This is a genomic window from Pseudarthrobacter sp. As-47, assembly GCF_058215595.1.
Window position 1 is genome coordinate 1,869,011 of the sequence record NZ_CM177088.1, and the last position, 110,907, is coordinate 1,979,917.

Here is a 110,907-nt window from a genome sequence, read left to right on the forward strand (position 1 = left end):
CATGCTGGGGCACGTCGTCACCAAGACGTTCGGCACCGATGTCCTGGCCACGGACACCATCGATATCACCCTGAGCGGCACCGCCGGCCAGTCCCTGGGCGCGTTCCTGCCCGCGGGCATCACCCTGCGGCTGTTCGGCGACTCCAATGACTATGTGGGCAAGGGCCTCTCCGGCGGCCGCATCATCGTCCGCCCGGACCGCACCAACGTGTTCAAGGCGGAGACCAACGTCATCGCCGGCAACGTGATCGGCTACGGCGCCACGAGCGGCGAGATGTTCCTGCGCGGCCAGGTGGGCGAACGCTTCCTGGTCCGCAACTCAGGCGCCACCGCCGTGGTCGAAGGCATCGGCGACCATGGCTGTGAGTACATGACCGGCGGCCAGACGCTGATCATCGGCCGCACCGGACGCAACTTCGGCGCCGGCATGTCCGGCGGTACCGCCTACGTCCTTGACCTGGACGCTGCCAGCGTCAACAAGGACGCCCTGCAGTCCGGCGAACTCCAGCTCCGCGAGCTGGACGCCGAGGACCGCGACATTGTGCACGGCCTGCTGGTCAAGCACGTTGAAGAAACTGATTCCCAGCTGGCGGCGCGCCTCCTCGAAAACTTCGATGACACCGCCGCCCGCATTACCAAGGTGCTGCCGCGCGACTACGCTGCCGTACTGCAGACCCGTCTCGACGCCATCGAAGAGGGCCTGGACCCCGACGGCGAAGAAGTGTGGTCCCGAATCCTGGAGGTAACCGGTGGCTGATCCACGCGGATTTTTGAAAGTACGCCAGCGTGAAACCCAGCCGCGCCGTCCCGTTCCCGTCCGCATCATGGACTGGAAGGAAGTGTACGAGGCGCAGGAGAAGGGCACCCTGAAGGCCCAGGCCGGCCGCTGCATGGACTGCGGCGTTCCGTTCTGCCACCAGGGCTGCCCGCTGGGCAACCTGATTCCCGAGTGGAACGACCTCACGTGGCGGGACAAGGGCGAGGAAGCCATCGAGCGCCTCCACGCCACGAACAACTTCCCGGAGTTCACCGGCCGTCTCTGCCCGGCACCGTGCGAAGCCTCCTGCGTCCTGGGGATCAACCAGCCTGCGGTCACCATCAAGCAGGTGGAAGTCTCCATCATTGACGAGGCCTGGGACAACGGCTGGGTGGAGCCCCTGCCTCCCGCACGCCTGACTGGCAAGACGGTAGCCGTCGTCGGCTCCGGCCCCGCAGGGCTGGCAGTGGCGCAGCAGCTCACCCGAGTGGGCCACACCGTGGCCGTGTACGAGCGCGACGACAAGATCGGCGGCCTGCTCCGCTACGGCATCCCCGACTTCAAGATGGAAAAGGAGCAGGTGGACCGCCGCGTCGAGCAGATGAAGGCGGAAGGCACCCGCTTCCGGACTGGCGTCGCCGTGGGTACCGACGTGACCTGGGAGCAGCTGCGGCGGCGTTACGACGCCGTGGTGGTCTGCACCGGCGCAACCGTCCCCAGGGACCTGCCCATCCCGGGCCGCGACCTGGACGGCGTCCACTTCGCCATGGACTACCTGGTTCCGGCTAACCGCGCCGTGGCCGGGGAGACCATCGAAAACCAGATCCACGCCCAGGGCAAGCACGTGGTGATCCTCGGCGGCGGCGACACCGGCGCGGACTGCCTCGGCACTGCGCACCGGCATGGTGCAGCCTCGGTCACCACCCTGGCGATCGGCAAGCAGCCGCCGTCGGAGCGCGCCGGCCACCAGCCGTGGCCGACGTTCCCCACGCTGTTCGAGGTTGCCAGCGCCCACGAGGAAGGCGGTGAGCGCACGTACCTCGCCTCCACCGTGGAGTTCGTAGGCGAGGACGGCAAGCTCACGGGCGTCAAGGTGGCCGAGACGGAATTCGTTGACGGCAAGCGCCTGCCCAAGGCCGGAACGGAGCGGATCATTCCCGCGGACCTGGTGTTCCTGTCCCTGGGCTTCACCGGAGCGGAACCCGCCGGCATCACCGAGCAGGTCAAGGCCGAATTCGACGGCCGCGGCAACGTGTCCCGCGACGGCTACTACATGACCAACACCGAGGGCGTCTTCGTGGCCGGTGACGCCGGCCGCGGCCAGTCGCTCATTGTGTGGGCGATCGCCGAGGGGCGCGCCGCCGCCGCAGCCGTGGACAAGTACCTGATGGGCAGCACCATCCTGCCCGCTCCCGTGGCCCCGACGGACCGCGCCATCGCCGTCCTCTAGCGATACACCGGAGGTTCACCTCCGTGACAACTTAACCAATGCAAGAGACCAATAGGGTAGGTAAATGAGACGCGCAAAAATTGTGGCTACGTTCGGCCCGGCCATCGCCAGCTACGAAAACACACTCGCGGTACTGGAAGCCGGTGTTGACGTTGCCCGCATGAACATGAGCCACGGCGACTACTCCGTGCACGACAACACCTACGAGAACGTCCGCAAGGCAGCCGCGGACCTGGGCAAGGCCGTGGCCATCATGGCCGACCTCCAGGGTCCCAAGATCCGCCTGGGCCGCTTCGTTGACGGCCCGCACGCCCTCGCCGTTGGTGACACCTTCACCATCACCACCGAAGACGTTCCCGGCACCAAGGACATCTGCTCCACCACGCTGAAAAGCCTCACCGAGGACGTCAACGTGGGCGACGCCCTGCTGATCGACGACGGCAAGGTGGCCCTGCGTGCCACTGCCGTTGACGACGTCAAGGTGGTCGCCGAGGTGACTGTTGGCGGCATGGTGTCCAACAACAAGGGCATCAACCTTCCCGGCGTGGCCGTCAACGTGCCCGCGCTGAGCGAAAAGGATGAGGACGACCTCCGCTGGGCCATGCGCCGCGGTGTTGACCTGGTGGCACTGTCCTTCGTCCGCGACGCCTCGGACATTGTCCGCGTCCACGAGATCATGGACGAGGAAGGCCGCCGCGTGCCGGTCATCGCCAAGATCGAGAAGCCGCAGGCCGTGGAGCAGCTGCCCGAGATCATCGACGCGTTCGATGCCATCATGGTGGCCCGTGGCGACCTCGGTGTTGAGCTTCCCCTGGAGGAAGTGCCGATCGTCCAGAAGCGCGCCATCGAACTGGCCCGCCGCTGGGCCAAGCCGGTCATCGTGGCAACCCAGGTGCTCGAATCCATGATCGACAACCCGCGCCCCACCCGTGCAGAGGCCTCCGACTGCGCCAACGCCGTCCTCGACGGTGCGGACGCTGTGATGCTCTCCGGCGAGACCAGCGTGGGCAAGTATCCCATCGAGACCGTCAAGGTCATGGCCCGGATCATCGAGTCCACCGAGGTCCACGGCCTCGAGCGCGTCCCCCCGCTGGGTACCAAGCCCAAGACCCGTGGCGGCGCCATCACGCGTGCCGCCGTCGAAATTGCCGACCAGCTGGACGCAAAGTACATCTGTGCTTTCACCCAGTCCGGCGACTCCGCACGCCGCCTGTCCCGCCTGCGCCCCATCAAGCCCGTCTTCGCGTTCACCCCGGTGGAGCAGGTCTGGAACCAGCTGGCACTGACGTGGGGCATCCAGCCGGTCCTGGTCCAGATGGTGGACCACACCGACGAGATGACCGCGCAGGTTGACCGCAGCCTCATGGAGATGAACCTGGTGGACGACGGCGACCTGGTGGTTATCGCCGCCGGTTCGCCTCCCGGAAAGGCCGGTTCCACCAACTCGCTGAAGGTGCACAAGGTGGGCGACCTCGCCGACTCCACCCGCGTTGGCGAAGCAACCAGCAACAAGGAAAAGCTCGGCCCCTGGCCGGAAAAGAAGAAGAAGGCCTAAGGCTTTCGGACTGACGAAAAGGACCCCTGCCAACCGGCGGGGGTCCTTTTCGTTTGTGGTCTTATTGGTTGGGCCTGCCGGAATTTTGGCAGACCCAACCGGGCGGAACTAGTTGACCTGGTTGATGATGGTCTCGGCCACTTCGCGCATGCTCAGGCGGCGGTCCATGGAGGTCTTCTGGATCCAGCGGAAAGCTTCCGGCTCCGTAAGGCCCATCTTGGTGGTGAGCAGGCTCTTGGCGCGCTCCACGAGCTTGCGGGTGGCGAACTGCTCCTGGAGGTCGGAGACCTCGCTTTCCAGGGCCTTGATTTCCTCGTGGCGGGAGAGGGCGATCTCCAGTGCGGGGATGAGGTCTGCGGGGGTGAACGGCTTCACCACGTACGCCATGGCGCCGGCGTCGCGGGCACGCTCCACGAGTTCCTTCTGGCTGAACGCGGTCAGCAGCACCACAGGGGCGATGCGGGCCTTGACGATCTTCTCCGCGGCGGAGATGCCGTCCATCACGGGCATCTTGACGTCCATGAGGACGAGGTCCGGCTTCAGTTCCTCGGCGAGCTGGACGGCCTTCTCGCCGTTGTCCGCCTCACCCACAACGTCGTAGCCTTCGCCGCGCAGGATTTCGATGATGTCGAGGCGGATGAGGGTTTCATCCTCGGCCACAATGACGCGGCGCGCCGGCTGGGACGTGGGTTTTGACTCCGTCTGTTCAGTCACGGGATCTCCTTGGAAAGGTACGGCGGGGACATCACTATCTTAGGTGCGCCCGGTCCTGTACATGATCTGCATGGTCGGTTGCGGCGTCGGCGGCGCGATTCTGGAATTCAGCCTATCTGGCTGTAGAGTAATTCCGCGTACGTGAAGCGATCGCGTTGCTCACAATCAGCTGTGGGCGTACCGGGTTGCTTTGTGTATTCCGCGCCCGAGTGGCGGAATTGGCAGACGCGCCGCACTCAAAATGCGGTATCGAAAGGTGTGTGGGTTCGAGTCCCACCTCGGGCACAGTGTTTCCGCAGGTCAGAGGCCTGTTTCGTGTTTGGGTGTTGACAAAAACGCCCAAAGTGTTGACAGCGGCGTACCGTTTTTTGTGTGGCCAGCATTCGCAAACGCACCAAAAAGGACGGCACCTCGTCCTACATGGTGCTGTGGCGCGACCCCAAGACCCGCGAGCAGCAGGGCCTGACAGTTCCCACCATCGCCGAAGCCGAAACCCTCAAGCGGTTGCTCGACGCCAACGGACAGTCCTTCGAAATCGCGCAGCATGCGATGCTCTCCAACGAGAAGCGCACACCCACCGTTGCTGAAGTCATTCAGGAGCACATCGACCTGCTGATCCGCCCGTCGAGCGGAACCACGAAGACGTACCAGACGATGCTGGACCTGCATATCCGGAACGTCATCGGCCACGTGCCCGTGGACAAACTCGATTACCGGCTGATAGCGCACTGGGTGAAGTCGATGATGGCGAAGGGCAAGGCCCCGAAGACTATCCACAATGTGCACGGCCTGATCTCGGCAGCCATGAATACGGCGGAGATGCTCGGCTACATCACGCGGAACCCCTGCCGTGGGGTGCAGCTACCGGGCGTTGAGAAGGCCGAGGACGAGGCGATGTTCCTCACCCATGGGGAGTTCAGCCTCATCATGGAGGGGATGGGGGAGCGGTACAAGGCCTTCACCAACTTCCTGGTCATGACCGGTACCCGTTTCGGGGAGGCCACCGCGCTGACAGTGGCGGATGTTGATCTTCTGTCCAAGCCGCCCACGGCCCGGATCAACAAGGCATGGAAACGGGACGGCCAGAACCAGTTTTACATCGGGGCGACGAAGACAGGTGCCGGTAAACGGACCATCGGGCTGAACCCCGCGCTTGTGGAATTACTGATCCCGTTGGTGGCGAGCAGGCCCGGTAAGGAACTTGTGTTCACGACGCCCAAGGGCGAGCGCATCATCCACAAGCTCTACTGGCACCACTACTGGGTGCCTGCCGTTCGCACCGCCCAGGCAATTGGCCTGACCAAGAACCCCCGCATCCACGACCTCCGCCACACCCACGCGTCCTGGCTGATCCAGGACGGGGTGCCCTTGTTCACCATCTCGCGCCGGCTGGGGCATGCTTCTACGCGGACTACTGAGCAGGTGTACGGGCACTTGATGCCGGAGGCGCTGCAGGCAGGTGCTGACGCGACTGAGCGGTCGATAACGGCCTTTCTCCGCTGACTGCGTCTACAGTGCGTCGGCCTGGATGCACGGGCAAAATGCGAGGGATTGCCCCATTAGGCCTTCCGTCATGTCGGTAAATCCTCCGGAGTGCATGAATCTGAGAAACCTGCACCATTCCTTGGGAGTTGCCGTGGACATCGAATTCTTTGAGCCCGCAGAAGCCGCGGCGCTGATGCGCTGCACAGAGTCCTGGTTGCGTGACGGCGCAACTAGTGGGCGCTTCCCTCACGCTTGCTGGGGAAAGGGCAAGATCATCTTCACCTCGGAACACATCCTGGAAATCGCCAAGTTGAGTGAGATCCTCCCCGGTAGCACTGGTTCCTCGCTCTCCGCCACTGGGCCCGTGACGAAGGAAAGGCTAATCGGTACTCGGTCCAAAGTCAGACTGGCTACTGCGCGATGAGTAAGCGTGACGTTTCCCGTGAGGGCGATGGTTCGAACAGTTGAGGCAACTAGTGGCAGCCGTAGCGGACCCCCGCAGAGTACTAATGGCACGGACGTGTGGCAGGCACCACGGACCCGGTTACCTGCGGCAGGTGATGGTCAAAGCTAGCGTGGAACAACGCCCTGTAACCAGAAGGACCATGAAGACCACCTGTTCTCCCGCCAAAGTCCTGACCGCTTTCACCGCAATGATGCTGGCTGGGTCCTTAGTAGGTTGTGACGCCGCAGCCAACGCTTTCGAAATCATCGAGGCTGCTCCAGGCGTCGCTGCCGAGGCGCCGTCCCCTGGCGGTGACGCCGCCAACGCCCTTGTACAACTGGAGAGCCTTCCGGTGAAGGGGCGCGCCCCGAAGACCGGCTACACCCGCGATGAGTTTGGACCGGCCTGGGCTGACGTTGACCGCAACGGCTGCGACACACGCAACGACATTCTCGCCCGCGATATGACCGATGAGACGTTCAAGCCCGGCACCAACAACTGTGTGGTCATGACAGGAACCCTGGCCGATAAGTACGCCGGCACTACGATTACCTTCACGCGCCGCCAGGACACGAGCTCCGACGTCCAGATCGACCACCTCGTTCCGCTCAGCGATGCTTGGCAGAAGGGCGCACAGCAGCTCAGCGCCGACCGTCGCAAGGAACTCGCCAACGACCCGCTGAACCTCATGGCCGCCGACGGCCCCACCAATAGTGCCAAAGGGGACAAGGACGCCGCCACGTGGCTGCCGCCGAACAAAGCTTTCAAATGCGCGTACGTCGCCCGCCAAGTTGCCGTCAAAGCTCAGTACGCCCTTTGGGTCACCCAAGCCGAGCATGATGCCATGACGGGGATACTTTCGAGCTGCAGATAGATCACGGCGTCCGTAGGTCGTTGACGGGTGGACCGGCCGAATTGTTGTACCAACGTTGGATGAAACAGTTCCGGCTGTAGCAGCTTGTCCTTTCTGTACGCCTCAAAGACCTACTGGCAGCTCCAGGCCGTGGTCCTCCTATCCATCTGTTCTCAGGCCGCCGAAGCCTACCGGCTTGCAATCTCAGGCGGCCGAAGATTGCGATCCACAAAATCCACCGCTTACCCACCTAATAGGGCTAGAGGTCTGCAGTTTGCTTTTCCTTTCCAGGAGATTCTCGGGGGAACAAGCTAATTGTCTGGATGCCAGTCAGCAGTAGGGCATGCGCGGCGCTTCGAATACAAGCTAACGTCGATGCCTGGCGGCGACTCGACCACCCGACACGCCGGTTACGAATTATTTCTTTGCGCTTGTTCTGGCCACCCTTCGGGGAAATGTAGGGAAAGCCGCCTGGCGCTCTGAGTGTTCGTCTGGCGCACTGAATGTTCCATATGGCGCATCGTGTGTCCATTTGGAACATTTGGGCCTATACAGGGCACGCCGTGCATGGCCGAGGTTTCCCCCGATGTTGACGGCCAGAGCTAACAAACGGAGCAACCGCCTGGCTGGGCTGGGAGTCTAGCGCTGTCCCGGCAGCCTCGCCGATATCATTGAATCTTGGGCCTCGGCCGCATGAGGACAAGTCGTGACAGGGGATGCGTGACGTGGGAAGCAGTGACTATCCGTCCATGGACGTGAAGAAGTTCCGTCGTCTCCTCATCAAGATGGGTTATACCCCCACTGGCAACGGCAAGGGCAGCCATGAGATACTCGAGCATGAAAAGTATCCCCCCCTGACGTTCTCCGGTCATGCATCAAAGGAGATTTCCGGGGGATTGGTGAAGCAGATCCTACGTAAAGAGGTAGGGTTGTCCGACGAGCAGGCAAAGGAGGTTCTCCGTGGTAAGTTCCGCCCAAATGATCATCACTAGGTGGGGGGAAGCGCAAGCAGTCTCCCTATCAAGCCCACAGCTTCCAGGGATTGTGGCCGCCTTCGACAAAGACCCCACGCCTGCAGAGATCATGTCCGTAGCCAAAGCGGCCGGCCTTGCTGATGATGGCGAATTTGATGTTCACATAGAGGAAACCCTCTGCGTTGAAGACACTCAGTACTTCGTTCGCGCCCGTCACGACTTCCGCGCTGACCTGCGTTTGGCCATTCTGAACCGTATCCTCCATGAACTAAGCGCCAACAAAGAGATGCGCGTTCACGCCGCCAAGGATGATCTCGACGACGTGATCTTCATCGCTGCCCTGCCGTCTGACACTATTGCTGCGACCATCGCCACAGCACGGTCTGGCCAGCCGATCAACGTCGCTTCGGTGAATCCGGTGACTGAAGATCTCGCCTGCGTTGCTGTCATTCATGATGCCGCAGAAGCAACCGGGCCTTCCCTTGAAGAACTCGGACTGGAGCCTCTTTCGCCGGTCGAAAAGCTCCTTCAAATGGAGCCGGGACTGCGCCGCCACTCCCACGACCACGAGCTCATTCAACTTTAGTCTCGAGGTCCACACTCGCCTTGGTAACGCCCCGTCCTTGAATTAGGGCGGGGCGTTACTCAGTTTTTCGTCTTGCTAACAGCCCGTTCTCGGTCCCTGCACAGCTAGGCGGCTGAAATAACAAGGTCTGTGCTTGGCGCTGCTGCGCATGTCGATGTCGCATCCACCGCTTACCCACCGGAAAATGTACGGAGCCACTAGGCTAGGGCTTGCAAATCACGACTTTGGGGGAGGCCTGCATGGCTGCGACAACTTGCGGACGCTGTGGAAAGTACAGCCACATGACCAGTATTGGACCCGCGGTCACCGCGGAATATGCCTCGGGTGCCGCGCATATCATCGAGAACCCCTTCCGATGCGACAACTGTCACGGGCTGAACATTGGCGGCGCCCGTGTGCTTAGTCTCCCTATGAACACCGGTCGTGAAGACGCAATGGGCGCGTACTGGCATACGCAGGAACCGGACTTCTGGCACCCGCAGTTTGTTCAAGGCCAGGATTATCCCGACGTACCCGAACACGTGGAGCGTCCGGCATCTGAAGCCCACATGTGCATGAGTGTGTCCGCGCACATGTCGGCTATCCTCATGGCCCGGTCAGTCATTGAAGCAGTTGCCAAGGACCACGGCATCGATTCTGGAAGCCTGTTCAAAAAGATCGACGCCATGCACAGCAAGGACCTCATCACCGAGTTTGCCAAGAAGACAGCCCACACAATCCGGACCTTCGGCAACGATATGGCTCATGGAGATTTCACTGTCGAAGTGGATGCTGCCGACGCGAAGGGCGTCCTCACCTTCATGGACTACATTCTGCGCGAGGTCTACCAAGCGCCGGCCGAGCTCCAGCGGCTGCAGGATGCTGCTGAGGCGCGGAAAATGGCCTAGACGTACAGACCTGGGGATGTCTCGTAGCCAGTCGTTAGCCCGTCGTTCACTCGTGAGGCGTATCGTCCGTGAACCGGCACTGTAACGGCCCTCAGGGGATCTACGGCGGCGGTAGGTGGCACGCAACGCCGGCTGGGGGCGGAGCGGGCCACCGCCCCCGGGCGAGATGTCAGTGCGGGATGCTAATTTCGAGCAGACCTGTGGCAGCCAGCCGCCGGCAGAACAACGATTGGGGAAAGCAATGAGCAATGACTATTCGACCGCCTGGGATTCTTTGGCGGAGACAATCGGTGCCGCCAAAGGGCAGAGCTCAGGCAGCATCACCGACGTGGACCACCTGACGGTGGATCAGCGGCTCAAGGTTGCAGAGGTGGCGGCTCTGCTGTCTATCGCTCAAGAGCTGTCAGCTTTGAATCCCCAGAACACCACATCCTTCGACGAGGATGGCAACGAAATCAACGGCTGGGGCGCCGTCACAAAGAAGGCGAAGCCGAAACCCGGTCGGATGCATTCCCTCTAGGCAGCGATGAGCCCCCACCGCCGATAAAGGCGGTGGGGGCTCATGTTTGGGCAAACTCAGTTAGGGAACTATTCCGGTCTTATGCAGCCCCTTGCCCCGCCTTGATTTGGAAAGTAAGTAGGCTGTCTATATCGTTGAGGGGTCGCTTCGCATGTCCCCCCCCATTCATGTGAAAGAGGCCTTGAAAGGCCCCGCAGCGTGATGCGGGGCCTTTCAATCTGCTCTTGACATCTCGTCACATGGTTTACGCCGTTCGTGGCCCCGCTGAGGTGACTACCCAGCCGTTGGCGCCGTTGGCGTTCCGCTGCCAGACCAGCTTTACGCGCCGGCTGTCCGTTGTGAGGTCGATAATGGTTCGCGTCCCTGACATCACCGTGAGCTTGTTTGTGCCATTTACGGCTCCATTCACGATGATCTCGTAAGAGAGTCCCCCAGGCAGCATTTCGGCGTCGGACGGGAGCGTGACCGTGCGCGGCGCGGTAAACGGTGTACCGAAGTAGAGGACCTGCGGATCACCAAGGGCCACCGTTAGGTCGGCGTCCCCCTTGACCTCAGAAATGCGCCCGTTGGCCCATTTCTGGACCGTCACCATTTCGGCGGTCTGCTTGGTTGCTGGCTTTGTCAGCTTCCACCCGCTGATGATCTGAGCGTTATCCACGCTGATCTGGTTGTTCCGGCCGCCGTCGAAGACGTAGGCGTTGGCGTTGGTTCCGTCGCCCGCTTCCAGCATGCCGACCTTCAGGTATGCAGAGTCACCGCCCGCGCCGACACGTGCCAGGTACACCTCGCCGGACGTTGGGGCGATGTTGTTGAAATCCGACCGGACACGCAACTGGCCGAACTCCACATGCGCCTGTGTGAGAACGTCGATCATGACCTGCGCCGCCGTGTAGGTGGCCCGCTCAAGCTTGAGAGCGCCGATGGTGTACCGGGACGTAGCGGCGAACTCGAAGAGCTTGGGGCCGAGCAAAGCCCAGATGATTTCAATGGAGGCCACCATGCAGCATGGCCCCGAAGAATAAATATAGGTCCCGTCATGGTGTTAGCCTCGACAAAGATGCGCCCGAAGTTGATGTTTGGGCCGTTATTGATGACGCCGGTCCAGTCGATGGCGCCGCCGGTAATGTGCTTGTTGAAGTACAGGTCATCTGCGGTGAATCCCCAAGGGACGACTTGGCCCGGGGTTACTTTCCAACCGTAGTAGCCGTTGTAGAAGAACAGCCCCTCCATGCGGAACTGGTAAGCCATTGCCACGAACAGGAGGGGGATAGCGTTGGTGTTCGTCGCGGGCCGGTTGTTGGTGTACCGGAAGCCCATGTCTTTGATGGACCACATGCGGAAGCCGGCGGTATTCGGCGTTTCCGTGGCACCCGTGCCGAGACGGAAAATCGGAATGTTGTCTGTGGTTTGCCAGATCGTTGTGGATGCGCGGCCCATGCCACGGATGCCGAAGCCTTCGACGCCGGGGAAGTCGATATCCGCTGAAAGGGTGTACGCGGCATGAGGCAGGACGCCTATCTTTTTGTTCGCCGCGAGGTAGTCGATGAACTCCTGAAACTTAACTGTCTCATCACCGACGCCGGTAAGGCCGAACTTCGCGGCTGACACTTCGAAGTCGTTGACGCCAGCAAAAAAGCTAGCGCCATCGTTTTCCACCTTGTCAAGAATCGTGGCAGAAAGTGCCTTCGCGGTTTCGGTCCCCGGGGTGGTGACGAGGTCCGCGACGGACGTGTCATCGGCGACGCCGGCGGGGCCCTGCGGACCTGCCGAGGCGTAAGCCAGCGCGGCCCAGGCAGTTACGCCGTCGCCCAGTTTCAGCTTGCCCGTGTCCGACTCGACGCCAGGTTCGCCCTGGCCGAGAACGGGGTTTACTTCTGCCCACTGAGCGGCCGGGCCGCGGCGCAGTTGGATTCGTTGTGCCATTAGGCCTTGCCTCCGTCGATCGAGGGGTTGTCAGTGAATTCGGTGAACGGCCCGCCGCCGTCGAACGTGTCTGCTAAGCCGTTGTTCTGAGGTTCAAATGGCTCTCGGCCAGAGACCATTGCAAGAATGCTAGCTTCGGCCTGAATATTGATCCCACTCCAGGCCCGGGGGGACTAAGGTTCGCACATCGTCTTGCTCGGGCCACCTGTCGCCTGCGTAGAACCAAAAGGACCGCCCGGAAATGTCATGACTCCCTCGTGCGCAGGAGCTTTTGCTGTTTGGGGGCCTGAGATCGTCACTTTGCCTGTGTAGCGGTACTGCCACTTTCTGGTGCCTAGCAGCTCTGGACATGTCCAGAGCGGGGGCGTTCAATTGAAGCTGGGCCCTGGCGCCACCGGTGGCTCTATAAACAGCAGTCACACTTGCTGTCCACTGCGAGGAGGGGGCGGTATGGACCAGCAAAAATCGCAAGAGCAGGGGCCAGCGCAGGTTGCGGCCGAGGCATTCGTATCACTGCGGCTACCGAGCCACCTGACTCTAGAGAGGCTCATCGCAATCGTGGCCGCCCGACGACGGCGTCGAATCGAGATCGAAGCCACGACGATCCTCAACGGCACTTCTGTCTGCGGTCTCTGGCTGTCGACGGATACCCGGGAAATCATTCTGCACGCCGTCACGGACTCAGCACTCCATAGGCAGCAGTTCATCCTTCATGAACTTGGGCATATGATCCTGCGCCACGATGAGTTGGGAATTTCCTCCGACTATGCAGCAAGCCTCTTCCCGAATCTTGACGGAGAGATGGTGTCACGAGCTTTGGCACGGAGCAGCTTCGTCGACGACCTGGAGGCCGCAGCTGAGACTCTCGCAGATCTTCTGGCCGGCGCTATCCGCGACAGCACCCTGGAGCCTAAATCCTTTGAACAGGTCTTCGGGTGATCCAGGCAGTCACGGCTGCGGTCATCTGGGGCCTCGTTCTGTGCTTGCTGCCCGGCGCGCGCACGAGGAAAGACCACAGCATCCTCGTTGCCGCCGTTGCGATTGCAACCGCGCTCACCTTGAATGTCGATCCAATATATGTCGCCGGTGATCGAGCCCTCGGCGGCCATAACATCCTGGATCTTCTCGCGAACATCTTGATGGTCGTGGGAATCTACTTCCTTTCCCAGGCGATCCTCCGGGCCGCAGAGCTCACCGATGCACCTGTGCACAGAGACCGTCGCGGCATCCTAATTTTGGGTCTAGTCTCCGTGGGGCTGGTCCTTGCATTCCTCCGCATCGAAGCACCAGTATCCTCAACGAAATTCATGTTGGATTACGGGGACCAGCCGGCTGCCGCACTCTATTCCGCCATCCAGTTTGTCTATATGGGGGTGGTAGTGGGCGTCACCGGATACGTGTGCTTTCGATTCCGACGGCGGATGGCTGCTTCCTACTTTCGCGTCGCCTTCACCCTCATCGGCATCGGCTGCTTCCTGGCTCTCGTCGTAGTGTTCTCAGTCTTGGGAATGGACCTAGCCCATCTTCTCGGAGACCAGTCGACCATGCAGCAGTTGGCGGCTATCTACGACACCAGTTTTGTCGGCGCGATGTTGTTCCTGTGTGCCGGACTGGCCCTGCCACCAGTAGCGCGCCGGATCGTTCAACGAACGCAACAGAGGACTCAAGCTGGCTTACTCGAAGGCCTCACATCCACTTGGGAAAAAGCCACAGCTACCCGCAAGGATGGACGCCTGGTGACTCCCGCTGGAGTCATTGAGCGGGGAGACCCAGAGACGCGGAGGCTTCATCGGATGCTCGTCGAGATCGAGGACGCTCTCCTGATGGATCCCGCTGCTGCTAAGTTCCTTGATGAAGCTGATTTTCAAACCCTGACTCGAACAGAGCATTACCTCGCTTCCCATAGGGACACGCAGGGTGGCCGAATGGGCATGGCGCGACGCGGGAGGGGGAAGAACCCAAGTGGCAGATGATGCCGTAGAACCCGCGGAGTCGCCGCAGGCCAGACTCGCTCGCAAGATCAATCTCTTACTGGATTTGTATGAGTCCCGGGGAACAGGGCCCTTGTCCTACAGGGAAGTCAGTGAAGCGATGTCTCAACATGGCACGCCATTGTCGCGATCAAGGTGGGCCTATATGCGAAGCGGTGATAGTTCCCTGGCTATGGACCAGGATCTGCTGCAGAACCTTGCGGCATTCTTCGGCGTGGATCGCCGATACCTTCTGGATGACTCCGCGGAGATACCCGAACTAGTGGAAGCTCAACTCAACCTCCTTAGGTCCATGCGGGAGGCTCGCGTCAAGAATTTCGCAGCTCGGCAATTGCAGGAGCTGTCTCCCGAGACGCTGGCCCGGCTTAGGGAGGTCATCGACGAGCAGGTCAGGAGCGAAGATGACGGCTCCTAAAGTGCTGGGCTCGCTAGCCCTTGCAGCTGTATGTGCATCTTCAATAGCATTCCTCGGTGCCGCCTACTTTGTGCGCCGGGTGGTGGTGCCGAGCACTACACGACGGGAGGATCTTCCCATCAGGCAAGTCTTCTCCGGCGAGGATGGATCCCTGAGGATTGAACTGCCAGCGACCCCATTAACGAGAGCGCCAGGCCGATACAGCTTGTGGTTCGGCAACGGCAAGGGGCACGTCTGCATTGGTGCTGTCGTGAACGAAGGCACGAATGCGGGAGCAGTGACTCGTCTTGTGGAGCGAGTCGACTCCGGTGACCTACACGCTGCTACCGCCGGCATCTGGAGCGGGTACGCGTACTCCAAACCAGAGCAACTGGGCATGCCTTTTGAGGACGTGGAGATCCCGGTCGATGGCGGCATGGCGCCTGCATGGAAATTCTCGCCCACCGCCGCCGGTCCGGTGTCCTCGACATGGGCCATCCACGCGCATGGAATGGGTGGGAAACGGGCCGGCGCCCTTCGCGGTGTTCCTGTTGCGAGCAGACTCGGCATCACCTCGCTGGTCGTGTCGTTCCGGAACGACGGCGAAGCGCCGCCGTCGAACGATTCCCGGTACTCATTGGGCCAGAATGAATGGTTGGACGTGGAAGCGGCCATCAACTACGCCGTGGACCATGGCGCTGAGCGGCTCGTATTGTTTGGATGGTCCCTGGGCGGTTCCATTGCCCTGCGAGCAGCAAATCTCTCAGCCCACTCTGATCGGATCATCGGCCTGGTGCTCGTGGCTCCCGTCCTGGATTGGGCCGAGACTCTGACGTCAAACGGGAGTGCCAGTGGATTGCCCAAAGCTATCGCCAAGGCTGGGCTGAGCTTGTTGGGTTCGAATGTGGGCCGCTGGATCACCGGTCTCAAGCAACCCATTGACCTCTCCGCGCTGGACTGGCTTACCCGCGCTGGTGACCTCAAGACACCGACCCTCATATTGCACGGGACCGACGACAAATCGACGCCGGTCGCAGCTTCTGAACGGTTCGCAGAACTACGACACGACCTCGTTCAGTTGGTTCGCTTCGATGTTCCGGGGCATTCACTCGAGTGGAACGCCGATACCGAGAAGTGGGAGTCGTCCGTTACGCAGTTCCTGAAGTCGCTGCCCGCTGACTGAAACGTGGCCGCAAGGTCCGCAAGCTCCCTTTCGACCATGTCCGGCCGCGCTTTATACGTTCCCGAACCGAGGATGACTAGGCCTGCCTCGCATAGAAGGCTGAGGTGTTTGCGGACAGAGGGAGCAGAAATGGTGAGGGCTGCACCGACCTCACGGCAGGTCGCCGGGCCATGGGTGATCAAATAGCGAATGAGGCGGCTTCGCGTCCGGTTCATCAAGATGTTCGCCATGGAGACCACCAGGTGACGAGGGAATCTCTTATGGCCCGCTGTAGACGGGTCTACAGCAGAACGATACGCTCATCCTCATACGGATGGAAGGATGAAGGCCCGCTTATTGCATGTGGACTTGGCCAAGGCAATACTGGGCAACAATTAGTGTCGCTGACGATAGCCATGTCTTGCTGGGAGGTGAATCGTGTCCGGAGACGAAGAAGGTCTCAAAGGCGCGGAACTGTCTCCCCAAGCCGAACTTGCACGGCGCTTGAACCTGCTCCTCGACGTTGTTGTTGCGGAGCGAGGGCAACCCGTCACGTTCCGCGAAGTCCAGCAAAAGCTGGCGGAGAAGGGCATCAAGCTTTCCCGAGCCCGCTGGTTCTACATGAAGGACGGCACAGGCAGGCTGGTGAGCGAGCCGGCGCTACTAGGCGCCCTGTGCGACATCTTCAATGTGGATCCGGATTATCTGATGGGCAGCGATGCCTCAAATCTGCCCGAGCGCATTGATTCCCAGCTTGAGTTTGTGAAAGCTCTCCGCGCTGCGAGGGTGAAGACGTTCGCAGCTCGGACCCTTGGTGACGTGTCGCCCGAAACGCTTCGGGCGATCACAGAGTACTTGAATAGGGACATCAGCCGTCGGCCAGACGGGGAGACGGCCGAGGCCGGTCCGCAGTTGGACGCGGATGAGGCGCCGGAGCGCGCCGACTAAACGTCGGGCTCATCTTTCCAACCCACTGCGGCTACTTTTCCAGCAAGTACTTAAGGTGAGCGTCGAGCAGTTCCTTGATCCGCACGGGGTTCGCGGAATACCGCGGTGACCGTCCGTGCCTACGTCCAGGCTCGACGTCGACCATCACCACGCCTGCCTCTTCAAGCGCCGCCAAGTGCTTTGCCACGCTGGGATCGCCCGCACTGACAGCAGCGACGATATCCCCGCGCGTCGCAGGCCCGCTGGCCGTGAGGAATCGAAGAATTTCGTTTCGTGCCCGGTTGCCGAAGGTTGCGACGGCAGCTTCGACGTCGACCGACCAGGCGGCGTCGTGAGGCTGCGTAATTTTCGGCATAAAGTCATTCTTCCCGAAGGCAGCGCAAAAAGTAAGAACAGCACTCTTGACGATACTTTAGTTATCTTCGACAATAATTCCTGTAGCTTCTTCTGATCGTTGTTGGATCCCCGCATCCACTAACTGGGGTGGCCGTTTTGCGCGACTCTGCGAACTACTCGATCTAAACAGTCAAAGCGGTGAAGCCATGGAAATTCAAGCCAAGGCGTATAAATCTACAAAGGGACCAGAGACGGTCACTGACGTTGATGTCTCATTGCGCAGCGCACCTCCGCCGGGAGAACCCGTCATCCAGATCGACCGGATCATGGTCGCAGTTGATGGGGTGCACCGTTACGTCACTTCCCGGCTCGCGCGGATCGGGCGATCCTGCGATGTGGACGATGTCATGCAGGACATCCGGGTCGCCGTTTGGGACGGAGTTGCGCGTGGACGCTACCGGGAGCTGCCTGGCATCCCGTTTGAAGCGTGGGTCCAAGGTGTCTGCAATAAGATCTGCGCTGCCCATATCCGGCGCGAGCTTAGCCATCAAACGTTGCCCTTGCTTATTGACTTCACGACGACGGAAAGCTCACCGGAGCTTCTTGCTGTCGTCCATGCCGGTGCGGCAGGAAATGACGTCGAGAAGTATGTTGATCAAGCCTGGGCACACGCCATGCTGGGCCTGGTCCAGCGCAGCGTCAGTGAGGAAACCTGGAGGCTTGCCGTCACCAGCCTCACAGGGCCGAGGCATTACGGACCTCCGTCTCCCAAGGACCGGCGTCGATGGCATGCCGTGACCGTCGTTCGGCAGACGGCCAAAACAATCAACACGTCGTTGAACTGCCATCCCGAACCCGGATTAGGCGTCGACGAACTTTGCCGGTGCGCTGCGAACTGCCTTCCCACAAACGTTCTTCGGAGCATCGCGGAAACCATAGTCCGACCGGGCTTGCGCGGACTGGATAGGTCCGTCCAGATGGCTGCTCTAGCTTGTGAGCTCGGCGTCACCGAGAGGTACATCGCGGTGAATATCGGATTTGCGCGGCAGCTGTACCAGGCAGCTTGGCGCGTGCTTCAGCACGAAGCGAATAGACCGGCTGTTTGAGCCATGGTTGTCCTTCGCCGGAGTTGGCTATGAATCGGTTCCGGAAAGCTGGCCGCTGGGAGTGGTTGGCGGCGGGACTCTTTGCCCTGCTCATAATTAGTGGAGCCTTCTTACTTTGGCCTGCCGATAACCCCAACGGACGGGTCCTACCAACCACGTCCGCGACTGCGCCTGCAACGGCGAAGCCATCAGGCACTTCCACTGCACCAGGCAGAACATCCCGTGTTCCTGACAAGGCAGACGTTACGCCGGAGGCAATGCCGGATGGTTTGCCACGTACCCGCGATTACCGGGCGCTTGCTGTAGCGGCAGCAAAGGGAATCTATAGCTGGGACAGCCGTTCGTCGTCGTACTCGGATATATATGCCAAGGTGCGGTCGTGGTGGGAGTTGCTGCCTGATGGATCGAATACCTTATCTGTGCTGGTTCGAGAGTTTGAAGGGACTGGCGTGACGGCGGGGACGTTCACCACCCTGGCAGACCAGTCCGCTCGCCGAAGCGGCACCGCTGAGTCCCTGCGCTGCGATCTCGAGTTGGCCAAAGTTCAGGAGTATCCGGCGCCGTGGGAGGGTCTTCACGTATGCACGGTGACGGTGCAAGTTGTGGACGAGTCTAGTAACGGCAGAAGTGCCTATGCGACACCTGTCACGGTGATGGTCAACTGTCCTCCTGCCACCACCGCTCCATCTGGGCGCTGCGCCATGGTTGCCTTTTACGCAACCGCAGAGAGAATCGTCTACTAGTGGCTGCACTGGTGGTCGTCGCAGGCCTCATGCGGCGCCGGGCATTGGTGAAGGTCGTATCCGCGGCCGCTTTCCTCGTTCTGCTTGGTGGCGCCATGGCATTTGCCGGAGGCGTGGCGGCGCTAACTGGTATGGCGCGCCAATCTGCCGTTGCCTGTGCGCCAGCGGAAACCGAGGTGGCTACTGCGCCTAGCGTCGCTGGTACTGGCTTGGAAGTTCGGAACGCCGGGCGCTTACTCTACGAGCTGACGCCTCGGCAGGAGAGCGTTGCACGGACATACATCGCGGTCGGCAAGCAGCTTGGAATACCGCGCTCCGGGCAGATCATCGCCATCATGATGGCGCTGCAGGAATCAAGCCTGCGCATGCTCGCGAACCCCAGCGTGCCGGCTTCCCTGCAGTTTCCCAATGACGGCGTTGGGCGTGACCACGACTCGATCGGTTCGGCCCAACAGCGTCCAGCGGCGGGTTGGGGGACAGTTGCGCAGCTGATGGACGTCTCTTACAACGCGCGTGCCTTCTTTGGCGGGCCGTCGGGGCCGAATCGCGGCAGTCCTCGAGGACTGCTGGACATTCCCGGTTGGCAGGCAATGGACAAAGGTCTGGCTGCCCAAGCCGTACAGGTGTCTGCTTTTCCTGAACTCTATGCACGTTGGGAGCCGGCGGCCACGGCAATCGTTGCTGCGCTTGACAGTGGCACTGCTCCTGCGTCCTGTACCGATTCCTCGCCCGCGCCGCGGCCTGGGGCAACTTCCCGCAACTTGAGCCAGCTGCGTCAGGATATTCTGAGGTTCACGCAGGAGGGTTTGGGTGGAAGCTATGTGTGGGGCGGCACTGCCTTCAAAGCTTGGGACTGCTCCGGCTATGTGCAGTGGATCTACAGGCAAGCCGGAGTCGAACTGCCGAGAGTAGAACAATGGCGAGTCGGTGCCCGAACCGAGGATCCTAAACCGGGAGATCTCGTTGTTCAGAATCCGCAGGGACCTGACAACTGGGGCCACGTCGGCATCTACGCGGGCAACGGCATGATGTGGAGTGCTCTCAACCCGGCGGTGGGCACACTGTTGCATCCTGTTAACTGGAATCCCGGCGCGGCATATTTTGACCTGTTGGAGCGTTGACGAATTCTAGTGCCATCGATACGTCGCTCACCTGCGGCGTCCCGCCTATCGCTGAGACTTGCTATTGACCGCTTGAACCGAACACGTACCGACGGGCAACGCAAGCCAGCTCGATTTCATAGCAGAAAAACTTTCATGGCAGCCTCGGTGCAGCCCGGGCTTCCGGGCGGTTCAACCCTTGCTGGCGGCAGCGGTCGTTTTCGACTGTGCGATGCGCCGCTTAGACGGTGGAGGTTGCGGCTGACATCGGCCAGCCGGTGTCCAATAGTTGACACATCAGGCGGTTTTCTCAACCGTATTCTGCTTCGCCTCCAACGCGTCCAAAAGCCTCACCATCGAGAAGAAGTTCCAAAACATCCATTCGAGGTACTCCTCGCGCTCCTCGCTGAATTGCTTACCGACGCTATGGCGAATGTGATACCTGTTGGCGATGTTGAAGATGTCATCGACATCTCCTTTGGTTGTCTTGCTCTCCAGATATTTCCTCTGCGGCTCCAGTCGCTTGTAGAGAAGGGCCAAGGCGGCTCGCTTGTCGATATTGTTGGCGTTTCGGGCGCGGAACATGCGGATGGCATGTGCAACCTCGTCAGCACGGTTTTCGGCTCGGTTCTCGACTTCTTGGGTCAGGAGCGCGTCCTGTTCCCGGCTGAATGAGTGGACGAGTCGCCCCCGCTCCTTGCCTACGGAGCCAAGCATTAGCGGCGCCTTGTGCTGACTGAGTAGGGTGTTTACACGCCAGCGGTAGACTGCGCCTCCCGACTCACGGTTGAAGTCTGAGTAGTCGAAACCGCAATTGTTCCAGTTGTGCCATTCAGACTTCCTCGGGCGCTGGGCCTGATCGTTGAAGTACTCGACAAGCGAGTAGACAGTCACGTCCGGTAGATGCTTTGCATCCATTGGCGAAAGAGGCCAGTCGACGGCCTGCTTTGTTGCTCGGCGGATTTCCCGTGTAACGTCCATCGGCTCAGTCCAGTTGTCGTCCTCGCATATTTTCGGCAGGATTTTTGGAAAGTAGCCCTTCGAAGACATCGTATTCACGAGGTCTATGAAGTCTTCCGCGAAGGTGTAGCGGCTGTCCGGTTCAAGGTCGATGTGCCCGCCGGAGTGGCGCTCGGCGAAGTAGACCGGTGGCTGGTAGGGCGCCAGTCTGGCTTCATCGGTGAGGAGGGCCTGAAGCCACGGTCGCACGGGATTGACAGTCGGGGCGGGCACTCCCCATGTTGCGGCGTCCCGTTGGCTGGCCATTTTGCCGCAAACTCCTCGGCCACGCCTTCATCTTCGAAGGCTTCCCTGAGCAGATGTTGAGTCCAGGGGAGGAGTTCAGTCTCCGAAGCGCTTTGAAGAATGCGGTGCGCTTCCCAGACGAACAGGGTGCGCGGCCACGACAGGCTGTAAACAGGATCACTCACGGAAGTAAGCCTAATCGTTGGAAGAGACATATTGCCGGACAGGGGGAAGCGCGAGGGGCTCCTGACCCGCTGCTACTCTTCCCTCATGGGGATCATGAAGAAGCTGACCGGCTGGCTGAAGGGTGCGGATCACGAAGCCGAGGCGCCGGAGAAACGGGCAGACGAGCCTGCCGTCGTGGCGCCGGAGCCTTCACGGGAGGTCGTAATACCTGAGACGTTGCTTGTTCCAACCCCGGCGAAGGCGGCGCTGGAAGATAGCAGGCCAGCACTAGCGGAGCCGGTGGCTGAGCCAAAAACGCCGGGCGTAAGGAAGGTCATGCTCGACGAGGCGGGGCTCTCGGTGCTGGACCTCCGCGAGCTAGCGTCCAGCCGCTTCCGGATTGTCGGCTCGGCGTACTGGGTGACCGACTCGGGACGATACAAGCACGGCGGCAACGATTACTTGTTGGTCCGCGAGCCGAAGAACAAGTGGGACGCCAACGCCGTCGCCGTGTACGGCAAAGGGCGCAAAGTGGGTCACCTGACGGAAGCGAAGGCGGCCGCCCTGGCTCCCATCTTCGATGAGCTTGGCTTCGGCGCCTACCGGGTCGGCGGCACGGCGCCAGCGCCGAACTCGATCCGTATGTGGGTCGACCTCCCGGCCCTGCCAAAGCTCAGGGCCTTTGCTAAGAAGGTAACCAAATGAGTCTTGGGGATTTGTTTACGGCACCGGACTGGGGCACTGTTCCGGACTGGCTGGCGGCTACCGGGACTGTTTCCGCCGTTGTGCTGGCGCTCAGCTTGGCGCGGCGAGATAGCAAGCGACTGGAGACAGAGCGCAAGGAAGCAATGGCTGATCGTGAGCTATTCCGACAGCAGCAAGTCGCGGAGACTGAAGCAAGGAAGAGAAGTCTCGCCGCGAAGGTCTCGCTTGTTGCAAAAAGGACGACGTTGAGTTTGCAACCGGGCGCTGGCGTACCACGGCAACTGGTCGACTGGAGTGTTCATAACAACGGGGACGAACCGATTTCTATGGTTTCCATCGTCCAACGGTTGCGACCGGAGGCGCCTGGGGCAGATAAAGCGGCCACTGAAATTTGCCACACCTGGCCGATGATTGAGCCGGGCGGCACCCGCGAGTGGCGCACGGACGTTTACCGCGACCCGCAGGACTTTGAGTACCAGCGGGAGGTTCAGTTTACGGACGGGACCGGTCAGCGGTGGCAGCGCAAAGAGTTGGGCGCGCTGCGGACGATCGAACCGGGCGACGACGAAGCTCTCAAATTCATGATGTTTCCTGCCTGAGCGGCGTTAAATGCAAGAAAAGCCCCTCCGCTGAGCCATTGGGGGTTGGCTCGCCGGAGGGGCTTTTGTGTGCGCCGGTGGTCTCGCTCTCCGGCGCCGCTAATCCGTCCTGTCAATGGCCATTACGTTCTGCCCATGGGCGGCCAGTTGATGTGCCCGCTGGTGGCCAGTAAAACTGCCCGGTTATGGCCAACAGATCTGCCCACTGATTCGTTTCGGCGGGGTCGGCCATCGTTGGGTTGGTCAGTTCAAGCGGGTCACTCCTTTTCCGGCGAGGGCCTGGGTAAGACGGACGGAATCGCCGCTGGTCTGGCAGACGTGGGCGTGGTGCAGCAGTCGGTCAACGGTGGCGGTGGCGAGGGTTTTGGGCATGAGCTCATCGAACCCGGCGGGGTGGAGGTTGGAGCTGATCGCGACGGAGCGTTTTTCGTAGGCTGCGTCCACGACCCGGTAGAGGCCTTCGGCGGCGTCCGTGGCCACGGGCAACAGACCAATATCATCGATGACCACGAGCTCGGCGCGCAGGATCCGGGCAACGGCCCGGGTGACGCTGTCATCGGTTCGGTGGGCGCGGATGAGGACGCCGAGGTCCTCGAGCCTGAACCAAGCGACCCGCATTCCGGCTTCGACGGCCTGCTGGCCGAGGGCTTCGAGGAAGAACGTCTTCCCCGTCCCCGAGGGCCCGCAGACGACCAAGTTTTCCCTGCGGGTGATCCATTCCAGGGTCCGCAGTGCCTGCTGGGTCGGGCCCGGGATGGAGGACGCTGCAGGGTCCCACGCCTCGAAGGTCTTCCCGGTCGGGAACCCGGCTGCTTTGCGGCGGGAAGCGAGCATGGACCGGGCCCGGCCGGCGGCTTCCTCCGTGAAGAGGGCCTTGATGACCTCGGCCGGTTCCCACCGCTGGGCGCGGGCGGTCGCGATCAGGTCCGGGGCCAGCGCCCGGGCGTGGGGCATTTTCAGGGACCGCATCAGGGCCTCCAGGTCCGCCGGTAGCGGCGGAGCCACGGTATTGGTCGTGGTGACGGGGCTCATCGGGCCTCCTCCGGCGTGGTGATGGTTGCGGGGTTGCCGATCGCGGCCCACGCCCCTGTTCCTTGGGTGAGGGAGGTGGCTTCGTTGGCGGCGTGGGTGGTAGTGCGGCGGATGTTGGCGTTCAAGATCGAGGCGAGGTCCGGGTGCGCGAACCGGCCGTGCAGGGCGGCGTCGCCCAGGGCCCGGTCGACCTGATCAGTGCCGGCGATTTTGGCCAGCGTAACGGCTTCGGCCATTTTCACGTTCATCCTTGCGGTCCCGGCCGCGGCGGCCTCGACGAGCCAGGTTCTGGCGCCTTCGCCGATGGCCAGGAACGCGGCCTCGTCCGCGCTGCGGGCCCTCACCTCGTAGTCGCCGGGGAGCTTCGCCCGGGTTCCGGGGAAGTGTTCGTCGTTGATGGCGGGGCTGCCGGGCCGTGCCCGTTCGTGGCGGGCGACTTCGACGGGCCCGGTCGTGCCGTGGTGGACGATGATGACCTGCTCGCCGGGCCCGGTGCCGTGGGTGCGGACGAACACCCGGGCTCCGAGCAGGTGGGCCGGGACGGAGTACTGGGCGTTTTCGAAGGTGACCATTGGGGTGTTCTCCGGAACGCCGCGGGCCAGGCCGAACGCGACCGTGTGGGCGGTGTCCGGGATCCGGTGCAGCCGCGGGGCTTCCTCGGCGAGCATGGCCGCGGGTTTCCGCCGCGTCGTCCGGTGCTCACGGTGATTGACCTCGTCCATGAACGCCGTGCAGGCGGCCTCGAGCTCGGCGAAGGTGCGGTAGTCATCGCGGAGGTTGGTGTCTTTGGGCACGAGGTCGGCCTTGGCGAGTTTCACGGACGCTTCGACTCCGCCTTTGGTGGCCGGGTCCGCCGGTTGGCAGGTCAGCACGGTCACCCCGTAGTGCCGGGCGAAGTCCAGGGTCTGCTGGTTGCGCACCGGGACCCCGGCGACGTGGGCGGTGGTGACGGTCTTCTCGTTGTCCGTGAGGACATAGGTCGGCGCCCCTCCGAGGATCCGGAAGCACCGGTCCAGGGCCGCGAACACGCTCGGCGCGGTCCTGTCCCTGAGCGGGATCACGATGCGGAAGCGTGAGAACGCCAGCCAGGCCACGAAAAGGATGGTCTTCACCCCGCCGATCCGGGGCCCGTCGCCGAAGTCGTACTGCAACCACATCCCCGGTTCTGTGATCCACGGCCGGTGGACGCGGGTGTGGCCCAGCCGCCACGCGGCTTTGACCTGCGCGATCGCCCGGCGGGTAGACCGTTCCGAACCGGTGTAGCCCAGAGCGAGGAGCTTTTCGTGGGCCTTGTCGGCCCGGATCCGGCCCTTGGAGGCTTCGATCCATTCCTCGATCTTGGGCAGGAACGCGTCGGTGACCCGGCCGCGGGCCGCGGGTTCCCCGATCGGCCGGCCCGCGTCACGGGCGGTGACGTGTTTAGCAACGGTGTGGTGCGAGCAGCCCGTGAGCTCCGCGGTGGCGCGCAACGATCCGGTCAGATCGTAGGCAGCAAGAATTTCCATGATTTCTCCGTCAGACTTCATACAGGGCCTCTTCCTGGTTCGCTTTTGGTGCGCTTAGACACCGTCATCAAACCGCAGGGAGAGGCCCCCACCGCTTAAAGACGCGGCAGGAACAAGTAAGGAAGTGGGCAGATCTCATGGCCACCGGCGGGCAGTTCTGCTGGCCGCCAGCGGGCACTTTCGTGGCCGCCTATGGGCAGTTTTTCATGGCCGCTAACACCGTCCCGCTGTCGTGACCAAGGCTCTGCCAATAGTCATGCCAAGAAGTCATGTCGCTCCGTCCCGCCACTTCCATGAACCCGTGAGCTCATCTGCTCACTCCATGGAATACTACGGACGGAGCACCAATGTTTTTTGCAGCGGTGGACCCGGGGATCACCCCGAACGCGAGCTTTCCCTTCCTGGAATCGCTTAAACAGATCGGCGGGGGCATCCTCGTGGGCGCCTTCATCATCATCGCCATCGTGGCAATCATCGGTGCCGCGATGCTGCTGGCGGGCAAGCTTAGCCAGTCATCCCGCCTCGCCTCCGGCGGGGGCGTGATCCTCCTTTGGACGGGACCGGTGGCCGCCATTCTCGGCGGCATCAACGGCTACATCCTCTGGTCGCAGACGGCGTTCCCTCTCGGGTTTTAGCTCATGCCTGTTGAGTGCGACCTCAATGGATGGTGGCCACCCGGCTGCGGCCTGGTCTCCCAAGCCAACGACAACGTCTTGGGTGCGGTCACCTCACTATTCGCCAACATCCTTCAGAACATGGCGTCCTGGCTGTGGGCTTTCATCACCGGCGCCTTCACCGTATCGAACGTGGACGACTCCCAGTGGCTGTCGGTCGAGGGGCTGACCAGCTGGTGGGTCATCGTCATGCTGACCCCGCTCGTTGTCGTGATGATCCTGCAAGTTCTGTCGGGGCTGGTGAGCCAGCAACCGAGACGGATCGGACGGGCGATGATTGGGGGAGCGGCCGCCATCCCACTGGTCGGGGCTGCCGTGTATCTCGTCCGGCAACTGACGCGGGCAAGTGACTTAGCCTCAGCCGCGCTGCTCGAATCGATTGGTTCTGACCCATACCTCGTGTTCATGAGGCTTTTCGGATTTGAACGGGCACCAGAAGGAAGTGGTCGTGAATGGAACTTGGTCTCGCTGGCACCTGGGACGACAGGGGGCCCAGCGGGCGCCGTCGTCGTTACAGCGATGGCAGTTATCGTCGTGTGGATTCTTGCCTTCATCCTGATGTGCTCGATGATCTTCCTCTCCTTTGCACTCGTCGTCTTGGCGGCCGTCGCGCCGGTGGCGTTGATGCTTCTGCCCTGGGACAAGACAAAGTCCTGGGCACGCCGCTGGTGCGAGGTGGTCATTGCCCTGGTGGTGGCGAAACCCTTAGCCGGAACGGTCTTGGCCGTTGCAGTGAAGCTCTTTGCAGAGTCCGAGTCCTTTGCCGGATTGGCAGCTGGCACGGTGGGCATGGCGCTTGCCTGCGGCGCACCTCTGATGGCCCTGCGCTTGGTTAGCTTCGCAGGCGGGGAACTCGCGGCAGCAGCCCAAACGGCCGGTGGCGGCCACGTCCTTTCCCGGAGCAGCAGTGTGGCGGCTCGCCAGATCAGTCGGCAGACAGGTGGTCGCCTGACGCTTGCCGGACTAGTAAATCGGTCCACCATGACCCGACCGATCAGCTCAAGCCGCAGCCTCTTCCCGACACAAGTGCTGGCACCGGCCGTACGGTCCGGGATGCCGTCGCCCCAGAGTGACGGCGGCCAGTTGGCCTTGAGAACCTCGCCCTCCAACGGAGGCCCGAACACCCTGCACCCACCGGGGTCGCAGCAGGGCTTAGTGCGCATAGACCCTCACGAAAACAGCGGTACCGCCCCGGCATCCGCCCGGCAGGCCCCACTCGGAGATGTCGAACCGCGAGCGCATCCCAACGCAAGCCCACCGGCCCCTTCGAGGGTGCGGCCTCCGAAACCCCATCCACCAAGAATCGACCCTCCGAACGGAGGAAACCCATATGTCTGACGAGGCTCGTGCCCTCGAGGCCGTCAAATTCCCGAGGTACGAGCGCCGCGGCTTCTTCCTCGGCCTCAAGTGGTACCAGTTGCTGATCGTCGCAGGGGGAGGGGCAGTTGCCATAGTGGCTTCTGCCAGCAGTGGGCCGGTTGGCCTTTTTTCCTCCGGACCCCTCTGGCTTGGGCTTATGCTGCTCGGGCTCCTCCAGTACTCCCGCATTCCTTATCCCGTATGGGCGAAACAGCTCGCTGTGTTCTTCTACCGGGCAGCGGCAGGGCAAACACGGTTCCTTGCAAAGCCCGCAGCTCCGCAACTGGCTGGCCGACTCGCGCTCCCGGGCGGTCTCGGCAACCTGGAGATCCGAACAACGGCCAGTGGTGAGTGCTTCATTGTCGACCGTCACGGCAGGGAGGCGATCGCAGTCTTGCGCTGCAGCACTAGGTCTTTTGCACTCTTGGACGCAGACGACAAAGCCTGGGCGGTCCAGGCCTGGTCGCGTGTGCAAGCGGGCATGGCCCAGCGGCCAGGCGTGGCCAGGATCGCCGTCCAGGATTACACGGTGCCCTATCCGTCGTCGGCGCTCTGGGAGTTCTACAAAGACAACGCCATCCCGGCGCAGGCTGGCGAGAAGACTGCGTGGGGACAGCGCGCGTATGAGGACTTGCTCGGTGCAGCCGGATCGACCATGAGCCACGAACTCTTGGTCGCGGTTGTCTTCGACACAAGCAAGGCTCGACGACGGATCAAGGAGTCGGGCGGGGGACTGGTGGGCCTGGAACGCGTCCTGAGACTGGAAGTCGAGGCCATGAAGACGTCGCTCGGTACGCACAGCGTGAAGGTAGAAGAGTGGATTGGTGAAGTCGGACTGCTCAGCATCATCGGTGGCGCATTCGATCCCGCCGCTTTTCCGGCCGCCAAAGCGCCGGCGGCGGCAGCCCCGCCGTCGGACGAACCGGCAAGTAAGGCGATGGATACTCTCCACCGCCACGGCCCGATGGCAGTTGAGGAACACTGGACCTACCTGCGGACAGACACCGGGTTCCACCAGACCTTCTGGATCGCTGAATGGCCCCGCCAGAAAGTCTTCCCGGGCTTCCTGCACCCCTTGATCTATGTGGGAGAATTCCGCCACACGTTCACGGAAGTCATACGGGCAGTGCCCACCGCTGAAGCCCTCCGTGACATCCGCTCCGCCCAGGAGGCGCATGAAACCCGCCGCCGCATCAACGCCCGCTTCGATAGGCCGCTCACCCGTGAGCAAAAGGCCGAGGAAGAAGAAGTGATCCAGAGGGAGGAAGAGATAGTCGCCGGCCATGGTGACGTCCGCCCGGCGGCCTACATCACCGTTACGGCGGCCTCACCGGAGGACTTGGCACGGCATCGCCAGGAACTTGAGTCCGCTGCCGCCGGGGCATTCGTTGAGCTTCGGCTTCTCTACGGACAGCAATGGGCCGCGTTTGTCGCCGGCGGGCTGCCGCTAGGAAGGGGGCTGCGGTGAAACAGGCATTGAAAAGCTTCGAGTACCTACCCTCGGGAAAGACCCGGACGGAACGGAAGGCACGACGGCGGCCCGCACCACCCGCTGCAGGGTGGGCGAGTGCCGGGGAAGGCGAAAAGCAGCGCGACCCCCAGGGGCTTCGCCTCGCGGGTGACTGGGGGAGAAACGAGCCAAACTCGCTGCGGGGTCCGCATCGGTTACGGCCCGCGCCCCACCGTGCATCGACCATGACGTTTGCGGCCGCGTACCCGTTCCTTACAGAGTCGGGGCTTGGACACGAGGGAACCTACATCGGCACCGACGTGTTCGGGTCCGGGGCCTTCTCCTACGATCCATGGATCCTGTACGACAAGGGGATCATCAGCGGCCCCTCCATTGTTGTGATCGGGACGGTCGGCACCGGCAAGTCAATGTGCGGCAAGTCGTTGGTAACGCGGTCAATCACCCTAGGACGAAAGGCAGCTGTCGCGTCTGACCCCAAGGGCGAGTGGGTTGCGGTAGCGGAGGCTGTTGGCGGCAAAGTCATATCCATTGGCCCGGGCCGCCCTGCAAGGGTGAATCCCCTCGACGCCGGTCCCCGCTCCACTGCCCTTACAGAGGCTCAGTGGCAAGCGGTGGTGAGGCAACGCCGTCGCTATCTCCTGGGAGCCTTGGTTTCACTCATGCGGCAGGGCACGCCCCTTCGGCCTGTGGAGCACACGGCCTTGGACATCGCACTCATGGAAACCATGGCCGAGAACTCAAACCCAACCCTGCCCATGGTGCTGGACCACCTCCTCAAGCCGTCGAAGGAGATGACCGCCCTGGTCGGCTCAGACGGAGCAACCGCCGTCAGCCATTCCCTGCGACGTACAGTGTCCGGTGATCTCGAAGGGATGTTCGACGCACCATCCACGGTGGCCTTCGACGCAGACGCCCCCATGATGGTGATGGATACGTCAGCACTGATCGGCGCATCCGAGCAGGCGCTTTCGCTGGCCGCAGCGTGCGGCGCCACGTGGTTGGAAGCGGCCATCACCAATCCCGACGGCGGGAAGCGGCTTGTGGTGTACGACGAGGGTTGGCGGATGCTCGCAGATCCGTACATGTTGGCAAAGATGAGCGAGCAGTGGCGACTCGCCAGAACCTACGGGATCGCGAACCTGCTCATCATGCACAAGGTCGCGGACCTGAACGAGATCGGTGACAGCACGAGTGGACACAGGCAGAAAGCCCTGGGCCTGCTGACTGAGGCTGACACCAGGGTCATTTACCGGCAGAAGCACGATGCGATGCGCCTGACCAAGGAAGCGCTCGGCCTGACCGAAGCTGAATGCGAGCATGTTGAGAACCTTCCGAAGGGTGTCGGGCTCTGGAAAGTGGGCAACCGCTCCTTCATCGTTGCCAATCGAGTGACCACTGACGAGCTTGCCGTTTTCGGGACAGATGACAGGATGCTGTGAGACGGCCAGCGAGCTCGCGGGCGGCAAGCGACAACCCTTTGGTCACCGCTGGGCTTGTCGCCGCCGCAGCCTACGTAAGTCTCTGCGCAGTGGTGCAGGCAGCAGCGCACGTGGCCGGCTCTTGGCAGTGCGGCACCATGCCGCCGTCGCCCTTCAACCCTGCCGCCGCCGTCGGACTCATCGCCAACAGAATGGAATGGATCATTGTTCGCCGGGCTGATTGTGTGCTTGGCACAGACAGCGTCTGGTGGGTTCTCACCCCGGCTCTACTGCTGGTTGGTGCGCTCGCCGTGGGTGAGGTGGTCCTTTGGCGGCGATGGAAGCAATCGGGTAGTTGGCTGCGCCAAGACATCTTGAACCGCGACGGCGTTGCCCGCCGAGCGGAGATTCTTCACGATTTTGGGGCGAGGGCCGTGCGGAAAAGAGGAAAGTTCACGCGTCCAGGACTCGCAAACCCTTCGGTGCAGGACCTGTCGTGGACGCTGGGCCGCTCACGGGGCGTCACCGTTCATGTTTCCACGGAGGAGTCGATGGTGATTCAGGGTGCGCCACGATCCGGCAAGGGCTTGTACGTCGTCATCAACGCCATTCTTGATGCGCCGGGGGCAGTCGTCACGACATCCACGCGTGCGGACAACCTGGTGGTGACGATGAAGGCGCGGGCTTCCGGTGGGCGACCCGTGACCGTCTTTGACCCACAGGGTATGTCGGGGATTCCGTCGTCGCTTCGCTGGTCGCCGGTACGCGGGTGTGAAGACCCTGACATTGCTACCCGGCGGGCGCTGGTTATCACGGCGGACACCGAGATGAAGGGCGAGAACGCCGCCTGGCAAAAGCGCTCGCTGATAGTTCTTCAGTGCCTGCTCCATGCCGCGGCGCTGACTGGCGAGGGAGTGACGGCTTTCCGACGCTGGTCTTCCAGTCCGGTACTGGCGCGGGAAGCACTGGAGGTGCTGAGCCGGCCGGAGGCTGCACTTGGCTGGCAGGCCGACCTAATGGGCATCCTGGAAGATGACCCTCGAAATACGTCCAATTCGTGGATTGGGGTTTCGGCGGCGGTGGCGCCTCTGTCCTCGCCCAAGGTGCTGGCCGCGCTGAATCCGCAGGATGCGTCTGAAGAGTTTAATCCGAAAGCCTTCATCCGGGAGCGGGGAACCCTGTACCTGATTGGCACTCGGGCTGGAGCCGCTGCCGCAGGGCCGTACTTGTCCGCGCTGATTGATGACATCGACAATGCAGCGCGGGAAATGGCCTTCGTATCGCCAGGAGGACGGCTGGAGCCACCTCTTTCCTTGATCCTCGACGAAATCGCCAACCTGGCCCCATGGCCCGGGCTGCCTGTGGCGCTGTCCGACGGCGGCGGTATCGGGATCTCAACGCTCGTCGTTTTGCAGTCGTTGTCCCAAGCCCGATCAGGCTGGTCCATCGATGAGGCATCGACCATCTGGGACTCGGCGATCATCAAGGTGATCTTTGGCGGTGGATCCGACGAGAGGGACCTGCGCTCGCTAGCGGGTTTGCTGGGGGAGAGGAGCCTCACCCTCACCACGCGGTCCTGGTCCTCCGCTGGCAGGCAGGACGGGGAGCAGATACGCGAAAGTCCTGTGATTGCTCTGGACGAGATTCGGCGCCTGCCCGCAGGCACCGCGCTCATGCTTGGGCGGCGGACTCGACCGATCCTGCTCGACCTACTCGAGTGGCACAAGCGTAAAGACGCAGGGGAGCTGCGCCGCTTGAAGGCGGAGATGGAGCGCATCTTGGCCGACGGGCACAGGGAGCGTCAACAAAAGACCGAAGGGGAGCCGGATGCGCAGCCATGACGAGACCGAGGAGTTCGATGTCCCGTCTGCCGGCTCCTTTGGGGACGACGAGATCACCGCGCAGTTGTTTCGATCCGCTTTTGGTGCTTCAGCTGCTTCCAAGAGCGTGACCCGTCGCTGGCGGGACATGACGGCCGAACAGGCGCAGGAAGTCTGGGGCGCCCTTTTCTCATGGGTGCGATGGCTTGTCGCGACTTATCAACTGACGACGTCGGTCGTTCCAGACTGCTGGTGGCGTCACCCCGAGATTGTGGCTGAGTTGTATGCGCTTCACCGCGCCGAGCTTGCCTCCTACGCCCAAGATGACCCGGGTTTCGGCCCGCTTGCCTTTCACGAAAGGCTCCCGCACGCCGTCGAACGCTTGCGGATGCACACCAGGACTGCCGGGTGTGTAGGGCTGCAGGCACATAAGGAGCCTGCGCCTCGAATCCTGTCTGGTGATGACCCTGACTTTGTTGAGTGGCGGAAGGCTGCTCATCAATTGGTTGCTGACTTCTGAGTCATGTCGCTCTTGAGGTGCTTAACCATGAACGGGTGTCTGCGCAGCGATGCTGCGGTCCAAGAAGCATGAAGGGTGGCTGTCGTGGCCGCTACACCTGAAGTTCCATCTAGCATTTTGCCTGATCAGAGCTCTCCGGAAGCCAGCGTCGGCGCTCGCCGTATGGCGCCCGAGGAGCGAATCGCCTCATTGATGGATGGCCTGCACTCGATCCTTGAGGAGGCGGTCGAGTCACCTTCACATTGGCAGGTTCTGCTCGATGCCTCAGCCAATTTGTGGCGGTACTCAGGTGGCAACGTCGCCTTGCTCATGATGCAGATGGCGCAGCGGGGTACGGACGAGCCGACGCTCGTCGCAGGGTACAAGGAATGGGAACGACACGGCCGCGCTGTTCTTCGGGGCGAGCATGCCCTGTGGGTCATTGCGCCTCGGACTGCCCGTGTGCAGCAGATGCTGCTGCCCGACGGTACGCGCCAGCGCATTCCTCTGGGTGACACGCTTCCCAAGGGTGCTGTAGATGAAGGGAAGAAGACTCTCATCACGGGTTGGCGTGGCCAGGCCGTCTTCGACGTTTCCCAGACCCAGGGGGCTCCGCTGCTGATTCCCAAGCCGAGTGATGCCCCGGCCATCGACGCGCCGCACTTATGGGGGTCGCTGGCCCGGGTTGCACGCACGCACGGCTTCTCTATCCAGGTCACAGATGCGCAGTTCGGGCTGACGAGCGGCTTCACCGACTTCGCGCAGCATCAGATTCAAGTAGGGGGCTGGCTGAATGCGGAGGAGCGGGTCGCCGTCCTGGCGCACGAGCTCGGTCATGTTTTGCTGCATGGGCCGGATGACAAGGTGGGAAAGCTGTACGGGAGCAGTGTGGACCACCGCGGCCTCGCCGAAGTCGAGGCGGAGTCTGTGGCGTACACGATCCTCAAGGCTCATGGCATCGACCGGGGTCCGCAGTCTGCAAGCTACCTGGCCGGCTGGGCTGATGCAGTGATTGAAGCGGAGCACTCAACCGCTGTGAACAACTCGTCTGCGAAGCAACCCGCCTCGCGGGTGGATATTGCGAAGTCAGTCTTAGGCCGCGTCACGGCGGCAAGCAAGGACATCCTCGAATCCACGAATCCGCAGGGTTTTGGTGGGAAGGTTCCCACTGCTGAAGTCTCGCCCCGGGTCCAGGGCCAGGAGACCTATGCGGGCTTGGAGCAGCCGGGCGAGCCGTCCCGTGGCTTGGAGATCTCGGGCCCCTAGGGCATCCACCAACTGTTGGACGGGAGAGCCCCGTCTACGAATGAAAGGGCAGAAGATATGAGCACCAAGATTCCGGTCAACATTGTTGGCAATCTCGTTGCGGACCCCGAGCTCACGTATGGGGAGTCGGGTGTAGCACACGCCAAACTGCGGGTTGCTGTGAACCAGCGGATTCAGGGAGCAGACGGCTCCTGGCAGGACGGAGAGCCTGTTTTCCACAACGTCTCCGCGTTCCGGGCGCTCGCAGAGAATGCTTCGAACTCCTTGAAGAAGGGCGACCCGGTTACGGTGTCGGGGGAACTCGAGTTCCGTGCCTTCGAAAAGGACGGGGAGAAGCGTGAAGCGCGCCGCATTGTGGCTGAAACCATCGGCCCTGACCTCCGCTTCGGCACGGCTGCTTACCATCGCTCTCCACGTGCCGCGGCTGGTCCAGAAGCTGGAGTGGGTGCTGGCCTGCAGGCGGCTCCCGAAGCAGCGCAACCCGCCTACAGCATCGCTACGAAGGGACCGGTGGCCGCGCCCCCTTTAGGCGGGCCGGCGCGGGCTGACATAAGCATGTAGCTGACTGCTGCTGGCAGTGTGATGGCCTGATCCTCATTGGACCAGGCCATCACGTTGTCAACGCTCCACATGTACCTCAGACGCTTTCGGCCGCCGCTTTAAGACAGTCGGCGGAACTGTCCAGGCTTCACCTGCACCAGGATCGGCAGCGCGAGCTGGACCGGTGCGGCGCCGACCGGCTTGTCGAGAAGATCGTTGATCGACGTCTGTCCTCTCAGCTCCCGTAAGGGATCTCTTTCCATGCCCACGACCCTAGGCACGACCGCGAGCCTTGCGTTTCTTCGACACGCGCGACGCTACCCGATGGTTACCTGAGCGTCGCCGGGATGGCTGCCAACTACAGCGCACTACTGCCCTTCCACTCATCAGGCTTTACACGCCTGATGCTCGAGGAATGCGCCCAACCCATGTGGTATTTGCCGGAATTATCCAGCCACTCGATGAGGCCGTACTTGTGGGTCCACCCGACGGCTTTGCCATAAATTCCGCTGACGTACACAAGCGGACGCCCATACTTCGGGAAATCTCGGATGGGTGCGGTGTCATCTATTGGCCGGCTTGCTTCGGCGTCCATGCGAATCATCATTCGCTCGACATCTTCAAGGGAGCCGGACTTGATCATGAAGCTATTTTAGAACATACATTCGAATGTCTGTATCGCCAGAGTGTCGTAACAGTAGATGCCGCTTAGGGGCTCCGGCCTTCGGCGGGTGCCCAAGCTAAGCAGTCGGCGGCTCGAATGAAATACGTCTCAGGCCAGGGTGCGCTCGGCATTACTTGAGTGGGGTCGGGGGCGATGAGCAGGACGGACCCTGGCCATAGTGGTTCGGGTAGTGCTTCTATCCAGGCGCGCTGAACGTGGTTGAAGCGGTTCCACATGATGGTGACCCACGCGCCGGTGGGTTGCACCGCGTCGACGCTGAGGAGGGTCACCTCTGTCGTGGTCCCGCTGGCCAGCTTAGCGTTGTCGAAGGATCGCCATCTGTTTGCTGCCTTAGCCAGCCAGGTCCGCCGTCGAGCGGATCTTTTCCCCCATAACAGCGCCAGCACTAAAACAGTTGCCAGCAACAAGCTGCCAACGATGACCTTCATGACGAGAGGAAGTTCCGTGGCGGCCAAGGCTATGAGTGAGAGGGCAAAGCCTATGAAGACAACCGCGCTGGCTATCACTAGTCCGGTTGTCGCTACCTTGGGTCTTACCGCCGGATTGACGACCATTCGCATTACCTCCTTATCAGATTAGAGCTGCCAGCCGGCACTTGTAAGGACGACTTGCTGAGAAAGGGCTGAATCCACATGTGAGTCATCTAGTTGAGCGGTGCCACGGCGATAAGCATTGTTGATCGCTGCGTTGATTCGTTCACGCTGGCCGCGTTGTTCCCATTCGTAATTCGTGGGAGACGGGCCCAGAGGGAGGGGAGAGTCCGGCAGCGCCCACCTGTCGCGAAAGACGGCAACGTCACGGACGAGCTGCCAGGTTTCGCCGCTGGTGCTATCTCCGACGGCTTCGAGCAAAGCACGTTTCCACTCAGGATCGGCTGTCAGCGCTGCCATGCTCACGGTCTCCGTCCTTTGGGAGATACGTACCCTGACCTGCTGAATCATCGACGCTAAATCAGGGCGCGGAATGGTGAGCTTTTCAACCAGAGGTTCCTCAACCGCCGTCGTCCTTCCTTTCATGAACTGGCGTAAGCGCACGCTGAGGAGGGCGCAGCGATCATTGGCACTGCTAGTTTCTTGGCAGAACTGGCTCAGTATGCGCTCGCTACGCTGCCGGCTGACGGCTGTGGCTTTCCGCCATGCCGCGACAGCTGCACCCCACGACGGAGATTGTTCGAATTCCGGTGAGGCACCAGGGGCTTGTTCGTCCAACTGCTGCCTAAGATCCAGTCCTGCCGCGATCTGCGCGAGGTAGTCATACTCCGCGTAAAGCCGCTCAAGGCTGTCCGCCTTCCTGCGCTCCGCGTCACGCACCTCGTGGGCGGTACGCTCAGCGCCTTCCGCAGCGAGTACCTCGCCGAGGATTCCCTGCCATGAGAGCTGCATGGATGGATCGAGAGCAGGATGGTCGGCGTCGTCACCTTCGCTGACGTAGGCAAAGTTGCCGGAACGGCCACGGGTCATGCTCACATACAGCAGCTCGCGCGTGAGCCGGCCCCGAGTGACTACCGTGTGGCCGGTGTCCACCGTGATGCCTTGGGAACGGTGCGCCGTGGTCGCGTAGCCCACCTCGACGGATGTCTCCAGATACGCCCGGGGGAGTAGGACGCTCGCGCCTGTGTCCCGCCGCCGCGCGAGCAGGGAGCCGTCACGCCGACTGATGCCTTCGACGTCGAACAGCGTTCCATTCCGCACGAAAGCACCGCTGCTGTCCACGAGCTTCCGGTCATTTCCCCGGGCGATGATGGCGTCACCGGAACCCGCACGTAAGCCATCGCTGAGCAACACCGTCTGATCGGGATCAACCTCACCCCGCGCCACTCGATCCGCCTGCGCCCGTTCATTGAGCATGCTGACCGTTTCGTTGTCGGCGGCGATGAGGATGGACGACTTTCCTGCCCGGGTATCGGCCTGCCACGCGAGGTACGCCTTGTCAGCCATATCCAGGTAGCTACCGTGCCGGATCCTTCCATGGTGTGCGTAGTCGGATATAGCTGCGTAGTCACCCTTCCGAAGCTTCAGCGATGCTGTGCGCTCCCACTCCTCATGGAATCTCCAGATCGTGCTCAGCCGTGTTGCCTTCCCTTGCCGGTCCAGCCAGCCAAGAACGCCGCCGGCGTCGATGGCGTCCAGCTGCCCGGGGTCGCCGACCAAAAGGATCTTCGCGCCGGCTTCCTGGGCTTGCTGTACGAGAGCTGCGAGTTGGAATGTCGAGACCATTGACGCTTCATCAACGATGATGAGCTGATTCGCATGGAAGCACCAGCGTTGCTGGGTGGCAGTGAGCTGCGCAGCCTCCTGCGCTAATGCGATGCTCCAGCGCTCGCCGACGTGCGCATTGGCCAGTTGCGTCTGGACGCTGAAGAAGCGTCCGGCCCTTGAGTTTGCGCCTTGACCCGCCGATTCATGCAGCCACTTGGTGACATTCTCGGTTGCCATAGCGAGTTCCCGGCCCAGCACTTCGGCGCTGGCAGCTGCCGGGGCGAGGCCAACAACGCTGCCGGCGCCGTACTCCGCTTCCCATACTGCCTTCACTGCACTCAGCGTGGTCGTCTTTCCCGTGCCCGCTGGCCCCACGATGGCGTCGAGCCGGTGGCCGCTCAGGACCACCTCGGCAACCGCGGCACGCTGGTCGGAGTGAAGCACTCGGCTCTCCGGCTGTTGGACTTGGTCAAGAACATCCATGATGACGCCGGCACGGACTGCCGGCCCGCCGTCGTCGTTCCTTGCCGCTATGACCGCGTCCTCACAGGCCAGTGTGGATGTATCGGTGTAGAGGCGCGATCCGTGGAAGTCGAAGACGCTTCGTGGTCCATGCAGGACATCTGCCTCGGCATGGGCGGGGACGGTGTACCGGTAGTCATTCAGCGGCACGGACTGCTGCTCGGCCGCGGTGGCGACGGCGTGCATGAGCGTGCTCCTGTCCGCCGCCGTCCGGCAACGCACCTGGGCGCAGACGCGTTCGGCTTCCGCGATGAGATTCCAGTGGTTCCAGGTGGAGCGTTTGTGAGCGACCCGCTCACGTGTCAGGGTTGCGACGGCGCAGATCCAGTCAGACGTGAAGTCAGTGAAGCCAAACGGGGCGATTCGGGAGCGGTTGATCGTGGCCGCGATTACGTCGTCCGGTGGGAATCCTTTGGCGGTGGCGCGTGCCTTCCATTCTCTGGATAGCTCGTGCAGGGGCGTGGGGAGCTCGGACTTGGGGACGCGTGTGGCCAGGGTCGCTTGCTGCCGCAGCTTGATGACCGTTGCTGTGCTTGGCGGATGGCCGTGTTCCGTTGTCCACTCCGCGACGAGGCGGTCTGTTTCCACGTTGATCAGCCGGGACCGGTTGGAGAACTCGCGGATGAGGTCCTCGTCGATCCCGGTGAGCTGCTGGCTGGGATTGCCCGTAGTGGCGACGGGAAGGCGAATGTCCGTGTCGCTGCCAAGGCGGCGGTGGAGGGCGTCGAATAAGAGCCCGTTGTAGTGTTCGCTGGCAGCCACGGCAGCCTTGTAGAGCGTGCGGGAGTCGAGGGTCACCCAGGCTCCGTCGGTCATGCGCTGGATGCGGTTGGCGATGACAAGGTGTGTGTGTAGTTGCGGGTCGCCGGTGCGCGACTCCCAATGGTCGAAGGCGGCGGCAATAGCGCCCATCGTCCCGACGTGGGCCACGCCGTTTCGGCCGGCACGTGTATGGATGACCTGCTCTTCCAGCCAGGCAAGAGTTGCCTCCACCGCCTCGTGGTGGGTGCGGAGAATCTGGTCTTGCGTACTGCGAGGGCTGAGCGCCCAGAGGACGGACACCGACTTCGGCACGCTAAAGGTCAGGTCGAAACCTACGACGGCGTGACTCACCGTGGGTGGGCCGGTTTTGTTTTCGACGGCGGTGGGTTGGCTGTGCGGGCGGCCCAGCGGTGTGCTGGTGTCCGGATGGACGGCTAAGTCGAACACTGCTTTCGCGTCTGTTTCGGCGACGACGTCGCCGGCTCTCCTGTTGATGCCTGATAGTCCGCTGCCGGTCCACCGGCCTTCAGGCGTCCCGGCTTTCATGTAGTAGGTGGTGGCGTCCGGGGGAGTGGCGGAGAGGTCATCCATCATCGTGGTCTTGAACAGGTAGCGCAGACCTGATTGTGCCGAGAGGCGCGCGATGGACATCGTCATGGCCGCGCCGCTCTTGCCTGGCGCTTGGATGGATGCCATCCGCGGCGGTTGAGGATGTCCAGCGTTGCGGGGTCCAAGGCGACGTCTTTTGCGTTCGCAAGCGAAACCAGCCATGCTGCGAGATGCGCGAGATCCTGCACGTTGGTCCGTTGCGCACGCTTCAGCCGAGCTACTTCGAGCTGGAGGACATTGTTGCTTTGACGCTGCTCGGAGTTCTCGGCCTCAAGCCGATCAATCTCATAAGACTGAGAGCGGAGCTTGGACTGGAGAATCTCGACACGGCGCTGGCAGATCTTCGTGCTCGTTTCCAGCTTGCGCTGCAATGCCTTCAGCTCGTCCGTGATAACTATGGCTCCGGAGTCAGCCGCTACCGGCACGGCAGGACGGCGGGCAGTTCGACGCATCCTGTCCCGCTTCCTGTTGCCGCAGCGGATTGAACAGAAGCGCTGACTTTTGCGGGAAGACTTGAAGCTGCCCGTGCACTCTTCGCAAATCTTGACGGTCACGATGGTTCATCAGTCCGGGGCCGGGTTTCGACATGACCGGACGTGAGCTGTCCTCACGCTGATGACCTTTGATGCCAGAGGTGTGAGCAGTTGACCTGTGATGGGCAGGTGGGGGTTTGCAACAACTGTGGCATCGGTATCGACGCTGGGCGTGTGGAGGATGAGGCGGACCGCTGAATAGTCCCACACAGCTCGTGGTACTGCTGCCGCAGATTCGAGGACAGGCAAGGCTCGGACAGGCGGAGGCCGCGCAGCTTGGATTCTTAATTGTCCAGACGCGATCTGGACAATTACGCAACACGCTGTTGCACAATTGCCAGGCACCCGCCGACACAAGCTCAGCAAACAGGGACGGCAGTCAGATTTGAATCTAAGACTCTTCACTGGGCATGTGCAGAAATGGCTTTCGCACCCTATTCTGACGGTCTTTCAGCGTTTCCTGACGTCAGTTTGGGGTGTGCGCTAACCGGACGGCACTCTCTGGCGGTGTGCACGGCCGTCCACCCGCTGTCCTGGATGACCTGGATGACCTCAAAAGGTTCAGTCACGTTCGTGCGCGCAGACAAATAGACCACCGTCGAAGGCCGGTGATTCAATGCCTTGGGGGCAGCTAATCACCAGCCTTTGCCGTGTCCCGCGACTGTTGATGCCTATCAGTCAGCACGACTGCTGGACGATACGCCGCAGAGTGAATTCAGGAAGTCCTGTAACGTCGGAAGCCGCGGAGTGCCAGCTGCACCCGCACCGGCCATTGCCGATGCCTTGACCAAGTCCGGCAGGGCAGCTTTCTCAAAGGGATAAATGAACACCAGCACGCCAGCCCAGAACCCTGCGGTCGCCCCTGAGCCGGGCAGTGACCCTGGTCCTCCTCCCGGGATGCCCCTCGGAGCACGCCGACTCGTGCTCATAGGAGGGCTGGCTATCGCAGTCGGGCTTGTCGCCGGGCCATTCCTGTTCGGTCTCCAGCTCATCGCCGTCGCCGGGATGGTGGCGGTGAGCGTCGCCTTGTCCCACGGGACCGGCACGTCATGGTTCACGCGGTGGCCACGTATGACAACGGCGGCTGGCGGGGCCTGGATCGCGGCCACGGTTAGTTACTGGTTGACCATCAAGGCCGCTGCCGACGCCGCAGCCCCTGTCTCGGAAGCGTCCTCAGTGCTTTTCTACATCGGAGTTGCCGCCTTCGTGGTCATGGCCATCGCTGTCCTGGCGGGCACCGTAGCGCGGTTCAGATCGCGCAAACTTCAGGCCGCAAAAGCCTAAGAACCCAAACAGCCCCATACCCGCCTCCTGCGCGCGAACGACGCGCCAGCACCGGCTTTTCGCGGGTCGCAAAAAGCCCGCACAACCGGCCTCGGCGAGGCCACTTCCTGCCGGACCGCAAACGACACAACCTGTAATCAAAAGAGGATGAATGAACCTGCCACTTGCTGCTTGGGCCGCCGAAGGATACGTCTCGCTGACCAGAGCAACGCCGCCAACTCCAGGACCGGGCGTGGACGGACTCAGGCCAGGTCTGAGCGCAGACATGGTCACCCCAGGATTATTGGGGTTCGTCATGACGGCATTCATGGTCATCGCCGTCGTGACCCTCATGGTCTCCATGACGCGCCGGATCCGCCGCCTCCGCTACAGGGAGCAGCTCCGGGAAGACACCGCTACGCAGCCCGGTCAGGGGACACACCCGGCGACGAACCGCTGACCCCAGAGTACAAGTTTGTCTGAATACAGCGCAAGCTGTACTTTGGAGTCATGCAAACGCTCACGCAGGCGCCCGTGCTGGCCCGTTTTGGTTACGCGGTCTCAGACCCGACCCGCGCCAGGATTCTCCTGACCCTCTCCGAGGCCCCGGCCTACCCCTCAGGTCTTGCGGACGCCCTGGGCGTGACCCGGCAGAGCATGTCCAACCACCTGACGTGCCTGCGCGGCTGTGGCCTGGTCGTAGCCGTCCCGGACGGACGCCGGTCCCGGTACGAACTCGCCGATGCCCGGCTTGGGCACGCGATTAAGGACCTGCTCGGCGTTGTCCTGGCTGTCGATCCGTCCTGCTGCGCCCCGGACGGGGAGTGCTTCGCGTGACGGCGGTACTGCAGATTCCGAACCAGCAGCGGCGGGCTGTCCTGTCGCGGCGGATTCGGCTGTTCGCGGCAGCGACCATCATGTACAACGTCATCGAGGCGGTGGTGGCGCTCTGGGCCGGCAATGTGGCCGATTCCTCGGCGCTGATCGGGTTTGGGTTGGATTCGGTGATCGAGGTGACGTCCGCGTTGGCGCTGTCGTGGCAGTTCTCCGCCAAGGACCCCGAACGGCGTGAGCACCTGACCTTGCGGATCATCGCCATCTCCTTCTTCGCCCTCGCCGCGTTCGTGGCCGTGGACGCAGTCCGGTCCCTGACCGGTGGGGGTGAGGCCCAGCATTCGACTCCCGGCATCATCATCGCGGCCTTGAGCCTTGCGATCATGCCTGTCCTGTCCTGGGCGCAGCGCCGCGCGGGCCGGGAACTCGGGTCCCGCACCGCCGTCGCCGATTCGAAGCAGACACTGCTGTGCACCTACCTTTCAGCGGTTCTGCTGGTGGGCCTGGTCCTGAACAGCACCCTGGGCTGGTGGTGGGCCGACGCCGGAGCAGCCCTAGTCATCGCCGGCATCGCCGTCCGTGAAGGTATCAACGCCTGGCGCGGCGAAGCCTGCTGCGCCGTCCCCACTCACGGAGCCGGCCACGCTGAAGACGATGATGACTGCTGCGGGTCTGCTGCACCGGACGCGACCGACGAAGCGGACGCACAGCAGGGACTCCCGACCGCTGCCAAAATGGACGAGGCCGGGGCGTGCTGCGCGGGCTGCGGTTCGGACACCAAGCCCGCGCCCGTCACGATCACGCTCGGACCGGGACCAGCTAAGCGATGAACAGAATCCTTTGCTGGGGAGGGCGAGGATGAGCGGGCACGACCACGCCCACAGCGCCGCTGACGGGAGCAGCCAACGCGGAAAACTGATCATCGTCTTCGCCATCACCTTCGCCGTGATGATCGCCGAGATTATCGGCTCCCTCCTGACCGGAAGCCTTGCCCTGCTGGCCGACGCCGGCCACATGTTCACAGACTCTGCCGGCCTGCTGATCGCCCTGATCGCCGCGTCGCTGGCGCTCAAACCCGCCACCATGAAGCGCACCTGGGGTTACAAGCGGGCAGAAATCGTCGCCGCCGCCGGGCAGGCCGCCCTGCTCCTGGGCGTGGGCGGCTTCGTCATCATCGAAGGAATCCGCCGGCTCTTCGAACCCCCGGACGTCGGCGGGTCCACGATGCTCTGGTTCGGTATCATCGGCCTGGCCGGCAACGCCATCGGCCTGATCGTGCTCGCCTCGGGCCGGAAGCACAACTTCAACATGCGGGCAGCGTTCCTCGAAGTCCTCAACGACGCCCTCGGATCCGTAGCCGTCATCGTTGCCGCGGTCATCATCGCCCTCACCGGCTGGGTGCAGGCCGACGCCGTCGTGTCCTTGCTGATTGGGGCGCTGATCATTCCCCGGACCCTGAAGCTCCTCAGCGAAACTCTGAACGTGCTGATGGAGAACGCCCCGGCGGGCCTGGACCTGGCGGAGGTCCGTAAGCACATCCTGGCCCTGCCGCACGTCATCGACGTCCATGACCTGCACGCCTCCCTCGTCGCCTCCGGCACACCGGTCCTCTCCGCGCACGTCACGGTTGAAGATCCCTGCATGCGCGACGGCCACGCCGCAACGATCCTGGCCGACCTCCAGCGCTGCGTTGCAGAACATTTCGAAGTCAGCGTCGAACACTCAACTTTTCAGATAGAACCCGCCGCCCACCGCGACCAGGAAAGCATTCCCCACTAAATGACACCCGCAACAAAAGCCCCCGCTAAGCCCACTGATCCGGCACGGAAGGTCCGGATCGTCCTCTGGATCCTGCTCGCGGCAATCGTCGGCGCCGGTTTGATCTGGTACGCGGTGTTCACCGCCACCAAGCCCGAACCGGCCGCCGTGCAGCCGGTCGCAGAAGCCCAGATCGTCAGGGAAGACAGCCACCGCCTCACCACCCCCGCCACGGAGAAGGCCCAGCTCGTGGAGTTCCTGGACTTCGAGTGTGAGTCCTGCCGCGCCGCCGAGCCCCTGGTGCAGGAGCTGAAGAAGGAATACGGGGACCGGATTACCTTTGTTCACCGATACTTCCCCCTGCCCTCGCACAAGAACTCCGGCCAGGCTGCCCTGGCCGTGGAGGCCGCAGCCCAGCAGGGCAAGTACGAACAGATGGCCGCGAAGATGTTCGAAACCCAGCCGCAGTGGGGCGAGAAGCAGGACTTCGAGAACGCCCTGTTCCGTTCTTTCGCCGAAGAACTTGGACTGGACATGGAAAAGTACGACACGGCCATGGCCGCCGAAGAAACCAAGGAACGGATCCGCAAAGACATCGCCGACGGACAAGCCCTCGGCGTCACCGGCACCCCCACGTTCTTCCTCAACGGGCAAAAACTGACCATCAACAGCGAAGAACAGTTCCGCCAGCTGCTCGACGACGCCGTGAAGTAACCACCCCTTTTCGAACAGCAGGAGCAAAAAAATATGAGCAAACCCGCCCAGCATCCCGGAAAACTCCGACGGATCCGTCTCGTCCTCGCCCTCACGGCAGCAGCGATGACCCCCGCCCTGGCCGCCGCGCCGGCCCAGGCGCACGATGCACTTCAATCAACAACACCAGCCAGGGACAGCACCGTTACGACGGCGCCAGACGCCGTGTCCCTGACCCTCTCGGAAACTCCCACCGGCGGCGGGGAGATGAACTTCAGCGTCATCACCGTCACCGACAGCACGGGCACGACCCTCAGCGACGGCAAGGTCACCGTTACCGGGGCGGTCCTTTCGACCGCCGTGGCGAAGGGAAGCAATGGACCCTACAAGGTTCTGTGGCGCACGGTCTCCTCCGACGGGCACCCCATCGAAGGCAGCTACACCTTCACAGTCCAGGCCCCCGCCCAGGAGACAGCAGCCGCAATGCCTTCAACCGCTACGGCCGCGTCTTCTGCGCCAACTTCCGCCATTACCTCTGCTGCGGCCGCTCCGGCTCAGGCCGTTGACCCCGCCCCGCTGCCTGATAACAGCAACGGCCCGATCGTCCTGGTGATAGCGGCCGCGGTGCTGGTCATCGTCGGAGCAATTTTCGCTCTCTCCGAACGGGCCAGGCGACGCAATTCCGGCCGATTAGGACCAGAGAACAAGAAATGAGAACGTGCAGAACTAACGGGCAGTCCGTGTCGTTGATTTGGCTAGTACCGCCCGAGCGAAGCCGTGCATCAACCGCCAGACCAAGCTAGAGAGATCACAGGTCCTGGGCCTAAGCAAAATGGAGACAGATTACATGCGGCACCACCATTGCACCTTTCCAGGAGGTTTTTCGTGACGAGCGACAAGTCAGCGAAACAAGCACGGCAAGACGGCGCTGCCAAACTGGCATTGGTGAAGGCACAGCAGGCGCGGCAGGCCACGAGACGCAGGATCGCCGCCTTGATCGGTGCGCTCACGGCGGTCGGAGTCGTGGTTGGCCTGGTCCTGCTGGCACTGGCGAACGATCCGCCGCCGAAGGCCCGGGGGGATATTGAAGTTGCCGGCCTGCAGACCTTCAGCGGCCTCAGCGCGAACCATGTCAAGGACCCGGTCAGCTACCAGCAGGCTCCGCCGATTGGAGGGGACCATTCGCCGGTCTGGCTCAATTGCGGCGTCTACGGCCAACCGGTACCGAGCGAAAATGCTGTCCACGCACTGGAACACGGGGCCATCTGGGCAACGTACGACCCTGCCAAAATCACCGCTGCGCAGGCCGAAGCACTCCAGGGAGCGCTTCCTGACACCTATACCGTGCTCTCGCCTCTGGAAGGAACCCCCTCGCCCGTCATGCTCACAGCCTGGGGAGCGCAGGTCGGCGTTGACTCGCCAGAGGACGAGCGGATCGAACTTTTTGTCTCCAAATACTGGCAGTCACCGGATGCACCCGAGCCTGGAGCTGCTTGCACAGGGGGAATCGACGCCCCTGGGCGCAAGTGATGACGGCAAAACCTATCTTCTGGCGCACTACCGCCGCTGGTGCCGCGCTGGTGATGGCCTTGCTTGCCGGGTGGGCGGTTGGGCGCCTGTCCGCCCGGCCCGGCGTCCCAGGTGAAGGCAGCCCGGAGGCTGGGTTCGCCCGCGACATGCAGGTGCACCATCTTCAGGCTGTGGACATGAGCATGACCGTCCGGGACCGCACCGAGGACCCCGAGATAGGTCAGCTGGCGTACGATGTAGCCCGTTCCCAGCAGCAGCAGTCTGGACAGATGTATGGCTGGCTCTCGGTTTGGGGCCTGCCCCAGGCCGGATCCGAGCCGCCGATGGCGTGGGCCGGCAGCAGCCATGGCACTCACGGCGGAACGGGAACGAACGGGACCTCCGGCGTCACGCCGATGCCGGGAATGGCCACGCCCCAGGACCTGGCCAGACTCCGTCAGGCTGAGGGCACAGAAGCGGAAAGGCTCTATCTTGAGCTGATGATCGAGCACCACGATGCAGGCGTCGACATGGCAGAAGCAATCCTTGCACGCACCGATGATCAAGCGGTGACCTCCCTGGCCCGCTCCATTGCCACCGCCCAGCAGTCCGAGATCAAGTACATGGCAGAACTACTGGCAGTCCGCCGATAGGTCAGCGGATGGCTTTATGTGGGGAGGCTTGTGAAAAAGTGAAATATCCGACGCTAAGGTTTCGCCGGGCGTCGTAGGGGCCTGTATTTGCCTGGTTTGATGTGGTTGGCGCGTGGCCAGGTGTAGTCGCCGGTGAGGTTGATGTGTTCCCAGCCCAGGGGCGAGAGGAAACGTAGGAGGTTCGGGTCGATGTCACGGCCGTCGCTGCTCAGGGTGGTGATGGTGCGCTCGAGGTAGACGGTGTTCCAGATCACGATGGCGGCGGTGAGAAGGTTTAGTCCGCTGGCGCGGTAGCGTTGCTGTTCGAAGGAGCGGTCGCAAATCTCACCGAGCCGGTTGAAGAACACGGCGCGAGCGAGGGTGTTCCGGGCTTCGCCTTTGTTCAGGCCGGCGGTGACTTTGCGGCCCAGTCCGGGGTCCTGGAGCCAGTCCAGCAGGAAGAGGGTCCGTTCCGTTCTGCCCAGTTCCCGCAGGGCGAGGGCGAGCCCGTTCTGGCGGGGGTAGGCGCCGAGTTTGCGCATCATCAGGGACGCTGTCACGGTGCCGGTTTTGATGGACGTGGTAAGGCGAAGGATCTCGTCCCAATGCTGAGCGATCGTTGTGGTGTTGATGGTGCCGCCGATCAGCGGTGCCAGAGCTGTGAGTCCTGGGTCGTTGGTCGGGTGTAGAGGCGGGTGTCGCCGATATTGCGGATCCGTGGTGCGAACCTGTAGCCGAGAGGTGCATGAGGGCGAAGAGATGGTCGGTGAATCCGGCCGTGTCGGTGTAGTGCTCCTGGATTGCCAGGTCGGACTCATGATAGAGCAGCCCGTCCAGAACGTAGGTCGCGTCGCGGTCACCGACGTTGACGAGTTTGCTGTGGAAGGGCGAGTACTGGTCCGAAACGTGCGTGTAGATCAGCCGGCCGGGCTCGGTACCGTACTTCGGGTTCACATGCCCGGTGGATTCGGCTTTGCTGCCGGCACGGAAGCGCTGGCCATCGGAGGAAGAGGTGGTCCCGTCGCCCCATTGTGCGGCAAGGGGGTGGCCGTGTTGGGTGTTGACCAGTTCCGCCAGTGCGGCACTGTAGGTTTCGTCCCGGATGTACGAGGCCTGGTGGCGTCCAGCTGGGCGTAGGTGACGCCGGTGCAGGATTCGGCCATCTTGGTCAGTCCCAGATTGATCCCGTCGGCCAGGATCGCGGTGAGAAGCAGCTGTCTGTCCTTGGCTTGGGCGATGCTTTCGGCAAGGGATTCCCAGCCGATGGCTGTTTCGATCACGGCGAAGGGGTCTTCGCCGTTTTCCTTGGCCGCGAAGAGCGCGTCACCGAGCCTGGAGTGAAGGCGCATCATGGCTGTGACGGTGGAGCGGGAGGCCAGGGTGGCCTGGTTTTGTTTGTTCTGTGCTGTCCGGATGAGGCGTCCGATGATCCGGTCGTGCAGCTCGATGATTTCGTCGGTGACGGTTGCCATGCTTTCCACTACCATAGCGAAGAGGGTCGCGTACCGGCGTGTGGGTTCGAACCTGGCCAGATCCGCCGCGGTCATGGATGCACCCTCGCGGGCAAGCTTCAGCAGCCTGTTCCGGTGCACCCGCCGGCCCGCTGCCCAGGGGAGATCAAGGGCGCGCCAGGTGGTGAGTCGGTCGATGTGCTCGTTCATCGCCCGTGCGTTGGCGCGCAGGGGTGCCTGCCGCAGCCAGCCGATTTCAGTCGATGAACTTTCAGGGCGGGGGAGAAGCAACCCGTCCAGGCGTTCCGGTGCTCGAGGGAGAGGTGACCGCCCAGGGTGGCGTAAATGTTTCGGTTGGCCCTGGTCAGGGCCTGGGCGCTGGCCCGTTCAATGACGCTGAGGCCAGGCATAGCGACCTTTTTTGCCTGTAGGAAGTCCCTCGCGGCCTCGACCAGGAGCAGGCCTTTGTCTGTTTGCGCGGCCACGCCGACCACATGCTCGACGAGCTGGCGGAAGTCTGCTATTCCGAACGCTGACATGCCCAGATACGCGCGGATCTCTCTTCCGTGCTCCTGCCGCGTTTCCTCGCGGGTTCCATACTCGTCCCAGGCCGCGGAGGAAACGGCCAGATGGGAAGCAAGCCAGGAAATAACCTCGACGGGCACGTGGGTGTCTTCGGCCAGAGCGATTCCCGGGTGGCGCAGCAGACACAGCTGGACTGCAAAGCCCAGCCGGTTCGCGTCTCCGCGCCGCTGGCGGATCAGTGACAGATCCTCTTCCCTGAGTGCGTAATGGGATGCGATGTCCTCAGCTTCCGTGGGCACTGCAAGGATCTGGCTGCGCTCGGCAGCTGTGAGCAAAGAACGCAGCGCCACGTCAGAAGCCCTTATCTGCCATGCCGGCATTCCCGCGGGACATGCTGCCGTTCTGTTGTGACATGGAATGCGCGTTGTTCATGGTTTCGTGAGGTGGCGGTAGATTGTGGGTCGGGTGACTCCGAACTCCTCGGCGATGTGCTGGACGGTGTGGGCCCGCTTCCCGTCGGCGTCTTTCTCCTCATACATTTCGCGGGCCAGCTTGACTTGGCGAGGTCCGAGTTTTGGTTTCTGCCCGCCGGTCCGGCCCCGCGCACGGGCGGCGGCGAGGCCATCGCGGGTACGTTCGGACATCAGGGCGTGTTCGAACTCGGCGATCGAGCCGAGGATCTGGAAAAACATCCGCCCGATGGCGGTGGACGTGTCGATGCCTTGGTCCAGGACGACCAGGTCAACACCACGCACCTGCAGCGTGTTGGATAAATCGATGAGGTTTTCCAACGATCGCCCGAGCCGGTCAAGTTTGGTGACGACGACCTGATCACCTGCCCGGTTGGCCGAGAGTAACGCTTTGTCGAGTTCGGGTCTGCGGGCAAGTTTTCCGGAGGCTGTGTCAATGAAGATCTGCTCACAGCCGGCCGCTGTCAGGGCGTCGTGCTGGGCCTCGGGGTGTTGGTCATGGGTTGAAACCCGTCCGTATCCGATTCGCATTCCCAAAACGTATCAGTAACCCTGCTGGACGTTACATAGAAGAGTACACGTGAACCTTTACGGATGAGGCCCCGTTCTGGCGCACTTCCTGGACCGAGACTCGTAGTGTCTTGCGAACGAGCGTTTCCAATACTCATGAAGCACGACTTCCTCCCGGCGCGCAGCCGGGCTTGCTCTTTCCGGCGGTTGCCTGTCCGGCCGTTGGGGTTTCCCCTGGCCCAGACGGTCCCGGAGGAATAGGAGGTTTTTGGGTGCAGGAACCCGGGCGAACACATGCGGCGGCTGCTAATGTGACGTCCGGGCACCGACTGTCCGCCCGGGTTGGCCGTTGGAATGTCGGAGGCGTCGTCCTGCAGGTGCCCGGTGACCCTCATTGGAACAACGTAGAAAGCGAGAAGCCCCATGCCTGTTCACAGCTTTCCGGAACCGCATGCCTCGGGGATGTCCGGGCGCCTGAACGCGCTGCGGGCTGCCGTGCTGGGCGCTAATGATGGGATCTTGTCGATGGCCGGCCTGGTGATCGGGGTCGCTGGTGCGACGACGCTCGTGCAGCCGGTATTCATCGCGGGAGTGGCGGGTTTGACCGCGGGTGCCGTTTCCATGGCTCTGGGTGAGTATGTGTCGGTGAGTAGCCAGCGGGACAGCGAACGGGACCTTATCGTTAAAGAGCGGCGCGAACTGGCAGATGACCCCGAAGGGGAACTGCAGGAACTGGCCGGGCTCTATGAAAAACAGGGCCTCAGCAGCGCCACCGCCGCCGCCGTCGCCCGGGAACTGACGGCTGCGGATCCCCTGAAAGCGCACCTGCGGTTGGAGCTTGGGATTGACGAGGAAGAGCTGACCAATCCCTGGCATGCGGCGGGTTCGTCAGCGGCGGCGTTTCTTCTGGGAGGTGCGTTGCCGGTCCTCGCGATCTTGCTCTCGCCCGTTTCGGTGCGGGTTTGGATCACGTACGTGATCGTGCTCGCTGCACTGGCACTCACCGGGGCCCTGGGGGCCAGAATTGGCGGAGGTTCCATCCGGCGGGCCGCAGCGCGGGTGCTGCTCGGGGGAGCCGTGGGTCTGATGATCACGTACGGCATCGGGCTGCTTTTTGGTGCGACCGTGCTTTAGTCAGTGGTCTTCCGTAGCTCCCATCCCGGCGGGGCATCTCCGGAACGGAGCAGCTTCTGCGGGTTCCGGGGCCCTGCCGCGGCTATGGCCGTGTTTCGACTGCGGCCGGGGGAATGGCCCGGTCCCTGCCCGGTGATTGATCTGGTTTAGTGGACGAGTCCGGATACGAGGTTGATGGTGGTGGCCAGGACGATGGCGCCGAGGAGGTAGGACAGCAGGGCCTGGCGCAGGACGGTGGAGCGGATCGCGTCGGTGTTCAGGTTGGTGTCGGAGACCTGAAAGGTCATTCCTACGGTGAACGCAAGGTATGCGAAGTCCCGGTAGTGCGGTGCGCTGTCTTCGTTAAAGTCGATCCCGTTCCTGTCCCGGTAGTAGATGGCGGCGTAGCGCAGCGTGAAGAGGGTCTGGACCAGGAACCAGGACAGGGCAACACTTCCGAGCGCCAGGGCGATCACGGCGGCTTTGCTGCCGCCCTGCAGGGTGGAGGCATCGAGCAGGATCAGTACGACTCCGGTGAAGCTGCCCATGGTCGCGGCCAGGACCAGAACGTCGGAGATCCCCCGTCCGGGGTCTTCACGCTGGGCGTGAGCGGCGGTTGCCGCCGGGTCCCTGCGCCCGATGATCGCCCACACCCATAGCAGGTACGTGGCGGACGCGGCAGCCCAGCCGGCCGCGGGCGCGTAGTCTGGCGGGCCGCTGAGAGCGGCGAGGAGTGCTGCCACGGCCCCGGCGACCGTCATGGCCGTGACCCGGAGCCACGATCGGTGGAGGACAGATCCAAACCCCTCACGGGCCTCGACAGCGTTACCGGCAGTGTTCATAGGACCATGGTCGCAGGCCGGCAACCGCCCGGGCCGGTGGATGCGCCGTTTTCCCGCGGTGCCGGGTTCCGCGTACCCCGCCGTCCGAAGACACGGGGTACGCGGCCAAGCGGTCGTCTATTTGATGTAGGAGAAGACCCCCATCATGCCGCGTTCGGCGTGGTAGGCGTTATGGCAGTGGGTGAGCCATTGACCGGGGTTGTCGGCGTCGAATTCGACGCTCACTGTTTGTTTTGGACGGACGATGACGGTGTCTTTGCGCGCGCCGCCGCCGGCGAGCTGGAACGTGTGGCCGTGCAGGTGCATGGGGTGCCACATGGTGGTGTCGTTGATGAAGTCCACCCGGACCCGTTCATTGACCTTGAGATCGAACGCACCGTCGTAAGGGTTGTTCATGTCGAACCGGCGGTTGTTGATACCCCAGTCATACTTCGCCATGCTGCCGGTCAGATGGACTTGATGGAACCGGTCAACCGCTTTCGGCGCCAGAATGACGGAAGGGTCTGCTTTGAGCATGCCGCCGTCAACGACGGTGCCGCCCAGGGTTGAGGGGAGGGCGGTTGCCGGCGGCGGTGTACCCGTGCCGGTGCTGATCAGGCCGTAGGTCATCCCGGGTTTGCCTTCGGGCAGGGCCAGGACAGGGGTGAAGCCCTCCTTCACGTTCAGGATCGCGTCGATCCGTTCCCCCATGCCCAGGACGACGGCGTCCACGTCCTGGTGTACAACCGGGAACCCGTCCGTGTGGGTGAGGGTGATTTTCTGCCCGGGCACGCCTACACGGTAGGCGGTATCAGCGGCTGCGTTGATGATCCGCAACCGGATCCGGCTGCCCGGTTTGCTGGGAAACATTTCCGGCCCGGCCGCGGCCTTGCCGTTGAACAGGTGGTACGGGTAGGAGACGTCGCCCGCGTCACCGCCCAGGAAGTCACTGCGCGCCCCCATCAACATGTATTTCATGCCCGGCATCGAGGACCCTGACCCGCCCATGTCCATGCCCGGCATCGAGGACCCGGATCCGGCGCCCATATCCATCCCGGGCATCGAATGGGCCGGTGCTGGTGTGCTCATGGACCCCATGCCCATGGAAAGTTCCTTCAGGACATCGTCGGGGGTGCCCGTGACCCCGTCCATCCAGTCATCGAGGATGATCACCCATTCCTGGTCATAGGAGAGTGTTTCTTTGGGGTCGGCGATGATGAGGGCCCCATAAAGTCCGCGTTCGCGCTGCATTTCCACGTGCGAGTGGTACCAGTACGTTCCCGGGTGCGGAAGAACGAAACTGTGCTCCGATCCGGAACCGGGCGCGAGGGCGTGCTGGGTGAGGCCCGGGACCCCGTCCTGGTCATTGCGCAGCGCCAGGCCGTGCCAGTGCACGGAGGTCCCCTGGCTGAGTTTGTTCGTCAGCGGCACCGTGAGCTTGTCTCCGGCGGTTGCCCTGATAACCGGCCCGTTCAGGGCATTGTCATACCCCCAGGTCCGGACAGGCTGGCCGGCGATCACGACGTCGGCTTCGGCCGCGGTGAGCTTTGTGGTGACGGTCTTGCCCGTGACGGCGCGGCGTGCTTCGAAGTCCGCGATCATCGGGTCACCGGGCATGATCCGGGCCACCGCGGAAGGCCCTGCGGCCGGGTTGGACGTGCAGGCCGCGAGGGCCGCCATCGCGGCGGCTGCGATCCCGGTGCCGAGCACGGTACGGCGGGAAGGAAGGGAATATGCGTTTTTCATTCTTTGGTGTCCTTGATCGGTATCCGCACAAAGCGGAAAGTCTCAAATAGTCGAAAAGTCTCAAAAGCTGGGGTGACAGTAAACGCTGCAGCGGGCGGGAGAGAGGGACCCTGCAGCCGGGCCGTCGACGGGCATTGCGGCGCAGCCTGCCCGGGACACGGGACAAGAACATCCGGTGGCGACGGTTCTGCGCCACGTTTCCGGCAGGTGCGCCGGGTTTACTCCAGGCCCCGGCCCTCCGAGGATGGGGAGGAAACCGGCACGTTACCGGCCCGAGGCCGTCCCGGTGGAGGCGGCATGTCGGGGCCCTGCGGAACCTCCCTGCGGGCATCCGTGGGGCCGTGCCCGGGCCGGGTTTACGTGCGGCTGATGGACAGTTCCGTCAGGGACGGTGCAGCCCGCCGGTGGCCTTCCGGGGCCAGACACTGAACCACTGAAGCGCTCATGATGGCCGCACCGTTGGCGGCAAGTTTCATGGCAGGGAGGACTGGTTGAGGGGCTGCAGCACCGGACTGCGGGGTGCACGCCCGGTGCTGGGCGGTCATCATGCACTGCGCCTGGCAACCCTGCGATTGATTGCCGGCCGGAAGCGAGATCTCCTTGATGGGCGCCCCGGCGGGGGTAACCCACCCGCCCGAGGCCACCCCGGCGGCAGCGGAAAGGCCGACCGGGGAGTGTGACGCGGTGTGGTGCGGAGCTAAGGCGATGTGGCCTGCCGTCGGGGCATGCATACCCAAAACCCCGAGTACCAGACCAGCGAGTACCAGGAAAGCCAGAATGAGGGCACGCGCGGCACTATCGGCCGGGAGAAGTGAGGGGTGCTTGACCGCTGTCCTCACGTCTCTCCTCTCACCGCATCGCCCTGCTCAGGGTCGTTTCCTGCACAGTATTCTAACCAACGTCCGGGCCGGGTCAGTCGCCGCTGGTTTCCCCGGCGTCGCGCTGCGGGCTGTCGGCGCCGACCGGGGCGGGTGCGGACACGGTCGAAGATACCGGCGCCGGTGCCGGGGCTGCGGTTGCGGGTCCACTCCCTGCGACGGCGGTCCCGGCAACCAATGCGATTCCGGCCAGGGTGCTGAACAGGACAGCTGTGCGGGTTCGGGTTGCAGACATTGCCGGTATCCGTCCTACTAAGTCGGTGCCCCGTCCGGGTGGGGGGCCCGGACGGGGCGGGCGCTTCAACGACGCCTGCCACCAATTATCCGGACCTCCGCTAAGTGGTTGCTGAGAGTCCGCAGTGCACCGGCAGGGAACCTGCAGACGGCAGCACCGGGCCCGGGAGACGGTCCAGCGGCCTTCGGGGCTGCCTGTGCGGGATCCTGCGGAGGGCGGCCAGCCGGCCCGCCGGTGGCGGCGGACGTACCGGTCAAGGGCGCGTGGGGCTTTTCCGGCCCCGGGGCGTTGGCCGCGCCGTTGCCTTCCCGTTCAAGGTGGGAGGGCGGGGCGCGTGAATGGGGCGGTGCGCGGAGCCCTGCAGGGGGTTGCCGTTAGGGCGTAGGTGTCGGGGAAGGAGCCGGCTTTGTGGTGTCGGGGGTTTGGGCCGGGTCCGGCCGGATCGGGAAATAGGGTGCGTATTCGGTGAAGGTCGGGTTCAGGACGGGGCCCGGGATGGTTTTGTGTGGTCGTGGCTGCGTTGATTTTGACCTGGACCGTCGCGCCGGGTCAGCGCCGGTCCGGGCAAATGTGACCGGGGCCGTCTCGAGTGTCAGTTGCGCGCGGCCTTGGGCCTGTACCGGGATGGTTACCGTCTCCCCCGATGCCAGGCCCAGGTGCGTATGTCGCCGCAGAGCCTGCCGCCTTTCCCTGGGGATGCTTCCGGGTCGGCGCGGTAAGATCACCGGAACCGCAGGTGCGTGGGGGGTGGGCGCCGGGAGGAAAGGCTGTGTGTTGTGGGTCAGATTGTGGACAGTATCCTGAACATCAGCCCGGTGCTGGCGGCGCTGCTGGTTTTCGTCCTGGTTTTCGCTGAAGACGCTTTCTTCCTTGGATTTGTGATCCCGGGTGAGACGGCGGCCATTCTGGGCGGGGTTCTGGCCAGCCACGGACGGCTTCCTCTGTGGCTGGTGATCGTTCTGGTCGTGACGGCGGCGATCACCGGCGACACGGTGGGGTATGAGGTAGGGCGGTTCTTCGGACCCCGCATCATGGGCCTTCGCCTTGTCGCCAAGAAAGGACAGCAGGTGGCCAAGGCCCAGGATTTGTTGCGCCGCCGGGGCGGCGCGGCAGTCTTCGTAGGGCGTTTCACAGCATTTTTCCGTGCTGTCATGCCTGCCTTGGCCGGCATGGCGCGCATGCCTTACCTGCGGTTTGTGGCATTTAACGCCGCGGGCGGGCTGGTGTGGGGTACCGGTTGTGTTCTGCTGGGGTTCCTGGCAGGGAACTCGTATCAGAGCATTGCCCGGACAGCCGGGCAGGGAGCGGCCGTCCTCACCGTCGCGGTTGTCCTTGCCGGGCTGCTGCTCTGGCACCTGGGCAGGCGCCGCAGCGCCAAAGCGGACCCGGACGCGGGCAACTGAGACCCGCCTTGCCACCGCCTTCGGCCAGGGCACCGTGGAGCGGCGCCCGGGCCTCCGGGCGGAGTGGCGGGTTCTGCGTCAGGCGTTCCGGTTCCGCCAGTACAGTGCCCTGGCAGGGCAGTACCGGACGGCCAGCTCCGCGTCGGCGGTTTTGGGAATGGGACCGTCGAGGATGGGGTAGCCCCATTCGTCGAGGGTGATGTGTTCGGGCAGCAAGGTGGCGCAGACCCCGTGCCCGGTACAGGCAATCCGGTCTACGGCCAGGACCGGGAGTGCCGAACCGGGCCGGGGGGTGCGGGGAGAAAAGCTCATGACTGACCGCTTTCTTCCTGGCCCGGGCAGGATCCTGCGGCGTGCGCTTGGAGGTGGGCGCTGAAGACCTCCAGCGCGGAGGCGGTGAACGCTGCGACCCCATCGGGGAAATGGCAGGCCCCGCGGCCGGCAAGCAGCCCCAGGCGCTCCTGCAGCGCGGCGCGCGCTGCAGGGCCTGCGGTGCCTGCGGCGAGGTCAGCGAACCCGGCAGCTGCTGCGGGGAGCCCGAACATGCAGGGCCCGCATTGGCCGGCTGATTCCCCGGCAGCGTAGGTGAGCATGCCCGCGACCGTAGCGGCCGGGCAATGTGAGGGACCCAGCAGGTGCATGACCCCCGGGCCCGGGGCCGCGCCCACGGCGGCCAGTGAGTCGGCGGTGTAGTGCAGGGAGGGTATCCGGGATGCTGCAATCCAGGTGCCGCCGAGTCCGCCGATGTTCAGCGCCGGGGCACCGGGGAGCGGGCCCCCGGCCAGGGAGAGTATTTGGCTCAGGGATGGTCCGGTTTCGGTTTCGTAGACACCCGGTGCCCGGACCGCGCCGTTGAGCGCGACCAGCCGCGGGCCCGGGTCCTCCGGGGTGCCGAAGGACCGGAACCAGGCCGGCCCGAATGCCTCGATCTGGGCGATCCGCAGGAGTGTTTCGGCGTTCAGGACCAGGACCGGGCGGGTTTTTTTCCCCTCCGGGGTGCGGCCCCCCTGGACCAGGCGGGCGCGTTTGGTCATCGGTCGGGCCAGGCCGCCGTGGAGCAGGGAAACCAGGGCACTGGCCTCGGAAGCGACATACCGGGCAGGTACCGGCAGCACCGGAACACCGGCCGCCCGCAGGTGTCCTTCGGTCTCCGACCCGGCATGGGCCGCATACGTTACCGGCTTCAGGCCCGTCAGTGCGGCCCCGTCCAGGACCTCGGCGAGGTAGTGCCGGATGACATAGGCGTCTTTAGCGGCACCGATTTCCCCGTCGCAGGCATTCACGACCAGCTCCGTCCGGTTTTCCAGCGCTGCGGTGAGTTTCACCGCAGTGCTGAACGCCGAACCGCTCCGGCCGGTCAGGCCGGCCTCATGCAGCGCCGGCAGCAGGTTCAGCGCCATGGCTGTTGTCCAATCTCATCACGGCGGGTCTCATCGGGTTGCCGGCCGGTCAGCCGGTACACCATCGCGGCAGCACCTGCGGCCAGGCACGCCACGCCCACCGCCCGGAGGATCCAGGCGCTCCCGGTGCCCATGGTGATGCCGTGGACTATTGCCGCCGGCCACAGCACGTAGCTCAGCGCATGGACCCGCGCCCACCAACGCTCAGGGATGCGGTGGCGCAGCACCGAGGTTACGGTCACCGCGAGCAGCAGGTCGAAAGCGACCGTGCCCAGCCCGATCCAGGCCCGTTCGTAGCCGGAGGTGAACGGCGCCACGACCGATACCCAGCCAATGTCGACGTAACCTTCCAAGACGGCAGTGACGATATGGACCAGCACAAAAAGCATCATTCCCAGTGCCAGGTTCCGGTGGAGTCCGGTCACGACCGTGGTGCCGATCCCTGCCGGCCGGCGACGCCCGGAAGTCACAACACCGAGAATGAACGTCACGGTCAGCAGCACCGAGGCCGTGACACCGCTCGCCCGGGAAACGAACCAGAAAACCTCGCTGACCGCCGGGCTCACAGGGCCCGGGCCGGGTCGTGCGAGGCAGGCCAGTTCCCGGTCCTCACGGTCGAACCGTCCATGGCGTGCAGGCTGGCATCGATGCCGTGGGCCCGCAGCCAGGAAGGCGCCTGAGCGCCCAGGACAATGGCGGCGGTCGAGGCGGCGTTGGCTTCCAGGGCGGTCGCGCCCAGGCAGGTCACTTCGGCCCAGACCCGCTCCGCCGGAGCGCCGGTGCGCGGGTCGATGATGTGATGGGCGGTCCCGGAACCGCTGGCCCACGCCCGGTCCCTGGTTGAGGACGTCGCCACAGCCTGGTCCGTGATCGTGATGACCTGATCGGTGCGGCCGCCGCCGTGCCCGACACGTACCAGCCAGCCGGCCTCCGGCGGTGGGCCTGCTACGGCAATGTCCCCGCCAAGGTCCACCAGGAAACCGCCCGGCAGGGTCTCACCCAGCAGAGCCGCGATCCGGTCAGCGGCGTAGGCTTTGGCGCTGGAGCCAAAGTCCAGCACCGTGCCGGCCGGCATCACCAACAACCGCACATCGGGCGTGTAGTTGATCTGCCGCCAGCCCGGCGCCGGTGCCGGATCACCGGGCACCGTCCAGGCGGCCCTGTCTTTGACCACTGCCATATCGTCATCGTAACCGGCTCTGAGCAGGGCCGCTCCGACTGTCGGGTCGACCAGACCGCCGGTGAGGGCCGCGGCGTCCAGGGAGGCTTGAAGCACCTCACCGAGCAGGGGGCTAAGAACCAAAGCCACCGGGGCCCGGGACGAACGTGCAGTGATCGCCGCCACTTCCGAATCGGCCCGGAACCGCGAGGCGACGGCATCCAGGCGCTCAAGCCAGTCCCGGGCCGTGCGCACAGCATCGTCCAGGGCGGATGGGTCTGTCGCGTGCACGCCGACGGTGGTGCCGATCGCATCAAACCCGGCGGCCGGGAATGCTGCCACGCTCAGGAGGCTCTGGTCGCTGTTTGCGGTACGGCGCCGGCCGGGGCGTTCTGCGCGGCCTGGACTTTCCCGAACGTCCCTGCCGCGGCGGGCGCCGGTGCCTGCTGCACCGCCGCCGCCACCTGACCGGTGGTGGACTGGTGCTGCACCGTCGCCAGGCCTGCACCGACACCAGCAGTCGCAAGCCCCGCGAGCACCATCCCTGTCACCGTCCAGCGCCGTACCGCGCCCAACGCCCGAACCCGTGAATTCACTACCGCCGTCATCGCATCTCCTTCCGATACCATCAAGGCTCCCACATGCCCAATAAGAGATACCTGAGATAAACCTGTGTACCGTCTGTGAGGGATTCCGGCCCGCCCGAAGTTTTCGGGGAAGCGATTGGCTATTCCAGCACCCCACCACGCACAAACCGACCGACGCTAACGGCACTAACCGGCGCTACACCATCATCAATGCCGCGACCGTCCGATTCCAACGGGCGGGGGCATTAACCCGCGGCAAATCCGCGCCCCAGCCAGTTGCAGTTCCTTAGCGTCGGATATTCGACGAATTCACAAGTCACCCCTATGTGTGCGTCATGGCGCACGTGGGCCTGGCGTCACGGATTGGATTGCGGAAATGCCCATCACCAGCAATGTAGCTTGGGACGAACAACTCCGGGCTTCAAGGGCAGGGACACAGCCCAATACATCGAGACGGTCAAGGCCACAGCCAGCCGTTGCGCTGTCTGCCGGCGATCTCTTGGCTTCGGAGCGGCCTTGTCCCTGATGGTATTCATCACCGAAGGCTGTGATTTGGAGGGCATATCGTCCCTGACCTTCGATCCTGCCGTCTGTCATCTGCAGTGTCAGGCACCCGGGCTGAGTGCGCGCGAGGCGGTGGAGGTGGTGGAAGACGTCACCTCCGTTGGTGCGCGAATGGTTCTGAGCGGGGGCGGGTTGGGAAAGACCGACATAGCCGTGCTGGCCTACACCCTGATGCCGAATGTTGTTGTTGGCGAACCGCGTGGGGAGATGACGTCGGCGCTGGTCTCGGTCCTGCTCAAACACGGATTCGAGATGTCTTTCAGCGCCAGCTATAGCGAAATCCTGCAGTAGGCTGTCCCCTGCCCGGAACACCTGCACCTGCATCGTGGCCGATGGTGAAGTGGTTTAACTCCATGTTGATGGACTCCTGATGTGTTCCCAGCAACTGAACAGAAGGAACCGCAATGACGCCGCCTGGCTGGAAGCTGCCTGCGCCGGGCGCGTCCTGGTCATCAGCGGCGACAACCTGACCGATACTGGCCTGGAGCTGACAGCAGCAGCCCGCCTCGGCACACTGGTCACCGGAATCGTCCCGGCGTTCTGGAAGCCAGCGGTGACCATGACATGACTAAGCCCACGGAACATGAACAAGCAGGAAACAGGCCTGTTGGGTTGGATGTTGCCGCCCCGGGAAGGGGACGCAAGTACTTCGCTGCAGCGCCGGAAAATGGGTAAGCACGTGGCCCGGCCACAATACCTGTTGGCGGAACCGCCATGGGAGGTGCCTGAGGACAAGCCCTGCCGTTGTTAGGGCCCGGTGATCTGCCTAATTAGGCGGCCAGAGATCCGCCGTTGACTGCCCTGAGGATTTAGACGGGCAACCGGAATAATTTTGCAGCCGCGAAGCCTTGGAAGCGGCTGGCACTTTGATGTCCAGTCTGGGGATGTACCTTTCCCGCGCAGCGCTGGCTGTGCTGATAGGGATGGCGTTCGTGTTTCTTAGGATAGGAGGCCCGCTCGAATGGCTTGGCCGCGCGGCCAACAAGTAGGACGAGGAGAGCCGGACCTGTCCACCAAAAAAGAATCCGTGGCACCATTTTCTCTCCCGCCGCTGCCGCCATCGGTCTGGGATAACGAATTTGTAACTTATGCGAACCGTCGTTAGTCTTGGTATGCATACCCCTACCGGTATGCATGGGCCGCTACGCCAAACCCCGCCGGCGGCCGATGACCATGACCTTCTCAAGGCGGGCGCGGAGGATCCACTTACGGCGCGCGAGAGCGCACCTTGGGGTGAAGCTACTTGGCGGCTGCGTTAGCGCGCGTCCCCAGCAGCCGGACAGTCCACTCGTCCGAATCCGACAGCTAACTTCGCCGGCGCCGAGAGGACCACTATCTTGTCTGCCCAGCCCAGACACGGCCGTCGCCGTGCCCTTCCTGCTCCCGGGCCGCGCCGCCGACTCCGTCTCCATGACGCTGCCGTTCTGCTCCGCAGCCAAAAGTGGGGTGTTTCAGCCGCCGTCACGGGAATGATTGCCCTGACTGCCCTTTCGGCCGCGCAGGCCGACTCGGGTGCTCGCGCCGAGGTTCCGGGCCAGATCACCACATCCGCGATTCCTGACTTTGAGGCTGCAGTATCTGCAGCGCCGAGCGCGGTCTTGACCTTTGACCGCCCGGCAGTTACGTCCCAGCCCGCCCCAACTCCTGCACCGGCAGCACCGGTGGAGGCCGCCGGAACGGTTGCGGCACCGGCCCCTGTGGCACCGGCGGCTAAGGCCGCCCCGAGCGCGCAGTCCAAGGGCCTGAGAGCCCCACTGGCCGCCATGAACGTGAGCTCGCCTTTCGGATTTCGTGTCAGCCCCATTACGGGAGCTGCAGGGGAACTGCATACCGGCATCGACCTGACAGGAGCATGCTCGACGGCGGTGTCCGCTGCCGGTGGAGGGAAAGTCGTGGAGGCAGGCTGGAGCCCGTATGGCGGCGGCAACCGGATCGTTGTGGACCACGGCAACGGGTTGAAGACCACCTATAACCACCTGGCCAGCATTGGTGTTTCTGTTGGGCAAACAGTCGCGCAGGGCCAACAGATTGCGGGCGTTGGTACGACCGGGGCGTCAACTGGCTGCCATCTTCATTTCGAGGTCATGGTGAACGGAACGACCGTCAATCCCTCCGCCTACATCTGATAGCGGACCGGACTTCCTGCTTCGAATCCGTCGGATCGCAGTTGTTTTGATGAAAAGCAGACCCGCACTGTCAGCAACCTTCCGAACACCGGACCCTGTTGTGTAGGGTCAGGGCGCTCCCTGGCTTCCTCGGAGGTGGGGACTGTCTTTCGCGCGCTTCGTACAGGTTCTGGGACCAGTCAAATTCGGCGGCCGCGTCCTGCTGCAGTCCCTCGTCAAAGAGTCTTCGGCCGCGGACCGAGGGCCCGCTTACAAGTCGTAGCGGTCAGCGGTCCTAACAGCCTGAAGTTCGGCATTCACTCCGGTCACGTACTATAAGTGCATACACGCGCACTTTTGCATTCAAGGTGTCGGGCCGGATGTTGTCTGTTCTGAGGAATGTCACGTACGGGCGGCTGTTCGTGGCGCAGATCGTGGCGCTGATCGGCACGGGCCTGCTGACGGTGGCTTTGGGGCTGCTGGCGTATGACCTGGCAGGCAGCAATGCCGGGGCCGTTCTCGGTACGGCGTTGACTATCAAGATGCTGGCCTACGTGGGCCTCGCCCCGGTAATCAACGCCCTGGTGGCGCGGTGGCCAAAGAAGCGGGTCCTGATCGGGGCGGATCTGATCCGGGCAGGAATGGCGTTGTGCCTGCCCTTCATCACCGATGTCTGGCAGATCTACGTGGTGATCTTCCTGCTTCAGTCAGCCTCTGCGACGTTCACCCCGGCGTTCCAGTCCCTTATCCCCACGATCCTCACCGACGAGCGGGATTACACCCGGGCCCTGTCGCTGTCCCGGCTGGCCTACGACATGGAAGCGCTCGTCAGCCCGGCCGCGGCGGCGCTGCTGCTGACCGTGCTCAGCTACAACAACCTGTTCCTCGGCACCGTCGCCGGATTCCTGTTCTCTGCCTTTATGGTGGCAATCACTGTCCTGCCGAAGGTTCAGGCCACCGCAGCTCCGCAGACCTCGCTGTGGCACCGGACCACCTTGGGCACGCGGATCTTTTGGCGCAACCGGCGGCTGCGGTCCCTGCTTGCCCTGAACCTGGTGGTTGCCGCCCCGACGGCGCTGGTACTGGTGAACACCGTTGTTTACGTCCGGGACGTTCTGCAACGGCCGGACACGGATCTTGCTCTGGCGCTGGCCTGTTTCGGTGTGGGTTCCATGATCGTGGCGTTGTCAGCCCCACGGGTTCTGGACCGGTTCGGGGACCGGGCGATGATGCTCACCGGCGCCGCGGTCATTCCGTTTGTCCTGGCCGGAGCGGCCGCGCTGACCCTGGCCGGCGTCCCGGGGACGGGGTGGTGGCTGCTGCTGGGCCTGTGGTTCCTGCTCGGCGCGGCCAACGCGACGATCCTTACACCGGCGGCGCGGCTGCTGCGTGATGCCTCCACCGAGGACACCCGGCCTTACGTGTTCACGGCCCAGTTCTCCCTCTCCCATGCCTGCTACATCCTGACGTATCCGCTGGCTGGTTGGGTCGGCGCGGTCGCCGGTTTGGGCTGGGCTGCGGTGGCGCTGACAATTATTGCGATGATAGGCAGTGCAGGAGCATTCGCCTCCTGGCCCCGGCATGACACCGCAGCAGCCATGGAAGCGGCGGGAAAGGAGCAGAGCGTTGAGCAGCCAGCCCCACGGCACACCCCGCCCCGCCCCTGACACCCCTTCCCTGGTCCACCCGGTAACCCCCGGGCCGGAGCTGCTCGAAACCGCCGCAGGGACGCTGCGGATGCTCGCCGAACCGACCCGCCTGCACCTGCTCTGGCAACTCTCCCAAGGCCCCAGAAGCGTCACCGAGCTCACCGCCGCAGCCAACGTTCCCCGGACGGTAGTCAGTCAGCACCTGGCCAAACTCCGTCTCAGCGGGCTGGTGGACACCCGGAAAGACGGCCGACACGTCATCTACTCCCTCCATGACGGACACCTGGTACGGCTCATCCGCGAAACCTTCAACCATGCCGATCACCGCATCACCGGTGAGCCCGCCCACGGCTGACCAGTAGCTTGCCGGTGAACGTCCAGCCGCAACATGCCACGCCACTCGCCGTAGGGCTGTGGCGTTTCCTGCGCGCTGGTGTGGTCACCGCCTTGGTTGGCTATCACCGTCCCCATCTTTGGGACAGCCTCACGGCGGAAATCGTTGTCGGCTTCGTCGCGGGTCAGAATTGGGGGAAGGGCGTTAGTGAGCGCCAGCGTGGGCAATGGCTAACTTCCCAACCGCACTCAGCCGGTTCCCGCTGCTGCCTGCTGAAGAGACACTGTACGGAGAAGCGCTGTGCGCCCGCCTGAAGTAACGTCGTACTATGACAGCGCTTCAGCCGAGGTCTCCTGTGACTAAACCGATTGCGACCGAATCAGTCCGAGCGGCGGAATCAGTAGACCCCGCGCGGGGCGCGCTGAAGGCACGCGGGCGTCCGTTGTGGAAAACGGTCAGCGCTGATCTGCTGGACGCGGTCCTGGGTGGGGCGTTTGATTCAGGCTTTCCCGGTGAGCTGGAGTTGGCGCAGCGATACAAGGTCAGCCGGGGAACTATCAGGGCTGCGTTGAAGCCATTGCGGGATGCGGGGCACATCACCGCACATCCCGGTCAGAGACCGACGGTAGTGGCCGGCAGCAGCACGGCCTATGGGCCGATTTACAGCGTTTTAGCCTCCATCCGTGAGTCAGGAATGAAGCACAGCAGCGTGGTGCTGGAGCAGCATAACGTTCAGGACCCGGCGGTGGCGGCACGACTTTCGTTGGGTGAACAGGCGGAGCTTTTTCACCTATCAAGAGTGCGTCTGGCCGACGGGGAGCCTATCGGACTGGACCAGGTCTGGCTCCCTGCCGAGGTGGCTGGGGAGCTGGTCAATGTGGATTTCACAGACACCGCTTTGTATGGCGAACTGGACCGCCGCTGCGGCATCGTACTCGATGGCGGCACTGAGCAGCTCACCGCCGTCGCAGCGAGCCCTGCGCAGGCCGGTCATCTTGGATGTGCGGAAGGCACCCCGCTCTTGCTCATCGAGCGGACCGGATGTTACCGGGCCCGGACGCTGGAGTTCAGGCGCAGCTATGTGCTGGGGGAAAGGTTCGCTATTTCGACGGCGTTCGGGTGCAAGGCGGTTCCGGGCAGCCGTGACTAGCACGGACGCGGGACGGCCGGGTGGGGTGAAACGGCGCCGGCAAGGCAGCGGGACAGTGCGCCGGTATCCTGCTTACCCTTCAGCCGGGGTAGCGGCCGCTGTCTGTGGCTGCGGGACGGGGCACCGATCCTCGGATGTGGCGCGTTTAAGGAAGGCCCAAAGTAACAAGCTGATGGAACCGACGGCCAGCAGCGGTTGGAGGGGCTCGAAGTATTGCACCGCACCGGAGCTTCCCAGGGCCAGGAGTACCAGCTTGTTGCAGACAGGGCATCCGACGGCGAAGAACGAGACGATGGTGCCGGCTGCTCCTAACCGCTCTTTGCCTTCGGCGGCCGGGGCCGGGATGCGGGCCACGTAGGTAGCAACGACCAGCCCCGTCAGGGCCGCTGTAATTCCCAGAACCGGGAAGGACCACCAGGTGGGAGGGATCTCGCGGCTGAACAGGGGAGTGTCGATGAGTTCGGTGGGTACTGCGATCACCAGATAGGTGAGGGCTGCGGCTGCGGCTGCGGCCTGCCAGCGGCGGCCGGGCCACTGGGCCAGAGCTGATTTCAACGACACTCGCGCGCTCATCGGTTCTCCTCGTTCTTTGCTGCTTCTGACGTCGCCTCAGCATCGCTGCCGGCGGGACGGTCGTTCCGCTGGTTCTTGAAGTACAGGGCGGCAGCGACTGCCAGTATGGCCGCGGCCAGGAGCGCGAAGACGGTGTTCGGAACACCGGAAGCTGCTCCGCTGACGGTGGATTCGAGCTGGAATTGGTCGGTGACGGTGAGCACTCCGCCAAGCCCTGCGGTGCCGTCTGTGACCAGCAGCAGGACCCCGATGCCGATGGAGAGGGCACCGGAGATGATCATGACCCAGGAGTTGGACCACCGGCCGATGGTTACCGGCGGTGGCCGCAACCAGCGGCGGCCCGGAATGCCGAGCCTGTCCCACAGCAGGGACAGCGCAAACAGGGGCAGTGCCATCCCGAGCGCGTAGACCGCCAGGAGGATCCCGCCGTACAGGGCGTTACCGCCCACTGCCGCCACGGTCAGAATGGAACCAAGAATCGGTCCCGTGCATACCCCGGCGATGCCATAGACAGCGCCGAGTGCGAAGACTGAAAGACGGGATGAACCGGTCCGGGCGTTGTTACGGAGGAGTGACGGCATCCGGAGTCCGGCGACCTGGGCCAGGCCCAGTGCGATCACGAGTCCGGCGCCTGAGGCGATGAGGATGCCGCGGTGCTGGGTCACGAGAGACCCGAGCGTTCCGGCGAAGACCCCCAGCGGCACCAGGGTGGAGAGCAGGCCCAGATAGAAGAGGGCGGTCCGCGCGACGAGCCGGGTCCTGGTGGAGAATGCGTAGGCGAAGAAGGCCGGCAGCAGCAGGGCCGAGCAGGGGCTCAACAGGGTGAGGATGCCCCCCAAAAACGCGCCCGCGTATCCGATAACCATTACTGGGATTCGGCCTTTTTAAGCGCGGCGTCAATGGCCTTTTCGAAGGTTGCCAAGGGCTGCGCACCGATCAGGGGTGTCTCATTGACCAGGAAGGTGGGTGTTCCGGTGGCGCCCAGGGATGCCGCTTCCTGTGCATCCTTGGCAACGGCCTGCTGCAGTTCCTCGGAGTCCAGGTCGGCTTCGAACTGCGTCAGGTCCGGTACGCCGGACTCTTTTGCGATCTGCACCAGACGCTCCCGCGAAAGATCGGCATGTCCGCGTTCGGGGGCGATGGCGAAAGCTGCCTTGTTGAACTCCCAGAACTTGCCTTGGTTCCCGGCTGCGCGGCCGGCCACGGCAGCCATAGTGGACTGATCGCCGAAGACCGGCAGGTCACGCCACTCGACGCGCAGGTCACCGCTCTTGACGTATTTTTTCACCAATGGCGGCAGGGTATCGCGGGAGAACAGCCCGCAGAACGGGCAGCGGTAGTCTGCATACTCGACCAGCACCACCGGGGCGTCGACCGGGCCGAGTGCTGTCGGATCGTCCGCTGTCCTGCGGGACATATCCAGCGGCGTGCTTTCGGATCCTGCGGATCCCTGCGGCGCGGCTCCGGAGCCGCTGGCCCCCTGGGACGCCCCTCCCTGATACGCGAAAATTCCCACCAGCAGGATCAGGACGGCCACCGCGAGGGCGGAAACAACTATGGTCCAGGGTCGGTGGCGGGAAGTGCCGGTGGGGGTGGGCGATGGCATGCTGGCTCCTGAGACTGGCAAAAAATACTAAATGTTTATACATTTTGTCTTATTGACGGTACGGGCCCGGCCATCGGCGTGTAAAGTCCGGATCCGGACTGTGGGGTGCGCCTGGAAAATTTCGGCTCAGTTGTCAGGCGGTGTGAGGCGGTGCCTGGCGGCCAGTGTGCGGCCGCCAGGCACCGCGGACTTCAGGAGTCAGGCGTTCACGCGGTAGTAGGAGGGGCCGGAACCGACGTTCACGCTGAAGACGACGGTCTGATTGCCGTTCCATCCGCTGTGTATGGCTTGCCCGTCACCGAGGTAAACCGCGTTATGCGAGAACCCCATTCCGCCGTCGGCATAGTAGATAAAGTCACCGGGTTCCGGGGTTGACACCGGGGTGGCATAAGCCATCAAAGACTCGGGTGATTCATCCCCGACCCCTTGAATCCCTGCCGATCGCAAGGCTACCTCCCCCAGGACCGTGCAGTCCTGAACGGCACCCATCTGGGCCCGTGCCGCGTCGAGAATCGCCCGGTTGAGGGAAGACGGTGGCTTCTGTCCACCGGTGCTCGCCGGCACCAGGGCCGAAGGCTGGTACGGCATACCGGGGGCTGCTGCGGGGGTGATCGGCGCGGGAGCGGCTGCCGGTGCCGAGCCCGGGGTGCCCGCTGCCCCGGAAAGTGTTATGACGTCCCCCGGATAGATGATGGAGGCCATGTGAAGACCGTTCAGCGACAGAATGGCGTCCAGGGAGATTCCGTGCAGCGCTCCTATCTGGCTTAAGGTCTCCCCAGCGACCACGGTGTGGACGGAGGCCCCCGGTGCGGGCGCCTGGCCGGGAGTTCCTGCCGGGGAGGAAATGGTGCTTGAAGCAGTTTCCCCCTGCGGGTCCGATGCGGTGGCTCCCGCCTGGGCCGGGACGGCCATGCTCAGCACGAGCCCGGATCCGACAGCGACGAGGGCGGCCTGGCGGCCCACTGCTCCGCTGTGGCTGGAAACGCTTCGTGAAATGGTGGCCAGCGAGCTGCTGGTGGCGGCCCTGTGGCGGGCGTTTTTCTTTGACATTGCTTAACCTCTCCCGATACCTGCGAGGTGAGCTGTCGGATGCGGATGGGAGTCACCCGGCCGCCGGCCGTTGATGCCGGCGGCTTAACCCCAAGGATTCACTGCGAATCCGTATTTTGGTTCCCCCGCCCCTGCCGGAGCTTGTGGTGTTTGGTCCTTGGCGGGCGGCAGGGTTCGGTAACAAGCCAAGGGTGCAGCGCCTGGTGGGCGGCACGGGCCCAATCTACACGGAAAAATCACAAATGTATAAACATTTAGGGGAAGTCGGCGCGGCGCTGCATGCCGGGAACTTTTACCCTGTAGCGGACGTTCCGCGGGCTACTGCAACCGCATACGTGCCGGGCTGGTCCGTGGGGAACAAGGCGGTTCCGTCGGGGAGTACGGCCACGGGAAGGGCGTAATCACCCGAGGCCAGGATGGTCCCGGAATCAAGGTCTATCCTGGCCGCTTCGCCGTTGACCTGTGCATAGGCCATTCCCGCGCCGGCGGCTGATACCACGGCCGGGCTGCTGGATTCCATGCTCCACAGAATGCCCCCGCGGGGACGGGCTGCTGTGATGCTGTGGGTGCCGTCTGTCCGCTGTGAAGTCAGAAGCACTGTTTGGGTGGAGTCATCCACGGTGGCCATGCCCGAAGGCGTTCCCTCAACTTTGCCCAGTGGCGCGCCGGTCCTGAGATCGTGAACGACGGCCACCGCCGCCCCCGCGGGGTCGGCCCATTCCAGGATCACCAGGCCTCCGGTTGACGGACCGTAAGCGCCTTCGAACCGGGCCGTGGCCCCGGCCCCGGCAACGGAGGGGCCGGGGCTCAACTGCGCCGTACTCCAAAGCGTTTCGCCCGTGCCGCTGTCGAGGGCGGAGAAACTGTCCGCGGCGCCCTCCAGTGCGGTCCCTTGATATTCATAAAGGGCTGTTCCGGCCGGTTCGCCGACGACTGTGCCGGAGTCGGCGGCGAGCAACGTTGTGGGTGTCCTCTCGCTAGTGAGCGCTTTGGGAGTGTTGGCGAAAACCAGGCCGGTGCCCGGGGACGGGCCGGGAACCTCCGTCGGCCCCCAGAGGGGCTCTCCGTCCGCGGCGGAGAAGGCCGTGGCGACGGTGATGCTGACCCGGCCTGAGCTATCCTTGCGGGCGTCGGAGTCGAGGATGACAATCGCCGCTTCGCCGCCAACCTGTGTTGGCACGGTTCCAACGCAGGATGGGTTGGTGTCCACGCGCCAGGTGGTGCCGGTAGCGTCGAAGCCGTAAAAGCTGAGCCGGGAACGGTCATCCCGGGGGAAGGCAGAGCCGACAAAGGTCTTTCCGACGGCAAACGGGGTGCTGTCGGTTTCCACTTCGGAGGTGATGTCAAAGCCCGGGAACAGTCGTCCGCTTTGGGCTGAAACGGATGCAGTTGTGGGCGGTTCACCGATATCGACACGCTTGGCGCCGGGCCGCTCCGCGGCAGGGAGGCAAGCCGTCACGCCGAGCAGTGCCGCCAGTGTGACGCCGACTGCGACACTTCCTCCAATATGTTTAGACATTTCGGAAGTCAGGGTAGCACGCGACTGATACCTTAGCCCGGGTCGTGGGGTCGGAAGGGGTGGAAGCACTCGCGGACATCTGGACCGTGTGAAGACAGCCTGCCCTCGGCGGGCGCAGCGCCCTGCACCATCTGCTGCCCGGCATCGACCACATGCCGACAGCCGTCGACCTCCCGGCCCTGCGGCAACTGGAAGGATGCGCCTGCATCAGGATGTGATCCGTACTCCGGACAACCCATTCGCCAACCCGTACGCGCACCAGTTGCCAATGGTGCCCAGGGTTCATCCTCGGATGTGCCGGGCAGGGGGTGGCGGTACAGGTGCTGGCTGTTCATGACATCCTCCGTTGGATGGGTGTGCTACAAAGGATTCCTTTCCTGGCCGGCGAGCTGTCTTCGTCGTGCTGTGGTGGACCGACGCAGTTTGGCTTGTCCTTGACGGCTGGTCCGGTCACCGTCAGGGTAGGACTGCCGGCAGGGATCCGGCCGGCGGCGTTCAGCAGGCCGATTCAAGGAGCAGCCCATGCCGTGCAGTCAGCGTTACAACGGTCGGAATTTCCTTTGGTGCCCTTGCGGGGCCGGGATGGCTCGGGACGCGGTAAAGGAACCCGGTCAGTGACCGGCCCGGATCCGGAGGCCCAGGCGGGGCCGGCCAAGCTGCAGCATCCTCGTTTTGCCCGTGCCTATGCGCGTGCGGTGGAGGGGATGAACCGCAGGGGCGGGACTGAACACCGCCGGACTTTGCTGCAGGGCCTGAGTGGGAGCGTAGTTGAGATCGGCGCCGGCGATGGGTCCTCGTTCGGGCTTTACCCCCGCACGGTCACTGATGTTCTGGCGGTGGAGCCGGATGACTATCTGAGGGCTTTGGCAAAGGCAGCTGCGGCGTCCGCCGTGGTTCCGGTGCGTGTGGCCGCCGGTACAGCTGAGGCGGTCCCGGCTCCGGATGCCAGTGCCGACGCGGTGGTCACCAGCCTTGTCCTGTGCAGCGTCTCCGATCAGTCCGCCGCCCTGGCCGAGGTGCGCAGGGTGCTGCGGCCCGGCGGGACGCTGGCCTTCTATGAGCACGTCCGGTCCGGACATAATGTCCTTGCGGCGGCGGAGGACCTGCTGACCCCCTTTTGGCAGCGGATGGCCGGCGGCTGCCACCCGAACCGCGACACCCTGCAGGCCATCACCGAGGCCGGGTTCACCGTCCGGGACAACCAGAGGTTTGGCTTTTCGGTCCACCCGCTGGTGCCGCCAGTCGCCCACATCCTGGGCCATGCGGCAGCCCCTGACGCCAAAGGCCCCGTTTAACCCCGGGCTGGGGTCAGGCGGCAGAGGGGAGTGACCGGGAGGGTTTTGTGCCCCACCAGGTAGCCGAGCACCAGAGCCGCGAGCAGAAACAACGGCAGGCCGGCTTCCAGGGCCCCGGCGCCGTGCTGGGCGTGGGTTTTGTGGGCCGGGATCATCAGCTTCCGGCGGCGGCAGAACGTTCAGCCGCCGCCAGGTCCACGGCCGGGGCGGAGCGCTGTAGCAGCCACCCGCCTCCGATCAGGAGCACCCCGGAGATCAGGAACAGGATGTCTGCCAGGGTCTGGTACTCGCCGCTGATCACGTGGTGGACGCCCAGGATGTGGTGGTTCAGGAGGCCTTCGACGATGTTGAAGATTCCGAAGCCGACCAGGATCCAGCCCCACAGGACCCGGGAGGTCCAGATCCGGCCCCGGGATCCGGTGATCCGGGAGTACAGGATCCCGGGTCCGGTGAGCACCGCCAGCCAGGTGACGGCGTGGAAGATACCGTCCCACAGGGTGTTCATCTGCAGCCCGGGGACAGTGGTGACCGGGTAGGAACCGATGTCGATGTTGGCGGTATCGGAGCTGGAGATCATGTGGTGCCACTGCAGGATCTGGTGCAGCACAATCCCGTCCACGAAGCCACCGAGCCCGACGCCAAGGACCACTCCGGGCAGCATGATTGAGGTGGGGGCGTCCCGGTGATTCCGGGGATCTGCTTTCGCCGTACCGGCCATGCCCGCTCCTGAGTCCGTGAGACCTGCTCTGTTGTTCTACACAGTAGGCCGGGCGCTGGGCGCCGTCGAACCAAGCCCGCCCACCCGGCCGGGCTTGGTTCGACTTCCCCGGCAGGTTACTTGCCGAAGCGCCGCAGCCGCAGCGAATTGGCGACTACCAGTACGGAGCTGGCCGCCATCGCCGCGCCGGCGATCATCGGGTTGAGCAACCCCAGCGCTGCTACCGGAATACCGACCACGTTGTAAAAAAAGGCCCAGAAGAGGTTTGTCTTGATGGTGGCCAGGGTCCGGCGGGACAGCTCGATCGCATCGGCGACCTGTCCAAGGTCGTTGCCCATCACCGTAAGGTCCGCGGCTTCGATGGCGACGTCAGTGCCGGAACCCATGGCGATGCCCAGATCAGCCTGGGCCAGCGCTGCAGCATCGTTCACTCCGTCATCGGCCATAGCCACCGTCGCGCCGCCGGCCTGCAGCGAACGGACCGCTTCGACCTTGCCCTCAGGCAGTACACCTGCGAAAACGTCTTCAAAAGGGATTCCGACGGCGGCGGCGACCTGGTTGGACACCGCTGCGTTGTCGCCGGTCAGCAGGATGGGCCGCAGTCCCAGTTCGCGGAACCGGGCGATGGCGGCGGCGGAACCGGGTTTGAGGGTGTCGCGCAGGCTGATGATGCCGGCTGGCTGGCCGTCCACGGCCACCCAGACCGCGGTGGCCCCTGCGGCTTCGGCGGCGGCCAGGGCAGTCTGCTGTGGGCCCGAGACGGTGACGCCGTTTTCCTGCAGCCAGCCGGAGCGGCCTACTGTGACGTCGCGTCCGTCGACGCCACCCATGACGCCGCCCCCCGGTGCTGATCGGAAGTCGACCACGGCCGGCAGCCGCGCGGCGCTGTCGGTTTGCTGTTCGGCGGTGAGCGCTGCCGCGGCAATAGCCCGGGCGACGGGATGCTCGGAGGCGGCCTCCGCCGCCCCGGCCAGGCGCAGGACCTCGGCCTCGGTGAACGGGGCAAACGCCTGGGTTCCGTCGACAGCCAGGTGGCCGGTGGTGACCGTGCCGGTCTTGTCCAGCAGGATGGTGTCCACGGTGCGTGTGTCCTCTAGGACCTGCGGGCCCTTGATCAGGATGCCGAGCTGGGCGCCGCGGCCCGTGCCGGTGAGCAGCCCCACCGGTGTGGCAAGGCCCAGTGCGCAGGGGCAGGCGATGACCAGCACCGCTACTGCGGCGGTGAAGGCGGCGCGCAGTTCGGCGTCGCTGATGGCCGGGCCGGCCGCGAGCAGCCAGCCGGCGAAGGTGAGGGCTGCAAGGACGAGGACCACGGGGACGAAGACCGCGGGGACGAAGACCGCGCTGATGCGGTCAGCGAGCCGGGCGATCGGGGCCTTCGCGGTTTGCGCCTGGGAGACCAGCCGCCCCATCCGGGCAAGGGTAGTGTCAGCACCTACCCGGGTGGCGCGGACCAGGAGGCGTCCCGAGGTGTTGATCGTTGCGCCCGTGACCGGGCTGTTCGGGCCTACTTCGACCGGCACTGATTCTCCGGTTACGAGCGAGGCGTCCACCGCAGAGGTTCCCTCCAGGACTACGCCGTCGGTGGCGATCTTCTCACCTGGGCGGACCACGATAACGTCCCCGGCCCGGAGCTGGCCGGCCGGGATCAGGACCTCCTCGCCGTCCCGCAGCACGGCAGCGTCCTTCGCTCCGAGGTTCAGCAGGGCCTTGAGCGCATCGCCGGCCTTACGCCTTGCGTTGGCCTCCAGGTAGCGGCCCAACAGCAGGAATGTGGTGACGACGGATGCCACCTCGAAGTACAGGCCTCCGGTTTCCATGCCCTCCATTGCCTGCGGATGTGCTGTCATCGTGGGGTCGGCAAAGAGTTGCCATGCGGAGAACAGGAAGGCTGCGGTCACCCCGATCGACACCAGTGTGTCCATGGTGGACCCGAGGTGCCGGGCGTTTATGGCGGCGGCCCGGTGGAACGGCCACGCCGCCCAAGTCACCACCGGCAGGGCCAGCACGCCCACCACCCAACCCAGTTGGGGAACTGCAGCGCCGGGACCATGGAGACCAGGAACACCGGGACGGTGAGGATGGCCGCCACAATCAGCCGGGGACGCAGCTTGCCGGCTGGGTGTGACGGCGGCCCATCCGCCGGCGGTGCGGGGATTGACCCCGCCGGTCCTGCAGGCGCCGGATCCGGCATTGTTCCGATCGTGCCCACTGGATAGGCCGCCCGCCGGACTGTTGCCTTGTACCCGACGGCAGCCACCGTGGCGGTGATCTGCTCGTCTGTAACGTTCGCCGGAACCGTCACCTGGGCGGATTCCAGCGGCAGGTTGACGAGGGCTTCCACGCCGTCAATCTTTCCAAGCTTGCGCTCGACCCGGCCGACACAGGACGAACAGGTCATGCCCTCAATGTCGAGTTCAATAACCCGGCTTTCGGGCTGGTGCAGAATTTGCTCATTAAGCACAGCATTGGCTCCTTGGACGGTTGGGATGGTGCAGGGCGCCGTGGCCGCACCGGGTGCAATTGACCACAAATCATGCTCGCGACGGGTACCCGGCAGTTGCGGAGGCGGGGAGGTTTACGCCCAGCCCGCGCCCTAACGGATACCGGCACAACTGCCCGGGCGGCGCCTATCACAAGCCAATATATACCCCCAGGGGGTATATATGGCAACTCGGGGGTGGTCTGCCCTTCCCCTGGAACGTTGTGGTCGTTTAGCCTTCGAATCTCTCAAGGGGCCCCGACAAGGACCGTGGCGGGGAGTGTGGCGTTGACCTCTTGAGGACCGCACCTCGGCAGCACGCCCCCCATCGGGGCGGAGGGATCCCGCAAGCCGACGGGGCGCATATCCTGCGGGGTACGGGGACGGGTCCGTTCCGTACCCGGCGCAGATGCCTCCGCTTCGTGGTGGCGGCGGATTTGGACGCGTTGCGTACTACAATACCCCTGAGGGTATATCGGCTTGTACGCGGTGGGCGGGGGAGTACGCAAGGAGGATCGGCATGGGCTCGGAGGAGCGGTCGGAAGGGTTGAGACCTGGGCGGGGCTGGAGCCATGGCCTGGTCGTTTTTTCCGGCGAGCCCGGGACGGGGAACCAGCGGCTCCAGCGTCGTGTCATTCCGGTTCTGGTCGGTGGGCAGATTCTCGGTGGCATCGGCATGGGAGCCACTTTGTCCCTGGGTTCTCTGTTGGCCTCGCAGCTCTCCGGGTCCAACGCCTGGTCCGGCATGGCCGCCACGATGAGTACCCTGGGCGCCGCATTCGCCGCCGTCCCGTTGGCCCGGCTGGCGCGAGCCCGCGGCCGCCGGATTTCGCTGTCCTTGGGCGCGCTGATCGCGGGTACCGGCGCCGCCACGGCCATCACCTCCGCGGCCCTGGGGCTCTTTCCTTTGTTGCTGCTGGGCCTGATGTTCCTTGGCGCAGGTTCCGCGGTGAATCTGCAGGCCCGTTTCGCCGCAACTGACCTGTCCCGGCCCGGGTCCGGGGGCCGGGACCTCTCGACAGTGGTGTGGTCCACCACGATCGGTGCTGTCCTGGGTCCGAACCTCTTCGATCCGGGCGAGAGCGTCGGCGCCGCCCTTGGCCTGCCCCCGCTGACAGGGGCTTTTGCCTTTTCCGTGGCCGCCCAGCTTGCCGCCGCCGTCGTGTACTTGACGGGCCTGCGGCCGGACCCCCTCCTGACCGCGATGTCCTCCCGGGTGCCGGACTCTGGCGCGCCCCGACCCCGGACCGGCTTGCAGATTCTGCACACCACCCCCCGGGCCCGTTATGCGGTAGCGGCCGTCGCCCTCAGCCACGCCACGATGGTCGCGCTCATGTCCATGACCCCTGTGCACCTGCGCGACCATGGGGCCAGCCTCACCGTGGTGGGACTGACTATCAGTCTGCACATCGCAGGCATGTACGCGCTGTCTCCCGTTTTCGGCTGGATGTCGGACAAGGTCGGGCCGCTGGGCACCATTCTTGTGGGTCAGGGGATGCTGCTGGTTTCGCTGGTGCTGGCCGGGGTCGCTGCCGACTCCCGCAGCGCCGTGACTGCGAGCCTGATTTTGCTGGGGCTCGGCTGGTCCGCGTCCGTGGTCGGCGGGTCGGCCCTGGTCGCCGAGTCGGCGCAGCTGCAGGACCGGCCCGCACTTCAGGGCATCTCGGATCTGGGCATGAACGCCGCCGGAGCCGCCGGCGGGGCTTTGGCCGGTCCTGTGCTGGCCGTCGCCGGGTACTCGGGTCTCGGGTTCATCTCTCTGGCCCTGGTAGCCATCGTCATCGCCTGGTCTGCCCTGCAGCCGCGGCAGTCCATCCGGAACCAGGAGCAGCCATGACAGTGAACAGACAGCACAGGAAGAGCGTCCGCCGCGGCCGCCTGCGGCACTTGCCGGAGGTGCTCGGCAACTGGTCGCGGAAGCGGGTAACGGTGACCGTCATCGCGGCGGCTGCCTCCGCCGTCTTTTTGACGGCCGCCACGGGTATGGTCTTCGGCGCCGGAACCGGCTGGGCGGGCTACGCCCTGGTAGGTGCGGGGTCGATCCTGGCCGGCTTCCTGGCAGGCAGTTATACGGACGCGCCGATCGGTGCGGCACCTACCCTTTGCGATCTGCGGTGGCCTTTCATGGGCGTGTTCGGCCTGATCTGGGCGGGCTCGCCCAGGGAAGCCTTGCCGCCGGTCCAGGGCATAGTCGGCTTGCTGGCCCTGGCCGTGATGGCCTGGGCCCTGTATGCCCGGCTGGAACTTGAGCGCAAGGTTACGTTGGCCCGCGGACCGCAGGATTCCGACGTCGATGTCTGCACTGATTGTCGCCCGTTGTTTTCCGCCAGGCTGCCGCGGCGCTGAACGGGTGGGAAGTGCAAGCGGCCCCGCGGGAGGGCACGGACCCGATTGTCCAGCCGGCGCCGGGCACGGTGTGCCGGTGCGGCCGGACGGCGCCCACTCCGGGCAGCAGGCAACGGGCCATCACGTCCGCCCACCGCAGCCCCCGACCCTCACGTCTGCTTAGCGACCTTGCAGCCACCCTCCGCCGGACACGGCAGGAAAACGAGGTGCATCGAGTACACCACTGGCCCGGGCCCCACGGCTTTGCGGAACCGCCCGCTGAAAACGGGAAAGATCAGGCCCCAGGAAGCTGCGGCGCATAATTATGTCAGTATCCAGGGTTGGCCGTGCTTTAGCGGAGGGGCTTGAGCCCGTTCGCTTGAGCCGGTTCGGGGGGCGATTGCTGCTGCAGGGGCCCGCGTTCCAGGGGCGCCTGCCTACCGGCAGCATTTCCCGTTACTGGGACAGAAATTGGCTGAGGCCGGTGGCGGCGAGGAGCGCTGTGAGCCCACCAAGAACGGTCACACCTGCTATTAGGGCGGGCAGCCGTCCTCCGCTGAGGTCAGCCCTCCATGTCCCTGATGAGGTCAAGGCGGTGTGGATGCGGCGGTAACGCCGGTGTGCGAGAAAGAGGGCGGCGACGGATGCCGCGGCGCCGGCCCCGGTGGGGACCAGTGCCCAGACGCCCAGGACATCGGGCATGATCCGCAGGGCCGCCAGGGATGCAACGGACAGCGCCAGTGCTGTCCGTCGCCAGGCTAAAGAACTCCTTTCCAGCTGCAGGCCGGCGTCGAAAGGCCGGTCGCTGCGACCGCCGGTGTGCTCCATCGCGTCCTCGGGATTATTGGTCATCAGGCCAGAATGACGCTGAGGAATATCAGGACGCCGGCTGCGGATACGGCGATGACGATAGGAAATGCCAGAGCGGCGGAGGGCAACGGCATGTCAAGCCTGAGGGCGCGCTCGATCTGCAGCCACCCGAACCAGGCCTGGATGGGGGCGGCGATCCCCGCGATGATAAGCGTGATTGATGCGGCCAGGCGGAGTCCGGGGTGAAGGTCGAGTCCGAGCGTTTCCAGGGCGACCCCGGCGGCGATCAGGGCCAGTGAAGTACGGATCCAGGCCAGGAAGGTGCGTTCATTCGCGAGGCTGAACCGGGCATCGGGATCGGTTCCTTGAGCGTACAGGCTCGAGGGAACCAGTGAAGAGGTCATAGCTCTTTCGGGTCGGTGAATGAAGTCGCAGGGGTATGCGGGACACTGCATCAGAGAATACGCGCCGGGCCAGAGGGTGCCGGCGCATGGTCGGAGCTTCGCATGCGGAGAGCGACCCAGACCCCGGAAGCTGCGGTGAGGGCAGCGACGGTGATAACGGCGGCGGGGATGCCATAGGCGTCGGCAAGGAGCCCGGAGAGCAAGGCGCCGACGGCGAACCCGCCATCGCGCCACAGCCGGTAGATGCCCACGGACCGGGCCCGCCACCCGGGGTGGGCGACGTCACCGATCGCTGCGAGCAGGGTGGGGTAGACCATGGCGGTTCCGGCGCCGAGCAGGACGACGGCGGCAAGCCAGAATTCAAAGTCATTTCCGAGGGCGACCATGCCCAGTGCCACGGCCTGGACGAGCATGCCGCCGACGATCAGTGGCTTGCGGCCGATGCGGTCTGAGAGCGCGCCTGTGACCAGCTGCCCGGCGCCCCAGACAGCGGGGTAAACGGCCGCGAGGATGCCGATGCGTTCGATGCTGAGCCCGGCAGCGGCGAACAGGACCGGGAACAGTCCCCAGGCGAGGCCGTCGTTGAGGTTGTTCACCATCCCGGCCTGGCTGACGGAGGACAGGGACTTGTCGCGGAAACTGGTTAGTGTGAAGATGTCCCGGTTGTTGAGCCCTGCCCGGGTTCGGCCGTGACTGGAGGCATGGGTGGCTGCTTCGGCTTTGGCGTGGTGGTGTGTTTCGCGGATGGTCAGCACGGACAGGCCGAGGCCGACTGCGATGAAGGCGGCGCCGAGCAGGAACGGTCCCGGGCGGAGGCCGTAGGTGGAGGCGATGTAGCCGGTCGCCAGGGCGGTTCCGGCGACACCGAGGTAACCGGCGGCTTCGTTCAGGCCCATGGCCAGGCCGCGGCGTTCGGGGCCGACGAGGTCCATTTTCATCATCACGGTGGTGGACCAGGTCAGGCCCTGGCTGATGCCGAGCACCACGTTGGCCGCGACGATCCAGCCCCAGGACGGCCCGAAGATCAGCAGGACCGGGACCGGGAGGGCGATGAGCCAGCCCGCGATCAGGATCGGTTTGCGGCCGTAACGGTCCGAGAGGGTGCCGGCGAAGTAGTTGGTGGCAGCTTTGGCCAGCCCGAACGCCAGGATGTAGGTCAGGGCGGAGGTGTACTCGTCGAGGTGGAAGACCTCTCCGGCGAGCAGCGGCAGCACGGTGCGTTCCTGGCCGAGGGTGCCGCCGACCAGGGCGTTGACGGCGACGAGGAGCATGAACTGGGCCAGGTTCTGCCGCAGTCCCAGCGTGATGGCCTCTGTTGTTCGAGGCTGCCGGGGGGCGGGGGTGTTGCCTGAGATCATTGGCGGATCCTGTCGGTCTTCGGGGTACGGGTATCTGGCTGACCCCGACAGCGGGGCTTTTGTGGAGCCCGCCCTCTAACCGGCCCGTGTCGGTTTGATCCTGAACGCACCCGCACCGGCCCGTCAAGGACCGCCGCGCCGGGGGTCCCGGAGGTAAGCGTTGCAGAGCCAAGGGTTGCCGTGATGGGCTTCTTTGCCGTTCGTTGACTGGTCAGCGGGCTTGGATGGTGGCCATCATGCCTTGGTCTTCGTGGTCCAGGATGTGGCAGTGGATTACGGTGCGGCCGGGGAAATCGTCGAAGGCCACCCGGACTTTCACCTGGCTGCGGGCGGGGACGTTGACCACGTCCTGCCAGGTGGGTCTGGTGACATCGCGGTCGCCGTCCTGGACGATCTGCATGGGCCACACGTGCAGGTGGATGGGATGATCCATGCCGCTGGAGTTGGTCAGGGTCCACTCCTCCACGGTCCCGGCTGCTGCCGTCTCATCCATCCGTTCGGGGTCGAACTTCCGTCCGTTGATGGTGAAGGCCATCATGCTGCCCTGCCCGCTGCCCATTCCCGCGCCCATGCCCATGGCGAAGTTCAGGGTGCGGGCGGCCGCGACCGGTTCGTTCCGCAGATCGCGCAGGGGCCGGCCCTCGGATACGGGCCCTGGGTCAGTGCCCGTGCTTCCCGAGACGGCCAGGGTGAGCAGTTCGACCGGGTTGCTGCCGGAGGCGTTGCCGCCGGTGGCACCTGGTCGGCGGCGTGCCCGTGGCGGTGCGGGTGGTACCAGTAGGTGCCCGGCGGGTGGTCCCCGGGCAGGGTGAACTCGTAGTCGAAGGACCCGCCCGGGTCAATGCTGACGAAGGGGTTGTCGCTGTTGCCCTGCGGGGAGACGTGGAGTCCGTGCACGTGCAGGTTTGTGGGAGCCTGCAGCCCGTTGCGCATGGTGACCCGGATCGTGTCGCCCGCCCGGGCCCGCAGGGTCGGGCCGGGCACCGAGCCGTTAAACGCCTGGACGTTGGCTTCCCGCCCGCCGACCCTGACCCGTGCCGGCGCGGCGGTCAGCTCCAGCTCCAGGACCCGGTCGCGGCTGGCCAGTACCTGCGGTTCGGTCAGGTCCCCACCGCCGGTGTATCCGGATCCGCGGGCAGTGCCGGTGCCGGTGGTCAGCCACAGCCCGGCGCCGCCGGCAGCCGCGGCGCCGGCCCCAACGGCACCCAGTGCCAGCAGCTGGCGGCGAGTCAGGGGCCCCACGGGCTGCCCTCCTCCAGTATGCGGCGCCGTTCCTGGTATTCCTCGGTGCTGATCTCCCCGCCGGCGTAACGCTCCTCAAGGATTTCCCGGGCCGTGGCGGGGCCCGCGACCGCGCGTGTCGGTCCCTGCACACCGGTGGGGGCGTTGCCGCCGGTGTTGCGGGTGAAGGCTTGGACCAGCACGACGGCGAGCATAACCCCGCCTGCGATCAGCAGGACCCAGAAGATCCAGGCAAGCCCCATCCCGCCCATACCAAAGCCATCCATCATCAAGAGGGTTCCTTGTCTCTTTTGGTGCACGGCCAGGCCGTGCCTGACTGAAGAGGCTTTTCGGGGCCGTGCGGACGGCGGGGCCGTTGGTTCTAGGCCTTGGCTGACTGGCGGGAGTTGTGCCAGGCGTCCCAGGCGGCGTAGCTGCCGTCGAGTTCGACGACGTCGTACCCGGCGCGGCGCAGGGCGCTGGCCGCGACGGAGTTCCGCACACCGGACTGGCAGTAGCTCACGATGGTGCCGTCGGCGGGCAGCTCATCGAGGTGCCACATGGCGCGGCCGCCGCTGAGCTGGTGCGAGCCGGGGACGTGCCCGGCGCTGTGCTCGGTGCGGTTGCGGACATCGAGGACCATTGCCGCGTCGAAGTTGTCCAGTTCCTCGGGTTGGACCAGCTTCGGGGTGAACGTGGGCAGCCCGTCGATGCTGGTGACGAACCCGGCGACGTTGTCGATGCCGACGCGGACCAGGTGGTCCCACATGTCCTGCGCGGTTTCCTGGTCAGGAGCGAGCAGCACCAGCGGGTTCTGATCGGTTTCCGGGTTCACCACCCAGGCGCCGTAGCTGGCTACGGACTTACCGGCCGGAATGTTCAGGGAACGGACCACGGTGCCCTTATGGACTTCGCTGTTGGACCGGGTGTCGATGAAAGTCAGGGTGTCCTCTGACAGGCCTGCTGCAACGATCTCGGTTGCAAGTTCGGGCAGCGGCGTGCGCTCACCCATCACAGCAGGTCCTTCACGGTTTTCACGCTTCATCCGGCCGAAGTAGGCGTGGGCGTCGGGCTGGCCGTCCAGGAGCTCGTTGATGAAGCCCTGCTCGTCGTTCGCAGCGAGGTAGGGGCCCCACCAGGAGTAGAGCCGCTCGTAGCCGACGGTGGAGGAGGGGATGGCGCCGAGGGCCTTGCCGCAGGCGCTGCCGGCACCGTGGGCGGGGTGGACCTGGACGTAGTCCGGCAAGGTCAGGAACTTGTCCCGCAGGCTCGCAAACAGCTGCTTGGCACCCTCGAACCGGGTGTCGATGCCGCCGGCCGCCTCATCCAGCAGATCCGGCCGGCCCAGGTCACCGGAGAAGACGAAGTCACCGGAGAGCAGGTAACCGGGCTGGTCACTGAACGCCCCGTCGGTCACCAGGAACGACAGGTGCTCCGGGGTGTGGCCCGGGGTGTGGAGGGCCTTGATGCTGATGTTGCCTACGGTGATCGCGTCGCCGTCATAGAGGCGTTCACCCTCGAATTCGTACTGCCAGTCCGGGCCGCCCTCGCCGGAGACGTAAATCTTCGCGCCGGTCGCGGCAGCGAGCTCGCGGGTGCCAGAGAGGTAATCGGCGTGAATGTGGGTCTCGGTCACGGCCACGATCTTCATGTCGTTCTTCGCAGCCAGTTCCTGGTAGACCGCGATGTCGCGGCGGCCATCGACCACCACGGCCGTGCCGTTGGCCTGGCAGCCGATCAGGTAGCTGGCCTGGGCGAGGTCTTCATCGTAAATACGCTCGATAAGCATCTGGTGCTCTCCTTCGGGAAGTGGGCGGGGGAGTGGTCCCCCGTTTGTTCTGATAACAATCGTAATACCCTGGGGGGTATAGTGCAAGCCAGGGTGGGCCCTGGTTCTGAGCGTCAGGAGGTGCGCGCCGCCCGTCTGAGGAGGCGGTGCCGGAGGGATCTGAGGGAGCCCCACCGGTCAGGAGGAGGGGTGTCCACCGGGGCCGCGGCGTAGATCACGGGGTGGCCGTTGCGGTACCACTCGGTGATTCCGCCGGCGACGTTTACGGTCTTATAACCGTGGTCCGTGAGGATTTGGGCGGCCTGGCTGCTGCGTTTGCCTGAGCCGCACAGCAGGTGCAGCGGGGTGTTCGGCAGGTCCTTCAGCCGGGAAGGCAGGTCATCGAGCGGGATGTTGAGGCTGTCCGGGATGTGGGCGACGGCGTATTCTTCCGCGCTGCGGACGTCGACCACCACCGCTGCGGGCCAAATGGCGGCAAGGTCATCGGCCGTGATGGTCCGCGTGGCTGCCATGCGGTGGCTCCTTTTCAGGCCTGCTGCCGGGCGGTTTCGGCGTGGACTTTGTCCATGTCCAGGTCTTTTACGGCCTGAATGACCTGTTCCAGTCCTGGGGCGTTCAGGGCGCCGGGCTGGGAGAAGACCAGGGTTTTGTCGCGGAAGGCCATCAGGGTGGGGATGGACGTGATGCTGGCCGCTGCGGCGAGGGTCTGCTCGGCTTCGGTGTCGACCTTGGCGAAGACGATGTCCGGGTGCTGTACGGAGGCTGCCTCGTAGGTGGGGGCGAACATGCGGCACGGGCCGCACCAGGCTGCCCAGAAATCAACGAAGACGATCTCGTTGTTTTCCAGGGTTTCAGCGAGACTTTCCTGGGTGACGTTGATGGTTGCCATGATCGGTTCGTGTCCTTTGCGGTGTTGTCCAAAGCCCGGTGTCGTCCAAAGCGCTTGGAGTTGGGGAGCTCGGATGGGGCGGGTCAGGTGGTGGGCAGGCCGGCTTGGGTCCAGGCGGTCATGCCGCCGGCCATGGTGTCCGCGGTGTAGCCTGCGCCGTTGAGTGCGTCGGCGACCTGGGCGGACCGGTTGCCGCTGCGGCAGACGGCGATGACGGGGACAGCCGGGTCCAGTTCGGACAGGCGGGTCTGCAGCTGGCCCATGGGGATGTGCAGGGCGCCGGGGATCATGCCGTCGGCGACCTCGAAGTCTTCGCGGACGTCGAGGATCCGGGCCTGGTCGCGGCGTTGATTGGTTTCGGTGACGGTGATTTCAGCCATGGGTTTCTCCTTCGAAGGTTTTGCATCAAAAGCGGGTGGTGTGGTTAGCGGACGGGTTCGTTGGCCTGGCGCCAGGCGCCCATGCCGCCGCGGAGGGAGTAGGCGTCGTAGCCCTGGGCGGCGAGGAGCCGGGCTGCGGAGGCCGAGCGGACCCCGGAGGCGCACATCGCGATCACGGGCCGGGTTTTCGGGATGCCGGCGGTGCTGGTCTGGAGCCGGTCCAGGGGGACGTGTTTGGCCTGCGCCGCGCGCCCGGTGCGCCATTCCTGGGCAGAGCGGACATCTATCAACGTGGCGCCGGAGGAAAGAAGTTCCTTGGCTTCGGCCACAGAGACGGTTTTGTAGGGTTTGCTGAATGCCTTTTTCAGGGAGCTGATAATTCCCATGACGTTCATTCCTTTCGCATTGATCATCTGGCGCCCCGGCGGGGCGGCAGCGGTACTGGCCCGGCCGGTGGTCAGGCCGGTGACGGCTGACCGCTCCGGCGGCTGTTCCTGTCGTTTTTGCGCAACGGGCAGGAGTTGACGAAGAACCAGCAAATCCCGGCAGCAGTCACGGCCAGGGCAGCAACACCGGCGACGATTACCCACCGCAGGTCCTCCGGCGCCTGCTGGGTCAGGACAAAGGTGCCCATCGCCAGGACGAACCAGCCGAATGCTTTCCGCAGGGCAGCTTCCGGAATACGGCCGGCCAGCTTGGAGCCCACCAGGGTGCCCACTATCGCCGCTGCGGTGACGGCCAGGGTCAGGCCCCAGTCCAGGTGCACCGTGGTGAGGTAACCGGCGAGCCCGGCAAAGGACTTCATGGCGATGACCACCAGTGAGGTTCCGACGGCCACGGACATCGGCAGGCCACCCAGCAGTGCCAAAGCGGGAACGACGAGGAATCCGCCGCCGGCGCCAACCAGGCCGGTGACCAGGCCCACGACGGCACCGTCCAGCAGCACCCTGCCCAGGGGAAGTTCGTGCTTCACCGGTTCAGCCCCGTCGGCCCCGCCTGCCTTTTTCCTGCCGCGAAGCATCGCGACAGAAGTGGCCACCATCATCAGGGCGAAGGCGATCAGCAGGATCTGGCCCGGGATCTGACCGCCGAGCAGGCCGCCGACGAAGGCGCCCGCCATGCCGGCGGCGCCGAAGATCAAACCGGTCCGCCACATCACCCTTCCGCCGCGGGCGTGGCTGATCACGCTCACCGCAGAGGTGACACCGACCACGAACAGGGACGCCGCGATCGCCTCCTTGGCCTCAAAGCCGGCCACATAGACCAGGATCGGCACGGTCAGGATGGACCCGCCGCCGCCCAGGACCCCAAGTGAGAGTCCGATGACCACGGACAGGGCCAGGACGAGGATCAGGGTCACGGTCACGACGCTTTGGCCTCAGCTTCTACGGCCGGGCTGGCCGGGAACTGCAGGATGGCGCTTTCGCGGGTCGGCTCCTTGGCGGCCTTGTTCCACGGCATGGCCGAGATCGCCTGGCCCATGGCGCAGGTGTTGGTCGCGGCAGAAAAGGTCAGGCCGGTGCCGACAAAGCCGGCGAGCATCCGGACCTTCGGGGAAACGAACCGCCCGCCGGCCAGGCCAAGGACCACGAGGGAACCGGCGGCCAGGCGGACCTGGCGCTCAAGGTCCCAGCGGTCCTTGCCCTTGACGACATCGCCACCGGCGGCCGCGAAACCGGGGGCCCCTCCGGTCAGGACGTAGGCGGTGCTGATTCCGGACTTGGCAAGGCGCTGGCGGGCCTGCTCGGCGCGGGCGCCGGACTGGCAGACCAGCACAACACGGCTGCCCAGGCGGGCCGCCAGCTCATCCGTGTGCTCGGACAGAAGCGGCAGCGGCACGTTATAGGAGCCGCGGATGTGCATTGACTCGAACTCTGCTGCGGAGCGGACGTCAATCACCACCAGGTCCTGATGCTCCTGAAACCAGCCGCGCAGGGTCTCCGGAGCCAGGGAAGTAACGGCGGGTGCGGAAAGGGAAGTCATGGATGTCCTTTCGAGACGGGCAGAAGCTGAGTACCCCACCGAGTATTCCAGATACCCCCGGGGGTAGTCAACAACACCCCTAGGGGTATAAGATGTATGTACTGACGCCCATTTTTGGAGAAACCCTTGGAACTGAACCCAGCAGAACTCACACCCGTGATCAACCGGCTTAAGCGCGCCCAAGGGCAACTGGCTGCCGTGACCCGCATGCTGGAGGAGGGCCGGGACTGCAAAGATGTCGTCACCCAGCTCGCCGCCGTGTCCAAAGCCCTGGACCGGGCCGGCTTCGCCATCATCGCCACCGGGCTTGAACAGTGCATCGTCCAAAAAGATGCAAGCATGGACAGGAAAGACCTGGAGAAGCTCTTCCTCTCCCTCGCCTAGAGACACAGGTATTCGCCCACCAGCACCAGGAGACCCTGCATGAGCTACACGCACACCGTTGCCGTCCCGTTCTCCTATGAGGAGGCTGTGCAGCGTACCCGCGACGCTCTCGCAGAACAGGGCTTTGGGATCCTCACCGAAATCAACGTCCGCGCCACCTTCGAGGCCAAACTCGGAACCGACGCCGCAGACGCCGTCGGCGAGTACCTGATCCTCGGCGCGTGCAACCCGGCCCTGGCCAGCCGTGCCATCGCGGCCGAACCCGGGCTCGGTGCGTTGCTGCCCTGCAACGTCGTGGTCCGCCGCGGCAAAGGTGCGAGTGAAACCACCATCGAGGCCATCGACCCTCAGACGATGGTCCGGCTCAGCGGCAGCCCCGCCGTCCGGGACATTGCCAACGACGCCGATACCCGCCTCCAGGCTGCCCTGACGAGCCTCAGCGATATCAGTTCAAATCCGGATCGCTGAAGCGTTACGCCCGGCCGGAGTATCTTGACAGTTCATATCGTTGATGCGGCCCCAGCGGGTCGAACCTGTAGGAGTATCCATGGCACCAGCCGACAACCCACCCAGCAACCCTGTTGCAACAGCTGGCAACCAGGCGGGACTGCTAATTCACGCCGCCGGGCAGATCGATGAGGATGCGCTGCTGGCTGTTTTGCGGAGTGCAGCCAATGCCGTCGCGGCCCTTCCCCCCAACAAAACTGTAGAAGTGCTTATCCAAGGCCCAGGGGTCAAGCTGCTCGTGGCGGATTCCTCCACGCATGCAGCCGTTGATGAATTCCTTAGAGCCGGCACACGGCTTTTGGCCTGTACCAACAGCTTGCGTTCGGCGAATGTGGAACCGGACATGCTTACAGCCGGCGTTGGTACTGTTCCCGCAGCCATCACACACCTGGCCATACGTCAATGGGACGGCTGGGCCTACGCCCGGCTATGACCACCAACATCCCAGCCCTTTCCTGACGTCCCTGGGACTCGAACGGAACGGGATGAATTTTGTCCGCTTTCACCAACAATTGGAGGAAAAATGCCCGGATCACGTGAACGAGTGCTGCTGGCAGCTGCTGCAAGAGGGGCCCTCAGCGGTTTGGCGGGAGTGGCTGTAATGACTGCCGGGGAAAAGGTAGAACAAGCCCTGACTAATCGCCCCAACTCCTACATCCCTGCACGAACGCTGCTCACGCTGCTGGGAAGGCACCCGTCCGACTCGCAGAAGCCCTTCGTCTGGAACCAGGTGATGCACTGGGGTACCGGTGCCGTGCTCGGATCACTCCGGGGCATCTGGGCTGTCACGGGAATCCGCGGCCCGCTGGCCCACACCAAGCACACCGCCGTCCGGCTGGCCTTCGACCAGACACTGGAAAACGCGACCGGTGTCGGCGCCCCGCCCACTTCCTGGCCAGCCAAAGAACAGATACTCGATGTCGTCCACAAAGCCCTCTACTCACTGACTACAGGACTGCTTGCGGACCGCTGGATACAGCCCGACCTTGAATCACGCCGCGGGACTACAAGCCACTAAGGCTGGGGGGTCATGCTTCGGTCAGGCACCCATCTCAAAGGCTGGGGTGGGTCTCTACAATAGGCGCCCGCCACATGCTGACTGCTCGGAGAACGGCTCCGCCCCGATAGGTGAATGCGAGTTTGCCGTAGCGTTGCCAAGGAGCGCCACTGCTTGAAGATGCTGAAGTTCCGTTTGTGAAAATGCGAGTTTGACGAGATTCAGGCACTTGTAGTCCTCCTTGTCGACGGCAGGAGGTCTGCCTCCGGTAGATCTACACCGTTTTCGATGACCAATCTGATCGGTTGGCTGGCGGGATGACACCACAATGCCGCGGTCGCGAAGGTGGGTCCGGATCGCCATGAACGAGCAGGCCTTGTCACCGCCGACACGGTCCGGACGCGTGCGTGGCCTGCCAGGATCGGGTTAATTTTCAGTTGGTCCATCAAGCGAGTGAACATTGCTGCATCCCCGCCCTGTCCGGGGACCTCCAGCAGCACTAACGGCCGCCTTTACCATCGACCAGGGCATAAATCTTGTGCTCAGTCCGCCACCTGGCCGGATAAGCAGCCGGATCTGGTGGCGACTCTGATCCGTTCATATCTGGGGGTGACTGTGACAGGTTTGAATGGCCCCGGTAGGACGGTTATCTCTGGCCCCACTTCATGACTCGCCGGGCACCTTGTGACGGTTATATGTGGCCCCACCTTCAACCTTGGATTCATCAGTGTATGGATGCGGCGGAAGGCTGGTCTGGATGGAGTCGAGAGTGGAGTTGTTCGCGCAGATCCGAAGGGATGCCCGGGTCGAGGGCCTCTCGGTCCGTGCACTAGCGGCTAGGCACAGGGTTCACCGAAGGACTGTGAGACAGGCTCTGGAATCTGCTTCCCCTCCCGAACGCAAACCACGACAAGGCGTGGCCTGGCGGTTGGAGCCGTTCAAGCCTGCGATCGATGCCATGCTGACCGAGGATACGACGGCGCCACGGAAGCAACGCCATACTGCCCGCCGGATTCTGGCCCGGCTCATTGAGGAGCGCGGGGCGGAGGAGTTGTCGTATTCGACCGTGCGTGACTATGTGCGGGTCCGTCGGGCTCAGATCGATGTGGAGGCCGGCCGCCGGGTTGAAGTATTCGTCCCGCAGGAGCATGCCCCGGGTGCGGAGGCGGAGGTGGATTTCGGTGAAGTCTGGGTGGTCCTGAATGGTGTGAAGACGAAGTGTCATATGTTCGTCTTCCGGTTATCCCACTCCGGCAAGGCTATCCACCGGATTTACCCGACACAGGCCCAGGAAGCGTTTCTGGAAGGCCACATCGCCGCCTTCCAAGTTTTGGGCGGCATCCCAACGAAGCACATCCGCTACGACAATCTCACCAGCGCGGTCAGTGCCGTGGTGTTCGGGCAGGGCCGGCAACGGCAGGAGAACGACCGGTGGGTGTTGTTCCGCTCGCACTACGGCTTTGATCCCTTCTACTGCCAGCCCGGCATTGCAGGGGCTCACGAGAAGGGTGGGGTCGAAGGCGAGGTGGGCTGGTTCCGTCGTAACAGGCTCTCGCCCATGCCTGTCGCTTCGTCTCTGGATGAGCTCAACGACCGGATCCGTGAATGGGAATCCCTGGACGGCCGGCGGCGGATCAATGACAGGATCCACACCATCGGCCAGGACTTCGAGACCGAACAGCCGTTCCTGGCGCCGCTGCCGGGAGAGGTCTTCGACCCGGGGCTGGCGCTGACACCGCGGGTGGACCGGTCCTCGATGATCACGGTGCGGATGGTGAAGTACTCCGTTCCGGCCCGGTTCATCGGCAGGAAGGTCCGGGTGTCCTTGCGGGCCTCCGAAGTCGTGGTTTTCGACGGCCGTGCCGTGGCCGCCAGGCATCAGCGGATTGTTGCCAAACACGGGCAGTCAGTTCAGCTGGATCACTACCTCGAGGTCCTCAAGACCAAACCCGGCGCACTGCCTGGTTCCACGGCTCTGGCCCGGGCGCGGGAGTCGGGCGCGTTTACCAGTGCTCATGAGGCGTTCTGGGCCGCCTCCCGCAGAGTCAACGGCGACGCGGTCGGCACCCGTGAACTCATCGGCGTCCTGCTGCTTCACCGCTCCATGGACGCATCCGCTGTCACTGCAGGAATCACCGCAGCCCTGGGAGTGGGTGCGGTCAGCGCCGACGTCGTCGCGGTCGAAGCCCGCAGACACGCAACGATTTCTTCCGGAGGTGGGTCCGGTCCGGACCGTCATCCCGGTGCTCATGTGGAAGTGAATGTGCAACGGGTTGTCAGCCTCACCCAGCGCCGGCTCATGGACCCTGCAGCCGTCATCGCAGGACTCCCGCCGGACACCCGGCCAATGCCCTCGATCAGTGCTTATGACGAGTTGCTGGCCAAACGCACCCATACCGAAGGAACAGTGTCGAAGGAGAACATCTCATGAGCCCCAGCGTCCCTGGAACAAGCATCACTCCGACCCTGCGCCGGCGGCGTGGCCTGACCGAGCAGGCGGCGGTCGCGGCCGTGGACCAGGCCTGCCGGCGGCTCCGGTTGCCCACCGTCCGGGCGGTGCTCGATGAAGCCCTCAACGTCGCGGGGAAGGAACAGCTCTCCTATCAGGGGTTCCTGGCGGAGCTGTTGCTGGCCGAGTGTGATGACCGGGATCGGCGCTCCTCGATCCGCCGCGTCAAAGCAGCCGGCTTCCCGCGGGATAAATGGCTCGGGGATTTCGATTTCGACGCGAACCCGAACATCAACGCCGCCACGATCCACACCCTGGCAACCGGGGACTGGATCCGCAAAGGATCGCCCCTGTGCCTGATCGGCGACTCCGGGACCGGAAAGTCCCACCTGCTCATCGGCCTCGGCACCGCCGCAGCGGAGAAGGGCTACCGGGTCAAATACACGCTGGCCACCCGGCTCGTGAACGAACTCGTCGAGGCCTCTGATGAGAAAGTCTTGGCCAAGACCATTGCCCGCTACGGGCGCGTGGACTTGTTGTGTATTGACGAACTTGGCTATATGGAACTGGACCGGCGCGGTGCAGAGCTGTTGTTCCAGGTCCTCACCGAACGCGAAGAAAAGAACTCCGTGGCCATCGCCAGCAACGAGTCGTTCTCCGGCTGGACCAAGACATTTACGGATCCACGACTCTGTGCAGCCATCGTGGACCGTCTGACATTCAACGGCACCATCATCGAAACCGGCACTGACTCTTACCGACTCGCCCGCAGTCTCGCAACGGCCCAGGGCCAGTAAGCGCGGTCCAGGCCCTCCGTCCGAGAACGTGTCCTCGGGCTCGGAGAAGACGCGGAGCGGAGGTATCGTAGAACCCAGACCAGATATCGGATTTCGATATCTGTATTCGACATTGGGAGTGCGATGCGTGAATTGATGCGTGCAGCCGTGCGACTCCACATCCTCCACCACGCCGCCGAGGAAGACATCCACGGCGCCTGGATGTCCGAAGAGCTGGCCAACCACGGGTATTCCATTTCTCCCGGAACCCTGTATCCGACACTGCACCGGATGGAGCAGGACGGCCTGCTGGTCTCCCGCCAGGAAGTAGTCGGCGGCAGGCCCCGCCGCGTCTACCGGGCTACGACAGCAGGCCTTGACGCCCTGGCTGAAGGCCGCAGGTCCATTGCTGAACTCGCCGCCGAAGTCCTCCCCACGTCCCCGAAGGAGAACCCGTATGAGTAACCCTCAGGCCCTGGCCCGCCGGTTGGGAACATTCGACGCGTCCGTCATCGGTCTTGGCTCGATGATCGGCGCCGGTGTGTTCGCGGCATTCACCCCTGCAGCGGCCGCGGCAGGGTCCGGCCTGCTGGTTGGTCTGGTCGTCGCGGCCTTCGTGGCGTTCTGCAACGCCACATCCTCCTCCCAGCTCGCCGCCGTCTACCCGACCTCAGGCGGAACCTACGTCTACGGCCGTGAACGGCTCGGTCCCTGGTCCGGATTCCTGGCAGGGTGGGGATTCGTGATCGGCAAAACCGCCAGCGCCGCGGCCATGGCCATGACCTTCGCCGCCTACGCCGCCCCGGCAGGGTGGGAACGTCCCGTGGCCATCGCCGCCGTGATCGTTCTCGCCGCCGTGAACTACCACGGCGTAACAAGGACAGCCGGGCTGACCCGCATCCTCGTCGTCGCCGTGCTGGCAGCCCTCGCGATCGCCGTTGCGGCCTGCTGGGGAGGCTCCTCCCCGGACCCGGCAAGGATTCTCGGGGACGGGCTGCTGGCTCACGGCTGGTACGGGATCCTGCAATCCGCGGGGCTGTTGTTCTTCGCCTTCGCCGGCTACGCCAGAATCGCGACCATGGGCGAAGAAGTCCGTGACCCCAAACGCACCATCCCCCGCGCTATCGGTATCGCCCTGGGCATCACCATCATCGTCTACGCCGTCATTGCCGTCACCCTCCTGGCGACCATCGGCCCCGAAGGAGTGGCAACCAACCCCACACCCCTCGCCGCCGCGGTAGAAGCCGGGTCGATGTCATGGGCTGGCCCCGTAGTCCGGGCAGGAGCAGCTGTCGCGGCACTGGGCGCCCTGCTGGCCCTCATTGCCGGGCTGGGACGAACCAGCCTGGCCATGGCCCGCGAACACGACCTTCCGCACTGGCTCTCCGCCGTCCACCCCCGCTACAAAGTTCCCCACCGGGCCGAGACCACCCTGGCCGTGGTGATCTGCGCGATCATCTCCGTCGCCGACCTGCGAGGCGCGATCGGTTTCTCCTCGTTCGGCGTGCTGATCTACTACCTGGTCGCCAACATCGCCGCTTTCACGCAGCCGGACACGGACCGCCGTTATCCCAAAGCACTGCAAGTACTTGGCGCCGTGGCATGCGTTGCCCTAGTTACCACCCTCCCGCCGCTGTCTGTGGTGCTCGGCATCCTCATGTTCGCGGCAGGAATCATCCTGCGCCTGGTCAGGCTAAGCAGAAAATCCTGACCCGGACGGGGCCGGATATGGCCGCCCTAACGGGGCCAAAAATAGTTGACATACTCAGGGGGTGCTGAGCGCGGAGTAGATCTGCCATAAGCGCCTCCGCGCGCACGCGGAAAATTGAATGAACCATTGGACAGGGTAGCAAGTGGCATTGGCATTCGTTGACGTCCGTCGCCACCGGTCTCGGTGCTCAACCTGACACGTCACGGGTGCGCTACCGGCATTGGATGTGGCCGGTTCGTGGCTTGGGGCTCTCCGCTTCGGCTTCGATTGTCCCTATTGGAAGGGTTAGGTGGATGAGGTGACCACCAGGGCTCCCTAGCGTCCCTTTGTTGCCCTCCGTTGCAGCAGGCGATTCGTTAGTTACCTAACCCTTGAAAGCCACGGGAGAGCAGAAGCGACACCAGGGCGGAGGTCAGTTCACCTCCTGCTTCGCGGAAGGCGACGACCGGCCCCCGCGTGCACGCCAGGGCCGCAGCAACCGTCCCGGGACTGCCGGCACCAGTGGCTTCCTCATGAGCAGCTGATCACTCACACCCGATAGTTCACGTATAACGTGGCAGGAAGTGGTCCTTGGAGCATTTCTGGGGTAATACCGTGAATCTCTGTGATCCTGCTACGGAACCATGCATCGAAGGGATCATCGGAGGTAGCGGCCATTTGGAACGCTTTGCCGAGGTCCTTTCCTTCCTGGAAAATGCAGGCGAAATCGCCTTGAGGCGTGGCCATATGGCTTACGACTTCCCTGGCGATTCCCATTCGCTGCCGGGCCTGCTTGTACTCTTCCATCCGAGGCCCCTGGGTCTCAGCAACCAATTCCTTGAAAGCCTCAAGCTTGCCGGGAAGGATGGGCGCGAACCATGTCATACATTCCATGACTGCTTCCTCGTTTCACTAGTGTCAGAGAAGGCGCTACCCCCAGCCTGCAACAAGCAAATGGTAGTACTGGCCAAGAATGACGACCAGAGCGGGCCCCCCTTGAACGCCATCATCTTTGGCGGGGAAAGGCATTCTGCCGGGGACCGCGGGAGGATCGCTCGGGGACCCAGGAGGTGCACGACGGAACTGCGGATGCGACCCCTCTTTTCGTTTTCCTGCTGTCGGAGCTGAAGCGCTGAAGGATGGAAAGGATGTTCTGCTCGGACCCGGCGGACATATGCGCTGTTGTCGGCGCTGTGTCGGGCTGTCGGCTATTTTCCTACCTGGCTTCAGGGACAGCAATATCCCGTGCCCTTGACGCGTTTGAACCCTGCTGCGACTTACTCACCAGGGGTTTTATTCGAAGAATCCTCGATTTCGGTTCGGGCATCTGGACGCCTGCTCCATGACCGATAGTTAGTCGGTCAACTGCTTGTCGATGAGGATGATCCGGGGGATGGATTCGGCGTATTCGAAAGCCCGGCGGAGAACCGGCTGGTGGTATGAATGCCCATCGGGTGGCCCCCGCGGCCAAACCCGCGCCCGACGAAAGACTGGCTCACAGCCCAGCATGTCCTGACCGCCCTCGCCGGAACCGCCGATGCGGCGCCTACGGTTTTCAGTTCCACTGCAGCCCAACACCACTGCTTCTTTGAAAGAAGTCCCGGTGGCGCTCCTGCAACCCCTTGGGCAGAGCCGCCCGCAGCAGTTGGATGCCGTGTTCGATCTGTTCGGCAGGGTTGCGGCGGAGTTGGTACGCCTTCAATGGGGGGCTGGATCAGGGCGGCAATCCGGTGACAGGCATTAATTTCCATCACATAGTAAGGGTACTTACTATTTATTAGTAAACATGCTTACTATTGCGGGGAGTGCTGGTTCGTCTACAGCAGCTGACCACGATGGAAAGAGAGCATGATGACGGAAAATCAGTGGACCAACGTCTCCGGACCCTCCGCGCAGGATCCGGAGACGTCTATCGGAACAACCGAGGCCGCGGCGCCGGCTGCCGACGGCGGATCCGATTCCAAGAAGGAAGCCGCGAAAGAAGAAGCTTCCCACGTGGCGGGCCAGGCAGTCTCGGCAGCACGGGGCGTTGCCCAGACCGCGAAGGAAGAAGTCGCCAACGTCGCCTCCGAGGCCAAGTCCAGCGCCAAAGATGTGCTGTCCCAAGCCAAGTCAGGGTTTTCCAGCCAGGCTGGCACACAGCAGCAGAAGGCCGCCGAAGGAATCCGGACGATCTCCAGCCAGCTGCAGACCATGGCCGATGCCCCCGAGCAGAAGGGTGTCGCCAGTGACCTGATCCGGCAGGCCGCTGACCGGACCTCGGCGGTAGCTTCCTGGATTGAAGGGAAGGACCCGGCAGCACTTCTGGGTGACGTGCAGTCCTTCGCCCGCCGTAAGCCGGGCACATTCCTGCTGCTGGCAGCAGGGGCGGGCATGCTTGCCGGCCGCCTCACCCGCGGCCTCACCGCAGTGACCTCCGCGACCCAAGGCGCGGGCCCGTCCCCGCAGGTAGCTCCGGTCGGGCAAAATACGGCTTTTGGCGCAGGCAGCCCCGCCGCTTTCCATGATGAGCCCGTCATAGGCGGAGGCGCTCCGGTTTCCACCTCATCACTGCCCTCGGGCAGTGCGGAGGACACTCCGCTGCGGCTCGAGGATGACCTTTACCAGTCGAGGGAAGGACGCCACCTGTGAGCAGCCAGATTCCGGAGCCGCCTCCGAGCGAAGCCCATTTAAAGGCGGACAACACCTCGCTGGGTGACCTGCTGGGCGAGGTGACCCGCGACCTGTCCACACTGATGCGCCAGGAAGTGGAGCTTGCGAAGGCAGAAGCAAAGCAGTCCGCTACGAAGGCAGGCAAGGGCGGCGGCATGCTCGCCGGCGCCTGCGTCGCCGGGCATTTCGTGCTGTTGTTCCTGTCCCTGGCACTCATGTTCGCCCTGGGCGCCCTGATGCCACTGGGCTGGGCCGCCGTGATTGTCGCCGTGATCTGGGGCATCATCGCCGCGGTCCTCGCCTCGAAGGGCCGCAAGGAACTTCAGCAAATCAAGGGCATGCCCCAGACCAGCGAAACACTTTCTGAAATTCCCGAAACCCTAAAACCAGGTGAGGTAACCCGATGAGCGAAAACCCGGATGCAATCCGTGCAGAAATAGAAGAAACCCGCGAACGCCTGGGCACGAACGTGGACGCCCTCGCCCACAAGGTCACCCCGGCCCACGTCGTCCAGCGCCAGACCGACAAGGTCAAGGGCAGCGTCAAGGACGCCGTCGCCGGAGTCAAGGACAAAGTCATGGGAGTAGCAGATTCCGCCACATCCGCTGTGGGAGATACGGTGTCCACGGTTCAGCACAAGGTCTCCTCGGGCACCGGCCATGCCGGGAACGCCCTGCACAGCACGGGCGATTCCCTGCATGGTGCCGGGCAGGGCGTTACAGCCAAACTTTCCGATGCCGGTGACGCGATCTCGGCAGCCCCGGGTCAGGTGAAGTCCAAGGCCCAAGGGAACCCGATGGCCGCCGGTTTGATCGCGTTCGGCGCCGGGATGCTGCTCTCGTCCCTGATCCCGGCCAGCACCAAGGAGCGGCAGGCAGCGGATCAGCTCAAAACGGCCGCTCAGCCGCTGGGTACAAAGCTGACCGACGCGGCCAAAGACATGGTCGAGGATTTGAAGGAACCGGCCCAGGAAGCGATGGAAAGCGTCAAGGCCAGCGCCGCCGACGCCGTCCAGAACGTCAAGGCCGAAGGCCAAGGCGCCGTTACTGACGTCAAAGACCGCGCTGCAGACGCCAAGGACACCGTCCAGAGCACGTGAGCGCCCGGGACAGGGCCACAAAGCCTCCCCGCGGCCCAGCGGGGAGGCCGCAGGACCCCGACCAGCAATTACCCGTTGCCGGCGGGCCACGGCTGAAGTCAGAGCCCGGCCCGGTTCCGGACCAGTGGGCCACCCACCGGCTGGTCAGCATCGCGGCCAGGCTTTATGAGCGAAGGCTCAACCGCCGGTTGGCCCGTCTCGGGCTGACTACAGGATCGCTGGACGCCCTGGACGCTGCGGCTTCACTTGAACCGGCCACCGCATCGGACCTCGCGGACATGCTCTGCGTGAGCCGGCAAAGCCTGGGCAAGGTGCTGCGGCGGCTGCAGAAACTCGGGTTTCTGACCAGAGAGCCCGGCAGGGACGGCCGCAGCGCTGACGTTCGCCTCACCAGGGCAGGACGGGAGGTCCTTTCCGCCGCTGAAGAGCTCGTGCGTAATGGGCCGGAAGCTGCAGCGACTGATGAGGCGTTGTTCCGCCGGCAGCTGGAACAACACATCGGCTACCTCAGAAATGCCGAGCAAAGCACCCTCACCCGGCACGCGGACGCAGTCCGGCAAGCACGACCCGCACGCGGATCCGGCCACCGGCAAAATCCGGTAAAGACACATTTCAACGAAGCAGGAGCAAGCATATGGCGACAACAAACCGGGCTACCGGCCCCAAAACCACCCTCCAAAGAGCAGCCCAGGCAGTAGGGGCCGTCTTCCTGCTCGTCGGAGTCCTCGGCTTCATCCCGGGCATCACCAGCAACTACGACGCCCTTTCCTTCGCCGGGCACGGCTCCGAAGCGCTCCTGTTGGGGGTTTTCCAGGTCTCGATCCTGCATAACATTGTTCACCTGCTCTTCGGCGTCGCGGGAATCCTGATGTCCCGCACCAACGGCCAGGCCAGGAACTACCTGCTCTACGGCGGCGTCGTATACCTCATCCTCTGGCTCTACGGAACCATCGTCGGCCACGACACTCCCGCCAACTTCGTCCCCGTCAACAGTGCCGATAACTGGCTGCACCTGATCCTCGGCATCGCCATGATTGCCCTGGCCATCCTGCTCTCCCGCAACACCACACGCACCGCCGGTTCTACGAGCCGCTAACCAGCGATCACATCAGATTCAACGACGGCCGCACCAACCCCTCAGACCAGCTCAGGCTTGAAGGCCACCGAGACGAGCTCGGGTGCCGCACCGAAGGGCCCTGAACAGTGAAACTGCCCATGCATGCTCTGCCCCCCGTCCCTGGAGGGCGGAGCACGGGGCTTTTTGGCCACTGCACCCGGGGATGGACGGGGCGCCCTGCGAACCAGTCCCGTCAGTCGCCTCTGGTAGGAACCGGCCGTCCGTGGGCCATCAGGACTTACCCGCCCTTAGTCAGGTCCGGGTCGCGGCGAAGCCAAGCCATGGCCTTCCTTGACGAGGTGAAGTACGCGACGGGGCACGGCAACGGGCTTACCCGCAGAACGAAAAGGGCGAGGACATAATCCACGGGAGAGGAACCCAGCAGCGCGATGCGTGAAACGGTTCCCGGGGGCAGAACTACTTTTCGGGCGGGAGGGGTGAAGTTCACCCGTCCAACGTGTATGAGCATCGGAAAGCTGATTCCCTGGCTGAGCACGCCTACGGCAGCGGCAGCCCCATGAGCCTCGTCCACTCCAATGGTGTGGCCTGCTCTCCAGCGCAGCCGGAGGAATCCGTCTGCGAGTTCAAGAGCGCCTTTGTCCGTGATCTCAATACTGCGCATAGGGTCCCTGCCACGTTAGTTGCCGTCCCCAACGTACGACCCTAGCCCATGCGGCACCGCCGGCACTGATTCCCCGCAGGGCGGGCGCTTTATTCATCAGGCCGGCCGGGACCCAAATAAGTCTTCGCCCAGGCGGCTCAAAAGTTTCGTTGATCCTTGGACAAATCATGACCAATCTTGAAGAGCAGAAGTAAACATGTAACCACTCCTGCCACAGGCAGGCGTGGTTGTGGCATTGTGCGGCCACTTCTGTAGCAGAGCGGAAGTTAGCACCCAGTGCAGGTCGTTCGCCGCTGGGGGCAGGCCGCTGTGTACCAGCGGCCTCCGCCGATCCCAAGGGTCAACCGACCAGCATGCGGGCCGAGAGGTGGGCTGGCTCCTGAAATTCCTGAGACCAGGAGCCAGCCCCCTTGGCGGAGCCCCCGATGAAGGCTAGAAGGAACCTCTCCAGCGAGTAATACACCACCACTGCACATGATTCGCTATCAGCCAGCCCCAAAACAAGGCCAGGCAGGAACAACCCCAAAATATGGCGCGCTGTTAGGCCCAAGGGGTACTCCGAGAATCCGCCAGGAGCATGGCCAGGAGGGACGCTCCCTATAAATTTTGCCGACCTATATATAGTGGCCAGGCCGGTCTAAATAGCGCGCAGCAGGTATTTTGCGTCGAAAGTTTCTGCCCTGTACTGAGCTTCGACAATGTTGAAGCCAGCGCGTTGGATCATGGGCTCAAGGAGCCACCGGAACGTCGAGTGCTCATCTCTTACGTGCTCTTCAAACTCATCACGGCTCCACTGGCCATCGACGCTGGTACCGCCCTGGGAACACCAGGCTTCAATTTGTTCTGTCGCCTCCGCCGGGTCGAAATCGTAGACGACGTCCCACAAGCGGCAAATGCCCCCAAGGGGCAGCAATTTACGCATCCGGTCCAGCACTATTGCTTTCCAACAGCATCTCATCCCAGCCTTCGCAGGCTCATCTCATGCCGGCATAGCCAGGGACATCGGGACCCGTCACAAAACAGCGGGGGATAGGCCCGCGCTCTCTCGCGGAACCCTAACTCGACTACACCACCGGCGCGCACAGAAAGTTGTCTTCGGCAAGAGCACGCGGGCGGCCCGGAGGCCGACTACGTTCCATGACCCCAACGATGCGTCGAGCAGGTAAAGCCAAGTCGGTAAGCGAGGGAGTTCGGCCCGTGGTCAGGCTTGCAGACGTCAGTAAGGGTTGGCGCCAACCTGATGTGCGGTGTGGGGGTTGGGAGTGGGACCTGCTGGGCCGGTGCTGAGGTGGGGGCGATTGGACTTATATCGGGGTGCGCGGTGCTCTTGGTACAGTTCGGCTCAAGGGGGCGGTTGTTGGGACCGCTTGAAGGAGATCCTTGTGATGCCGGGTGCGCGGACGCTCATAGTGATTGAAGACGACGAAGACATTGGCCGCCTGATCCAGGGGGTACTGGGCGGGACAGGACTTACCGTCTTCCTGGAGCGAACAGGAGTAGGCGGGGTATCGGCGGTGAATCATCACAGCCCGGCTGCCGTGCTTTTGGATTACGGTCTTCCTGACATCGATGGTCTTGAAGTGATCCGCCGGATCAGAAGCTTCAGTGACGTGTACATCCTCATACTCACCGGCCATGTCAATATGTCAGGGATGCTGATGACGGCCGGGGCGGACGCGGTGATGACCAAGCCGTTCCGGCCCAAGACCTTACTGGCCCACATTCAGGAAAGACTTGCCCTGCCAGCAGCCCAAGACCAGAACCTACCCGAGGTCGGCGATCCGCTGCCGTAGCGCCTACCATCGAAAAGGGCACAATGTCCCTTTCACCTAGATAAAGGGACGGGTTTGTTGCGAACTTCAGTACTGCCGGGTTTGTTCATACCCTCGCCCACGGTCAGCGCCTTGGAGCTCGGACCGCTGACAGTACGCTTCTACGCGCTCTGCATCCTGGCAGGCATCGTCCTCGGCACCTGGCTGACAGCCCGCCGCCTTCGGGCCAGGGGCGGCACAACAGCCCAGGCCCTGGACATCATCATGTGGGCGGTTCCGTTCGGCATCATCGGCGGCAGGCTCTACCACGTCATCACCGACAACCAGCTGTATTTTGGGCCCGGCAAGGATTCTTGGGGGGCTTTCCGGATCTGGGAAGGCGGGCTCGGGATCTGGGGCGCGGTCGCCCTCGGCCTTGTCGGGGCCGCCATCGGGGCACGGCGGACCGGGGCCAGCCTGGCAGCGTTCGCGGACGCCGCCGCCCCAGGGCTGCTCCTCGCCCAAGGGCTCGGACGCTGGGGCAACTGGTTCAATAACGAGCTCTACGGGGCACCGACGGATGTGCCGTGGAAACTTCAGATCCACGCCATGAACCCCGCCACCGGCCAGGCAGTCACCGCCGGTGACGGCACACCGGAGATCCTCGGATACTTCCAGCCAACGTTCCTCTACGAATCCTTGTGGTGCGTGGCCGCCGCGCTGCTGCTGATGTTCCTGGACCGCCGGTACACTCTCGGTGCCGGCTCGGTGTTTGCCCTTTACATTGTCTTCTACACCGCCGGCCGCTTTGCCTTCGAGCTGATGCGCTCTGACTACGCCAACACGATCCTGGGGCTAAGGGTGAACACCTGGGTATCCGCTCTGCTCTTTCTTGCCGGCCTCGGACTCTTCCTGTTCCTCAGATCCCGGCCACGGTCCAAAGCGACGGCCGGGAGCACCGCTGCCATAGACGCCGTCAAGGCTCCACAGGATGGCGAGCCTTCGGAACGGCGGGGTGAACCCTGAGCTCGGGACTCACCGCCCCTGCCCGTGCCACGTTTGGGGGACGTCCGGGCAAACTTGAGGTCGAAGGCGGTTCGAAGCGCACTCATACCGGCAACCGACCCTTCTGTTCGGCCCCTGTCAAGGTTTCGCCCAGCGGCGAGGACAAACCATGTTCCATTCTGAGCCTCGTTGCGTGTTGCTCTTCGATTCCGGATGTTCATGGTCCTCTGCAGGGCCGGGGTTTCTGCGGTGGCCGGCGTGCACTTCGTAGAAAGCGGAGATCACTGCACCGGGACGAGAGGACCGTAGCTGTCCTGAATGGTTGCCGCGGCGAGTATGGCCGCTGCTGTTCGGTCGGGTGCACCGTGTTGAACCATGTGCGGTTGTCCGGCGATTTCGAGGAATTGGCCTTGGCCCGGGATGTCCGCCAATTGTTGGCACCATTGTCGGGGCGCGATGGGGTCTTTCGATCCCCGGACAACGAGTACGGGCCGGGTGACGTGGCCCAGGCGGGCTTCCAGGGGGTAGGACATCATGACGCGCAGTTCGGTGAGGTACCAGCGCAGTCCGGAGCGGATGTAGTCGCTGAACACGATGGCATTGCCTCGCGGACTTTCCCTCAGGGAGTCAAGGCCCAGTGCCATGGCCTGCTGGAGGACGGTACGGCGTGCAGGATCCACGACCGGGCCGAGCAGAACGACATTCGAGACCAGGTCGGGACGCTGAACCGCCAGCTCGGTGGCGAACTGGGTGCCCATTGAGTGTCCGATGACCACGACCGGGCCAGTGCCGATCGCCTCGAGTACCCCCGCGATGACACCCCCGTATCCCGCGACGGACATACGCTGGTCGGGTGTGGTGGTAGCGCCGAAACCGGGCAGGTCGATGGCGTGGGTGTCTCCGTGGCGGGCAAGGACAGCCTGGAGCCGGCGGTAATAGCGGTGGGAGGCCCCTATACCGTGCAAAAGTACGAACACCGGCCCCGGCGTGTCCGAAGGGCCGGCCAGGGAGAACACACGCGAGGACACAGACCCTGCACTGATGGTTCTGACCGTCAGGGGCGGAAGCCCGCCGGTTTCGGCTGTGGCTGGTGTGGGACTTTTGTCCTTGGTGACGGCGGTTTCTTTTGTTTCCGCGTACATGATGTATGTCTTTCGGTTGAGTCGCCCACCATGGTCTGTCCTGGTGACGGGCCCTGCTGCCTGTGCCAAGGTCGCAGCTTCTAGACCCACCACAGTAGGAACGTGCTGCGGCCCCCGTCAACGCTCGTGACCTGATCGCAAGCCTTGGCCAAAGACACGTTATGCCCTTGTGACCGGAGGAGTAGAACCTTCCTCTGCCCTGCCGGACGCCAGGGGCGTTGTGCAGACCACATTGGGTTCTTTGCTCACCTGTCACGTCCCCGACGTTTTCGCTGACGGCGGTCACGCTTCAGCTGGCCAGCAGCCCGTTTTTCCGTTTGTCGCCGCGGACGTTTACTGCTGAAGGGCGTTTGCACCGGCAGCCATCCCGGCCCGAGCGTCACCCTGCTTTCCGCATATGTGATGAACACCAGCGGCTGCGGGCACCGGGACCGTAACGCTCCTGCCAACTCCGGTCGAGCAATGGATCTTGCAGGCAGGATCTGTGCAGTGCGGTGGATTACACGGCGCCCTTTCTCAACTTAGGGCTGGGGCAGGAGGAGTTCGTGTGACCGTCGCACCGGAGCAGCAGCCTCAAAACCGGGTCTTTGTCGACAGGTTCAAAGAGCAATTAAACCCTCAACTCCCTATTGGCTCTTCGTCCCGAAAACCCCATTGCCCCCGGCAGGAAGCGCGGACTACCTTGTCCTAATCCTGACGTTCAACGGCGACCGTCCGGCACCGTTGGGGTGCCGCCAGTAAATGTTTCTCCAGCAAGGGAATCCGAGATGCCAAAAGCTAAAGCGCCGGTAACTTCAGCCGCCCAGGCTTTGGTCTTAACAGTTGCCCTCTTTGCCAGCCTGATCGGAGCAGCCAGCAATGCTCAGGCAGCCGAGAATTACGGCTACCAAAGCATCAGCTACTCGGGTGTGGCCAATCCCCCTACCGCTGATAAACCGCAGAGCAAACTATGGTGGAATGACGGATCGTGGTGGGCGCAGATGTGGACCACCGGAACTGGCTGGCAGATCTACCGACTGGACAGGGCCACGAGGACCTGGATGAGCACGGGCGTTACGAATGACAGCCGCGGCACTGCGTCAGCGGACACGTTGTGGGATGGGAACAAACTCTACATCGCCTCCCATGTGGTGACGGTGTCCGGGGACTCCGGCGCAAAGGCTTCAGTCTCAGGGCAGCCCGCCAAGCTCTACAGGTACAGCTACAGTGCCGGCAAGTACACGCTCGACTCCGGCTTTCCCATAAACATCAACAACAACAGCAGCGAGTCCTTGACAATCGACAAGGACACCACCGGCGCCATCTGGGCGACGTGGACGCAGGTGGCCGGAAGCTCAAGCTCCGGCTACACCAGCAGCGTTTACGTGAACTCGTCCGCACCGGGCGGCACCAGTTGGGGGTCTCCGTTCGTGCTACCTGTTGCGGATCCAAACCCCGCCCCCGATGACATCTCGGCAGTTGTTGCCTTTGGCAACAAAAAAATCGGCGTGATGTGGAGCGACCAGCCGGCGGGAGCCGTTTATTGGGCCACGCGCACCGACGGGACGTCCCCCACCGCAGCATCGTCGTGGAAGGTGCAGCCCGCCATCCAGGGCAAAGGCCAGGCCGACGATCACCTGAATCTTAAAGCCCTCTTGGCTGATTCGGCAGGACGGGTCTACGCGGCGACAAAGACCAGCCTTGACGGCACCTCGTCGGATAAGACCTTGCCCCAGCTGCAGCTACTGGTCTTCAAACCCGGAACAGGCGCGTTCACAAAATCAACTATCGCAACCGTGGCTGACTGTGTTTCCCGACCTCAAATCCTGTTGGATACGGCCAATAACCAGGTGAGGGCGTTCTATACGGCCCCATCCACCTCAGTATCCGGCTGCGCGTATTCGGGAATGTCCGGCAGCATCTACGAGAAGACCGCCTCCATGGACAGTCCTGTCTTCGGCACCGGACGGGGAACACCGGTTATCCAGGACGGCGCGTCAGCAAACATGAACAATGTCACCACCACTAAACAGGGGGTGAACGCCACCACGGGTGTTGTGGTTATGGCCACCAACAAGGCCACCTCGCGCTACTGGTACTCGGACCGGTCGCTTGGAACGGCTCCCCCTCCGGGTGATACGGCGGCTCCCACGGTTACGGGAACGTCCCCGGCTGATGGTGCTACTGGCGTGGCCGTTTCAACAAACGTGACTGCCACGTTCTCCGAAGCGATGAACGCCTCCACCATTAATTCGACCACGTTCACCCTCAAGACAGGGACGACGGCGGTTTCAGCCGCAGTGACGTACAGCGGCACCGGCAACACCGCGACGCTCAACCCAGGCACGGACCTGGCAGCCGGCACCACCTACACCGCAACCGTCAAGGGCGGCTCCACCGGGGTAAAGGACGCTGCCGGCAACGCGCTGGCCTCGGACAAGACCTGGACCTTCACCACAGCCGCGGCGAGCGGCGGCGGCGGGACGTCCGAGACCGTCACCCTCACCGCCACCGCGGACAGCTGGGTGGCAGGCGGAGCAGCAAACACAAACTACGGCACCTCCACCACAATGAGCGTGGACAACAGTCCCGTGGAAACCACCTACCTGAAATTCGACCTCTCAGCGTATGCGGGCCGGACCGTGGAGAGCGCAACACTGCAGCTGCGCAGCGCCGGCAGCGGGTCAACGGGCAAGCAGAACGTCAAACTCGTCACGGATGACAGCTGGACCGAAAGCGGAATCACCTACAACAACCGCCCCGCGCTCGGCACCAGCATCGGCACGCTCGGCCCCACAGCAGCCAACAGCAACTACAGCGTTCCACTCACCGCCAGCGCACTGGCCGGCGAACTCGGCCAACAACTCTCCCTCGGCCTGGACGCCACCAGCACCGACGGCCTGGACCTCAACTCCAGGGAAGCCGGCAGCACCGCACCCAAACTCGTCCTCACCCTGTCCAGCGGTGGCGGCGCAGGGGGCGGTGATACGACGGCTCCGTCGGTGACGGGCACGTCCCCGGCTGATGCTGCTCCAGGCGTGGCAGTGTCGACCAACGTGACCGCCACGTTCTCCGAAGCGATGAACACCTCGACCATCAATGCGGACACGTTCACCCTCAAGACAGGAACGACGACGGTAACGGCCACCGTGAGCCTCAACAGCACAGGCAACACCGCGACGCTGAACCCGAATACGGACCTGGCAGCCGGCACCGCCTACACGGCAACCATCAAGAGCGGCTCCACCGGGGTGAAGGATGCTGCCGGCAACGCGCTGGCCTCGGACAAGACCTGGAGCTTCACCACGGCCGCCGCCAGCGGTGGTGGCGGCACAACGGAAACCGTCACCCTCACAGCCACCGCTGACAGCTGGGTGGCGGGCGGAGCGGCAGCAACAAACTACGGCACGGGCACCTCTCTCAGTGTGGACAACAGTCCCGTGGAAGTCACCTTCCTGAAATTCGACCTCACAGCCTACGCGGGCCGCAGCGTGGAGAGCGCGACACTGCAGCTGCGCAGCGCCGGCAGCGGGTCAATAGGGAAGCAAAACATCAAACTCGTCACGGATGACACCTGGACCGAAAGCGGAATCACCTACAACAACCGCCCCGCGCTCGGCACCAGCATCGGCACGCTCGGCCCCACAGCAGCCAACAGCAACTACAGCGTTCCACTCACCGCCAGCGCCCTGGCCGGCGAACTCGGCCAACAACTCTCCCTCGGCCTGGACGCCACCAGCACCGACGGCCTGGACCTCACCTCCAAAGAATCCGGCAGCACCGCACCCAAACTCGTCATCACCCTGGGTGGCGGCGGGGCGGCGCCTGCACCGCCGGGTGATTCGATGGCTCCGACGGTGACGGGTACGGCTCCGGCTGCAGGGGCGGCCGGTGTGGTGGTGGGAGCGGATGTGACGGGGTCGTTTTCGGAGGCGATCGATGCCTCGACGGTCACCCCGGCGACGTTCACGTTGACCGCAGGGGCGGCCGCGGTGCCGGCCGCCGTGACCTACAACGGCACGGACAGGATAGCGACGCTGAACCCGGACGCGGATCTGGCGGCCGGTACGACGTACACGGCGATGATCAGGAGCGGCACCGACGGGGTGAAGGATGTTGCAGGTAACGCGTTGGCGGAGGACAAGACGTGGACCTTCACCACCGCTTCCGCCGGGGGCGCGTCGGAGACCGTCACGCTCACGGCCACTGCTGACAGCTATGTCTCGGGCGGAGCGGCGGGGACGAACTACGGCGCGGGTACCGTGCTGGGGGTGGACAGCAGCCCGGTAGTGGATCTCACGTACTTGAAGTTTGATCTGTCCGCGTACGCCGGCAGGACCCTGGAGAGCGCAACACTGCAAGTGCGCAGCGCCCGGAGTGGGTCAACGGGTAAGCAGAACGTAAAACTGGTCGCTGATGACGGCTGGACCGAGAGCGGGATCACCTACAACAACCGACCCACGCTCGGTGCCGGTATCGGCACGCTCGGCCCGACAACAACCAACACCAACTACAACATCCCGCTGACCATCAGCGCCCTGGCCGGTGAACTCGGCCAACAACTCTCCCTCGGCCTGGATACCAGCAGCACCGACGGCCTGGACCTCAACTCCAAAGAAGCCGGCAGCACCACCGCACCCAAACTCGTCCTCACCCTGAAGTAGGTGCACGACGTCCTTCAAAATCGGCAGTTGATCTTCTGCTGCTAGCTAGGACAGGTGTGATGCCATTGAGATTCCTCAACTGTGGGGTTGACCAGAATGCCTGCCGCCCTGCTGAGGTTCCTTTGCCGTTGGAGAGCTATCAGCGGGTATCCCCAGCCGGGCCGGTTCATCACAACACTTATACTCGCCAAGTCTTAAGGACGGAAGGGCTTAGCAGCTGGAAGAGCTCAAAAGGGCCAGCATCTCACGGTGATGGAATGATGTGAGGGACTTTAGATAACGAGAGCCGACAGTTCGGGGGGCCGGTGGGCCGCCGAATTCGATAGTCAGGAGTGGGGCTTGATCACCAAGGGAGGACCAGGGAAATCCTGATAGGTGCAAATTCCTACGGCCACACTGATCGCAAGCCGGTGTCTACGACGCGTTATTCCGCTGTCACCGGGCAAAGAGACGCGTTTCTCCCGTGGCGAGGAGACCGCAGAGGCTTGGGCGATATTCCGGCAACAGCCAGCTAAGAGCCCGGTGCCCTTTCCCGGCCTCCGCGCTGGTTCCGTGGACCAACGTGGTAGGGCGGGCAGGTTCCGTCCGTGCTAGACATAGTTCTCATAGATGACGTCCCGGCAGAGTAGGAACTTATGGCAGAAACGGTTTCCATGCTTCGCGGGGGCCATAGTGAAGGCATGTGCCTCCCGGTCAGCGGATGCGTTACGGACCGAGTTATGACCTGTTCCGGCGTTCGCGGTTGTTGTCGCCGTGATCCTGGGCACCGCGTTGCCCATGTTCGATGCAGTTGTCGACGACCGTTTGCCCGGCAATATGACAGTTCTCCTCTTTAGCGGGGGAACGGACGCGGCCAGGGCTGTTCTGCAGGCCATTTCGGGTTCCCTTATCACCGTGACCTCGCTGGCGTTTTCGCTGACCGTTGTTACTCTCCAGGTGGCCAGCAGCCAGTTCTCCCCACGGTTGGTGCGGACGTTTACTGCTGACCGTTTCGTCCACCGCACGCTGGCTCTCTTTCTGGCCACGTTTTCCTATGCGCTGACGGTCCTTCGCAGCGTTCGCGGTGAAGACGACGGGAAATCTTCACTTGTTCCGGAGATTTCCGTCACGGTCGCTTTCGTGCTCGCCATAGCCAGTGTCATCGGGCTGGTGCTCTTCCTGGCGCACCTCACCAGGGAAATCCGTGGGGAAACCATGATGCGAAGGGTCAACGCCGAAACGCAGGAAACCATTGACCGTGTCTTTCCCAAGGACCGCCCTTCTCCCGGACCCGGCCCGGTCCCCGGCGTCCGAAACATTCCTTATCAACTCCACTCATTCAGGGTTCCTGACCTCGTTCGATAAGGCCGCGCTGGTGCAAGCTGCGAAAGTCTCCCGGGACCGTGGTGCGGATCGACCGTGAGCCGGGCACCTCCTTGGTCGAGGGGTGTTCCTTTCGCGACCGTTTGGCCGGCGGACCCTGGAGTGACATTCACGCCGGCGGTCTTAGAGACAGCTGTCGAAACCGGGTATGAGCGCACCAATGTCCAGGATGTCGGATTTGGGTTCCGCCAGCTGGTCGATGTCGCCGTACGCGCCCTTTCGCCTGGCGTTAATGACCCCACCACCGCCGTCCACGTCATCGGGCATCTCTCCGTCCTCCTTGCCGGTTGGCGCAGCGGCCCCAGGGCCCGGACCAGCTCAGGGACAAGGCCAGGAAGGTACGTGTGGTGCTGGCCCTTCCTGTCCTCGGTGACCTCCTCGATTTGGCCCTGAACCAGCCACGACAGTACGGGCAGCGGACCCCGTCGTGGCCGGGCGTCTTCTTGGACTCCTCCACGAACTCAGCTGGTGTGACCGCAACGGCACGCACCGGGCGGAGGTCCTCGAACACCTCCGCCTCATGCGCAACGCCATCGGCGCCGCAAACCATTCACCGGCCGACCGAAAAAACTTGCTGGATCAGGCGGACTCCATCGCAGCGCTGGGCGCGGAAAAAGGAGACTGACAGCTTCAGGTTCCACCAGAAGCTGCACCCTAAGTATCAGGCCGCGGGCGGCGGCCAGCGCCGCACCGCAGCTCCATTGTCACTGAACTGTTCCTGTCTTCGGCGGCCAGCGGGAAGGGAGCCTGCACTGTCCCCGCTGTTGACGGGATCGTCGGGGACCGGCACCGGTCACGGCAGGCCCGGACAGGGCGTGAGAGCCTTAGGTAGCCTGAACACCGGCACTTGTTCCGGGTGTGTCCTGGGGGATGCCAGCGGCAGGACAGCGCCGTGACTGCCCTACATGAGGAGAAAAATCCATGAATACTCCGGATCGGGTGGACCCCTGGCGGAATGCTTACGGGCGCGCAAGTGTCAGGGCGGGACAGACTCTTTTGCTGCTGGGCCTTGCAACGGTGCTGGTGTACGCGCTGATCCAGCTGCGGCTGGTGGTCATCCCGCTGCTGCTGGCGCTCATCCTCGCTGCTGCCATCGCGCCTTTGGTGCATTGGCTGAGGAGGAAAGGCTGGCCCAGTGCCGCCGCGACCGGGTTCTCCTTCCTACTGCTGCTGCTGGCCGTGGGCGGGCTGGTCACGGCCGTGGTGTTCGCCGTAATGGGACAGGCGGGCGAACTCGCCCGCAGCGCCAGGCAAGGGTTCGATCAGCTCTACGGGTTGGTGCGCAACGGCCCGGTCCCGGTGGACGAGCAGCAAATCCAACAGGCCAGGGACGCCGTCCTGGACTTCATCACCAGCAGCACCGCCGGCGCCGGCGTGGTCTCCGGCCTCAGTGCCGCAGGAACCTTCATCACCGGTTTCCTGCTGATGGTCGTGATCCTGTTCTTCTTCCTCAAAGACGGCGAACGCATCTGGGCTTTCATCCTGCGGGCGTTCAAAGGAACACGCCTGGTCAAGGCAAGGCGTGTAGGCCAGGAAAGCCTTCTGGTCCTGGGCGGCTACGTGCGAGGAACGGCCATCGTAGCCACCGTCGACGCGTTCTTCATCGGGCTGGCCCTGATCCTGCTCGGAGTCCCGCTCGCGCTGCCGCTGGCCGCGGTGGTGTTCATCGGAGCGTTCATCCCGCTGGTCGGGGCGACCCTCGCCGGTGTTTTGGCCGCCCTCGTCGCCCTGGTCGCCAACGGCCCGGTCACGGCACTGATCGTGGTCATCGCCGTGATCCTCGTCAACCAGCTCGAAGGCAACTTCCTGCAGCCGGTGGTAATGGGCCACACCCTCAGTGTCCACGCCCTGGTTATCTTGCTGGCCCTGACCGCCGGGACCATACTCGCGGGAATCATCGGGGCCATCCTCTCGGTCCCCCTCGCAGCAGTGACATGGGCGGCGATCAAGGCCTGGAACGAAAAGACGGACGACCAAATCACCGACGAAGACGTACGAAAAGCAGAACGCGACACCGTGCTGGACGAAAAAGGCCAGGGCCGCAGAGCAACACCGGAACCCGAACGGGAGTACCAAAAAGCAGCCGTCTCCATGGACCTGGGAAAAGCACAGGACAGGACCCCTGCTACTTCCCGGGCAGAGGTCACTGAACGGGAGCAAAACCCGTAACAGCCGGCCACAATGCACCCCGCCCGCGCCTGCACGGCCGGGGCGCAGGTCTAGGATAAAAACCTCGGTCCGCGACGCGGACCAAAGCTGATAGGAGCGTACTGCTGTGATTGGATTCATTATCGCCGGACTCGTCATTGGAGCACTGGCCCGACTGATCAAACCGGGCAAACAAAACCTCAGCTTCATCGCGACCCTGCTGCTGGGTTTGGCCGGCTCGGTCATCGGCGGGGTCATCGCCAGCCTGCTGGGAACAGGGGACATCTTCGAGCTGAACATCCTCGGGTTCATCGTCGCTGTCATCGCAGCCGTCCTCCTGATCGGTGTCGCCGAGGGCATCGCCGGCCGCCGCAAATCCGTGCGCTGACGGAACAGACGTCACCGCTCTGAAACAGGTGCGGGGTCCCAGCATGTGTCAGAGCATCAGCAGGACAAAGCCCGCCACTGTGCAGAGGATTCCCAGGACGGTCAGGATCCAGCCGACAATCAGGACTGTGTTGTCGTGTCGGGGCGGCCCGAGGCTCCACCGGGCCGGATGGCACTGGTCATAATGAAGCTCGATGTTCTCACCACTTTCCAGGGGCGAGTTCACAGTGAGGGCGTGCAGGGACAGGTGCGGTGTGTTGGCGCTGTCCAGCCAGCGCAATCCCTTATATCGGCCGGCGTCGAACACCTCAGCGGTTGTGCTGGTCCAATGGCAGCGCCGCCGGGCCATGATCCACCCTGTGACCAGCAACGGAATCCCGGGGACAAACCCTACCCAGGTCATCAGCTCCAGGATGGGGCCGAGAACGTCTGCGGGCCCGGGCATAAGCCGATCTTATCCGGGAGCGTCTCTTGCGGGTACCGTGTGCTGATGCCCCTACTTAGAAAAGACTCACTGACCCGATTCCGCAAAACGGCCGTTACCGTCGCCTACCGCACGGAAACAGGTATTCGTGACCGGCTGGCACGCCGGGCGGCCAGGCAGGGCTGGACCCCTGCGGTCATTCCGTATTCCGGCTACGCCAGCGCACACCATGCCCGCGTCCTCGGACGGGTCGTCCTCGCCCCGGCATCAGTTGATCCTGCCGCCCGCCGCGGCATTTCCGGCTGGCGCCGCCTGCTCACCCTGGAGAGTCCCGGAACCGAGGTAACGATCGAGCTCGGCGGCACCACAACCACGGTCACCAGCGACTCCGCCGGCATCATCGACGCACGGCTGCCGCTGGACAGCCCCCTGAAACCGGGACTCACTAAAGCTTCACTGCAGGTCGAGGGCCGCGGGCAGGTTCCCGCGGACGTGCACGTCATGAGCGCCGAACCGGTGCGCGGCGTGGTGTGCGACATCGATGACACCGTATGGGTCACCGGCATCTCCCATCCTGCCCGGGCGGCCTGGCGGACCCTGCGCGGCTCCAGTTCGACCAGGCAATCGGTGCCCGGCATGGCGCGCCTGCTTCGGACCGCTGTTGAGGGCCAGGACCATCCCGGGGTGGTGTATCTGAGTAATGGCCCATGGAACTTCGTGGGCCCGGTCTCGCGGTTCCTGGAACGGCACGATTTCCCGGCAGGGGCAGTCCTGATGACCGACTGGGGCATCACCCCGCACCGCTGGTTCCGCGACGGTAAGGAACACAAATCATCCTCCCTCGCCCGCCTTATCGAGGACCTGCCCCACATCACCTGGGTCCTCGTCGGAGACGACGGCGAACACGATCCCACTATTTACCGTGACTTGGCCAAGGCCCACCCCGACCACGTGGCAGCGATCGCTTTGCGGTCGGTCCGGCCGGCCGCACCGACCGGCGCCGGCCAGGGGACGGGCTCCATCAA

At 63.8% G+C, this 110,907-nt stretch carries 115 protein-coding genes, 1 tRNA gene, 3 pseudogenes and 2 riboswitches (2 of these 121 only partly in view); of the genes and pseudogenes, 70 read left to right on the forward strand and 49 right to left on the reverse strand.

Annotated features, from left to right (window positions below):
• The 3 genes from gltB to pyk all read left to right on the forward strand — a co-directional run.
• Window positions 1–757, forward strand: partial view of a glutamate synthase large subunit gene (gltB, locus tag AC4BCK_RS08575; protein WP_490566834.1) — the final stretch only. It extends 3,857 nt beyond the left edge of the window; the window shows 757 of its 4,614 coding nt (coding positions 3,858–4,614); the start codon falls outside the window, past its left edge; it ends in the stop codon at window positions 755–757.
• Window positions 750–2,207, forward strand: a complete 1,458-nt coding sequence (locus AC4BCK_RS08580) for a glutamate synthase subunit beta (protein ID WP_174179226.1) — start codon at window positions 750–752, stop codon at window positions 2,205–2,207. Before gltB ends, AC4BCK_RS08580 begins: the two co-directional genes overlap by 8 nt.
• 64 nt (window positions 2,208–2,271) lie before the next feature.
• Window positions 2,272–3,762, forward strand: a complete 1,491-nt coding sequence (pyk, locus tag AC4BCK_RS08585) for a pyruvate kinase (protein ID WP_174179224.1) — start codon at window positions 2,272–2,274, stop codon at window positions 3,760–3,762.
• Window positions 3,763–3,870: 108 nt separating this feature from the next.
• On the opposite strand, the gene AC4BCK_RS08590 is transcribed toward pyk, so the two are convergent.
• Window positions 3,871–4,476: an ANTAR domain-containing response regulator gene (locus AC4BCK_RS08590; RefSeq protein ID WP_009358190.1), complete on the reverse strand. Its 606-nt coding sequence runs from the start codon at window positions 4,474–4,476 to the stop codon at window positions 3,871–3,873.
• A gap of 203 nt (window positions 4,477–4,679) precedes the next feature.
• Here AC4BCK_RS08590 and AC4BCK_RS08595 point away from each other — a divergent pair.
• The 7 genes from AC4BCK_RS08595 (at window position 4,680) to AC4BCK_RS08625 (ending at window position 10,226) form a co-directional block, all read left to right on the forward strand.
• A tRNA-Leu gene (locus tag AC4BCK_RS08595) sits at window positions 4,680–4,761 on the forward strand.
• 87 nt (window positions 4,762–4,848) lie between these two features.
• Window positions 4,849–5,979, forward strand: coding sequence for a tyrosine-type recombinase/integrase (locus AC4BCK_RS08600; RefSeq protein WP_490566835.1), 1,131 nt, complete (start codon window positions 4,849–4,851; stop codon window positions 5,977–5,979).
• Between the two features lie 587 nt (window positions 5,980–6,566).
• Window positions 6,567–7,280: an HNH endonuclease family protein gene (locus tag AC4BCK_RS08605; RefSeq protein ID WP_330188542.1), complete on the forward strand. Its 714-nt coding sequence runs from the start codon at window positions 6,567–6,569 to the stop codon at window positions 7,278–7,280.
• A gap of 728 nt (window positions 7,281–8,008) precedes the next feature.
• A complete protein-coding gene (locus AC4BCK_RS08610; RefSeq protein ID WP_330188541.1) occupies window positions 8,009–8,251 on the forward strand; it encodes a type II toxin-antitoxin system HicA family toxin in 243 nt (80 codons plus the stop codon).
• 52 nt (window positions 8,252–8,303) lie between these two features.
• Window positions 8,304–8,819: a hypothetical protein gene (locus tag AC4BCK_RS08615; protein WP_330188540.1), complete on the forward strand. Its 516-nt coding sequence runs from the start codon at window positions 8,304–8,306 to the stop codon at window positions 8,817–8,819.
• Between the two features lie 281 nt (window positions 8,820–9,100).
• Entirely contained in the window at window positions 9,101–9,706 is a 606-nt protein-coding gene (locus AC4BCK_RS08620) for a DUF4145 domain-containing protein (protein WP_330188539.1), read from the forward strand.
• Window positions 9,707–9,947: 241 nt separating this feature from the next.
• On the forward strand, window positions 9,948–10,226 hold the full coding sequence (locus AC4BCK_RS08625; protein ID WP_330188538.1) for a hypothetical protein: 279 nt from the start codon (window positions 9,948–9,950) through the stop codon (window positions 10,224–10,226).
• A 244-nt stretch (window positions 10,227–10,470) separates the two neighbouring features.
• Here the strand turns inward: AC4BCK_RS08625 and AC4BCK_RS08630 are convergent, their stop codons facing one another.
• Window positions 10,471–11,196 (reverse strand): hypothetical protein, encoded by a 726-nt coding sequence (locus AC4BCK_RS08630; RefSeq protein ID WP_490566836.1) that lies wholly within the window; start codon window positions 11,194–11,196, stop codon window positions 10,471–10,473.
• A complete protein-coding gene (locus tag AC4BCK_RS08635) occupies window positions 11,097–12,149 on the reverse strand; it encodes a hyaluronate lyase N-terminal domain-containing protein (RefSeq protein WP_330188536.1) in 1,053 nt (350 codons plus the stop codon). The genes AC4BCK_RS08630 and AC4BCK_RS08635 overlap by 100 nt, the downstream gene beginning before the upstream one ends.
• 450 nt (window positions 12,150–12,599) lie before the next feature.
• Between AC4BCK_RS08635 and AC4BCK_RS08640 the strand changes: the two genes are divergently transcribed.
• The 5 genes and pseudogenes from AC4BCK_RS08640 (at window position 12,600) to AC4BCK_RS08660 (ending at window position 15,717) form a co-directional block, all read left to right on the forward strand.
• On the forward strand, window positions 12,600–13,088 hold the full coding sequence (locus tag AC4BCK_RS08640; RefSeq protein WP_330188535.1) for a hypothetical protein: 489 nt from the start codon (window positions 12,600–12,602) through the stop codon (window positions 13,086–13,088).
• Complete coding sequence (locus tag AC4BCK_RS08645; protein ID WP_330188534.1) at window positions 13,085–14,122, forward strand: hypothetical protein; 1,038 nt, start codon at window positions 13,085–13,087, stop codon at window positions 14,120–14,122. Before AC4BCK_RS08640 ends, AC4BCK_RS08645 begins: the two co-directional genes overlap by 4 nt.
• 190 nt (window positions 14,123–14,312) lie before the next feature.
• Window positions 14,313–14,555 carry a hypothetical protein gene (locus AC4BCK_RS08650; protein ID WP_425256434.1) on the forward strand — a complete coding sequence of 81 codons (243 nt, stop codon included), beginning with the start codon at window positions 14,313–14,315 and terminating at the stop codon, window positions 14,553–14,555.
• Window positions 14,542–14,838: pseudogene (locus AC4BCK_RS08655) on the forward strand (DUF8805 domain-containing protein); the annotation flags it as partial. The gene AC4BCK_RS08650 and the pseudogene AC4BCK_RS08655, both read left to right, overlap by 14 nt.
• Window positions 14,839–14,931: 93 nt before the next feature.
• Entirely contained in the window at window positions 14,932–15,717 is a 786-nt protein-coding gene (locus AC4BCK_RS08660) for an alpha/beta hydrolase family protein (RefSeq protein WP_330188532.1), read from the forward strand.
• Here AC4BCK_RS08660 and AC4BCK_RS08665 read toward each other — a convergent pair.
• Window positions 15,609–15,947 carry a winged helix-turn-helix domain-containing protein gene (locus AC4BCK_RS08665; RefSeq protein WP_425256435.1) on the reverse strand — a complete coding sequence of 113 codons (339 nt, stop codon included), beginning with the start codon at window positions 15,945–15,947 and terminating at the stop codon, window positions 15,609–15,611. The genes AC4BCK_RS08660 and AC4BCK_RS08665 overlap by 109 nt on opposite strands.
• Window positions 15,948–16,134: 187 nt before the next feature.
• On the opposite strand from AC4BCK_RS08665, the gene AC4BCK_RS08670 reads away from it, so the two are divergent.
• Complete coding sequence (locus tag AC4BCK_RS08670; protein ID WP_330188531.1) at window positions 16,135–16,644, forward strand: hypothetical protein; 510 nt, start codon at window positions 16,135–16,137, stop codon at window positions 16,642–16,644.
• Between the two features lie 31 nt (window positions 16,645–16,675).
• Here AC4BCK_RS08670 and AC4BCK_RS08675 read toward each other — a convergent pair whose 3' ends face one another.
• Window positions 16,676–16,999 carry an ArsR/SmtB family transcription factor gene (locus AC4BCK_RS08675; RefSeq protein ID WP_330188530.1) on the reverse strand — a complete coding sequence of 108 codons (324 nt, stop codon included), beginning with the start codon at window positions 16,997–16,999 and terminating at the stop codon, window positions 16,676–16,678.
• A gap of 187 nt (window positions 17,000–17,186) precedes the next feature.
• Here AC4BCK_RS08675 and AC4BCK_RS08680 point away from each other — a divergent pair, with 187 nt between their 5' ends.
• Entirely contained in the window at window positions 17,187–18,086 is a 900-nt protein-coding gene (locus AC4BCK_RS08680; protein ID WP_330188529.1) for a hypothetical protein, read from the forward strand.
• Between the two features lie 742 nt (window positions 18,087–18,828).
• Complete coding sequence (locus tag AC4BCK_RS08685; protein WP_330188528.1) at window positions 18,829–19,950, forward strand: C40 family peptidase; 1,122 nt, start codon at window positions 18,829–18,831, stop codon at window positions 19,948–19,950.
• A 276-nt stretch (window positions 19,951–20,226) separates the two neighbouring features.
• On the opposite strand, the gene AC4BCK_RS08690 is transcribed toward AC4BCK_RS08685, so the two are convergent.
• Window positions 20,227–21,195: a hypothetical protein gene (locus tag AC4BCK_RS08690; protein WP_490566837.1), complete on the reverse strand. Its 969-nt coding sequence runs from the start codon at window positions 21,193–21,195 to the stop codon at window positions 20,227–20,229.
• Window positions 21,196–21,444: 249 nt separating this feature from the next.
• On the opposite strand from AC4BCK_RS08690, the gene AC4BCK_RS08695 reads away from it, so the two are divergent.
• Window positions 21,445–22,044 (forward strand): HIRAN domain-containing protein, encoded by a 600-nt coding sequence (locus AC4BCK_RS08695; RefSeq protein WP_330188526.1) that lies wholly within the window; start codon window positions 21,445–21,447, stop codon window positions 22,042–22,044.
• On the forward strand, window positions 22,041–22,643 hold the full coding sequence (locus AC4BCK_RS08700) for a hypothetical protein (RefSeq protein ID WP_330188525.1): 603 nt from the start codon (window positions 22,041–22,043) through the stop codon (window positions 22,641–22,643). Before AC4BCK_RS08695 ends, AC4BCK_RS08700 begins: the two co-directional genes overlap by 4 nt.
• 243 nt (window positions 22,644–22,886) lie before the next feature.
• Here AC4BCK_RS08700 and istB (AC4BCK_RS08705) read toward each other — a convergent pair whose 3' ends face one another.
• Both istB (AC4BCK_RS08705) and istA (AC4BCK_RS08710) read right to left on the reverse strand, forming a co-directional pair.
• Entirely contained in the window at window positions 22,887–23,675 is a 789-nt protein-coding gene (istB, locus tag AC4BCK_RS08705; protein ID WP_237428195.1) for an IS21-like element helper ATPase IstB, read from the reverse strand.
• Window positions 23,672–25,201, reverse strand: a complete 1,530-nt coding sequence (istA, locus tag AC4BCK_RS08710) for an IS21 family transposase (RefSeq protein ID WP_237428196.1) — start codon at window positions 25,199–25,201, stop codon at window positions 23,672–23,674. Before istA (AC4BCK_RS08710) ends, istB (AC4BCK_RS08705) begins: the two co-directional genes overlap by 4 nt.
• Window positions 25,202–25,527: 326 nt before the next feature.
• Here istA (AC4BCK_RS08710) and AC4BCK_RS08715 point away from each other — a divergent pair, with 326 nt between their 5' ends.
• The 8 genes from AC4BCK_RS08715 (at window position 25,528) to AC4BCK_RS08750 (ending at window position 34,248) form a co-directional block, all read left to right on the forward strand.
• Window positions 25,528–25,815 carry a hypothetical protein gene (locus tag AC4BCK_RS08715; RefSeq protein ID WP_056084497.1) on the forward strand — a complete coding sequence of 96 codons (288 nt, stop codon included), beginning with the start codon at window positions 25,528–25,530 and terminating at the stop codon, window positions 25,813–25,815.
• A gap of 3 nt (window positions 25,816–25,818) precedes the next feature.
• Window positions 25,819–27,192 carry a type IV secretion system protein gene (locus tag AC4BCK_RS08720; protein WP_490566838.1) on the forward strand — a complete coding sequence of 458 codons (1,374 nt, stop codon included), beginning with the start codon at window positions 25,819–25,821 and terminating at the stop codon, window positions 27,190–27,192.
• A complete protein-coding gene (locus AC4BCK_RS08725) occupies window positions 27,185–28,681 on the forward strand; it encodes an SCO6880 family protein (protein ID WP_330189272.1) in 1,497 nt (498 codons plus the stop codon). The genes AC4BCK_RS08720 and AC4BCK_RS08725 overlap by 8 nt, the downstream gene beginning before the upstream one ends.
• Before the next feature lie 227 nt (window positions 28,682–28,908).
• Window positions 28,909–30,123, forward strand: coding sequence for a hypothetical protein (locus AC4BCK_RS08730; protein ID WP_082497496.1), 1,215 nt, complete (start codon window positions 28,909–28,911; stop codon window positions 30,121–30,123).
• An 89-nt stretch (window positions 30,124–30,212) separates the two neighbouring features.
• A complete protein-coding gene (locus AC4BCK_RS08735) occupies window positions 30,213–31,943 on the forward strand; it encodes a type IV secretory system conjugative DNA transfer family protein (RefSeq protein WP_330189273.1) in 1,731 nt (576 codons plus the stop codon).
• Window positions 31,930–32,442, forward strand: a complete 513-nt coding sequence (locus tag AC4BCK_RS08740) for a hypothetical protein (protein ID WP_330189274.1) — start codon at window positions 31,930–31,932, stop codon at window positions 32,440–32,442. The genes AC4BCK_RS08735 and AC4BCK_RS08740 overlap by 14 nt, the downstream gene beginning before the upstream one ends.
• Window positions 32,443–32,604: 162 nt before the next feature.
• Entirely contained in the window at window positions 32,605–33,687 is a 1,083-nt protein-coding gene (locus AC4BCK_RS08745; RefSeq protein WP_330194310.1) for an ArdC-like ssDNA-binding domain-containing protein, read from the forward strand.
• Between the two features lie 57 nt (window positions 33,688–33,744).
• Window positions 33,745–34,248, forward strand: coding sequence for a single-stranded DNA-binding protein (locus AC4BCK_RS08750; protein WP_330189276.1), 504 nt, complete (start codon window positions 33,745–33,747; stop codon window positions 34,246–34,248).
• A 337-nt stretch (window positions 34,249–34,585) separates the two neighbouring features.
• On the opposite strand, the gene AC4BCK_RS08755 is transcribed toward AC4BCK_RS08750, so the two are convergent.
• From AC4BCK_RS08755 to AC4BCK_RS08770, 4 genes are all read right to left on the reverse strand, one after another.
• Entirely contained in the window at window positions 34,586–34,870 is a 285-nt protein-coding gene (locus AC4BCK_RS08755) for a hypothetical protein (RefSeq protein WP_330189278.1), read from the reverse strand.
• 65 nt (window positions 34,871–34,935) lie between these two features.
• A complete protein-coding gene (locus tag AC4BCK_RS08760; RefSeq protein WP_330189279.1) occupies window positions 34,936–35,466 on the reverse strand; it encodes a hypothetical protein in 531 nt (176 codons plus the stop codon).
• Between the two features lie 21 nt (window positions 35,467–35,487).
• Window positions 35,488–39,090, reverse strand: coding sequence for a MobF family relaxase (gene mobF / locus AC4BCK_RS08765; protein ID WP_330189280.1), 3,603 nt, complete (start codon window positions 39,088–39,090; stop codon window positions 35,488–35,490).
• Window positions 39,048–39,557 (reverse strand): hypothetical protein, encoded by a 510-nt coding sequence (locus tag AC4BCK_RS08770; RefSeq protein WP_330189281.1) that lies wholly within the window; start codon window positions 39,555–39,557, stop codon window positions 39,048–39,050. Before AC4BCK_RS08770 ends, mobF begins: the two co-directional genes overlap by 43 nt.
• Window positions 39,558–40,358: 801 nt before the next feature.
• On the opposite strand from AC4BCK_RS08770, the gene AC4BCK_RS08775 reads away from it, so the two are divergent.
• From AC4BCK_RS08775 to AC4BCK_RS08815, 9 genes are all read left to right on the forward strand, one after another.
• On the forward strand, window positions 40,359–40,820 hold the full coding sequence (locus AC4BCK_RS08775; protein ID WP_306971032.1) for a hypothetical protein: 462 nt from the start codon (window positions 40,359–40,361) through the stop codon (window positions 40,818–40,820).
• A gap of 295 nt (window positions 40,821–41,115) precedes the next feature.
• Window positions 41,116–41,259, forward strand: coding sequence for a hypothetical protein (locus AC4BCK_RS08780; RefSeq protein WP_330189283.1), 144 nt, complete (start codon window positions 41,116–41,118; stop codon window positions 41,257–41,259).
• Between the two features lie 50 nt (window positions 41,260–41,309).
• Window positions 41,310–41,636: an ArsR/SmtB family transcription factor gene (locus AC4BCK_RS08785; protein ID WP_306971034.1), complete on the forward strand. Its 327-nt coding sequence runs from the start codon at window positions 41,310–41,312 to the stop codon at window positions 41,634–41,636.
• Window positions 41,633–42,463 (forward strand): cation diffusion facilitator family transporter, encoded by an 831-nt coding sequence (locus AC4BCK_RS08790; RefSeq protein WP_306971035.1) that lies wholly within the window; start codon window positions 41,633–41,635, stop codon window positions 42,461–42,463. The genes AC4BCK_RS08785 and AC4BCK_RS08790 overlap by 4 nt, the downstream gene beginning before the upstream one ends.
• A 28-nt stretch (window positions 42,464–42,491) precedes the next feature.
• Window positions 42,492–43,412 carry a cation diffusion facilitator family transporter gene (locus AC4BCK_RS08795; protein WP_306971036.1) on the forward strand — a complete coding sequence of 307 codons (921 nt, stop codon included), beginning with the start codon at window positions 42,492–42,494 and terminating at the stop codon, window positions 43,410–43,412.
• Entirely contained in the window at window positions 43,413–44,105 is a 693-nt protein-coding gene (locus tag AC4BCK_RS08800) for a DsbA family protein (RefSeq protein WP_306971037.1), read from the forward strand.
• Between the two features lie 33 nt (window positions 44,106–44,138).
• The gene (locus AC4BCK_RS08805) at window positions 44,139–44,798 is read left to right on the forward strand and encodes a copper resistance CopC family protein (RefSeq protein WP_330189284.1); all 660 of its coding nucleotides are present in this window, start codon (window positions 44,139–44,141) and stop codon (window positions 44,796–44,798) included.
• Window positions 44,799–44,969: 171 nt separating this feature from the next.
• Window positions 44,970–45,614: a thioredoxin-like domain-containing protein gene (locus AC4BCK_RS08810; RefSeq protein WP_306971039.1), complete on the forward strand. Its 645-nt coding sequence runs from the start codon at window positions 44,970–44,972 to the stop codon at window positions 45,612–45,614.
• Window positions 45,614–46,246, forward strand: a complete 633-nt coding sequence (locus tag AC4BCK_RS08815; RefSeq protein WP_306971040.1) for a DUF305 domain-containing protein — start codon at window positions 45,614–45,616, stop codon at window positions 46,244–46,246. The genes AC4BCK_RS08810 and AC4BCK_RS08815 overlap by 1 nt, the downstream gene beginning before the upstream one ends.
• Before the next feature lie 53 nt (window positions 46,247–46,299).
• Here AC4BCK_RS08815 and AC4BCK_RS08820 read toward each other — a convergent pair.
• Together AC4BCK_RS08820 and AC4BCK_RS08825 are read right to left on the reverse strand one after the other, a co-directional pair.
• Window positions 46,300–48,551 (reverse strand): annotated as a pseudogene (locus tag AC4BCK_RS08820) (Tn3 family transposase).
• 78 nt (window positions 48,552–48,629) lie between these two features.
• A complete protein-coding gene (locus AC4BCK_RS08825; protein ID WP_306971041.1) occupies window positions 48,630–49,202 on the reverse strand; it encodes a recombinase family protein in 573 nt (190 codons plus the stop codon).
• Window positions 49,203–49,604: 402 nt separating this feature from the next.
• On the opposite strand from AC4BCK_RS08825, the gene AC4BCK_RS08830 reads away from it, so the two are divergent.
• Window positions 49,605–50,315, forward strand: a complete 711-nt coding sequence (locus AC4BCK_RS08830; protein ID WP_306971042.1) for a VIT1/CCC1 transporter family protein — start codon at window positions 49,605–49,607, stop codon at window positions 50,313–50,315.
• Between the two features lie 146 nt (window positions 50,316–50,461).
• On the opposite strand, the gene AC4BCK_RS08835 is transcribed toward AC4BCK_RS08830, so the two are convergent.
• The 4 genes from AC4BCK_RS08835 to AC4BCK_RS08850 all read right to left on the reverse strand — a co-directional run bounded on the left by AC4BCK_RS08835 (window position 50,462) and on the right by AC4BCK_RS08850 (window position 53,974).
• On the reverse strand, window positions 50,462–51,136 hold the full coding sequence (locus AC4BCK_RS08835; protein ID WP_306971043.1) for a DUF1345 domain-containing protein: 675 nt from the start codon (window positions 51,134–51,136) through the stop codon (window positions 50,462–50,464).
• 117 nt (window positions 51,137–51,253) lie between these two features.
• The gene (locus AC4BCK_RS08840) at window positions 51,254–52,861 is read right to left on the reverse strand and encodes a multicopper oxidase family protein (RefSeq protein ID WP_306971044.1); all 1,608 of its coding nucleotides are present in this window, start codon (window positions 52,859–52,861) and stop codon (window positions 51,254–51,256) included.
• A gap of 356 nt (window positions 52,862–53,217) precedes the next feature.
• On the reverse strand, window positions 53,218–53,592 hold the full coding sequence (locus AC4BCK_RS08845) for a hypothetical protein (RefSeq protein ID WP_330189296.1): 375 nt from the start codon (window positions 53,590–53,592) through the stop codon (window positions 53,218–53,220).
• Between the two features lie 181 nt (window positions 53,593–53,773).
• Window positions 53,774–53,974, reverse strand: a complete 201-nt coding sequence (locus AC4BCK_RS08850; RefSeq protein WP_306971046.1) for a hypothetical protein — start codon at window positions 53,972–53,974, stop codon at window positions 53,774–53,776.
• Between the two features lie 776 nt (window positions 53,975–54,750).
• Between AC4BCK_RS08850 and AC4BCK_RS08855 the strand changes: the two genes are divergently transcribed.
• Entirely contained in the window at window positions 54,751–55,377 is a 627-nt protein-coding gene (locus tag AC4BCK_RS08855; RefSeq protein WP_306971047.1) for a DedA family protein, read from the forward strand.
• A gap of 78 nt (window positions 55,378–55,455) precedes the next feature.
• Here the strand turns inward: AC4BCK_RS08855 and AC4BCK_RS08860 are convergent, their stop codons facing one another.
• The 5 genes from AC4BCK_RS08860 to AC4BCK_RS08880 are packed head-to-tail and all read right to left on the reverse strand — an operon-like array spanning window position 55,456 to window position 58,544.
• Entirely contained in the window at window positions 55,456–55,689 is a 234-nt protein-coding gene (locus tag AC4BCK_RS08860) for a ferredoxin (protein ID WP_306971048.1), read from the reverse strand.
• Window positions 55,686–56,777: an NADH-ubiquinone oxidoreductase-F iron-sulfur binding region domain-containing protein gene (locus AC4BCK_RS08865; RefSeq protein ID WP_306971049.1), complete on the reverse strand. Its 1,092-nt coding sequence runs from the start codon at window positions 56,775–56,777 to the stop codon at window positions 55,686–55,688. The genes AC4BCK_RS08860 and AC4BCK_RS08865 overlap by 4 nt, the downstream gene beginning before the upstream one ends.
• The gene (locus AC4BCK_RS08870) at window positions 56,768–57,343 is read right to left on the reverse strand and encodes a ferric reductase-like transmembrane domain-containing protein (protein WP_306971050.1); all 576 of its coding nucleotides are present in this window, start codon (window positions 57,341–57,343) and stop codon (window positions 56,768–56,770) included. The genes AC4BCK_RS08865 and AC4BCK_RS08870 overlap by 10 nt, the downstream gene beginning before the upstream one ends.
• Entirely contained in the window at window positions 57,340–58,278 is a 939-nt protein-coding gene (locus tag AC4BCK_RS08875; RefSeq protein WP_306971051.1) for an FAD:protein FMN transferase, read from the reverse strand. The genes AC4BCK_RS08870 and AC4BCK_RS08875 overlap by 4 nt, the downstream gene beginning before the upstream one ends.
• Window positions 58,279–58,280: 2 nt before the next feature.
• Window positions 58,281–58,544 (reverse strand): hypothetical protein, encoded by a 264-nt coding sequence (locus tag AC4BCK_RS08880; protein WP_306971052.1) that lies wholly within the window; start codon window positions 58,542–58,544, stop codon window positions 58,281–58,283.
• Window positions 58,545–58,922: 378 nt separating this feature from the next.
• Between AC4BCK_RS08880 and AC4BCK_RS08885 the strand changes: the two genes are divergently transcribed.
• From AC4BCK_RS08885 to AC4BCK_RS08910, 6 genes are all read left to right on the forward strand, one after another.
• A complete protein-coding gene (locus tag AC4BCK_RS08885; RefSeq protein WP_306971053.1) occupies window positions 58,923–59,378 on the forward strand; it encodes a hypothetical protein in 456 nt (151 codons plus the stop codon).
• A gap of 79 nt (window positions 59,379–59,457) precedes the next feature.
• Window positions 59,458–59,655, forward strand: coding sequence for a hypothetical protein (locus AC4BCK_RS08890; RefSeq protein ID WP_306971054.1), 198 nt, complete (start codon window positions 59,458–59,460; stop codon window positions 59,653–59,655).
• Window positions 59,656–60,232: 577 nt separating this feature from the next.
• Window positions 60,233–60,419, forward strand: a riboswitch (cyclic di-AMP (ydaO/yuaA leader).
• Window positions 60,420–60,850: 431 nt separating this feature from the next.
• Entirely contained in the window at window positions 60,851–61,213 is a 363-nt protein-coding gene (locus AC4BCK_RS08895; RefSeq protein ID WP_490566839.1) for a M23 family metallopeptidase, read from the forward strand.
• Window positions 61,214–61,572: 359 nt separating this feature from the next.
• Entirely contained in the window at window positions 61,573–62,859 is a 1,287-nt protein-coding gene (locus AC4BCK_RS08900) for an MFS transporter (protein WP_306971056.1), read from the forward strand.
• Window positions 62,819–63,196 (forward strand): ArsR/SmtB family transcription factor, encoded by a 378-nt coding sequence (locus AC4BCK_RS08905; RefSeq protein ID WP_306971057.1) that lies wholly within the window; start codon window positions 62,819–62,821, stop codon window positions 63,194–63,196. Before AC4BCK_RS08900 ends, AC4BCK_RS08905 begins: the two co-directional genes overlap by 41 nt.
• Before the next feature lie 334 nt (window positions 63,197–63,530).
• The gene (locus tag AC4BCK_RS08910; protein ID WP_306971058.1) at window positions 63,531–64,325 is read left to right on the forward strand and encodes a GntR family transcriptional regulator; all 795 of its coding nucleotides are present in this window, start codon (window positions 63,531–63,533) and stop codon (window positions 64,323–64,325) included.
• 72 nt (window positions 64,326–64,397) lie between these two features.
• Here AC4BCK_RS08910 and AC4BCK_RS08915 read toward each other — a convergent pair whose 3' ends face one another.
• The 5 genes from AC4BCK_RS08915 to AC4BCK_RS08935 all read right to left on the reverse strand — a co-directional run bounded on the left by AC4BCK_RS08915 (window position 64,398) and on the right by AC4BCK_RS08935 (window position 69,073).
• The gene (locus AC4BCK_RS08915; protein WP_306971059.1) at window positions 64,398–64,898 is read right to left on the reverse strand and encodes a hypothetical protein; all 501 of its coding nucleotides are present in this window, start codon (window positions 64,896–64,898) and stop codon (window positions 64,398–64,400) included.
• A complete protein-coding gene (locus AC4BCK_RS08920; RefSeq protein ID WP_306971060.1) occupies window positions 64,895–65,764 on the reverse strand; it encodes a cytochrome c biogenesis CcdA family protein in 870 nt (289 codons plus the stop codon). Before AC4BCK_RS08920 ends, AC4BCK_RS08915 begins: the two co-directional genes overlap by 4 nt.
• The gene (locus AC4BCK_RS08925) at window positions 65,764–66,504 is read right to left on the reverse strand and encodes a DsbA family protein (protein WP_306971061.1); all 741 of its coding nucleotides are present in this window, start codon (window positions 66,502–66,504) and stop codon (window positions 65,764–65,766) included. Before AC4BCK_RS08925 ends, AC4BCK_RS08920 begins: the two co-directional genes overlap by 1 nt.
• A 198-nt stretch (window positions 66,505–66,702) precedes the next feature.
• Window positions 66,703–67,554: a C40 family peptidase gene (locus tag AC4BCK_RS08930; protein ID WP_306971062.1), complete on the reverse strand. Its 852-nt coding sequence runs from the start codon at window positions 67,552–67,554 to the stop codon at window positions 66,703–66,705.
• Window positions 67,555–67,557: 3 nt separating this feature from the next.
• Window positions 67,558–67,713, reverse strand: a riboswitch (cyclic di-AMP (ydaO/yuaA leader).
• A 133-nt stretch (window positions 67,714–67,846) separates the two neighbouring features.
• Complete coding sequence (locus tag AC4BCK_RS08935; RefSeq protein ID WP_306971063.1) at window positions 67,847–69,073, reverse strand: PQQ-binding-like beta-propeller repeat protein; 1,227 nt, start codon at window positions 69,071–69,073, stop codon at window positions 67,847–67,849.
• 614 nt (window positions 69,074–69,687) lie between these two features.
• Between AC4BCK_RS08935 and AC4BCK_RS08940 the strand changes: the two genes are divergently transcribed.
• A complete protein-coding gene (locus tag AC4BCK_RS08940; RefSeq protein WP_306971064.1) occupies window positions 69,688–70,368 on the forward strand; it encodes a class I SAM-dependent methyltransferase in 681 nt (226 codons plus the stop codon).
• On the opposite strand, the gene AC4BCK_RS08945 is transcribed toward AC4BCK_RS08940, so the two are convergent.
• From AC4BCK_RS08945 to AC4BCK_RS08955, 3 genes and pseudogenes are all read right to left on the reverse strand, one after another.
• Window positions 70,365–70,523, reverse strand: coding sequence for a hypothetical protein (locus AC4BCK_RS08945; RefSeq protein WP_306971065.1), 159 nt, complete (start codon window positions 70,521–70,523; stop codon window positions 70,365–70,367). The two genes, AC4BCK_RS08940 and AC4BCK_RS08945, sit on opposite strands and share 4 nt — an antisense overlap.
• On the reverse strand, window positions 70,523–71,086 hold the full coding sequence (locus AC4BCK_RS08950) for a DUF2243 domain-containing protein (RefSeq protein ID WP_306971066.1): 564 nt from the start codon (window positions 71,084–71,086) through the stop codon (window positions 70,523–70,525). The genes AC4BCK_RS08945 and AC4BCK_RS08950 overlap by 1 nt, the downstream gene beginning before the upstream one ends.
• 116 nt (window positions 71,087–71,202) lie before the next feature.
• A pseudogene (locus AC4BCK_RS08955) lies at window positions 71,203–73,487 on the reverse strand (heavy metal translocating P-type ATPase).
• Between the two features lie 757 nt (window positions 73,488–74,244).
• Here AC4BCK_RS08955 and AC4BCK_RS08960 point away from each other — a divergent pair.
• Both AC4BCK_RS08960 and AC4BCK_RS08965 read left to right on the forward strand, forming a co-directional pair.
• Window positions 74,245–75,405, forward strand: a complete 1,161-nt coding sequence (locus AC4BCK_RS08960) for an MFS transporter (RefSeq protein ID WP_306971067.1) — start codon at window positions 74,245–74,247, stop codon at window positions 75,403–75,405.
• Window positions 75,402–75,914 carry a hypothetical protein gene (locus AC4BCK_RS08965; protein ID WP_306971068.1) on the forward strand — a complete coding sequence of 171 codons (513 nt, stop codon included), beginning with the start codon at window positions 75,402–75,404 and terminating at the stop codon, window positions 75,912–75,914. Before AC4BCK_RS08960 ends, AC4BCK_RS08965 begins: the two co-directional genes overlap by 4 nt.
• A gap of 435 nt (window positions 75,915–76,349) precedes the next feature.
• On the opposite strand, the gene AC4BCK_RS08970 is transcribed toward AC4BCK_RS08965, so the two are convergent.
• From AC4BCK_RS08970 to AC4BCK_RS09030, 13 genes are all read right to left on the reverse strand, one after another.
• Window positions 76,350–76,745 carry a DUF202 domain-containing protein gene (locus tag AC4BCK_RS08970; RefSeq protein ID WP_306971069.1) on the reverse strand — a complete coding sequence of 132 codons (396 nt, stop codon included), beginning with the start codon at window positions 76,743–76,745 and terminating at the stop codon, window positions 76,350–76,352.
• The gene (locus AC4BCK_RS08975) at window positions 76,745–77,107 is read right to left on the reverse strand and encodes a YidH family protein (protein WP_490566840.1); all 363 of its coding nucleotides are present in this window, start codon (window positions 77,105–77,107) and stop codon (window positions 76,745–76,747) included. Before AC4BCK_RS08975 ends, AC4BCK_RS08970 begins: the two co-directional genes overlap by 1 nt.
• 50 nt (window positions 77,108–77,157) lie before the next feature.
• Window positions 77,158–78,465, reverse strand: coding sequence for an MFS transporter (locus tag AC4BCK_RS08980; RefSeq protein WP_306971071.1), 1,308 nt, complete (start codon window positions 78,463–78,465; stop codon window positions 77,158–77,160).
• Window positions 78,466–78,676: 211 nt separating this feature from the next.
• On the reverse strand, window positions 78,677–79,042 hold the full coding sequence (locus tag AC4BCK_RS08985; RefSeq protein ID WP_373462209.1) for a multicopper oxidase domain-containing protein: 366 nt from the start codon (window positions 79,040–79,042) through the stop codon (window positions 78,677–78,679).
• An 8-nt stretch (window positions 79,043–79,050) separates the two neighbouring features.
• The gene (locus AC4BCK_RS08990; protein WP_373462210.1) at window positions 79,051–79,707 is read right to left on the reverse strand and encodes a multicopper oxidase domain-containing protein; all 657 of its coding nucleotides are present in this window, start codon (window positions 79,705–79,707) and stop codon (window positions 79,051–79,053) included.
• Window positions 79,695–79,976: an SHOCT domain-containing protein gene (locus AC4BCK_RS08995; protein WP_306971072.1), complete on the reverse strand. Its 282-nt coding sequence runs from the start codon at window positions 79,974–79,976 to the stop codon at window positions 79,695–79,697. Before AC4BCK_RS08995 ends, AC4BCK_RS08990 begins: the two co-directional genes overlap by 13 nt.
• Window positions 79,977–80,068: 92 nt before the next feature.
• Window positions 80,069–81,475 carry an MBL fold metallo-hydrolase gene (locus tag AC4BCK_RS09000; protein ID WP_306971073.1) on the reverse strand — a complete coding sequence of 469 codons (1,407 nt, stop codon included), beginning with the start codon at window positions 81,473–81,475 and terminating at the stop codon, window positions 80,069–80,071.
• A gap of 113 nt (window positions 81,476–81,588) precedes the next feature.
• Window positions 81,589–81,987, reverse strand: a complete 399-nt coding sequence (locus tag AC4BCK_RS09005) for a rhodanese-like domain-containing protein (protein ID WP_306971074.1) — start codon at window positions 81,985–81,987, stop codon at window positions 81,589–81,591.
• A gap of 14 nt (window positions 81,988–82,001) precedes the next feature.
• Window positions 82,002–82,364, reverse strand: coding sequence for a thioredoxin family protein (locus AC4BCK_RS09010; RefSeq protein WP_306971075.1), 363 nt, complete (start codon window positions 82,362–82,364; stop codon window positions 82,002–82,004).
• A gap of 83 nt (window positions 82,365–82,447) precedes the next feature.
• The gene (locus AC4BCK_RS09015; RefSeq protein WP_306971076.1) at window positions 82,448–82,744 is read right to left on the reverse strand and encodes a rhodanese-like domain-containing protein; all 297 of its coding nucleotides are present in this window, start codon (window positions 82,742–82,744) and stop codon (window positions 82,448–82,450) included.
• A 44-nt stretch (window positions 82,745–82,788) separates the two neighbouring features.
• A complete protein-coding gene (locus AC4BCK_RS09020) occupies window positions 82,789–83,130 on the reverse strand; it encodes a rhodanese-like domain-containing protein (protein ID WP_306971077.1) in 342 nt (113 codons plus the stop codon).
• A gap of 71 nt (window positions 83,131–83,201) precedes the next feature.
• Complete coding sequence (locus tag AC4BCK_RS09025; protein ID WP_306971078.1) at window positions 83,202–84,110, reverse strand: sulfite exporter TauE/SafE family protein; 909 nt, start codon at window positions 84,108–84,110, stop codon at window positions 83,202–83,204.
• Complete coding sequence (locus AC4BCK_RS09030) at window positions 84,107–84,727, reverse strand: rhodanese-like domain-containing protein (protein WP_306971079.1); 621 nt, start codon at window positions 84,725–84,727, stop codon at window positions 84,107–84,109. The genes AC4BCK_RS09025 and AC4BCK_RS09030 overlap by 4 nt, the downstream gene beginning before the upstream one ends.
• Window positions 84,728–84,853: 126 nt before the next feature.
• Between AC4BCK_RS09030 and AC4BCK_RS09035 the strand changes: the two genes are divergently transcribed.
• From AC4BCK_RS09035 to AC4BCK_RS09070, 8 genes are all read left to right on the forward strand, one after another.
• Entirely contained in the window at window positions 84,854–85,111 is a 258-nt protein-coding gene (locus AC4BCK_RS09035) for a metal-sensitive transcriptional regulator (RefSeq protein WP_306971080.1), read from the forward strand.
• A 39-nt stretch (window positions 85,112–85,150) separates the two neighbouring features.
• Complete coding sequence (locus tag AC4BCK_RS09040; RefSeq protein WP_306971081.1) at window positions 85,151–85,579, forward strand: DUF302 domain-containing protein; 429 nt, start codon at window positions 85,151–85,153, stop codon at window positions 85,577–85,579.
• A gap of 79 nt (window positions 85,580–85,658) precedes the next feature.
• Window positions 85,659–86,051, forward strand: a complete 393-nt coding sequence (locus AC4BCK_RS09045; protein WP_306971082.1) for a DsrE family protein — start codon at window positions 85,659–85,661, stop codon at window positions 86,049–86,051.
• Between the two features lie 168 nt (window positions 86,052–86,219).
• A complete protein-coding gene (locus AC4BCK_RS09050) occupies window positions 86,220–86,636 on the forward strand; it encodes a hypothetical protein (RefSeq protein ID WP_306971083.1) in 417 nt (138 codons plus the stop codon).
• 736 nt (window positions 86,637–87,372) lie between these two features.
• Complete coding sequence (gene istA, locus AC4BCK_RS09055) at window positions 87,373–89,046, forward strand: IS21 family transposase (protein ID WP_133352268.1); 1,674 nt, start codon at window positions 87,373–87,375, stop codon at window positions 89,044–89,046.
• Window positions 89,043–89,861 (forward strand): IS21-like element helper ATPase IstB, encoded by an 819-nt coding sequence (gene istB, locus AC4BCK_RS09060; RefSeq protein WP_094180402.1) that lies wholly within the window; start codon window positions 89,043–89,045, stop codon window positions 89,859–89,861. Before istA (AC4BCK_RS09055) ends, istB (AC4BCK_RS09060) begins: the two co-directional genes overlap by 4 nt.
• Window positions 89,862–89,984: 123 nt before the next feature.
• Window positions 89,985–90,305 (forward strand): Rv3488 family transcriptional regulator, encoded by a 321-nt coding sequence (locus tag AC4BCK_RS09065; RefSeq protein ID WP_094180403.1) that lies wholly within the window; start codon window positions 89,985–89,987, stop codon window positions 90,303–90,305.
• Entirely contained in the window at window positions 90,298–91,551 is a 1,254-nt protein-coding gene (locus tag AC4BCK_RS09070) for an APC family permease (RefSeq protein WP_094180404.1), read from the forward strand. The genes AC4BCK_RS09065 and AC4BCK_RS09070 overlap by 8 nt, the downstream gene beginning before the upstream one ends.
• Window positions 91,552–92,079: 528 nt before the next feature.
• Here AC4BCK_RS09070 and AC4BCK_RS09075 read toward each other — a convergent pair.
• Window positions 92,080–92,415, reverse strand: coding sequence for a DUF6176 family protein (locus AC4BCK_RS09075; protein WP_490566841.1), 336 nt, complete (start codon window positions 92,413–92,415; stop codon window positions 92,080–92,082).
• A gap of 963 nt (window positions 92,416–93,378) precedes the next feature.
• On the opposite strand from AC4BCK_RS09075, the gene AC4BCK_RS09080 reads away from it, so the two are divergent.
• Genes AC4BCK_RS09080 through AC4BCK_RS09100 form a run of 5 tightly spaced genes read left to right on the forward strand, consistent with a single transcriptional unit; the run spans window position 93,379 to window position 96,377 of the window.
• On the forward strand, window positions 93,379–94,161 hold the full coding sequence (locus AC4BCK_RS09080) for a hypothetical protein (protein ID WP_373462221.1): 783 nt from the start codon (window positions 93,379–93,381) through the stop codon (window positions 94,159–94,161).
• Window positions 94,158–94,589 (forward strand): phage holin family protein, encoded by a 432-nt coding sequence (locus tag AC4BCK_RS09085; RefSeq protein ID WP_306971410.1) that lies wholly within the window; start codon window positions 94,158–94,160, stop codon window positions 94,587–94,589. Before AC4BCK_RS09080 ends, AC4BCK_RS09085 begins: the two co-directional genes overlap by 4 nt.
• Window positions 94,586–95,281, forward strand: coding sequence for a DUF3618 domain-containing protein (locus AC4BCK_RS09090; protein WP_306971411.1), 696 nt, complete (start codon window positions 94,586–94,588; stop codon window positions 95,279–95,281). Before AC4BCK_RS09085 ends, AC4BCK_RS09090 begins: the two co-directional genes overlap by 4 nt.
• Window positions 95,278–95,979 (forward strand): MarR family transcriptional regulator, encoded by a 702-nt coding sequence (locus tag AC4BCK_RS09095; protein WP_373462222.1) that lies wholly within the window; start codon window positions 95,278–95,280, stop codon window positions 95,977–95,979. The genes AC4BCK_RS09090 and AC4BCK_RS09095 overlap by 4 nt, the downstream gene beginning before the upstream one ends.
• Window positions 95,916–96,377 carry a DUF4383 domain-containing protein gene (locus AC4BCK_RS09100; RefSeq protein ID WP_306971412.1) on the forward strand — a complete coding sequence of 154 codons (462 nt, stop codon included), beginning with the start codon at window positions 95,916–95,918 and terminating at the stop codon, window positions 96,375–96,377. Before AC4BCK_RS09095 ends, AC4BCK_RS09100 begins: the two co-directional genes overlap by 64 nt.
• A 259-nt stretch (window positions 96,378–96,636) precedes the next feature.
• Here the strand turns inward: AC4BCK_RS09100 and AC4BCK_RS09105 are convergent, their stop codons facing one another.
• Together AC4BCK_RS09105 and AC4BCK_RS09110 are read right to left on the reverse strand one after the other, a co-directional pair.
• Window positions 96,637–97,020 carry a DUF7793 family protein gene (locus AC4BCK_RS09105; protein ID WP_306971413.1) on the reverse strand — a complete coding sequence of 128 codons (384 nt, stop codon included), beginning with the start codon at window positions 97,018–97,020 and terminating at the stop codon, window positions 96,637–96,639.
• Between the two features lie 637 nt (window positions 97,021–97,657).
• A complete protein-coding gene (locus tag AC4BCK_RS09110; RefSeq protein ID WP_330189288.1) occupies window positions 97,658–97,942 on the reverse strand; it encodes a hypothetical protein in 285 nt (94 codons plus the stop codon).
• A gap of 445 nt (window positions 97,943–98,387) precedes the next feature.
• Here AC4BCK_RS09110 and AC4BCK_RS09115 point away from each other — a divergent pair, with 445 nt between their 5' ends.
• Both AC4BCK_RS09115 and lgt read left to right on the forward strand, forming a co-directional pair.
• The gene (locus AC4BCK_RS09115; RefSeq protein ID WP_306971415.1) at window positions 98,388–98,813 is read left to right on the forward strand and encodes a response regulator transcription factor; all 426 of its coding nucleotides are present in this window, start codon (window positions 98,388–98,390) and stop codon (window positions 98,811–98,813) included.
• 57 nt (window positions 98,814–98,870) lie between these two features.
• On the forward strand, window positions 98,871–99,797 hold the full coding sequence (gene lgt, locus AC4BCK_RS09120; RefSeq protein ID WP_306971416.1) for a prolipoprotein diacylglyceryl transferase: 927 nt from the start codon (window positions 98,871–98,873) through the stop codon (window positions 99,795–99,797).
• A gap of 260 nt (window positions 99,798–100,057) precedes the next feature.
• Here the strand turns inward: lgt and AC4BCK_RS09125 are convergent, their stop codons facing one another.
• Window positions 100,058–100,918: an alpha/beta fold hydrolase gene (locus AC4BCK_RS09125; RefSeq protein WP_306971417.1), complete on the reverse strand. Its 861-nt coding sequence runs from the start codon at window positions 100,916–100,918 to the stop codon at window positions 100,058–100,060.
• Between the two features lie 767 nt (window positions 100,919–101,685).
• Between AC4BCK_RS09125 and AC4BCK_RS09130 the strand changes: the two genes are divergently transcribed.
• The 6 genes from AC4BCK_RS09130 (at window position 101,686) to AC4BCK_RS09155 (ending at window position 109,459) form a co-directional block, all read left to right on the forward strand.
• Window positions 101,686–105,561, forward strand: a complete 3,876-nt coding sequence (locus AC4BCK_RS09130) for a CBM96 family carbohydrate-binding protein (protein ID WP_306971418.1) — start codon at window positions 101,686–101,688, stop codon at window positions 105,559–105,561.
• 753 nt (window positions 105,562–106,314) lie between these two features.
• The gene (locus AC4BCK_RS09135; protein WP_306971419.1) at window positions 106,315–106,905 is read left to right on the forward strand and encodes a DUF2254 family protein; all 591 of its coding nucleotides are present in this window, start codon (window positions 106,315–106,317) and stop codon (window positions 106,903–106,905) included.
• A gap of 120 nt (window positions 106,906–107,025) precedes the next feature.
• Window positions 107,026–107,316, forward strand: a complete 291-nt coding sequence (locus AC4BCK_RS09140) for a DUF2254 family protein (RefSeq protein WP_330189289.1) — start codon at window positions 107,026–107,028, stop codon at window positions 107,314–107,316.
• Window positions 107,317–107,350: 34 nt separating this feature from the next.
• On the forward strand, window positions 107,351–107,548 hold the full coding sequence (locus AC4BCK_RS09145) for a hypothetical protein (RefSeq protein WP_306971421.1): 198 nt from the start codon (window positions 107,351–107,353) through the stop codon (window positions 107,546–107,548).
• 296 nt (window positions 107,549–107,844) lie between these two features.
• The gene (locus AC4BCK_RS09150; RefSeq protein WP_330189290.1) at window positions 107,845–109,092 is read left to right on the forward strand and encodes an AI-2E family transporter; all 1,248 of its coding nucleotides are present in this window, start codon (window positions 107,845–107,847) and stop codon (window positions 109,090–109,092) included.
• Window positions 109,093–109,198: 106 nt separating this feature from the next.
• Window positions 109,199–109,459 (forward strand): GlsB/YeaQ/YmgE family stress response membrane protein, encoded by a 261-nt coding sequence (locus tag AC4BCK_RS09155; protein ID WP_306971423.1) that lies wholly within the window; start codon window positions 109,199–109,201, stop codon window positions 109,457–109,459.
• A 48-nt stretch (window positions 109,460–109,507) separates the two neighbouring features.
• Here AC4BCK_RS09155 and AC4BCK_RS09160 read toward each other — a convergent pair whose 3' ends face one another.
• Window positions 109,508–109,903: a hypothetical protein gene (locus tag AC4BCK_RS09160; RefSeq protein ID WP_306971424.1), complete on the reverse strand. Its 396-nt coding sequence runs from the start codon at window positions 109,901–109,903 to the stop codon at window positions 109,508–109,510.
• Between the two features lie 45 nt (window positions 109,904–109,948).
• Here AC4BCK_RS09160 and AC4BCK_RS09165 point away from each other — a divergent pair, with 45 nt between their 5' ends.
• Window positions 109,949–110,907, forward strand: partial view of an App1 family protein phosphatidate phosphatase gene (locus AC4BCK_RS09165; protein ID WP_306971425.1) — the 5' portion only. 91 nt of this gene lie beyond the right edge of the window; 959 of the gene's 1,050 nt are visible here — the first part of the coding sequence; the start codon lies at window positions 109,949–109,951; the stop codon falls past the right edge of the window.

Coding starts and splice junctions, on each gene's coding strand:
- istB (WP_094180402.1), top strand. CDS start 89,043: ATGAGCCCCAGCGTCCCTGGAACAAGCATCACTCCGACCCTGCGCCGG.
- AC4BCK_RS08795 (WP_306971036.1), top strand. CDS start 42,492: ATGAGCGGGCACGACCACGCCCACAGCGCCGCTGACGGGAGCAGCCAA.
- AC4BCK_RS08815 (WP_306971040.1), top strand. CDS start 45,614: ATGACGGCAAAACCTATCTTCTGGCGCACTACCGCCGCTGGTGCCGCG.
- AC4BCK_RS08975 (WP_490566840.1), bottom strand. CDS start 77,107: ATGACCTCTTCACTGGTTCCCTCGAGCCTGTACGCTCAAGGAACCGAT.
- AC4BCK_RS09030 (WP_306971079.1), bottom strand. CDS start 84,727: ATGACTTCCCTTTCCGCACCCGCCGTTACTTCCCTGGCTCCGGAGACC.
- istA (WP_237428196.1), bottom strand. CDS start 25,201: ATGAAGTCTGACGGAGAAATCATGGAAATTCTTGCTGCCTACGATCTG.
- AC4BCK_RS08995 (WP_306971072.1), bottom strand. CDS start 79,976: ATGATGGATGGCTTTGGTATGGGCGGGATGGGGCTTGCCTGGATCTTC.
- AC4BCK_RS08665 (WP_425256435.1), bottom strand. CDS start 15,947: ATGGCGAACATCTTGATGAACCGGACGCGAAGCCGCCTCATTCGCTAT.
- AC4BCK_RS08610 (WP_330188541.1), top strand. CDS start 8,009: ATGGACGTGAAGAAGTTCCGTCGTCTCCTCATCAAGATGGGTTATACC.
- AC4BCK_RS08840 (WP_306971044.1), bottom strand. CDS start 52,861: ATGAAAAACGCATATTCCCTTCCTTCCCGCCGTACCGTGCTCGGCACC.
- AC4BCK_RS08800 (WP_306971037.1), top strand. CDS start 43,413: ATGACACCCGCAACAAAAGCCCCCGCTAAGCCCACTGATCCGGCACGG.
- AC4BCK_RS08835 (WP_306971043.1), bottom strand. CDS start 51,136: ATGAACACTGCCGGTAACGCTGTCGAGGCCCGTGAGGGGTTTGGATCT.
- AC4BCK_RS08920 (WP_306971060.1), bottom strand. CDS start 65,764: ATGGTTATCGGATACGCGGGCGCGTTTTTGGGGGGCATCCTCACCCTG.
- AC4BCK_RS08865 (WP_306971049.1), bottom strand. CDS start 56,777: ATGGCGCTGAACCTGCTGCCGGCGCTGCATGAGGCCGGCCTGACCGGC.
- AC4BCK_RS08635 (WP_330188536.1), bottom strand. CDS start 12,149: ATGGCACAACGAATCCAACTGCGCCGCGGCCCGGCCGCTCAGTGGGCA.
- AC4BCK_RS08660 (WP_330188532.1), top strand. CDS start 14,932: ATGCCTTTTGAGGACGTGGAGATCCCGGTCGATGGCGGCATGGCGCCT.
- AC4BCK_RS08700 (WP_330188525.1), top strand. CDS start 22,041: ATGAGTCTTGGGGATTTGTTTACGGCACCGGACTGGGGCACTGTTCCG.
- istA (WP_133352268.1), top strand. CDS start 87,373: ATGGAGTCGAGAGTGGAGTTGTTCGCGCAGATCCGAAGGGATGCCCGG.
- AC4BCK_RS08895 (WP_490566839.1), top strand. CDS start 60,851: ATGAACGTGAGCTCGCCTTTCGGATTTCGTGTCAGCCCCATTACGGGA.
- AC4BCK_RS09070 (WP_094180404.1), top strand. CDS start 90,298: ATGAGTAACCCTCAGGCCCTGGCCCGCCGGTTGGGAACATTCGACGCG.
- AC4BCK_RS08780 (WP_330189283.1), top strand. CDS start 41,116: ATGACGGCATTCATGGTCATCGCCGTCGTGACCCTCATGGTCTCCATG.
- AC4BCK_RS09080 (WP_373462221.1), top strand. CDS start 93,379: ATGATGACGGAAAATCAGTGGACCAACGTCTCCGGACCCTCCGCGCAG.
- AC4BCK_RS08880 (WP_306971052.1), bottom strand. CDS start 58,544: ATGACGGCGGTAGTGAATTCACGGGTTCGGGCGTTGGGCGCGGTACGG.
- AC4BCK_RS08650 (WP_425256434.1), top strand. CDS start 14,313: ATGGACCAGGATCTGCTGCAGAACCTTGCGGCATTCTTCGGCGTGGAT.
- AC4BCK_RS09075 (WP_490566841.1), bottom strand. CDS start 92,415: ATGACATGGTTCGCGCCCATCCTTCCCGGCAAGCTTGAGGCTTTCAAG.
- AC4BCK_RS09045 (WP_306971082.1), top strand. CDS start 85,659: ATGGCACCAGCCGACAACCCACCCAGCAACCCTGTTGCAACAGCTGGC.
- AC4BCK_RS09100 (WP_306971412.1), top strand. CDS start 95,916: ATGGCGACAACAAACCGGGCTACCGGCCCCAAAACCACCCTCCAAAGA.
- AC4BCK_RS08755 (WP_330189278.1), bottom strand. CDS start 34,870: ATGATCAAGTCCGGCTCCCTTGAAGATGTCGAGCGAATGATGATTCGC.
- istB (WP_237428195.1), bottom strand. CDS start 23,675: ATGAGCCCCGTCACCACGACCAATACCGTGGCTCCGCCGCTACCGGCG.
- AC4BCK_RS08930 (WP_306971062.1), bottom strand. CDS start 67,554: ATGTCAAAGAAAAACGCCCGCCACAGGGCCGCCACCAGCAGCTCGCTG.
- pyk (WP_174179224.1), top strand. CDS start 2,272: ATGAGACGCGCAAAAATTGTGGCTACGTTCGGCCCGGCCATCGCCAGC.
- AC4BCK_RS08850 (WP_306971046.1), bottom strand. CDS start 53,974: ATGTCTGCAACCCGAACCCGCACAGCTGTCCTGTTCAGCACCCTGGCC.
- AC4BCK_RS08625 (WP_330188538.1), top strand. CDS start 9,948: ATGAGCAATGACTATTCGACCGCCTGGGATTCTTTGGCGGAGACAATC.
- AC4BCK_RS08640 (WP_330188535.1), top strand. CDS start 12,600: ATGGACCAGCAAAAATCGCAAGAGCAGGGGCCAGCGCAGGTTGCGGCC.
- AC4BCK_RS08845 (WP_330189296.1), bottom strand. CDS start 53,592: ATGCATGCCCCGACGGCAGGCCACATCGCCTTAGCTCCGCACCACACC.
- AC4BCK_RS08675 (WP_330188530.1), bottom strand. CDS start 16,999: ATGCCGAAAATTACGCAGCCTCACGACGCCGCCTGGTCGGTCGACGTC.
- AC4BCK_RS08605 (WP_330188542.1), top strand. CDS start 6,567: ATGAAGACCACCTGTTCTCCCGCCAAAGTCCTGACCGCTTTCACCGCA.
- AC4BCK_RS09020 (WP_306971077.1), bottom strand. CDS start 83,130: ATGGGAATTATCAGCTCCCTGAAAAAGGCATTCAGCAAACCCTACAAA.
- AC4BCK_RS09010 (WP_306971075.1), bottom strand. CDS start 82,364: ATGGCAACCATCAACGTCACCCAGGAAAGTCTCGCTGAAACCCTGGAA.
- AC4BCK_RS08825 (WP_306971041.1), bottom strand. CDS start 49,202: ATGCGAATCGGATACGGACGGGTTTCAACCCATGACCAACACCCCGAG.
- AC4BCK_RS08980 (WP_306971071.1), bottom strand. CDS start 78,465: ATGATCTCAGGCAACACCCCCGCCCCCCGGCAGCCTCGAACAACAGAG.
- AC4BCK_RS08950 (WP_306971066.1), bottom strand. CDS start 71,086: ATGGCCGGTACGGCGAAAGCAGATCCCCGGAATCACCGGGACGCCCCC.
- AC4BCK_RS08805 (WP_330189284.1), top strand. CDS start 44,139: ATGAGCAAACCCGCCCAGCATCCCGGAAAACTCCGACGGATCCGTCTC.
- AC4BCK_RS08680 (WP_330188529.1), top strand. CDS start 17,187: ATGGAAATTCAAGCCAAGGCGTATAAATCTACAAAGGGACCAGAGACG.
- AC4BCK_RS08725 (WP_330189272.1), top strand. CDS start 27,185: ATGTCTGACGAGGCTCGTGCCCTCGAGGCCGTCAAATTCCCGAGGTAC.
- AC4BCK_RS09130 (WP_306971418.1), top strand. CDS start 101,686: ATGCCAAAAGCTAAAGCGCCGGTAACTTCAGCCGCCCAGGCTTTGGTC.
- mobF (WP_330189280.1), bottom strand. CDS start 39,090: ATGGCATCCATCCAAGCGCCAGGCAAGAGCGGCGCGGCCATGACGATG.
- AC4BCK_RS09015 (WP_306971076.1), bottom strand. CDS start 82,744: ATGGCTGAAATCACCGTCACCGAAACCAATCAACGCCGCGACCAGGCC.
- AC4BCK_RS08750 (WP_330189276.1), top strand. CDS start 33,745: ATGAGCACCAAGATTCCGGTCAACATTGTTGGCAATCTCGTTGCGGAC.
- AC4BCK_RS08715 (WP_056084497.1), top strand. CDS start 25,528: ATGTTTTTTGCAGCGGTGGACCCGGGGATCACCCCGAACGCGAGCTTT.
- AC4BCK_RS08860 (WP_306971048.1), bottom strand. CDS start 55,689: ATGAGCTTTTCTCCCCGCACCCCCCGGCCCGGTTCGGCACTCCCGGTC.
- AC4BCK_RS09110 (WP_330189288.1), bottom strand. CDS start 97,942: ATGCGTAAATTGCTGCCCCTTGGGGGCATTTGCCGCTTGTGGGACGTC.
- AC4BCK_RS08695 (WP_330188526.1), top strand. CDS start 21,445: ATGGGGATCATGAAGAAGCTGACCGGCTGGCTGAAGGGTGCGGATCAC.
- AC4BCK_RS09160 (WP_306971424.1), bottom strand. CDS start 109,903: ATGCCCGGGCCCGCAGACGTTCTCGGCCCCATCCTGGAGCTGATGACC.
- AC4BCK_RS09090 (WP_306971411.1), top strand. CDS start 94,586: ATGAGCGAAAACCCGGATGCAATCCGTGCAGAAATAGAAGAAACCCGC.
- AC4BCK_RS08915 (WP_306971059.1), bottom strand. CDS start 64,898: ATGAGCGCGCGAGTGTCGTTGAAATCAGCTCTGGCCCAGTGGCCCGGC.
- AC4BCK_RS09150 (WP_330189290.1), top strand. CDS start 107,845: ATGAATACTCCGGATCGGGTGGACCCCTGGCGGAATGCTTACGGGCGC.
- AC4BCK_RS08965 (WP_306971068.1), top strand. CDS start 75,402: ATGACAGTGAACAGACAGCACAGGAAGAGCGTCCGCCGCGGCCGCCTG.
- AC4BCK_RS08925 (WP_306971061.1), bottom strand. CDS start 66,504: ATGCCATCGCCCACCCCCACCGGCACTTCCCGCCACCGACCCTGGACC.
- AC4BCK_RS09000 (WP_306971073.1), bottom strand. CDS start 81,475: ATGCTTATCGAGCGTATTTACGATGAAGACCTCGCCCAGGCCAGCTAC.
- AC4BCK_RS08985 (WP_373462209.1), bottom strand. CDS start 79,042: ATGGGCATGGGCGCGGGAATGGGCAGCGGGCAGGGCAGCATGATGGCC.
- AC4BCK_RS08935 (WP_306971063.1), bottom strand. CDS start 69,073: ATGTCTAAACATATTGGAGGAAGTGTCGCAGTCGGCGTCACACTGGCG.
- AC4BCK_RS09125 (WP_306971417.1), bottom strand. CDS start 100,918: ATGTACGCGGAAACAAAAGAAACCGCCGTCACCAAGGACAAAAGTCCC.
- AC4BCK_RS08720 (WP_490566838.1), top strand. CDS start 25,819: ATGCCTGTTGAGTGCGACCTCAATGGATGGTGGCCACCCGGCTGCGGC.
- AC4BCK_RS08620 (WP_330188539.1), top strand. CDS start 9,101: ATGACCAGTATTGGACCCGCGGTCACCGCGGAATATGCCTCGGGTGCC.
- AC4BCK_RS08740 (WP_330189274.1), top strand. CDS start 31,930: ATGCGCAGCCATGACGAGACCGAGGAGTTCGATGTCCCGTCTGCCGGC.
- AC4BCK_RS08690 (WP_490566837.1), bottom strand. CDS start 21,195: ATGGCCAGCCAACGGGACGCCGCAACATGGGGAGTGCCCGCCCCGACT.
- AC4BCK_RS08890 (WP_306971054.1), top strand. CDS start 59,458: ATGTGTTCCCAGCAACTGAACAGAAGGAACCGCAATGACGCCGCCTGG.
- AC4BCK_RS08970 (WP_306971069.1), bottom strand. CDS start 76,745: ATGACCAATAATCCCGAGGACGCGATGGAGCACACCGGCGGTCGCAGC.
- AC4BCK_RS08900 (WP_306971056.1), top strand. CDS start 61,573: ATGTTGTCTGTTCTGAGGAATGTCACGTACGGGCGGCTGTTCGTGGCG.
- AC4BCK_RS08785 (WP_306971034.1), top strand. CDS start 41,310: ATGCAAACGCTCACGCAGGCGCCCGTGCTGGCCCGTTTTGGTTACGCG.
- AC4BCK_RS09050 (WP_306971083.1), top strand. CDS start 86,220: ATGACTGCCGGGGAAAAGGTAGAACAAGCCCTGACTAATCGCCCCAAC.
- AC4BCK_RS08775 (WP_306971032.1), top strand. CDS start 40,359: ATGAACACCAGCACGCCAGCCCAGAACCCTGCGGTCGCCCCTGAGCCG.
- AC4BCK_RS08960 (WP_306971067.1), top strand. CDS start 74,245: ATGGGAGCCACTTTGTCCCTGGGTTCTCTGTTGGCCTCGCAGCTCTCC.
- AC4BCK_RS09005 (WP_306971074.1), bottom strand. CDS start 81,987: ATGGCAGCCACGCGGACCATCACGGCCGATGACCTTGCCGCCATTTGG.
- AC4BCK_RS09065 (WP_094180403.1), top strand. CDS start 89,985: ATGCGTGAATTGATGCGTGCAGCCGTGCGACTCCACATCCTCCACCAC.
- AC4BCK_RS09105 (WP_306971413.1), bottom strand. CDS start 97,020: ATGCGCAGTATTGAGATCACGGACAAAGGCGCTCTTGAACTCGCAGAC.
- AC4BCK_RS08760 (WP_330189279.1), bottom strand. CDS start 35,466: ATGGTCGTCAATCCGGCGGTAAGACCCAAGGTAGCGACAACCGGACTA.
- AC4BCK_RS08730 (WP_082497496.1), top strand. CDS start 28,909: ATGACGTTTGCGGCCGCGTACCCGTTCCTTACAGAGTCGGGGCTTGGA.
- AC4BCK_RS08830 (WP_306971042.1), top strand. CDS start 49,605: ATGCCTGTTCACAGCTTTCCGGAACCGCATGCCTCGGGGATGTCCGGG.
- AC4BCK_RS08745 (WP_330194310.1), top strand. CDS start 32,605: ATGGCGCCCGAGGAGCGAATCGCCTCATTGATGGATGGCCTGCACTCG.
- AC4BCK_RS08945 (WP_306971065.1), bottom strand. CDS start 70,523: ATGATCCCGGCCCACAAAACCCACGCCCAGCACGGCGCCGGGGCCCTG.
- AC4BCK_RS09040 (WP_306971081.1), top strand. CDS start 85,151: ATGAGCTACACGCACACCGTTGCCGTCCCGTTCTCCTATGAGGAGGCT.